The 115,343-nt window shown below is 39.0% G+C and carries 91 protein-coding genes and 1 tRNA gene (2 of these 92 only partly in view); 55 read left to right on the forward strand and 37 right to left on the reverse strand.

The window, feature by feature from the left end; translation table 11 throughout:
* A protein-coding gene (locus tag WAE64_RS01285) for a TonB-dependent receptor (protein WP_340233604.1) crosses the window boundary here: on the reverse strand, nucleotides 1-897 show its beginning. The gene continues 1,464 nt to the left of window position 1, outside the view; the window shows 897 of its 2,361 coding nt (coding positions 1-897); its start codon is at nucleotides 895-897; its stop codon lies beyond the left edge, outside the window.
* A gap of 452 nt (nucleotides 898-1,349) precedes the next feature.
* Here WAE64_RS01285 and WAE64_RS01290 point away from each other — a divergent pair, with 452 nt between their 5' ends.
* Nucleotides 1,350-1,724, forward strand: coding sequence for a BlaI/MecI/CopY family transcriptional regulator (locus WAE64_RS01290; protein WP_340233606.1), 375 nt, complete (start codon nucleotides 1,350-1,352; stop codon nucleotides 1,722-1,724).
* The gene (locus WAE64_RS01295; protein ID WP_340233608.1) at nucleotides 1,721-3,076 is read left to right on the forward strand and encodes a M56 family metallopeptidase; all 1,356 of its coding nucleotides are present in this window, start codon (nucleotides 1,721-1,723) and stop codon (nucleotides 3,074-3,076) included. The genes WAE64_RS01290 and WAE64_RS01295 overlap by 4 nt, the downstream gene beginning before the upstream one ends.
* Here WAE64_RS01295 and WAE64_RS01300 read toward each other — a convergent pair.
* From WAE64_RS01300 to WAE64_RS01310, 3 genes are all read right to left on the reverse strand, one after another.
* Nucleotides 3,073-3,654, reverse strand: coding sequence for an LOG family protein (locus WAE64_RS01300; RefSeq protein WP_340233610.1), 582 nt, complete (start codon nucleotides 3,652-3,654; stop codon nucleotides 3,073-3,075). The genes WAE64_RS01295 and WAE64_RS01300 overlap by 4 nt on opposite strands.
* 221 nt (nucleotides 3,655-3,875) lie before the next feature.
* Nucleotides 3,876-4,784 carry a DUF72 domain-containing protein gene (locus WAE64_RS01305; RefSeq protein WP_340233612.1) on the reverse strand — a complete coding sequence of 303 codons (909 nt, stop codon included), beginning with the start codon at nucleotides 4,782-4,784 and terminating at the stop codon, nucleotides 3,876-3,878.
* Between the two features lie 65 nt (nucleotides 4,785-4,849).
* Nucleotides 4,850-6,856 carry a hypothetical protein gene (locus WAE64_RS01310; protein WP_340233614.1) on the reverse strand — a complete coding sequence of 669 codons (2,007 nt, stop codon included), beginning with the start codon at nucleotides 6,854-6,856 and terminating at the stop codon, nucleotides 4,850-4,852.
* A gap of 371 nt (nucleotides 6,857-7,227) precedes the next feature.
* Between WAE64_RS01310 and WAE64_RS01315 the strand changes: the two genes are divergently transcribed.
* Both WAE64_RS01315 and WAE64_RS01320 read left to right on the forward strand, forming a co-directional pair.
* A complete protein-coding gene (locus tag WAE64_RS01315) occupies nucleotides 7,228-7,794 on the forward strand; it encodes an RNA polymerase sigma factor (protein WP_340233616.1) in 567 nt (188 codons plus the stop codon).
* 54 nt (nucleotides 7,795-7,848) lie between these two features.
* A complete protein-coding gene (locus tag WAE64_RS01320; RefSeq protein ID WP_340233618.1) occupies nucleotides 7,849-9,378 on the forward strand; it encodes a hypothetical protein in 1,530 nt (509 codons plus the stop codon).
* A gap of 38 nt (nucleotides 9,379-9,416) precedes the next feature.
* Here the strand turns inward: WAE64_RS01320 and WAE64_RS01325 are convergent, their stop codons facing one another.
* Nucleotides 9,417-10,271 carry a c-type cytochrome gene (locus WAE64_RS01325; protein WP_340233620.1) on the reverse strand — a complete coding sequence of 285 codons (855 nt, stop codon included), beginning with the start codon at nucleotides 10,269-10,271 and terminating at the stop codon, nucleotides 9,417-9,419.
* Between the two features lie 153 nt (nucleotides 10,272-10,424).
* Between WAE64_RS01325 and WAE64_RS01330 the strand changes: the two genes are divergently transcribed.
* Entirely contained in the window at nucleotides 10,425-10,838 is a 414-nt protein-coding gene (locus WAE64_RS01330; RefSeq protein WP_340233622.1) for a hypothetical protein, read from the forward strand.
* Nucleotides 10,839-11,599: 761 nt separating this feature from the next.
* Here WAE64_RS01330 and guaB read toward each other — a convergent pair.
* From guaB to WAE64_RS01360, 6 genes are all read right to left on the reverse strand, one after another.
* The gene (gene guaB, locus WAE64_RS01335; protein ID WP_340233624.1) at nucleotides 11,600-13,066 is read right to left on the reverse strand and encodes an IMP dehydrogenase; all 1,467 of its coding nucleotides are present in this window, start codon (nucleotides 13,064-13,066) and stop codon (nucleotides 11,600-11,602) included.
* Nucleotides 13,067-13,214: 148 nt separating this feature from the next.
* Complete coding sequence (xylA, locus tag WAE64_RS01340; RefSeq protein ID WP_340233626.1) at nucleotides 13,215-14,555, reverse strand: xylose isomerase; 1,341 nt, start codon at nucleotides 14,553-14,555, stop codon at nucleotides 13,215-13,217.
* 210 nt (nucleotides 14,556-14,765) lie between these two features.
* A complete protein-coding gene (locus tag WAE64_RS01345; RefSeq protein ID WP_340233628.1) occupies nucleotides 14,766-15,026 on the reverse strand; it encodes a SemiSWEET transporter in 261 nt (86 codons plus the stop codon).
* Between the two features lie 180 nt (nucleotides 15,027-15,206).
* Nucleotides 15,207-16,817, reverse strand: a complete 1,611-nt coding sequence (locus tag WAE64_RS01350; protein WP_340233630.1) for a PepSY-associated TM helix domain-containing protein — start codon at nucleotides 16,815-16,817, stop codon at nucleotides 15,207-15,209.
* A gap of 5 nt (nucleotides 16,818-16,822) precedes the next feature.
* On the reverse strand, nucleotides 16,823-17,110 hold the full coding sequence (locus WAE64_RS01355; RefSeq protein WP_340233632.1) for a hypothetical protein: 288 nt from the start codon (nucleotides 17,108-17,110) through the stop codon (nucleotides 16,823-16,825).
* A gap of 27 nt (nucleotides 17,111-17,137) precedes the next feature.
* Nucleotides 17,138-17,392: a hypothetical protein gene (locus WAE64_RS01360; RefSeq protein WP_340233634.1), complete on the reverse strand. Its 255-nt coding sequence runs from the start codon at nucleotides 17,390-17,392 to the stop codon at nucleotides 17,138-17,140.
* A gap of 92 nt (nucleotides 17,393-17,484) precedes the next feature.
* Between WAE64_RS01360 and WAE64_RS01365 the strand changes: the two genes are divergently transcribed.
* Together WAE64_RS01365 and WAE64_RS01370 are read left to right on the forward strand one after the other, a co-directional pair.
* Nucleotides 17,485-19,803, forward strand: a complete 2,319-nt coding sequence (locus tag WAE64_RS01365; RefSeq protein ID WP_340233637.1) for a TonB-dependent receptor — start codon at nucleotides 17,485-17,487, stop codon at nucleotides 19,801-19,803.
* A gap of 7 nt (nucleotides 19,804-19,810) precedes the next feature.
* Nucleotides 19,811-21,115 carry a hypothetical protein gene (locus WAE64_RS01370; protein WP_340233639.1) on the forward strand — a complete coding sequence of 435 codons (1,305 nt, stop codon included), beginning with the start codon at nucleotides 19,811-19,813 and terminating at the stop codon, nucleotides 21,113-21,115.
* Nucleotides 21,116-21,187: 72 nt separating this feature from the next.
* On the opposite strand, the gene WAE64_RS01375 is transcribed toward WAE64_RS01370, so the two are convergent.
* Entirely contained in the window at nucleotides 21,188-22,462 is a 1,275-nt protein-coding gene (locus WAE64_RS01375) for an Hsp70 family protein (protein WP_340233641.1), read from the reverse strand.
* A 262-nt stretch (nucleotides 22,463-22,724) separates the two neighbouring features.
* Here WAE64_RS01375 and WAE64_RS01380 point away from each other — a divergent pair, with 262 nt between their 5' ends.
* The 3 genes from WAE64_RS01380 (at nucleotide 22,725) to WAE64_RS01390 (ending at nucleotide 25,859) form a co-directional block, all read left to right on the forward strand.
* Nucleotides 22,725-23,774 (forward strand): sensor histidine kinase, encoded by a 1,050-nt coding sequence (locus WAE64_RS01380; RefSeq protein ID WP_340233643.1) that lies wholly within the window; start codon nucleotides 22,725-22,727, stop codon nucleotides 23,772-23,774.
* The gene (locus WAE64_RS01385) at nucleotides 23,774-24,481 is read left to right on the forward strand and encodes a LytR/AlgR family response regulator transcription factor (protein ID WP_340233647.1); all 708 of its coding nucleotides are present in this window, start codon (nucleotides 23,774-23,776) and stop codon (nucleotides 24,479-24,481) included. The genes WAE64_RS01380 and WAE64_RS01385 overlap by 1 nt, the downstream gene beginning before the upstream one ends.
* A gap of 181 nt (nucleotides 24,482-24,662) precedes the next feature.
* The gene (locus WAE64_RS01390) at nucleotides 24,663-25,859 is read left to right on the forward strand and encodes a PQQ-dependent sugar dehydrogenase (protein ID WP_340233649.1); all 1,197 of its coding nucleotides are present in this window, start codon (nucleotides 24,663-24,665) and stop codon (nucleotides 25,857-25,859) included.
* 63 nt (nucleotides 25,860-25,922) lie between these two features.
* On the opposite strand, the gene WAE64_RS01395 is transcribed toward WAE64_RS01390, so the two are convergent.
* Nucleotides 25,923-26,789, reverse strand: coding sequence for an SDR family oxidoreductase (locus WAE64_RS01395; protein WP_340233651.1), 867 nt, complete (start codon nucleotides 26,787-26,789; stop codon nucleotides 25,923-25,925).
* A gap of 132 nt (nucleotides 26,790-26,921) precedes the next feature.
* Between WAE64_RS01395 and WAE64_RS01400 the strand changes: the two genes are divergently transcribed.
* Genes WAE64_RS01400 through hemC form a run of 3 tightly spaced genes read left to right on the forward strand, consistent with a single transcriptional unit; the run spans nucleotide 26,922 to nucleotide 30,190 of the window.
* Nucleotides 26,922-28,103: a putative sugar nucleotidyl transferase gene (locus tag WAE64_RS01400; protein WP_340233653.1), complete on the forward strand. Its 1,182-nt coding sequence runs from the start codon at nucleotides 26,922-26,924 to the stop codon at nucleotides 28,101-28,103.
* 24 nt (nucleotides 28,104-28,127) lie between these two features.
* On the forward strand, nucleotides 28,128-29,234 hold the full coding sequence (holB, locus tag WAE64_RS01405; RefSeq protein ID WP_340233655.1) for a DNA polymerase III subunit delta': 1,107 nt from the start codon (nucleotides 28,128-28,130) through the stop codon (nucleotides 29,232-29,234).
* An 11-nt stretch (nucleotides 29,235-29,245) separates the two neighbouring features.
* Entirely contained in the window at nucleotides 29,246-30,190 is a 945-nt protein-coding gene (gene hemC, locus WAE64_RS01410) for a hydroxymethylbilane synthase (protein ID WP_340233657.1), read from the forward strand.
* Nucleotides 30,191-30,224: 34 nt separating this feature from the next.
* Here the strand turns inward: hemC and WAE64_RS01415 are convergent, their stop codons facing one another.
* From WAE64_RS01415 to recG, 11 genes are all read right to left on the reverse strand, one after another.
* Entirely contained in the window at nucleotides 30,225-31,679 is a 1,455-nt protein-coding gene (locus tag WAE64_RS01415) for a S41 family peptidase (RefSeq protein ID WP_340233659.1), read from the reverse strand.
* 71 nt (nucleotides 31,680-31,750) lie between these two features.
* A complete protein-coding gene (locus WAE64_RS01420; RefSeq protein ID WP_340233661.1) occupies nucleotides 31,751-34,396 on the reverse strand; it encodes an SbcC/MukB-like Walker B domain-containing protein in 2,646 nt (881 codons plus the stop codon).
* Between the two features lie 24 nt (nucleotides 34,397-34,420).
* Nucleotides 34,421-35,641 (reverse strand): metallophosphoesterase family protein, encoded by a 1,221-nt coding sequence (locus WAE64_RS01425; RefSeq protein WP_340233663.1) that lies wholly within the window; start codon nucleotides 35,639-35,641, stop codon nucleotides 34,421-34,423.
* 109 nt (nucleotides 35,642-35,750) lie between these two features.
* Complete coding sequence (locus WAE64_RS01430) at nucleotides 35,751-37,271, reverse strand: GH3 auxin-responsive promoter family protein (RefSeq protein WP_340233665.1); 1,521 nt, start codon at nucleotides 37,269-37,271, stop codon at nucleotides 35,751-35,753.
* Nucleotides 37,272-37,396: 125 nt separating this feature from the next.
* On the reverse strand, nucleotides 37,397-38,227 hold the full coding sequence (locus WAE64_RS01435) for a glycerophosphodiester phosphodiesterase family protein (RefSeq protein WP_340233667.1): 831 nt from the start codon (nucleotides 38,225-38,227) through the stop codon (nucleotides 37,397-37,399).
* A 90-nt stretch (nucleotides 38,228-38,317) separates the two neighbouring features.
* Nucleotides 38,318-40,543, reverse strand: coding sequence for a DUF5916 domain-containing protein (locus WAE64_RS01440; protein ID WP_379977855.1), 2,226 nt, complete (start codon nucleotides 40,541-40,543; stop codon nucleotides 38,318-38,320).
* Between the two features lie 121 nt (nucleotides 40,544-40,664).
* Nucleotides 40,665-41,846, reverse strand: a complete 1,182-nt coding sequence (porV, locus tag WAE64_RS01445) for a type IX secretion system outer membrane channel protein PorV (protein ID WP_340233671.1) — start codon at nucleotides 41,844-41,846, stop codon at nucleotides 40,665-40,667.
* Between the two features lie 99 nt (nucleotides 41,847-41,945).
* Nucleotides 41,946-45,383, reverse strand: a complete 3,438-nt coding sequence (porU, locus tag WAE64_RS01450; protein ID WP_340233673.1) for a type IX secretion system sortase PorU — start codon at nucleotides 45,381-45,383, stop codon at nucleotides 41,946-41,948.
* Nucleotides 45,384-45,390: 7 nt separating this feature from the next.
* Nucleotides 45,391-46,101: a SprT-like domain-containing protein gene (locus WAE64_RS01455; RefSeq protein ID WP_340233675.1), complete on the reverse strand. Its 711-nt coding sequence runs from the start codon at nucleotides 46,099-46,101 to the stop codon at nucleotides 45,391-45,393.
* A 70-nt stretch (nucleotides 46,102-46,171) separates the two neighbouring features.
* Entirely contained in the window at nucleotides 46,172-47,035 is an 864-nt protein-coding gene (locus WAE64_RS01460; RefSeq protein ID WP_340233677.1) for an alpha/beta fold hydrolase, read from the reverse strand.
* Nucleotides 47,036-47,144: 109 nt separating this feature from the next.
* Complete coding sequence (recG, locus tag WAE64_RS01465) at nucleotides 47,145-49,250, reverse strand: ATP-dependent DNA helicase RecG (RefSeq protein ID WP_340233679.1); 2,106 nt, start codon at nucleotides 49,248-49,250, stop codon at nucleotides 47,145-47,147.
* A gap of 91 nt (nucleotides 49,251-49,341) precedes the next feature.
* On the opposite strand from recG, the gene WAE64_RS01470 reads away from it, so the two are divergent.
* From WAE64_RS01470 to WAE64_RS01485, 4 genes are all read left to right on the forward strand, one after another.
* A tRNA-His gene (locus WAE64_RS01470) sits at nucleotides 49,342-49,417 on the forward strand.
* Nucleotides 49,418-49,554: 137 nt separating this feature from the next.
* Nucleotides 49,555-50,319 carry a GNAT family N-acetyltransferase gene (locus tag WAE64_RS01475; protein WP_340233683.1) on the forward strand — a complete coding sequence of 255 codons (765 nt, stop codon included), beginning with the start codon at nucleotides 49,555-49,557 and terminating at the stop codon, nucleotides 50,317-50,319.
* Nucleotides 50,320-50,331: 12 nt separating this feature from the next.
* Nucleotides 50,332-51,075: a hypothetical protein gene (locus WAE64_RS01480; protein WP_340233685.1), complete on the forward strand. Its 744-nt coding sequence runs from the start codon at nucleotides 50,332-50,334 to the stop codon at nucleotides 51,073-51,075.
* Nucleotides 51,076-51,163: 88 nt separating this feature from the next.
* Nucleotides 51,164-52,168 carry a hypothetical protein gene (locus WAE64_RS01485; protein WP_340233687.1) on the forward strand — a complete coding sequence of 335 codons (1,005 nt, stop codon included), beginning with the start codon at nucleotides 51,164-51,166 and terminating at the stop codon, nucleotides 52,166-52,168.
* Nucleotides 52,169-52,263: 95 nt separating this feature from the next.
* Here WAE64_RS01485 and WAE64_RS01490 read toward each other — a convergent pair whose 3' ends face one another.
* Complete coding sequence (locus WAE64_RS01490; RefSeq protein ID WP_340233689.1) at nucleotides 52,264-53,244, reverse strand: acyl-ACP desaturase; 981 nt, start codon at nucleotides 53,242-53,244, stop codon at nucleotides 52,264-52,266.
* 134 nt (nucleotides 53,245-53,378) lie between these two features.
* Here WAE64_RS01490 and WAE64_RS01495 point away from each other — a divergent pair, with 134 nt between their 5' ends.
* Nucleotides 53,379-54,125: a lysophospholipid acyltransferase family protein gene (locus tag WAE64_RS01495; RefSeq protein WP_340233697.1), complete on the forward strand. Its 747-nt coding sequence runs from the start codon at nucleotides 53,379-53,381 to the stop codon at nucleotides 54,123-54,125.
* 76 nt (nucleotides 54,126-54,201) lie between these two features.
* Here WAE64_RS01495 and fabD read toward each other — a convergent pair whose 3' ends face one another.
* Complete coding sequence (gene fabD, locus WAE64_RS01500) at nucleotides 54,202-55,095, reverse strand: ACP S-malonyltransferase (protein ID WP_340233701.1); 894 nt, start codon at nucleotides 55,093-55,095, stop codon at nucleotides 54,202-54,204.
* A 26-nt stretch (nucleotides 55,096-55,121) separates the two neighbouring features.
* Nucleotides 55,122-55,667 carry an SPOR domain-containing protein gene (locus WAE64_RS01505; protein ID WP_340233703.1) on the reverse strand — a complete coding sequence of 182 codons (546 nt, stop codon included), beginning with the start codon at nucleotides 55,665-55,667 and terminating at the stop codon, nucleotides 55,122-55,124.
* A 258-nt stretch (nucleotides 55,668-55,925) separates the two neighbouring features.
* Here WAE64_RS01505 and WAE64_RS01510 point away from each other — a divergent pair, with 258 nt between their 5' ends.
* Complete coding sequence (locus tag WAE64_RS01510) at nucleotides 55,926-56,315, forward strand: hypothetical protein (protein WP_340233705.1); 390 nt, start codon at nucleotides 55,926-55,928, stop codon at nucleotides 56,313-56,315.
* 85 nt (nucleotides 56,316-56,400) lie between these two features.
* Here WAE64_RS01510 and WAE64_RS01515 read toward each other — a convergent pair whose 3' ends face one another.
* Nucleotides 56,401-58,029, reverse strand: coding sequence for an NADP-dependent glyceraldehyde-3-phosphate dehydrogenase (locus WAE64_RS01515; protein WP_340233707.1), 1,629 nt, complete (start codon nucleotides 58,027-58,029; stop codon nucleotides 56,401-56,403).
* Nucleotides 58,030-58,318: 289 nt separating this feature from the next.
* On the opposite strand from WAE64_RS01515, the gene WAE64_RS01520 reads away from it, so the two are divergent.
* Genes WAE64_RS01520 through WAE64_RS01530 form a run of 3 tightly spaced genes read left to right on the forward strand, consistent with a single transcriptional unit; the run spans nucleotide 58,319 to nucleotide 60,406 of the window.
* Complete coding sequence (locus tag WAE64_RS01520) at nucleotides 58,319-59,161, forward strand: 1-acyl-sn-glycerol-3-phosphate acyltransferase (RefSeq protein ID WP_340233709.1); 843 nt, start codon at nucleotides 58,319-58,321, stop codon at nucleotides 59,159-59,161.
* Between the two features lie 28 nt (nucleotides 59,162-59,189).
* The gene (locus WAE64_RS01525) at nucleotides 59,190-59,924 is read left to right on the forward strand and encodes a ribonuclease H-like domain-containing protein (protein WP_340233711.1); all 735 of its coding nucleotides are present in this window, start codon (nucleotides 59,190-59,192) and stop codon (nucleotides 59,922-59,924) included.
* 20 nt (nucleotides 59,925-59,944) lie between these two features.
* Complete coding sequence (locus WAE64_RS01530; protein ID WP_340233713.1) at nucleotides 59,945-60,406, forward strand: protein-disulfide reductase DsbD domain-containing protein; 462 nt, start codon at nucleotides 59,945-59,947, stop codon at nucleotides 60,404-60,406.
* 78 nt (nucleotides 60,407-60,484) lie between these two features.
* Here the strand turns inward: WAE64_RS01530 and nagB are convergent, their stop codons facing one another.
* Both nagB and WAE64_RS01540 read right to left on the reverse strand, forming a co-directional pair.
* Nucleotides 60,485-62,407, reverse strand: coding sequence for a glucosamine-6-phosphate deaminase (gene nagB, locus WAE64_RS01535; RefSeq protein ID WP_340233715.1), 1,923 nt, complete (start codon nucleotides 62,405-62,407; stop codon nucleotides 60,485-60,487).
* A 175-nt stretch (nucleotides 62,408-62,582) separates the two neighbouring features.
* Entirely contained in the window at nucleotides 62,583-63,476 is an 894-nt protein-coding gene (locus WAE64_RS01540) for a PIG-L family deacetylase (protein ID WP_340233717.1), read from the reverse strand.
* A 414-nt stretch (nucleotides 63,477-63,890) separates the two neighbouring features.
* Here WAE64_RS01540 and WAE64_RS01545 point away from each other — a divergent pair, with 414 nt between their 5' ends.
* Nucleotides 63,891-64,184, forward strand: a complete 294-nt coding sequence (locus WAE64_RS01545) for a putative quinol monooxygenase (protein ID WP_340233719.1) — start codon at nucleotides 63,891-63,893, stop codon at nucleotides 64,182-64,184.
* Nucleotides 64,185-64,229: 45 nt separating this feature from the next.
* Nucleotides 64,230-64,442, forward strand: coding sequence for a hypothetical protein (locus WAE64_RS01550; protein ID WP_340233721.1), 213 nt, complete (start codon nucleotides 64,230-64,232; stop codon nucleotides 64,440-64,442).
* Between the two features lie 4 nt (nucleotides 64,443-64,446).
* Here the strand turns inward: WAE64_RS01550 and WAE64_RS01555 are convergent, their stop codons facing one another.
* Entirely contained in the window at nucleotides 64,447-65,310 is an 864-nt protein-coding gene (locus WAE64_RS01555; protein WP_340233723.1) for an AraC family transcriptional regulator, read from the reverse strand.
* A 290-nt stretch (nucleotides 65,311-65,600) separates the two neighbouring features.
* Between WAE64_RS01555 and WAE64_RS01560 the strand changes: the two genes are divergently transcribed.
* From WAE64_RS01560 to WAE64_RS01580, 5 genes are all read left to right on the forward strand, one after another.
* Nucleotides 65,601-68,639 (forward strand): SusC/RagA family TonB-linked outer membrane protein, encoded by a 3,039-nt coding sequence (locus WAE64_RS01560; protein WP_340234319.1) that lies wholly within the window; start codon nucleotides 65,601-65,603, stop codon nucleotides 68,637-68,639.
* 85 nt (nucleotides 68,640-68,724) lie between these two features.
* The gene (locus WAE64_RS01565) at nucleotides 68,725-70,362 is read left to right on the forward strand and encodes a RagB/SusD family nutrient uptake outer membrane protein (protein ID WP_379977772.1); all 1,638 of its coding nucleotides are present in this window, start codon (nucleotides 68,725-68,727) and stop codon (nucleotides 70,360-70,362) included.
* A gap of 108 nt (nucleotides 70,363-70,470) precedes the next feature.
* Nucleotides 70,471-71,361 carry a sugar phosphate isomerase/epimerase family protein gene (locus tag WAE64_RS01570; protein WP_340233727.1) on the forward strand — a complete coding sequence of 297 codons (891 nt, stop codon included), beginning with the start codon at nucleotides 70,471-70,473 and terminating at the stop codon, nucleotides 71,359-71,361.
* A gap of 115 nt (nucleotides 71,362-71,476) precedes the next feature.
* The gene (locus WAE64_RS01575; RefSeq protein WP_340233729.1) at nucleotides 71,477-72,826 is read left to right on the forward strand and encodes a 3-keto-disaccharide hydrolase; all 1,350 of its coding nucleotides are present in this window, start codon (nucleotides 71,477-71,479) and stop codon (nucleotides 72,824-72,826) included.
* A gap of 48 nt (nucleotides 72,827-72,874) precedes the next feature.
* Nucleotides 72,875-74,209 carry a Gfo/Idh/MocA family protein gene (locus WAE64_RS01580; protein WP_340233731.1) on the forward strand — a complete coding sequence of 445 codons (1,335 nt, stop codon included), beginning with the start codon at nucleotides 72,875-72,877 and terminating at the stop codon, nucleotides 74,207-74,209.
* Between the two features lie 62 nt (nucleotides 74,210-74,271).
* On the opposite strand, the gene WAE64_RS01585 is transcribed toward WAE64_RS01580, so the two are convergent.
* Nucleotides 74,272-75,822: a long-chain-fatty-acid--CoA ligase gene (locus WAE64_RS01585; protein ID WP_340233733.1), complete on the reverse strand. Its 1,551-nt coding sequence runs from the start codon at nucleotides 75,820-75,822 to the stop codon at nucleotides 74,272-74,274.
* A gap of 223 nt (nucleotides 75,823-76,045) precedes the next feature.
* Between WAE64_RS01585 and WAE64_RS01590 the strand changes: the two genes are divergently transcribed.
* The 6 genes from WAE64_RS01590 to WAE64_RS01615 all read left to right on the forward strand — a co-directional run bounded on the left by WAE64_RS01590 (nucleotide 76,046) and on the right by WAE64_RS01615 (nucleotide 83,295).
* Complete coding sequence (locus tag WAE64_RS01590) at nucleotides 76,046-76,891, forward strand: DUF2911 domain-containing protein (RefSeq protein ID WP_340233735.1); 846 nt, start codon at nucleotides 76,046-76,048, stop codon at nucleotides 76,889-76,891.
* A gap of 75 nt (nucleotides 76,892-76,966) precedes the next feature.
* Complete coding sequence (prfA, locus tag WAE64_RS01595) at nucleotides 76,967-78,040, forward strand: peptide chain release factor 1 (RefSeq protein ID WP_340233737.1); 1,074 nt, start codon at nucleotides 76,967-76,969, stop codon at nucleotides 78,038-78,040.
* 116 nt (nucleotides 78,041-78,156) lie between these two features.
* Nucleotides 78,157-78,741, forward strand: a complete 585-nt coding sequence (gene rdgB, locus WAE64_RS01600) for an RdgB/HAM1 family non-canonical purine NTP pyrophosphatase (RefSeq protein WP_340233739.1) — start codon at nucleotides 78,157-78,159, stop codon at nucleotides 78,739-78,741.
* Nucleotides 78,742-79,018: 277 nt separating this feature from the next.
* Nucleotides 79,019-79,864: an AraC family transcriptional regulator gene (locus WAE64_RS01605; RefSeq protein ID WP_340233741.1), complete on the forward strand. Its 846-nt coding sequence runs from the start codon at nucleotides 79,019-79,021 to the stop codon at nucleotides 79,862-79,864.
* The gene (locus tag WAE64_RS01610) at nucleotides 79,861-81,351 is read left to right on the forward strand and encodes an ATP-binding cassette domain-containing protein (RefSeq protein WP_340233743.1); all 1,491 of its coding nucleotides are present in this window, start codon (nucleotides 79,861-79,863) and stop codon (nucleotides 81,349-81,351) included. Before WAE64_RS01605 ends, WAE64_RS01610 begins: the two co-directional genes overlap by 4 nt.
* A gap of 153 nt (nucleotides 81,352-81,504) precedes the next feature.
* Nucleotides 81,505-83,295 carry a family 43 glycosylhydrolase gene (locus WAE64_RS01615; protein WP_340233745.1) on the forward strand — a complete coding sequence of 597 codons (1,791 nt, stop codon included), beginning with the start codon at nucleotides 81,505-81,507 and terminating at the stop codon, nucleotides 83,293-83,295.
* Here the strand turns inward: WAE64_RS01615 and WAE64_RS01620 are convergent, their stop codons facing one another.
* Complete coding sequence (locus WAE64_RS01620; protein WP_340233747.1) at nucleotides 83,296-84,384, reverse strand: Gfo/Idh/MocA family protein; 1,089 nt, start codon at nucleotides 84,382-84,384, stop codon at nucleotides 83,296-83,298. It abuts the gene before it with no gap.
* 187 nt (nucleotides 84,385-84,571) lie between these two features.
* Between WAE64_RS01620 and gldA the strand changes: the two genes are divergently transcribed.
* From gldA to WAE64_RS01635, 3 genes are all read left to right on the forward strand, one after another.
* Complete coding sequence (gldA, locus tag WAE64_RS01625; protein WP_340233749.1) at nucleotides 84,572-85,279, forward strand: gliding motility-associated ABC transporter ATP-binding subunit GldA; 708 nt, start codon at nucleotides 84,572-84,574, stop codon at nucleotides 85,277-85,279.
* A gap of 184 nt (nucleotides 85,280-85,463) precedes the next feature.
* Complete coding sequence (locus WAE64_RS01630; RefSeq protein WP_340233751.1) at nucleotides 85,464-88,154, forward strand: T9SS type A sorting domain-containing protein; 2,691 nt, start codon at nucleotides 85,464-85,466, stop codon at nucleotides 88,152-88,154.
* 99 nt (nucleotides 88,155-88,253) lie between these two features.
* A complete protein-coding gene (locus tag WAE64_RS01635) occupies nucleotides 88,254-89,003 on the forward strand; it encodes a copper homeostasis protein CutC (protein ID WP_340233756.1) in 750 nt (249 codons plus the stop codon).
* 77 nt (nucleotides 89,004-89,080) lie between these two features.
* Here the strand turns inward: WAE64_RS01635 and WAE64_RS01640 are convergent, their stop codons facing one another.
* Entirely contained in the window at nucleotides 89,081-90,277 is a 1,197-nt protein-coding gene (locus tag WAE64_RS01640) for an argininosuccinate synthase (protein ID WP_340233761.1), read from the reverse strand.
* Between the two features lie 140 nt (nucleotides 90,278-90,417).
* Here WAE64_RS01640 and WAE64_RS01645 point away from each other — a divergent pair, with 140 nt between their 5' ends.
* Entirely contained in the window at nucleotides 90,418-91,119 is a 702-nt protein-coding gene (locus WAE64_RS01645) for an SGNH/GDSL hydrolase family protein (RefSeq protein ID WP_340233763.1), read from the forward strand.
* 2 nt (nucleotides 91,120-91,121) lie between these two features.
* Here WAE64_RS01645 and WAE64_RS01650 read toward each other — a convergent pair whose 3' ends face one another.
* Nucleotides 91,122-92,201, reverse strand: coding sequence for an LptF/LptG family permease (locus WAE64_RS01650; RefSeq protein ID WP_340233768.1), 1,080 nt, complete (start codon nucleotides 92,199-92,201; stop codon nucleotides 91,122-91,124).
* Between the two features lie 159 nt (nucleotides 92,202-92,360).
* Nucleotides 92,361-93,017: a metal-dependent transcriptional regulator gene (locus WAE64_RS01655; RefSeq protein ID WP_340233770.1), complete on the reverse strand. Its 657-nt coding sequence runs from the start codon at nucleotides 93,015-93,017 to the stop codon at nucleotides 92,361-92,363.
* 166 nt (nucleotides 93,018-93,183) lie between these two features.
* Here WAE64_RS01655 and WAE64_RS01660 point away from each other — a divergent pair, with 166 nt between their 5' ends.
* The 13 genes from WAE64_RS01660 (at nucleotide 93,184) to WAE64_RS01720 (ending at nucleotide 110,377) form a co-directional block, all read left to right on the forward strand.
* Nucleotides 93,184-94,506, forward strand: a complete 1,323-nt coding sequence (locus WAE64_RS01660; protein ID WP_340233772.1) for an Nramp family divalent metal transporter — start codon at nucleotides 93,184-93,186, stop codon at nucleotides 94,504-94,506.
* A 237-nt stretch (nucleotides 94,507-94,743) separates the two neighbouring features.
* Nucleotides 94,744-97,236 (forward strand): replication restart helicase PriA, encoded by a 2,493-nt coding sequence (gene priA / locus WAE64_RS01665; protein WP_340233774.1) that lies wholly within the window; start codon nucleotides 94,744-94,746, stop codon nucleotides 97,234-97,236.
* Nucleotides 97,237-97,297: 61 nt separating this feature from the next.
* Entirely contained in the window at nucleotides 97,298-99,064 is a 1,767-nt protein-coding gene (locus WAE64_RS01670) for an AMP-dependent synthetase/ligase (RefSeq protein WP_340233776.1), read from the forward strand.
* 265 nt (nucleotides 99,065-99,329) lie between these two features.
* On the forward strand, nucleotides 99,330-100,874 hold the full coding sequence (gene bshC, locus WAE64_RS01675; protein WP_340233778.1) for a bacillithiol biosynthesis cysteine-adding enzyme BshC: 1,545 nt from the start codon (nucleotides 99,330-99,332) through the stop codon (nucleotides 100,872-100,874).
* Between the two features lie 186 nt (nucleotides 100,875-101,060).
* Nucleotides 101,061-101,678, forward strand: coding sequence for a TetR/AcrR family transcriptional regulator (locus tag WAE64_RS01680; protein ID WP_340233780.1), 618 nt, complete (start codon nucleotides 101,061-101,063; stop codon nucleotides 101,676-101,678).
* Between the two features lie 19 nt (nucleotides 101,679-101,697).
* Nucleotides 101,698-102,132 (forward strand): PaaI family thioesterase, encoded by a 435-nt coding sequence (locus WAE64_RS01685; RefSeq protein ID WP_340233782.1) that lies wholly within the window; start codon nucleotides 101,698-101,700, stop codon nucleotides 102,130-102,132.
* An 88-nt stretch (nucleotides 102,133-102,220) separates the two neighbouring features.
* On the forward strand, nucleotides 102,221-103,567 hold the full coding sequence (locus WAE64_RS01690; protein WP_340233785.1) for a TolC family protein: 1,347 nt from the start codon (nucleotides 102,221-102,223) through the stop codon (nucleotides 103,565-103,567).
* Between the two features lie 23 nt (nucleotides 103,568-103,590).
* On the forward strand, nucleotides 103,591-104,010 hold the full coding sequence (locus WAE64_RS01695; RefSeq protein ID WP_340233787.1) for a DUF3995 domain-containing protein: 420 nt from the start codon (nucleotides 103,591-103,593) through the stop codon (nucleotides 104,008-104,010).
* Nucleotides 104,007-104,585, forward strand: coding sequence for an NAD(P)H-dependent oxidoreductase (locus WAE64_RS01700; protein WP_340233789.1), 579 nt, complete (start codon nucleotides 104,007-104,009; stop codon nucleotides 104,583-104,585). Before WAE64_RS01695 ends, WAE64_RS01700 begins: the two co-directional genes overlap by 4 nt.
* Nucleotides 104,586-104,597: 12 nt before the next feature.
* Nucleotides 104,598-105,644: an efflux RND transporter periplasmic adaptor subunit gene (locus WAE64_RS01705; protein WP_340233794.1), complete on the forward strand. Its 1,047-nt coding sequence runs from the start codon at nucleotides 104,598-104,600 to the stop codon at nucleotides 105,642-105,644.
* Between the two features lie 143 nt (nucleotides 105,645-105,787).
* On the forward strand, nucleotides 105,788-108,826 hold the full coding sequence (locus tag WAE64_RS01710) for an efflux RND transporter permease subunit (protein ID WP_340233796.1): 3,039 nt from the start codon (nucleotides 105,788-105,790) through the stop codon (nucleotides 108,824-108,826).
* Between the two features lie 169 nt (nucleotides 108,827-108,995).
* The gene (locus tag WAE64_RS01715) at nucleotides 108,996-109,358 is read left to right on the forward strand and encodes a phage holin family protein (protein WP_340233798.1); all 363 of its coding nucleotides are present in this window, start codon (nucleotides 108,996-108,998) and stop codon (nucleotides 109,356-109,358) included.
* 254 nt (nucleotides 109,359-109,612) lie between these two features.
* The gene (locus WAE64_RS01720) at nucleotides 109,613-110,377 is read left to right on the forward strand and encodes an SDR family NAD(P)-dependent oxidoreductase (RefSeq protein ID WP_340233800.1); all 765 of its coding nucleotides are present in this window, start codon (nucleotides 109,613-109,615) and stop codon (nucleotides 110,375-110,377) included.
* A gap of 214 nt (nucleotides 110,378-110,591) precedes the next feature.
* Here WAE64_RS01720 and WAE64_RS01725 read toward each other — a convergent pair whose 3' ends face one another.
* Complete coding sequence (locus WAE64_RS01725) at nucleotides 110,592-111,098, reverse strand: RNA polymerase sigma factor (protein ID WP_340233802.1); 507 nt, start codon at nucleotides 111,096-111,098, stop codon at nucleotides 110,592-110,594.
* Between the two features lie 358 nt (nucleotides 111,099-111,456).
* Here WAE64_RS01725 and WAE64_RS01730 point away from each other — a divergent pair, with 358 nt between their 5' ends.
* The 3 genes from WAE64_RS01730 to glpK all read left to right on the forward strand — a co-directional run.
* Nucleotides 111,457-112,377 (forward strand): sugar phosphate isomerase/epimerase family protein, encoded by a 921-nt coding sequence (locus WAE64_RS01730; protein ID WP_340233804.1) that lies wholly within the window; start codon nucleotides 111,457-111,459, stop codon nucleotides 112,375-112,377.
* A gap of 197 nt (nucleotides 112,378-112,574) precedes the next feature.
* A complete protein-coding gene (fucP, locus tag WAE64_RS01735; protein WP_340233806.1) occupies nucleotides 112,575-113,831 on the forward strand; it encodes an L-fucose:H+ symporter permease in 1,257 nt (418 codons plus the stop codon).
* 73 nt (nucleotides 113,832-113,904) lie between these two features.
* On the forward strand, nucleotides 113,905-115,343 hold the 5' portion of the coding sequence (gene glpK / locus WAE64_RS01740; protein ID WP_340233808.1) for a glycerol kinase GlpK. 58 nt of this gene lie beyond the right edge of the window; the window shows 1,439 of its 1,497 coding nt (coding positions 1-1,439); the start codon lies at nucleotides 113,905-113,907; its stop codon lies off the right edge, out of view.

The raw sequence follows: 115,343 nt of genomic DNA on the forward strand, positions 1-115,343 counted from the left end.
GTTTCCTTTAGCTGTAAAATCATAAAAATAAAACCTTGAGCCTTTTAAATCGTCTTTCAGAAAAGGCTTCGCCAGAATATCGATATAAGAGCGGCGAAGGGCCACTATAAAAGAACCTTTGTCTTTAAAAATAGGTCGCTCATACGTAAAACGGGAGAAAATACTACCAATACCACCCGAAAACTGTGGCTTCTTGGCATTCCCTTCTTTCATCCTTACATCCAGGATTGATGAAACTCTACCACCGTATTGCGCCGGAATACCGCCTTTGATTAGTTTAACATCTTTTACAGCATCAGGATTAAAAACCGAGAAAAAACCAAACAAGTGCGAAGAGTTGTAAACAGGAGCTTCGTCGAGCAATACCAGATTCTGGTCAATACCACCACCCCGAACATTAAAGCCTGAGGTACCTTCGCCGACTGATGTTACGCCAGGCAAATACTGAATACTTTTAATGATATCTACTTCGCCCAACAGCGCAGGCATTTTCTGAATGGTTTTAATATCTACCTTGTTGACCGACATCTCAAGGCTTTTTACATTTTCATCGGCTTTTTTTGTAGTTATTACTACTTCCTGCAATTGCTTCGAATCGTCTTTCAGTTCAATATCCAGTTTTTGGTCTTGTGTACTTAAATCGACTGTTTTTTCTATTCGCTCATAACCTACATACGTAAATACCAGATTGTATTGTCCTTTAGGAAGTGTAAGTGAATAAAAGCCGTAGGGGTTGGTTTGCGTACCTGTTTTTATCTCTTGTACATACACCGACACACTTATTAGGCCCTCGCCATTGGCGGCGTCTTTTATATAACCGCTAACAGTGTATTTCTCTTGGGCGTGTAGATTTGTGAAGTAAAACAGGCTCAATAATAATAGGAGTATTCTTTTCATAAATTGTATTTTTTCTAGCAATTACCGTTGATAGTAAATGTTTTATGGTGGAAATAATAAAACAAAAAATAGTTGGCTGTAAAACTAGTAACGTTTACCCAAGACCGAAAGTATTAAATGATAAAGCAGAAATTTTCGATGATGAACGTCTGTATCAAAACCATAAAATAAAAAACAGATGCTATGCATCTAACGCCAGAAAATATTAAGAGTATGTTTAAATTTTGTTATTCTGACCGAGAAGTAAAGATTTTTTAGCTAGACAAGGCGCCATTGTGCAGATGTAGCCGGCAGCTACATCGAAAAAATGCAACGAAGTATAGCTAAAAAATATTACTTCGCAGGTCGAATCATAATTTTTAAACATACTCTAAACTAAGAACCTAGTTAAAAGTATTTGGAATTAAGATTTTTAATTCTACATTTGTAGAATTAATTCTAATATCGTAGAAATGAAACTATCGCCAACCGAAGAAAACCTGATGCAGTATTTGTGGGATGCCGAAAAGGCTTTTATGAAAGATTTGCTAGAGGCATATCCTGACCCAAAGCCTGCTGCTACAACTATTGCCACCTTATTAAAGCGAATGACCGAAAAAGGCTTTGTAGGGTATAAAGAGTATGGCAATTCGAGAGAATATTATCCTTTAATTAGCAAGACCGACTACTTTGCGAACCATGTAAATGGTTTGATAAAAAACTTCTTCAACAATTCGGCCTCACAGTTTGCTTCGTTTTTTACTACCGAAACCAATCTGTCAGGGCAAGAACTAGATGAGTTAAAAGGTATAATTGAAAGAGAAATTCAAAAAAAGAAAAAACCATGATACTCTATCTTTTTAAATCGACACTGTGCTTATTGTTACTCTGGGGTATCTATAAGCTTCTGCTAGAGACTGAGAAATTTCATGTTTTTAACAGGTTTTATTTGCTGCTAAGCCTTGTTCTGGCTTTTGCTGCCCCACTAATAAACATCGAAATTCCGTCTTCAGAAAATAAGCTCGTTTTATTGCAAAATAACATCAATGCGCAGCCAATCATTTTGCAAGAGACAATTGAAGCCATTAAACCAATGCCTGCAACAAGCAATTGGGAGGCTTATTTAGTTACAATCAGTGGTTTGGTTTCTTTTGTGTTGTTGATACGTTTTATTACAAACATTGCCACTATAATAAAGCAGATAAGGCAAAACAGCACAATTGAATGGCATGGAGCAAAACTGGTTTTACTAGATAAGCCAATACTTCCTTACACTTTTCTGAATTATGTTTTTATAAGCAAAGCCTTTTATTATAGTGCTAACATTGAACCCGAACTATTTAGCCACGAATTGGCACACGTGCGGCAAAAGCATTCGCTGGATGTACTGTTTTTAGAATTACTACGCACAGTTTTCTGGTTTAACCCCCTACTTAGCTTGTGGAAACAAGCCATTCAGCTAAATCATGAGTTTCTGGCCGACGAAGCCGTAAACAATACCTACAACGATATAACAGCTTATCAGTATTTATTAATTAGTAAAGCATCACAAGCCGGAGGCTTGTCTTTAACGAGCAACTTAAATTTTCAAATAACTAAAAAGCGATTACTTATGATGACTAAGATCACCCCGCAATCAACAGCGCTTGTCAAAAAAGCAGCCTGCATCTCTCTATTTGTAGCTTTAACCTTTTGTCTGGCTGATTTTCGACTTATGGCGCAAGAGGTTAAAACTGTAAAGTTGAGCGCCCCTACTATTACATTGGCTTTAAAGCCTCATAAACTAACAAAGGAAGATGTTAATTATCAGAAAGGCAGGTTTTTGCTTACAGAAAAAGATGGCAAACGCTATGATAAAAATTATGACCAACTAACAGCCGAAGAGAAAAACATGGATATGAAACTCATGTATTTTGAAAAGTCTGTTCCGACCCAAGAAGAAATGGACAAATGGCTGGATTCTAAAATATATGGTGTCTGGATAGATGATAAAAGAGTAGCTAATAGCAAACTATCTCAATACAAATCTTCCGACATATCAAACGTATTTATCAGCAAGCTTGCCAAAAACACCGTTAACTACGGAAAGCATTACTATCAGGTAGACTTAATGACGAATGATTATTATAACAACGTCTATATCAAACAAGTAATAGAAAAACCAATCTTTTTTATAGATAAAAGAAGAGAAAAGAATTAAGTATCCCCTCTCTTCAACCATTTTTGATGCGGAATAGGCACAAAGTTTTCCATTTTATGCAACAAGTCGGCTACGTTGTCTGATACCAGCAATAAATCGCGGCTTTCTTGTTTTAGAAAACCCTCCTCTACCATCACATCAAGTTGTTTTAATAAGAAATCATAAAACCCGTTGACATTCAGAATGCCAATGGGTTTCTTATGTAAGCCTAGTTGTGCCCAGGTTAATATCTCAAATAATTCATCAATGCTTCCATAGCCGCCAGGTAGGGTAATAATACCATCACAGAGTTTTTCCATCAAGGCTTTGCGTTCATGCATTGATTCTACATTGTGCATTTCGCTCAGGCTTTTATGACCTACTTCCATTTTCACCAAAAAATCAGGAATAACGCCCACTACGTGTCCACCACTTGCCAATACAGCATCGGCAACCACACCCATTAAACCCACGCTGCCGCCACCATATATTAGTTTAATTCCGTCGGTGGCTAATCTTGTTCCTAATGTTTTTGCGGTTTCTCTATAAGCCGGATTTTTACCGTAGTTTGCGCCACAATATACCAGAATGCTTTTCATCTGTTTCTTAAAATGTTAATTTTAAAAACTACATCTCATACAAAAAAATAAAACCCAACAAGTTGCTGGGCTTATTTGTTCGCTAAATTTGTCAGGAAAAAAAATCTTTTGTTTTCGATGGCTTTTTTCCAATTTTTTTTTAAAATGATATTAAATTAAGACTTTTAGCAAAATAAATTGTTGCAATTTATAGACTTACATGTAATAATGCAAGAATTATTTCAGAAGAGACTTCCTTGCACTACTTGTGGGCTAATCCTTGGCTCTTGTATATGTAAGTTATTAGCCGAATTCAATTTCTTTATCCAATATTGTGTTAGCTCAGGAGCATATTTATTTTCGCCACAGTGTATAAAAATGTAAATATTCCGCAAGCCACGTTTTATCCAATCTGTTATTTTTATACACCATTCGTCTGCACGGCTATAATCTGTCGGGTGTAATTCATTGCCTACAAATCTTAGCATCAGGCTATTATCGGTCAAGGTCATGTGTAGTACATCTCTCCTACCCGATACGTCCGACATCACCGTGCCTACTCCCAGCTCTTCAAGCATTGCGCAGGTTTCCTGCCAGGTTGCAGAGTTCGAAAACCATTTCTCATGCCTGAACTCTACCGAAACCGGAAAGCCCTTTGGCAAGGATTTCAGGTAACTCTCTAATACTTTAAGTTGCTTTGGCTCAAAAGCAGGCGAGAGTTGCAAAAACGTTCTACCCAGATTCTCACCTAATTCTAATACTGCATTACAAAACTCAGTTGTTAGTGCTTCTGCGCCTAGTAATTGGCGGTCGTGGCTGATAGCTTGCGGAAACTTGGGGCAAAACTTAAAACCTTTTACGGCTTCTTCTTTCCATCGGCTTATCATGGCCGGGGTTGGAATCTGATAATGCGTTACATTTAGCTCGATAGTATTAAACTGACGGATGTAATAATGTAAAAAGTCTTTCTCTTTAGCATTATGTGGGTACACCTTGCCTACCCAGTCTTTATTTGCCCATATTGGCGGGCCAATGTAAAGGTCAACAGGCTTATCAATAGGTTGGGCAGCTAATATCTTGTCTGTAATAGGATTTTCGGGTGGAAGCGTAAAATCTACCTCCGAAATATCCTGCAATTTTCCGAAATCCATTGGTGTTAATTTTAATTGGCTTTCGCCAGAGTTATGTGAATTTTAAATAATAATCAGCTACAATGCTAGTTCAACACGTATATACGACACTCATGCTGCTGCGAATAGTGTATGGTATCAAACAGCAAGGTAAGCGGATGGTTAAATGTGCATTCTCTTAAATCCTGCTCATCTATTGTATTATTTGCATCAAGATTAGCCACAAATACATATTTTGGGTGGTCTTTCAATGTCCATACCATTAGCTTCTGGTTTTCGTTGGGTTCTGCCAGCCAACGCACTTCTCGCTCTTCAATTTCTTCCCAGATACTCTCGGCTACTGCTCTTAATTGTTCAAATATGGCAAACTGTCCAAAGTTTTTACCCCAATTAAAAGCACCATGCGTTACTTTATCGGTCTGTGTATCGTCTTTTATATCAAAAACATACAGCTTGGTATATTCTTCATTCGCCCCTTTTTCAAAATGAAGATTTCGGGTTTCAAAACCAAGGCTCATATAACTTGGCATATCGGTAAGAAACAAAGCCACAAAAAAGCGCAGATGATTACCCGTCTGATAAAAAACATCAAATCTTGGTGCATCTCTGTCAGCAGTAATAATGGTATAATTCGGAGCAAACTTTCTGGTTTTCAGCCAACGATGATAATTGACAATCTTATGCATATACTCTGCCGAACCAACTACTGTCGACTGTAAGTCGCCCAAAGAAGAATCGGCTTCTATTGCTTCAAGGTGTTGTAATTCATCACCATAGCTCATAGAATCGGGTTCAGCCAGAAAAGTTTCAGCAAAAAATCCAAAATACGCCACACCTTGTTGCTGAATATATTTCTTGACGGCTCTCAGTGGGTCATAATACTCATCAATTTTCTGCGGTACGCCCTCAACCCTAGGCTGCACATGGGCCATATCTCCACGCATAAAATCAAAATTATAGGCTTTCTGGCACTCATGCACTTTCTGGCAAAAGAAACTCCAGACAGGCTTATTCGGATTGCTGAAATCTAGCTTCCATTGTGCGTTATCATCTTTTGAATGATAAAACTTATATCGAGCCAATGGCCCGAATACCCTCGACATAGCCTGTGGCTCGTTGAACTCATAAGTGTACCAGCGATTCCCGTTGCTATCAAGCGTATATTGTTCATTATTAATATGCAAACCTCTGTAAGGTGGAGCCATTGCCATAGGCAGAGTTTCGTAGCCCTGATACACAATATCCTGCATCAGTTCTACCCTGCGGCGCAAGCGCCCCTCATAATCGCTTTTATGCCCAAACAGAATCTCCAGGCGTTGGTCGTCTGTAAGAATCGGAATTTCGGGCGAGAAAAAAACATTTCTTGAATAAGATAGGGGGCTACCATTGGCGGTACCGTGCCGATGCAGATACAGCCAAACAATTTCTTCTATTTCACGGTAGAGCGTTTCTGAATGGCTCATGATACGCCCACCAACCCGCCGTACCCACTCAAAAAAACGTGGATTAGCAATTACCATTTCCGAAAATCTATCGGTGTGTGGTATTACATCCATACCCACACGCTTGCCCATAGCGTGCAGCACATTTATAACAAAAGTCAGTTGTTTTTCTACACTATTCAATTGCGGAATAGCCATAGCCAACTCCTGACTATAAAACTGTGGATTGATGTTGAAGCTCGTCATGCCATAGAGGCTTCCTACTACACCCGGCTCCCAGATGGGCAATAAATGAATAGCATCTTGTGATCTAGGCAGTGTAAGCGCATATTTTATAACATTGAAAAAATTACCAATGGTACGCACATTAACCCCCACCATGTTCGATTTTTTAAGCCAACTTCCGTCAGTATAATGGCTAACAGGGCTTTGAATATGTTGATTAGTATCTAAAGCACGTTGTAGCAGCTCGGCACCCAAACGCCTTTGTAGAATATCCAGAATCTCGTAGATATTAAGTTGAATGGCTATTTCAGGCAGCAGGTTTTCGATATACGAAGTCTGATGCGAGGTATATTTATCTTTATATATGTAATGATTCTGACGCCACAAATCGAACATCATAGGTGTGTCTATTGTATCAGTTGTCATCAGTCTATCCAAAATAGGTTAACACAAATTTATGAAATAGGAACAAAATACAAGAAATTATAGTTTTTTTTTATCAAACGGAAAGGCATACATAACTGATTTACAGGCCAAAAGGTTCGGCCTTTTTTGATTTATTATTAGAAAAAAGGCTGTAATAATGCTAGATTACGATTTTTGGCGTTACAATAATACGCCAAAGATGTGTAATATAATTGTTGTGCCGTTAAATAGCAATTTGCCCGATTTCTATCAAAACAGCATATTATCAATAAAATATTTCTCAGAAGTTCCAACCATTTCGGAAAAATCAGGGTCTTTTTAATAAAAACCCCTTTTAATCCATACGGTTGGATAAAAAAATTACCCTTTTCATGCACCGTGAATATGATTTAGTGCAGGCTTGTATCAAGCAAGAACGTATTGCGCAGCGGCAACTCTATGAGTTGTTCGCGGGCAAGTTGCTTGTCACGTCTATGCGGTACATGAAAAACAAGGCCGATGCAGAAGATGTTTTGCAAGATGCATTTATTAAGATTTATCAGAAGCTACCCACTTTCCGGTTCGACTGCCCACTAGAAGCCTGGCTTAGAAAAATAGTAGTAAATACAGCCTTAAAAGAACTGCAAAACCAACCCAACTGGATGCAACACACTGATAGCGAGACGGTAAGTGATAGTTTAGAAGACGCTGATTTTACACTTTCGAATTTTCAGTTTGAACAATTAATGGAAATGGTAAACAGCTTGCCTGATGGTTGCCGAACAATTTTTAACTTATATGCAGTAGAGGGTTATCAACATAACGAAATAGCCGAGTTATTGGGTATATCGGAGGGAACCTCAAAGTCGCAATATTCAAGGGCAAGAACACTTTTGCAGCAAAAACTGGGAAGTAGCGCAAGAAAAATAACGAGTAAGACCCCAGTAAACAAAATTTAATAGTAAACACTCATGAAGTAGTACACGAACGCCATAGTTTCGTGATATAAAAAAATGGAAGTTCAAAAACAAAACAATTTTGAAGATGAATGGAGGAAAGCATTTGAGAATGCTTCGCTACCTCCCTCAGATGAATTGTGGGGACGCATTGAGACAGAGTTAGACAAGAAAAAGAAAAAGCGTCCTTTCTTATTTTTCCTTAAACCATCAATCATGGCCACAGGCTTAGCAGCGGCTCTGGCTTTGGTGTTGGCTGGTATTTTATTCTATAACAAAGGAACTGAAACCAATGTAGCACAGAATAGCACAAAACTAACAGAAGGCAAAAATACAGCAAACACCACACAAACAACTGAATCGGTACAAGAAACAGTCATGCCACCAATAGCCCAAGAGACTTTGGCTTCGGCAGATAATTTGGCAAAAACAGATAAAAGCACTGAAAAAACCGGAATCAAGTCAAATACCAGAGAGGCTTTGGCTAGTTCGGCAAGTATTGCCTCTGTTAATAGCTCAGAAGCTATCAGTAGAAACACGGCTCGTCAAACTGCTGTTATGTTACAGCCAAGCACAACTAAAAATGCAACTATAGCCGCTATTAATTCAGATAATACAGCGAAAGACCCAATCGCTCCGCTTACACCTGAAGTTCTGGCAAGCACAAAAGCAGCGTTGGCAAGCGTAGAAAGCCTGGAGGGCAAGCAATATCGTTATTTTGGCAGCCGATATACCATGAACAGAAATAAATTGGCATTTGATGCTGAGGCACTCGAAAACGTGGAGAGTACAGCATTGGCTTCTAACGACTCAAAATTCTGGGTAGGTGTGCAATCAGGAGTAGCGCCTTTTGATCCTAATATGAAATTTGGACAACTAAATAGCCTTGCATTTAGCTCTGCCAACGAATATGCACAAATGGCAAATAGTAGCGCTAGCCCTACCGACAAACTGTCTGTTTCAGCGCCACAGAATGATATTAAAGCAGGTTTAGCTATTAACACGGGCGTATCGGTAGGTTATAAAATTGCTAAAAAATGGCATTTTGAAAGTGGTGTGAGATATTTAAGAGGAAACTCAACTTTAGAAACCAATACTTATGCATTTCAGAATAATGGCTATGTAAATACTTTTTTAGGCAATTATCTACTACAAAATTCTGACAGAGGCTATTCATTAGTAGCCAATAGCAACACAGTTGTAGCAGATGCCTCTAAGTTTAACAACAGATACGAATACCTGATGGTGCCTATGCAAGTAGGTTACGAAATAGGTATCACTCAAAAACTTGGCTTGAATATATTGGCTGGGGTATCGACCGACATTTTCTTACAAAACAGCATTTTCACAGATAATGGCTTGGTAAGAAGTAAAAACACCATCAATAACGAAAATAAAATTTATAAACCTGTAAATTTCAGTGGTTTGGGTGGCTTGAGAGCTAGTTATCTGATAAGCAAGCACTGGCAGGCAAATATCGGCACTTCGTATCAGAGAGCTTTGTTCTCGGGTATGGGTTCGTCGGTTGACCTGAATATGCAATTACAGATGTTTGGAATAAATTACGGCTTTAATTATCGGTTTTAATTAGACGGAAACGCCTTTCTCTTTGAGGAAGGCGTTTTTTATTTTTCCTCTTCAAGCTTATTCTTACTCATATATTCGAGATACTTCACTATTTCCTCCACATCTTTTGCCTTTAAATTCAGATTAGGCATCTTTACCTCGTTTCGATAACTTTCGGGGCTTTGAATAAACGCTTTTAAATCTTCTATTTTCCAATATTCTGTTACACTCTTCGGAAAATTAAGCTCAGGCCCCATTTTGCCGCCTATATTATTAATGCTGTGGCAAGTCTGGCAATAGCTTTTAAATAGTTGGTAGCCAGCCTTTGCGCTCTCGGCTTTTGGCACTAAAGCCGCATCGTTTTCATGTAGAGGTGCCAAATGAATTTTTACTAAATTATATGGCCATTTATAACTTATATCGTCAGGCGCAACGCCCTCATAAACAATATAGAAAGGGGCAATTTTTACTTCCTGCCCGTTTTTCATGAGTATTTCCCACTCTTTATCCTTAGGGGCATCTGCATCACTTACAGCCAGATATGCCTTCGAAGCAAGCAATTTATCTAAGGACATTTCTGGTTTATAGCCATCTTCGCACTCAAATACTACCTTAGTTTCGGCTGCATTCTGATTTTTAGCCGACGAATAACTCTCCAGTATTTCTTTCAAAGAAATAACATTGAACCGCTTTTTTTTCAAATAAACCGGGTCTTCGTTTATCGTAACCAGCTGTGTTTTTTCGAGTAAACCTTTTTCTTTCAATTCCTGCAAATCGATAGAGACCGAATCGGTGGAACTAAGCAAGATTGGCTCAGGTATAGCCACATGCAAAGAGTCTGTATTAGAAGATTCTGATTGATTGCAAGAAAGGAAAATAACAGGTAGTAGTAAGCCTAACAAAACCTTTTTCATCGGTCAAAATATAGATAATTTGGTATCAGATTTAAAATTAGCTTAAAATATCTGACCGAAAAATCAAATTTGATTTTTTTTGTAAAAGCGTTACTTTTAGCTTCTTATAATTATAGGGATGTAGTAACGCCTTCATTTAATCTTGAATAATCAATGAGATTTTTATATCTATTGCCTATTTTACTATTTCTTTCTGGATGTAAAAGAGAGCTTGACATTTCAGCTTCGGCAAGCGAAGAAGAGATTGTTTGCATTTTTCCTATACAGCAAATAGAATATCCAGAATTCATAGGAAGCAAAACTGAAATGGTTAAATACATTCTTACTAAGATAGAGCCTTATAAAGTAGAAGATAGTAGATGCCATAAAATGTTTATCAGTTTTTCAATACTAGAAGATGGCAAAGTTGAACAAATTGAAGTGATGAAAGGTGGTGAACATTGCCCTATATTAAAAGAAAAGATAATAGCACTTTCGGCAAATATGCCAAAGTGGAAACCCGGAAAAATAGAAGATAAAGTAGCTAAAATAAAAATGATATTTCCAATAAGTTTAGATTTTGACTAGGGACCGTAAGATATAGTGATTCAAGAAAATCGTTGTATATGCTTGAGTATAATATTCGGTCTGATGCGTTAGAAGAGGTAAATTTGATAATAGTTTAGTTTTAATTTGAGCTTTAACAGTAAAGGAATTTATCAAGGTTCTCAAATTTTATTTGAAGAAACCAGAATGATAATTAATTAAAACTAAGAAATAATAATTCCTGTCACAATTACTTTATATGATAAGTAATCTGGATTTCTTTCTATTAAATAGCCTCTTCTAAAAAGTCTTACTTTATGAAATATACATTTCTATTCTTTTTATCAGTCTTATGTATAAGTTGTCAGAAAGAACTTAATGACGTTGAATTATCTAAAATTCGAAAAGAAGAAATAGCCTTAGAGAATGTGGAAACTAAAAAACCAGAATTTAAAGGTGGAGAAAAAGAGCTATTAAAATACATAAGCTCAAAAATTGAAAATTATGGCTTAAAAGATGACACATGTTGTAAAGTAGTGGTAAAATTTAACATCTCAATTGATGGTAGAATTGAGAATGTAAGTATACTAAACGGCGGAATCTGTTCATTTAAACAGAAAATCATTGATATTTTCCAGGGTATGCCAAAATGGAAACCGGGTACGCTTAATAAAGAGCCTACTAGATGTTTAATCTATTATTTACATCAGCGAAAAAAGCTACTATATCATTTTCCTTCTAAATTGTTTTATACGAAAAACGGCTCTCCTCGAGCCGTTTTTCGTACCTTTTTACCCAAAATATTATCTGGAATAATTCGGAGCTTCACGCATAATCTGAATATCGTGCGGGTGGCTTTCTTTGATACCTGCGGCTGTAATCTTGATAAATTTAGCCTGTTGCAATGTAGCAATATCACCTGCGCCACAGTAGCCCATACCAGCTTTTAATCCACCTACCATTTGGTAAAGAATCTCAGCGGCACGGCCTTTGTATGGTACACGACCTACAATACCCTCAGGAACCAGTTTCTTAATATCATCTTCAGCATCCTGGAAATAACGGTCTTTCGAGCCATCTTCCATTGCTTCTACTGAACCCATGCCACGGTAAGTTTTAAACTTACGTCCTTCGTAAATAACCATTTCACCCGGCGCTTCTTCTGTTCCAGCTAATAATGAACCCATCATAACCGTGCTGGCCCCTGCGGCAATGGCTTTAGTAATATCACCCGAGAAACGGATACCGCCATCGGCAATTACAGGAACACCATATTTTGCAGCAGCACTAGCTGAATCGGCAACGGCCGATAATTGAGGCATACCGATACCTGCAATAATACGGGTTGTACAGATACTACCCGGGCCTACACCAACTTTAATGGCATCGGCACCAGCTTTTGCCAGAGCTTCGGCAGCTTCAGCAGTGGCAATGTTTCCTACAATTACATCTAATTTCGGGAAAGCTGCTTTTATGCGTTTTAAGGTATCAATTACGCCTTTAGAGTGGCCGTGCGCAGTATCAATACTTACTACGTCTACACCTGCTTTTATAAGGCTTTCTACACGCTTTTCAATGTCTGGAGTTACACCTACAGCTGCCCCGGCAATTAGTCGTCCCAGGCGGTCTTTTGCAGCATTAGGGCGGTCTTTCTTTTTAAGAATATCACGGTAGGTAATTAACCCGATAAGTTTGTTTTCTCGGTCAACAATCGGCAGTTTTTCAATTTTGTAATTTTTCAAAATTTCTTCTGCTTCTGCCAAACCAGCACCGGCATGGCCCACAATCAGGTTTTCTTTGGTCATTACTTCTACAATAGGCTTTGCCATTTCTGTCTGGAAACGTAAGTCTCTGTTAGTAACAATCCCTTTTAATTTGTTGTTTTCGTCAATAACCGGAATACCACCCACTCTGAATTCTTTCATTAAGCGTAGTGCATCGCCAAGCGTAGCATTTTCGCTTAGAGTGATAGGGTCTATTATCATGCCACTTTCCGAACGTTTCACCTTGCGTACCTGCTCGGCTTGTTGCTCGATAGTCATGTTTTTATGAATAATACCAATGCCTCCCTCTTGCGCCATAGCAATAGCCATTTCGTATTCGGTAACAGTATCCATTGCTGCCGATAGAAGAGGAATATTCAATTGTATATTTTTTGTCAGATAAGTTTTCGTTTGCGTATCGCGGGGAAGAACCTCTGAGTAGGCCGGAACGAGGAGAACGTCGTCGTAGGTAAGTGCTTCGTAAAGCAACTTTGAAGAATCTAACATAGCAAATAAATTTCGTTTTCTTATTTGCCAAGCAAAATTACGGAAAATATTTGAAATGGCAATTTTATAAAATGAATTAATTGAAAATTAATATAAAAAGCCCTGTAATTTCTATTTTACAGGGCTTTGTGTATTGCAAATCAGCAAATTAGATATACTGATTGATTATCATCTCGAACAATTCTTGCTTGCCGCTTATTTGCGCAGGCTCGCCGTCTCTCAATGCTATGTTTTTCAAATCGCTAAGTGTTAGCTTACCGGCTTCAAAAGCAGCACCATCGCCACCATCGAATGAAGAATAGCGTTTTGTACGTAGCTTTCTATACTCCGACTTCTCAAGAATGCTGTCAGCAATCAACAGTGCTCTTGCAAAGGCATCCATACCTGCAATGTGTGCAATAAAGATATCTTCAAGGTCAGTAGAATTTCTACGGGTTTTGGCATCAAAGTTAATACCACCTGTTGTAAATCCACCAGCTTCAAGAATTACCAACATAGCCTCGGTTAATTCAAACAAATCAATCGGGAACTGGTCAGTATCCCAACCATTCTGGTAGTCGCCACGGTTTGCATCAATACTACCCAACATACCTGCGTCAGCAGCCATTTGTAGTTCGTGTGCAAATGTATGACCAGCCAATGTAGCGTGATTTACCTCAGCATTAATCTGGAAATCTTTATCTAAGCCGTAGTTACGCAAGAAACCGATAACCGTTTGCGAATCGTAATCGTATTGGTGTTTCGATGGCTCACATGGTTTTGGCTCAATATAGAATTTACCTTTGAAGCCCTGGCTACGTGCATAGTCACGCGAGATAGTCAGGAATTGCGCCAAGTGGTCAATTTCACGTTTCGTGTTGGTGTTCAATAAAGACATATAGCCTTCACGACCTCCCCAGAATACGTAGCCTTCGCCTCCTAGTTCGATAGTTGCATCAATGGCATTTTTTACTTGTAAACCTGCATGAGCAACTACTGCAAAATCAGGGTTGGTAGAAGCACCGTTCATGTAACGAGGGTGTGAGAACAAGTTTGCTGTACCCCATAATAATTTCACGCCACTCTCGGCTTGTTTCTGCTTGGCAATTGCTACAATGGTTTGTAGGTTTTTCTCAAACTCGCTTTGAGAGTTTCCTTCTGGAGCAATATCAATATCATGGAAACAATAGAAAGGCGTACCTAGCTTTGTCATGAATTCAAAAGCTGCATCTACTTTATCTTTTGCTGCCTGAAGCGGATTGCTGTTTAAGTCCCAAGGGAATACTTTTGTACCTGGGCCAAATGGATCGCCACCTGTACCACAGAATGTATGCCAGTAAGCAGTTGCAAAACGTAGGTGCTCGGCCATAGTTTTACCTGCTACTACTCTGTTGGCATCGTAGTATTTGAATGCCAAATAATTATTAGACTCTTTTCCCTCATAAGCAATAGGTTCTTTAATGAATGGAAAATATTCTTTTTCACCTATCGTAACTTTCAATTTTGTCATGATTTCTGCTCGGTTGAATATGAATAATTTGAATTATGATGCGAAGTAAATTATTAAGTGTCAAATTTACAATTATTTTCTTGTTTTTTATCTGTCACATAAAAATATATTTATTGAAGAGGTATAAAGCAAAAAAACCAGACATGAAAATGCCTGTCCAAAATTAAAAGAAATTTTAGATTAAAAACACGTTACAATCTCTTCCTGATATTATTTCAGAGAGTGGTTTTTATATTTGAATTTGAGGAATAAAATTACAAGTGCGAGTATTAGTGTTACACCATTTGCTGCAATAACAGGAAAGGCATTCACTTTAATACCATAAATTAACCACATAACAACACCTGTGGTGAAAATAAGGAACATGGCCAAAGACACATCTTTGGCAGATTTAGTTTTGTAGATTTGTAGCACTTGTGGCACAAACGCAATGGTTGTAAGTATGCCGGCTATGTATCCTAAGGTTTCCATATTATTTTAACAATAAACATCTATGATTCAGCCTTTTATGCGGTCTTATAAAATGAATCACAGATACCAAAATAACGGAAAAATTATATTTTCTGTTTCATTTTACCTAATAATCACAGGTAATACTTTATAAAGTACAATTTTCAGAATTTCTTCCTTATCTACTAACCTTGACAGGCACTATTTTTTAGCTAGTATCGTCTGTTCATCAACTACATTAGTCACAGTTTTTTCTTTAGGTTTTTGCCAGAACTTTGTGGTTAAAGCAACACATAATACGCCCGTGGCGAGCCAGAAAAGGTCGGTACCTGCTACAGAATATTGTTTGTTTGCCAGCGTCTTCCAGAACCAGTCGCCGGTAATAATGCCATTGGCTAAAGGCACTCCTAAAGAGAGTACACCACCGGCATATAGATAATTTCGGGTAAGGTTTGCTTCTGTTTTCCAGAATAAACCAACGATGCTCAACAACAACCACGAAACAAAAAACGTAGTATTAACCAACGATACATGATTACTCAGGGTACTTGGCACTGCCAGCTCGGCAATAAACAAAATGGCTACAGCAGGAAACAAACCAAAACAGATAGCCAGATAAGTCATGGTTACTCTATGATGGAAACGTTTCTGCTTCTCAGTATAGTTTTTCTTGTTCCGGGCTTCTTTCCATAGCAATACGCCACTGATAATTACAAAGCAAGTAACAATGGCTAAAAAGAAATAGACAAACTTCAGGAATAGCCCACCAAAAGTAGCAAAGTGGACTCCGGCAATACCAAATAGCACCGATTGCACATAGGTTTTATTGCCGGGCATCATTTCAACCAGTCTTTTGCCGTCTTTCAATTGTATTGCTATCATGCCGTCTCCTGAAAAGTGTGATGGGTCTTTACCATACACACTTAACAGGGCATCTTCACGGCTATAATGTTTTAGTTTAAGCGTTTTCAGTTCAAAATCAGGGTATTGTGCCCGAATTTCGTCTAAACTTTTACTTATTCTAAGATTATTTTTGGTAAGTGGCGATTCTTCGTTTAGTACAATGCCTTCAATGGGTCTTAACATGGCAAGTACTTTTTGCTGGTCGCCACCAAAAAATAATAATACCACTGGTGCTAGTATAAGAATAGACAACATATAATAAGCCCCTGTAACGGCATACATCAACTGAAAGGGCAAGCCTAATAAGCCAAAAACCGTGTGCGAGCTTGTCCAGATTTGTTTTAATGAGCCTTTCAAAGAAAATCCGTAGAATTTACTTACAATATTCCGCCAGTGGATTAGTACTCCGGTAATTACTGCAAACAAAAAGAACAAAGCCACAAAACCCGCAATGTATCGACCTATATAAAAAGGAACCTGGTCGAAGAAATGCAGACGATAGAGTGTCTCACCAACAGTAGTTTGTGCTTCTCCAATCGTAAGCTCATTAGTTTGGGGATAATACTGCCCATGAAAATGGTCTTCTACGTTTTTGTTTGTGGTTGTTATATGCCCAAAGAAACTGATATAAGGTTTATGCTCTGTAGCCGGATAAATATAGGTTTCATCATCAACATTAAAATTCGTTTGCTTTTTTCTGATGTTTTCAAGCAAGGCATCATAATCTATAGTTTTTGTAATGGCTTGCCTGGCTTTTACATCTTCCCACTGATAAAACTCATCACGAAATAGCGTAAATGCTCCCGCAAAGAAAATCACATACAAGGCAAAACTGATAACAATACCCGAAACCGTATGGGTATGAAATACAATATTGTAGGCTCTGTTTGGTAGTCCACCGAGTTTCATGACAATTAACGTATAAAATAAATGATGATTGAAAAAACAACAGTTAGCAATATATAGAGGCCGAGTATTTTCCAGGCACTTTTAGCTAAAAAGGGCAGAACCATCAGGATTCCCCACAGAAAAAACAGGGTAAAGGTAGAGGTAAGCAAAACGATGTTCCGCCCTTCGGTTGGCAACAAAGCACCAAGTAATAGATGAAATGTAATTGATAAGAAATAGCCGCCTAAAATAGCGGTAGCGATTTTAATAGCTCTTTGGCCGGAACTAGATAGATATTCCTTCTTAGCAGGCATAGGTTATTACTAAAATATGGTAAACAATTAAGATTTATTGCTGAGGCGCTCTCTTACAACTAATGCAAATTGCAAGGCCACAATTGCCAACATATATACACATAGCGCTAGCAAGATACCGCTTGCCCAACCCCAATCGGCAATGAATAAGCCTGTTCCTAAAAGTATAAATACAAGGTTTAACCAAGTATTAGTCTTAATAGCCTTAATACTTTTCGGGAAATACTTAGACTTCGAATAGTACAAAAATGTGCCAATTGTAATTAATAATGTAGCAATCATGAAATAAGCTGGATTTTAATTCTGCAAATATTATATTTATTTAGACTAATTCCAAATAATATAATACATTTGTGCTTTCAAACTAAATACGAATGAAAACACGCTTAATACTTCTATTATTTGCCCCCTACTTTTTACATGCGCAAAATACCTCTATCAAAGGCCAGATTAAAAGTAGTACTGGCGAACCACTTTCGTTTATCAGCATTTCTTTAAAAAGTACAAACAAGGCCACTTTTAGTGATAGTACTGGTCGCTTTGAGATAAAAGGTGTAACCAAAGGCGATTACATTTTAATTGCTTCTTCTATCGGTTACCAGACCATCGAAAAACCTATCAAAGTAAGTGGCACTTCTTTGTTCGAAGAGCTTACCATGAAGAGCACAGATACCGAATTGCAGGAAGTTGTAGTTACCCAAGAACGGCAAAGCCGAATGCAGGAAACTAAACCAATTGCTATTAAGAGTATCGAGATTAAAAATGTAATTACTCAGAATGTTTTATTGACCGATGTGATAGATCGGGTATCTGGCGTAAGAATACGGCGCTCAAGTTCTTTAGGCGACCGCTCTGATATTTCGATTAATGGCCTACGAGGCGAAGCAATCAGGGTTTATATAGATGGGATTCCGATGGAACTACTATATCCCAACTTTGATATTTCAACCCTACCGATTGGCAACGTAAAACGGCTGGATATTTACAAAGGTGTATTACCTGTAGATGTAGGCACAGATGCGCTGGGTGGTGGTATCAATATCATTACTGAGCAAAAGTCTCATAATAATCTACGTGCCTCTTACAACGTAGGCTCATTTAATACCCATCTGGCTGATATTAACCTTGGCTTGACCAATAAGCAGAATTACTTTCTGAATCTTTCGGCAGCGTATAATCAATCAGATAACGATTATACCATGAAAGCACTGGTTTATGAAACCAATAAAATAGAAAAAGTAAGACGCTTCCACGATAAATTTCAGTTTTTCTATGGTGGCATCACGGCAGGCGTACATAGTAAACCCTGGGCTGATGAATTAAGATTGACCGTCAACTACTCGAAAGGCTACAAAGAATTGCAAAACGGCGCAAGAATATCTCATATCCCTTATGGAGAAGTAGAATATCATGCCGAAAACGTTGCAGCTACACTTAAATACGATAAGTCTTTTCTGAATGAAAAAGTGATTTTCAGAACTATCGGCAATTTCAGTGAACAAGTACTGAATTATGTTGATACTACTGCTAATGTATATAGCTGGAGCGGCAAAGTTGTAGGACGCAATACTCCCGGTGAATACACAGCCGAACAACTGACCGACAATTACAGCCGCAGTATCATTAACAGAAGTAGCCTGATAATTAATCTGGCTGCTAAGCATAAATTATTGGCTTCGAACCTATACGCCAAACAACGCCTGACGGGCATTGATTATCTTGAAAAAGAAATCGATAAAGATTATCTGCGTATTCCGCAGTCTTTAATAAAAAACATCTCAGGTATTCAATACGAAGGGCTGTATTTATCTCACCTTACGCTATCGGCCGCCATTAAAAGATTTGATTATGTGCTGAATGGTGCAGAAAACAACACTTTTGAGTTGGTCCGCAAGAAAGACGGTTTCTGGGGCTGGAATCTAGGCTTGAAGTATGATATTAGCGATAAGCTTTTTGCCCGAGCTTCTTATGAAAAAGGCTTCCTGATTCCGCAATTTTTCCAGTTTGTGGGTAATGGTGCTGATATTCTTCGCAATACAAACCTGATGCCTGAAAGTAGTAATAACCTGAATGCGGGGCTTTCTTACCTTGATAAATCAGACCGATTATTTACGTTCTCTGGTACGTTAAATGGTTTTTATCGCCGCCAGAACGATATTATATTCTTAGGTTCAAACCTTACCAGAATCTACGAAAACGCCGACCAGGTAAAAACCTTAGGGGCTGAGGGCGAGGCTACTATAAGATATAATAAGGCATTTAGTTTGAGCACAAATCTTACATTTATGCGTAAAACCTTTAGTAAACTAAAAGACCCTAAAAATCAATATCTGCTAGGTGCTGCATTCCCGAATAACCCTAATTTCTTTGGTAATGTTGAATTAGCTTGGCAAAAGAACAATTTTGGCATTAAAAATGGCCTTTTCAGAGCTTATGCTTTCTACAACTACGTAGCGCCTTTCAACCATATTCTGATAGGTAAAGACAACAATATCAAAACTACGCCCGATTCTTTTGTACCTGTACAACACAGGGTAGATGTGGGCTGCTCTTATAAATTTCCTAAGCAAAATCTTACGGCCTCAATCAATGTACTGAACGTGCTCAATGCCGACCTGTACGATAACTTTCTGGTACCAAGAGCAGGCACCAACTTCAATGTAAAAATTATTTATGAATTAACTAAATTTTAAATATAAAATGAATATCAAACTCCTATTTATTGCCTTATTAGCAAGTTTTGTGCTTGCCTGTAAATCTGATGAGCCTACAACTCCAACTGAGGAATCACCTTATTATGAAGATGGCTACCTTGTTGCGTCTACCTCTCAGACTACTGCCGGAACTAGTTATTATGCAGGGTATTACCCTACTATTCCATCAGGAAATATCGACCTTACTACCAAATCAAGCTATAATTATCTATATCCGAGAGCTATCTGGAAGAACTTCATTTTCAGCAATAACCTAAAAGGCGAAAATGTGTTAACTAAACTAGCGGTTTCGAAACAAACAGGTACTATAGTTGAGGTAGCAACCATGCCATTGTTAACACTCCTAAACCAAGTTTTAATTATTTCTGATAATCTGGGTGTATATACTACATGGGATAATAAAGGTGTAACACTTTTCAACCCAACTACTATGCAGAAAATAACTGATGTTGATATGTCGAAATCAAAATCGACAGGTCTTTCGAGAGAGAATTATTCGCATATTGTTTACAGAAAACAAGATAATAAATTATTCTTGTTCTTAGTAGCCGACAATTTCGATACAGGTCAGTTCTACGACCTTACGGATGTGCATGCCGAGGTTATTAACCTTAATAACAACCAATGGGAAAAAACCTTAACTTTCCCTGGGGCTACGTATCCGATTTCGAGAGGGCTGGAGAATCCATTGGTTGACGAACAAGGCAACATATTCGTTATCACACAAGGGCAATATGGCCTTGATGGTCAATTAGGGCCAAACTCAAGAAAAAGCTCAAGACCAAAAATCCTTAAAATCCCGGCTGGTACTACTGAGTTCGACCTCAACTATGCCTTTAATCCGGTTGATAAAATTGGTCAGTCAAATCTTATGTTTCAGCTTATTCTAGGAGGTGTTTATTATGCAAATGGTGTTGCTTATGCATGTATCTCTGGTCAGCAAGACCCTCCGGCATTATTAGCGTTGATTGCTAAATTAGCTAACAGAACAATTACCGAAGCAGAATACAACCAGTTAAGAAGCCTAGCTTTTTATGGCGCAAACCAACGTTGGGTTAAGTTAGATTTGAATGCACAAACGGCTACTATTATTCAGGACATTCCGTTGACGGCAGGTTTTGCTTACCCAAGCACTTATGTTAGTAATGGCAAAGTTTATCTACAGACTTACAACGAAGAAATAAAAATGAATGGTTATTATGAGCACGACCCGGCTACGGGCACAAGTAAAAAACTATTTGACGTAACAGCAGGTGGTTTAGCTACTAACCTCATTAAGTTAAGTAAGTAATATACAAAAAAGTGTCCTGCATTAGGTTTTACTATTACAGGACACTTTTTTATTTTAGGCTACTAAACTCAATTACACACCCGCTGCCACCACTTTGTAGCTATAAGCTAGCCCCATAGCCACACTATTAAAGTTATCACCCGATTTTATCTTGTCTTCTCCAAAACGTTTCACGAATATGTTTTTCAATGGGCGAACCATAGACGTACCCCCCGTCATGAAAATCACATCAATATCATCCTGGCTGATTTGGTATTTTTCCAGAAAACTCATCAGATACTCTTCAATTTTATCAAGGTTTTTGTTGATAATTTCTTTTTCGAAATCCTCAATCGTGATTTGTTCTTTAAAATCAATTTCGTTTTGATTGAACTCAAAAGCGGTCTCATCGTTATGGGTCAAGTCTACTTTGCTTTTCTCAATTTGTTTGAAAAGAATATAGCCAAGATTATCTTCAATTAAAGTAAGTAGGTTTTTTACCTTATAGTTTTTGCCCGAAAAATTATAAGATTTGCTGATGCTGGTTCGCATACGAAGACTGTCCAGAAAGTTCATTTTTTCCCATGAACAGATATTCTGGAAGTACGACATCGGTAAGTCTATGAGTTTACCCGGCGTTATTTCTTCTTTTACACCTCTCCCAAAGTGTGTAGTGCCTTTATGCCACATAATGTCGGAGTCAAAGCTATCGCCGCCAATATATACACCGCCCTGGGCTATCATATCGGCTTTTCTATCAGCCTGATTAACAGCTTCGGGATTGAGGCGCATCAACGAAAAGTCAGAAGTACCGCCGCCGAAATCGGCTACTAATACCAGTTCTTCTTTTTTAATCTGTCGCTCATAGGTAAAAGCAGCACCAATTGGCTCCATCTGAAAATAGAATTCTGTAAAACCAGCAATACGTGCAGCTTTTGATAGGCGCTCTTGCGCCAGTGCGTCTTTCTCAGGGTTTTCGTCAAATACCACAGGGCGACCAATTACAGCTTTAGTGACATTTTCGCCCAAAAACTCATCGGCTTGCTTTTTAAGGTGTATCAATATCAGCGAAACCAAATCTTCGGCCTTGTAGCTTTTAGAGCCAATGCGGGTATCAATAAAGCTCTTATTAGGCAATACTTTCTTGATTGACTTCATAAAACGCCCTCTTCTCCGATTCTCCACGTAGCGTTCTATGGCTTCATTCCCTATCGAAAACAAAATTTCTTCATGGGCAGATTTAGGCTCCGGAAAAAATAGTAACGATGGCGTAGTGAATAACTTAACAACGTTGTTGGTTTTAGTATCAAGAATAACTAAGGCAGAGTTTGAGGTGCCAAAATCAATTCCGTAAATAAACTGACTCATGAGTGAAATTTCAGTAAAAATATTAGTGGGGAAAGACACAACAGCTAATCTGGCACAAAAAGTTTCATTGGTATAATTAATTTCTTGAAATAGCTAAGAGTATACACTTCAACGGCTATAAAATCAATTGTTTATATGCCATTATGGTTTAAACATTATGTATTTCCACCAACGGCGTTTGTGGATTGAAGCTTTGTTTTGTCTAAATTAAAGTGATATATCAAGCTGAAAAGAAAAATAGCCAATATATTTATATTCAGAAATGTTTCGAAAATCTTTAATGATTGATAAAAAGACCTCTATCCGTTTTAACCTGATATTCTGGCTCATCTACTTTTTGTACGAATGGTTAGGCGTTGGCGCCATGACCGAAAATTATCATGCGTCTCTCATTAAAGCCTCTATATACATACCAACGGCATTTCTGGCTTCTTACATATCAATACATATTTTGTTCAGAAAGTATTTTCTAAGCGATAACAAAACTATTTTATGGCTAAGCCTGATTGTAGTAGCTATTGCTTTTAGCTTTCTGAAACGAGCCATTAATTATTTCTATATCTATCCTCATGTAGAGGCACATAATTATCCCGGCCCGTTTGTTTATTTTCCTAAGTTATCATACGAATTCATAAATCTGTATTTCATCGTATTTCTGTATGGTATGTTTTATTTTCTGAGAGGCTGGTATAGCCAGCAGCAAGCCATGAATAGTCTTAAACAGGAAAAAACGGCTGCTGAGTTAGAGCTACTCAAATCGCAGGTGCAACCTCATTTTATATTTAATACGCTCAATAGTATTTATGCCGAGGCATTCAAGAAGAGCCCCGAAACGGCCCAACAGATAATAAAACTATCGAATCTGATAGAATATACCCTCTACGATTCAAAAAAAGAAAAAGTAGCCTTAGAAGATGAACTTAAATACATAAGAAACTACGTTGATTTACAGAAAATAAGAATTGGCGACAAAGTAGATATATCTTTTAATGTTTATAATAATATCAATCATATTCTCATTCCGCCTTTATTGCTCTTGCCTATTATCGAGAATTGTTTCAAACATGGTGTAAATAATTCAATTAACCCCTCATGGTTGAGGATTGATATTTCGGCAAATAAACACGAATTAATTGTGAAGGTAGAAAACAGTTTTGAACCAGATGCAGAAAGCCAGAAACTACACAACGGTGGTTTGGGGCTCAGTAATGTAGAGCGGCGCCTTGCATTGTTATATCCCGGCAAGCATGATTTTAAGACCTATTGCGAGGTAAATAGTTTTTTGGTAGTACTAAAATTAGTGTTTGAATAATGGCCTATCGCTGCTTAATAATTGACGACGAACTGCCTGCAAGAGAATTAATTAAGGCATATCTCGAAATTTTACCTGATTTTGAGATAGCCGGCATGTTCGATAATGCTATAGATGGCTTTATTTACTTGCAGAACAACGACATAGATTTATTATTTTTAGATATTCAGATGCCCAAGATGTCGGGCCTTGAATTGTTGAAAGCATTGCACAGAAAACCAAAGGTAATTCTGACAACGGCTTTCAGGGAATATGCCGTTGAAGCCTTTGATTTAGAAATTTTCGATTACCTGGTGAAACCTATCGGACAAGATAGGTTTCTGAAAGCAATTTCTAAATTCCTGCACTTTCAGGAAATAACAAAAATTACTACACCCGAGCCAAATGCCTTTGATAACGCATACATGTTCTTAAAAGTAGATAAAGACCAGGTAAAGGTATTTCTGAACGATATTTTATATATCGAGGGGCTAAAAGACTATATCAAAGTTTATACGAACGAGGGCTTATATATTGTGTACGAGCGGCTGGGTTACATGGAAGCCAAATTGCCCGAATCTAAGTTTATCAGGGTGCATAAGTCGTTTATTGCGGCTATTGATAAAATCAATACTTATAATAACGAGTCTCTGAAAATACAACAACACGAAATACCTATTGGCCGTATGTATAAGCAGGTGTTTTTAAATAGAATGGGTACTTTGTAGTTGTTTTTTATTGGAAATGTTAAAATAACCAGACCATTAAATATTAGCATAGCAAAACAATCAAAACTATATATTTTCTACCTTTGGCGCAAAATCAGGTAGTTGTTTATGAACTAAAATAGCATTTTCAGGCTTATTCAAGCACAAACCTTAAATCAGCATCATTAACTTTAAAATTTCTATGAAAAAAGCAGCACTATTTTCACTGGTACTCGGTACAGTAACGTATGTTTCATACGCACAACAAACCGCTACTTCTGTTGAAACCAAAGCTCCTAACTCTACCTATAAACCAGCATTTGAAGGCCAGACCAGAATAGGTGCAGTAAAAACCAAAACGCCTTATGCTTCTAAGGTACTTACCGAAGGTTTAACTTCTCCGTGGGGTGTAAAAAGCCTTCCTGATGGCCGCTTAATCATCACCGAAAAAGGTGGTAATTTACGCATAGCTAAAACAACCGGCGAATTGAGCAAGCCGATTACAGGCTTACCTGCTGTAAATTCTGACGGACAAGGTGGCTTGCTAGGTATTACAATCGACCCTGCATTTGAGAAAAACCGTATGGTTTACTGGACTTTCTCTGAAAATGTAGATGGAGGAACGGTTACCTCGGTAGGTAAAGGAAAACTTGCAGCTAACGAATCAAAAATCGAAGGTGCAACAGTAATTTATCGTGCTACACCTGCCCACAAAGGCACACTACACTATGGTGGCCGTATTGTTTTTGACAAAAGCGGAAACCTTTTTGTGAGCACAGGCGAGCGCTCTGATATTGTTACTCGTCCGCAAGCACAAGCGCTTAACTCTAGCCTAGGCAAAATCATTCATATCACTACCGATGGCAAGCCAGTAGCCGGAAATCCGTTTGAAGGTAAAGCTGATGCAAAACCAGAGCTTTATTCTTACGGACACCGCAACGTGCAGGGCTTAGCGTTCCACCCGGTAACAGGCGATTTGTTTTCGAATGAATTTGGCCCAAGAGGTGGTGATGAAGTAAACCGTGTACAGGCAGGTAAAAACTACGGTTGGCCAACAATTACTTATGGTATTGAATATAGCGGTAAAAAAATAGGTGAAGCTATCCAACAACAAGAAGGCTTAGAGCAACCGGTATATTATTGGGATCCATCGGTATCGCCAAGTGGTATGACTTTCTATAGCGGCAATATGATTCCGGAATGGAAAAACAACCTTTTCATTGGTTGCTTAAGCGGCATGCACATTGCCCGTCTGGTAATTGAAAACAACAAAGTTGTTGGAGAAGAACGTTTGTTAACCGAAGAGTTCCAACGTTTCCGTGATGTAACACAAGGTAAAGATGGCGCATTATATGCAGTTACCGACCAAGGCAGACTTTATAGAATCGCTAAGAAATAATAAAAACAATCGAAAATCCTCTGTTAACAGGGGATTTTCTTTTTATTACCTTTCCAATCAAGATTATCCAATATTCTCTGCAAATTCTTTCAAAGTTATTGTAGGCTTACCCAATTCTTGCCACGTGTTGGCAGCTTCAAATTTTTCGGGGTATTTATTTAAAGCCGTTACAATATGATAGCCATAATCAAACTTCCGGCTGAAAGCACCCATCATTTTCATCATAAACATTGGTGCCCACATAGTAAAGAGTTTTTCTTTCTTGTAATGTTTTATAAATAACTTGGCGGCTTCGTCTTGTGTAAATGCTTCCGGCCCTTGTGCTACATATTCTTTACTCTCACCGTGCAGCACTTTAAAAGAATTAGCTACTTGTTGTGCATAATCATCAGCTGCTACATAATAAAGCGGATACTCTGATTTACCTCCTAGTGCAATCATTTTCCACTGTTTCGATTGGTAGAAAATACTCTCCATAAAAGTAGAAGGGTAAAAGATGGTATAGGGTATCCCTGATTCTTTAATTGTTTTTACGGCCTGCTGTTTGAGCCTGAACACCCACCAGTCGAAATCATTTATGCCTTGGTAAAGATGCACCAACGATGATAAATACCCGATTCGTTTAATGCCTTGTTGCTTGGCAATACGCACAATTGTTTCTAAGCCTTGTTGTTCGGCATGCCACTCGCTTTCTTTTTCGGTTTGCAATACCGATAGGCTCATAAATACTCCCTCCTGCCCTTTCATGGCTCTCTCAACATCTGCTTCGTTCTTTAAATCACCTTTAATGATTATTGCATCAGGAAAATACTTTCTGGCAAGTGCTTCGTTTCTTACCATTACACTTACTTCAAAACCTGCGTTAATTAATGCCTTAGTGAGGGGTTTACCAAGAAGACCCGTTGAGCCGAAAACTATTATTTTTTTCATAGAAATAGCCGATAAAAGAGGAAGTTTTATACCTATTCAAAGATATTACGTTTAGCTGCTTAAGGCAAACAAAATTTAGACAGAGGCAAAACTTTATTTATCTTTACCACCGGAAAAACTAAAGAAAACAAGATGAACTACATTGCTTTTGATGACGATCAGATAAGAAATCAATTGAAGCCTTTTACGTTTACTAAACCTGTAGCCGGAATCAGATGTGGCATTCTGACGATTGGCGAAAAATGGAAGAAAGTATTGGGTACTGAGGTTTCGTATCTGACAGAAAACTACCTACAAGAGAAATTTAAGCAAATTAACACTAACGATAATCTCTATATTAACGGAGGTGTATGCCCTAATGCTACGCTTGTGGCAGAAATAAAACAGTTGGGGAATGAAGAAAGACTAGTAATTGGCGATACGGTTTTAGCCATTAAAACCTCACAAACTTTAAGTTTCCCGATTGACTATAGCCAATTCAGTGCTAAAGAATTAGGAGGTAATAGACCAACAGTCATACAAAATCTACCAGATATTTACCTCAAAAACGGCGAACAAATAAAAGCCGATTTTGCGCTAATTACAAAGGGTCGACAGTCTCAAGCTATTACAGACCAATTTACCCGTGTTTATAATCCTGAAAATGTATTTGTAGAAGAAGGGGCAAGCATCAAAGCAGCAATTATTAATGCAGAAAACGGGCCTGTGTATATTGGCAAAAATGCTACTATCCAAGAAGGTGCCATTATTATAGGGCCTTTCTCAGCCGATGAAGGCAGCATTGTAGCATGGGGTAGCAAAATGCGTGCAAATACCACACTTGGGCCTTTTTGCAGAGCAGGTGGCGAAGTTGGAAACTCTATTTTATCAGCATATAGCAACAAAGCCCATGATGGTTTTCTAGGCAATTCGGTAATAGGCGAATGGTGCAATCTTGGAGCCAATACCAATAATTCTAACCTGAAAAACGATTATTCGGAAGTAAAGTTATATAGTTATGCTACCCGCCAACTCGAAAAAAGCGGTGAGCTTTTCTGTGGTCTCTTCATGGGCGACTACACCAAAGCAGGTATCAGCACCATGTTTAATACAGGTACTGTTGCGGGCGTATGTGCCAATATTTTTGGCGCAGGTTTTCAGGCTAAACACGTACCATCGTTTAGTTGGGGTGGTACAGATACAGGCTATGAGCCCTATCGTTTCGATAAAGCCACTCAGGTGATTAATGAAACCATGAAAAGACGTGAGAAGCAACTCTCGGAGGCTGACCTGCAAATTCTTCGATACATTCATGAGACTGAATCGTCTATTTGACGAGAAAGTCCGTAACTTTGCGCCATGCTTTTTCGTGAAATCACAGGTCTTCAGGATATTAAACAGTCGCTTATTGGTACAGTAGCCAATAACCATGTGGCGCATGCACAGTTGTTTCATGGCAATGAAGGAACGGCAAATCTGGCATTGGCGCTGGCTTATGCTACCTATGTAAATTGTGAAGACAAACAGCCCGACGACGCCTGTGGCCGATGCCCGAGTTGCATAAAAATGAGCAAGCTGGCACACCCAGACGTAAATTATCTTTTTCCGACTGCAGGTGGTAAAAGTGTATTATCAGAGAATTTTATGGCTCAATGGCGAGAGTTTATAAAAGAAACCCCATTTGGTAATATATCTGACTGGCTCGAGAAAATCGGAGTAAAACAAGGCAATATTCCTGCTGAAGAAGCCCGACAACTTATTCAGAAACTCTCGCTGAAATCGTATGAAGGTGGCTATAAAATCGTGATTATCTGGCAAGCAGAATATTTACACAATACCACAGCCAATGCCTTATTAAAAATTCTGGAAGAACCACCTGAACAAACCCTGTTTTTGCTGGTAGTAAACAGCATGGAGCGTTTACTGACAACCATTATTTCACGCACGCAACGAGTGGCAGTAAGAAAATTTTCAGAGTCAGAAATTATCAGTTATTTATCAAGAAATCAGGAGTTTTCGCAGGAAAGAGCCAGACAGATTGCTTTTCTGTCGGAAGGCAATATGCATCGGGCTTTAGAGATTATAGATAAGTCGGAAGATGATGACCACGCTTGGTTTGCTATCTGGATGCGTATGTGCTATAGCTTAAACCTACTGAAACTGGTACCAATGGCCGACGAATTTGATACCAAAAGCAAAGAACAGCAAAAAGGCATATTAGAATATGGCTTGAGTATATTCAGAGAGATATTTTTGTATCGGAATGGCGGCGAGGCACTCATCAGGCTAGAGAACGATGAACTGGTTTTTGTACAGAAATTCTCGGCAGCTATTAACCTGAACAACCTGGAGCAAATTACAGAAACATTGAGCGAAGCGCACTACCATATTGAGCGCAACGCAAGAGCTAAAATAGTGTTTTTAGACATCTCGTTAATCATTGCCCGATTAATGATGAAAGGATAAACAGATTTAAAATGAAAATAAAAATCGGAACCCGTGGTAGTAAGCTGGCCTTGTGGCAAGCCTACTATGTAGAAGATAAACTGAAAGCCAAAGGGGTAGAAACAGAGATAGTAATTATTGAAACCAAAGGCGATAAAATACTTGACCGCTCTTTGTCTAAAATAGGTAGCAAAGGCGTTTTTACAGAAGAACTGGAAGACCAGCTTCGCAGTGGCGAAATTGACATAGCAGTGCATTCGGCTAAAGATTTACAGTCTGAGCTCGCATCAGACCTTGAAGTAATCGCTTTTACGGAGCGTGAGCAGGTAAACGATGTATTGGTGAGTTTCAACAAAAACTTATCGTTACAAAGTGGCAAAAGCTTTGTGGTGGGAACCTCTTCTACACGTAGGGTGGCAATGCTAAAGCATTATTATCCGCATATTGAGATAGTAGATATGCGTGGTAACTTGCAAACACGCCTGCGCAAACTGGAAGAAAAACAATGCGATGCCTTATTACTAGCCTATGCAGGTGTGCACCGCATGCATTACGATGATTTGATTGTTGAGCTTTTGCCATTAACAGAGTTTGTGCCTCCGGTAGGACAAGGTTGTGTAGCAATAGAAGCGGCTAAAACACTTACCGAAGAGAAAAAACTGATAATAAAGCTCCTGATTAACGATGCACAGACAGAAAAATGTCTGTTAGCCGAAAGAGCTTATCTGAAAACATTACAGGGTGGTTGCTCGATTCCATCATTCGGAAAAGCAACTTTAGAAGAAAACGAAAACGGAGGGCTACATCTGAAAATGACAGCCGGGCTTATCAGCCTTGATGGACAAAAACTCATTAAAGTAATAGAAGAAAGCACAGTTGACGACCCGGAAGGCTTAGGCGTAAAAGTAGCGGAGAATGTATTGGCCAACGGTGGCATAGAGATTCTACAAAGCATAAGAGCCGGACTAGTAAACTAAATTCTAATGCCCACCTTTACGAGTGGGCATTTTTTTACTTTTTCAAATAATTCCTGACAAATTCAACCCAATCAGCTTCTTTCTCACTGATTTTAATATCTGGTGCAATACCTATGTTATCAATAGGATTCTGCGGTAAACGTGCACTTTTAGCCATTGCAAAAGCAACCCGCCAGCCATAGCAGGGCATGCCCCACTCTCTTACTTCAATATAATCGGCTAAACCTTTGGTATTTTCTCCAAAAACAAGCGTTTTCTTACTTTGTTTTGCTTCCAAAATAAACTGTTCGGCTGTGCTGGCCGTATTTTTGTTTACAATAAAAGCCACTTTTTTAGGATTAGGTGCTATGTTCACCAATGGGAATTCCTTATCCGGTCCTTTTACAAAGCTGCCGCTATTAGCTTCCATCAACCGTAACACCTGTTGCAGTTTGGGCGTAAGGCGCGCTCTATAGCCTGCATGCACCTTAATAGCTTCAAGCTCATGCCTGATAGAAACGCTATTCTCGAAAGTAGCTTTAAACAAGCCTCCTTTTCGCACTATTGCCTGGGTATTAATATACGGAAACAAGGATTCGTAAGCGGCATCATCACCACCGGGGTTATTTCTTAAATCAATAATCAGATTCGGCGAATTATCCAGAATTGGCTTATTCCTATTTATCATTTCGCTGATATAATCAGGGCCATTTATGAGCGTAAAAGGCGGCAATACAACCAAGGCTGTTTCATTATCTAATTGTTCTACTCTGTAATCAAGAATTTTCTGCCTGTTATCTTCATCGTTTATGGTCTCGCCAGGTGTCGGGAATACTTTGCTGAATTTGTAAATGTTCTCTATCACCAAAAAATTCTTTACTTCTCTTGTCAGGCTCGTTTCTGCTCCAAAATCGGCATAATAATATTTTGTTGTATATCGTAATGGCGCTACCTGAGTCATTTCAAACTTCACTTTACCTGCTTTCCACTGTGCGTTTCTATCGGCCAATAAAAAGCCTTGAAACTTTTTGGTATCTTTTTTATCTCGAACTATGCCTACTCTGTAATCTTTATCTTCACTTTCCCAAATACCCTCTATAGAGGCCAAACGACTTTCGTTTTCTTTCAAGTACTGCATAAAACTGGTTTCGGTGAAAGAGACAACCGGAACTTTAGCAGCACGAGCGGCTACAACTTCGGGGCTTTCATCAATCGGGTATGGAGAAAGGGGCGTAATGAAAACGTGACCGTCCTGAAAAAAATCAATCCACTTTTTCAGTAAGAAATAACACTCACGGTCGTTGCTGATGCTGTTAGCCTTTTCTTTTATTTCGGCAGAAAGTTTTTCGAAAGCAGCCTGGTTATCGGGCCTTACTTTATCTTCCCAACCTGCATAGTTATTTTTTAATTTCTGATAGGCAAAATCGAAGTTTTGTGAGCACAGGCAAGCCTGTTGAGCAAAAGCCGAAGTGCTCAGGCAAAGTATAAAAAGTAGTAGTAATTTGTTCATTGAGTTTGGCATATTAAAGGCAAGCAAGCCCTTACATAATATGCACCATTGCTAAAATCGTGCCTAAAAAATCACCAACTTGGCAATACCTTGCTACCTTCTTCGGTATTTTCTATCTTTAAGAATGTCTGAATTTCCTGTTGCAACTCATCAACGTGAGAGATAATACCCACAATGCGGTTTTCTTTGCGTAATGATTTCAAGGTTTCAAAAACAATCTGTAAAGACTCACGGTCTAAAGACCCGAAGCCTTCGTCGAGAAAGAAGAAATTATGCTTAGATTGTACACGATTATGAATATTATCGGCCAACGCCAAAGCTAAAGATAAAGCCGCCTGGAATTTCTGCCCGCCAGATAGCGTCTTAAGCAAGCGTGTTTTACCGCCATTCAGTAAATCTCGTACTTCAAAATCATTATCGGCGTTTACTTCCAGATGAAGCTGGTGGCGTGTCATGCGGTGGAAGCGTTCATTAGCCGCATGCGAAAGGTTTTTCAGATAAATGCTAGAAACAAAATCTACAAAACCATTGGCTTTAAAGAGCTTCTGTAAAGTATCAAGGTTATCTTTTCTGATTTCAAGCCGTTTTTTTTCAGCCAATAGCCTTTGTTTATTTTTCAGCGTCTCCCTACCACTTTGAATTTCTTTCTCGAGACTTCCTTCTTCTTTTTTTATTTCATTGAAACGTGCTTCGTTAGCTTTGATAGCGTCTTTTGTTAGCTGATGTTTCTCCGGCTCATATTGCTTGCCCTCAGCATCTTTTGTTAATTGCGCCAAAGCCTGTTGAGTAGCCTGCAAGTCGGTCTGGAACGCAAGTATCTCTGTGCGCTCTCTTTCAATAAGCAGGTTTTGTTTCAGAATAGCTATTACCTCGTCTTCTGATTCGAAACCATCAGTTTTTAATTGTGTTAAAATATTCTTCTGAATTAAAGCTAAAGCACTTGAATGATTTTCAAGATTAAGTAATAATGTTTTCTGGCTTCCTTCTATGCTCTTAATATTACCGTCAATCGCCCGGTGCTCAGCATCTAAGCGATTAAAAGTGTCAATAATTTTCCTAATGCTACTTTCAGTCTGTTGGCGCTGGGTTTCTATTTCCTCAAGGTTTTTACTTTCAAAATCAGCCCATTTGAATAGATTTAGCTGGCTAGATAGCGTTTTTTTCTGGCCTTCAAAACCAGCAAATTGCTCAGTAAGCAAGCTTAATGTTTTTTCATACCTATAGGCTTTGTCGGCATTGTGGTGGTCAATATCTACGCTCAGTTTTTTAATCTTTGCTTCTGCAGTTTCTATTTCTGATTTAAGATTTGCCTTTGTTATAGTTAGATTCTTGATTTTAGTATCAAAATCTTCTGCAGAACTCAAAACTTCAGGATGATGCACCGAGCCGCATAAAGGGCAAGGTTCGCTATCTTTCAGGGCATCGGCAAATTGTTGTAGCGACTTCTGTACTTTTAGATGAAGCAGTTCTTCATCTAATTTCTGTTCTGTTTTTTGTACTCTTAGTTCCTCTTTACGTTTTTCGAGGTTTTGTTCCAACGTGCTTTTATCAGCTATTAAACTTTTGATAAACTGCTCTTTTTCTTCAAGTTTTAGCTTACCGTTGGCAATTCTGTTTTGTATGTTTGTTCTCTCTTCTTCCAGGCTTTTTAAGCTTTTCAACACACCTAACTCCTTCGCTTTAGCAATGTATTCTTCACGCTTATCGTATTCGGTTTTTACGGTGCTTAGTTCGTTCAGAAGCGTTTGTAAGCGTAATTGGCTTTGCGCTAAGGCAGTCTGATTCTTGTCAGTTTCCACTTTATCTCTGCGGTAATCTATTTCCTTAGCAGTTTTTTGCTCAAACAAAGACTTAAAGTTTATGACACACTTTTCATAAAGTTTAAGTTTCTCTTCTCGTAGCTTAAACCAGTTTTCCTGTTCTTTCAGCTTTTCAAATTTATTGCTTGTATTGTTTAAATTAGCAAGTAGTTTAAATAATTCGTCTTGTTGTTTTTCTTCGTTGCGCTGCTGGCTTAATTCTATTTCAATGCTTTTATTCAGTTCTTTTTTAAGGCGTAAATCGTGCTCTTTTTGCTCAATGGCTTCGGGGGTTTCATCGCCTAGGCTTAATAATTGCCCGTTTACAATGTTGAGTTCTGCGTTATTGCGTTCAATCAAACGTTTATTCTTTTCAAACAAATCAAATTTTTCAAGGCCAAACAAAACCTTCATCATTTCAGAGCGTTCCTTCCCCTTAAGTTCAATAAATTCCTGAAAATTCCCTTGTGGAATAATAACCGTACGACGGAAATTCTCATAGCTTAAACCTATCACCTTTTCGGCTACGGCATCGGTTGTTATAGGGCTCCAGTTATCCGTCATCCATTGGTAGGCCTTGCGTTCTACTTTTACATCTTTAAAATTCTTGCTATTGCGCTTACCATGTACTACAAACCGATACTTATTATCTTCTTTTCCGGCCAGACACGTAAAATCAATCAATAGCTCGTCAGAGCTCAGATTGGTCATGTTGTAATATCGCTCATCGCCCGATTTGTTGAGTCGCTCGGTGTCGCCATAGAGTGCAAACATAATAGCCTCTAACACCGAAGATTTACCACTACCCACAGAGCCGAAAATCCCGAAGAGAGATGCACTAGTAAGGTTGTTGAAATCAATTTCCTGCTGGTTTTTATAAGAATAAAGCCCTTTTATTTTTAGATACTGAGGAATCATGTCTGGATAATTTTTAAATACGCACTATTCATTCTCTTCGGCCAATACTTCTTTTAGTAATAGCATCAGTTCGGTTGATACCTCCTGCCCCTTGCGGTTTCTGAAATACTCTTCAAAGAGTTTTTCAACACCCATCGAAAGATCAATAGCTAAGCCATCACCCTCAAAGCCACCTAAATTTTTGATTTCAGGAATAATCTGTATCAGCCCATCGTGGGCGTCAAGCAAACGTTTTTTTTCGCTCGCCTCTAAATACTTATCTGAAACGATAGTCAACTGAACCAGGCTATCGGGGTTTTCGGTAAGCCACAGAAGTGCATCATCTATATTATCAAATTTCTTTTTCAAGAGCACCTTTCCTTTTGTGAGGGCAATTGGCTTGTAATCTACCAGTCGGCCTGCTTCGGCTTCTATCAGTACTACATATTTGGTCTGGCTGGCTTCTGAAAAACTATAGGCTAAAGGGCTGCTAGAATATACAATAGGGCAAGGCGATGAATCTATTACCTGATAACGGTGCAAATGCCCTAGGGCGCTATAATGCACTTGTGTGGGCACATTTTCGGAGTAAATAACCGATGCGCCACCAATATGCAGAATCGGCCTTTCATCTTCCGGTTCTTCGGGCATTTCACCACCTTTTTTCATAAAAAACAGGTGGGTGGCCAACATATTAAAACCGGCGTTATCAAGGTATTTATCGGCTAAACTCTGCCAGTGGTTTTGTAGGTGTACCCGCAGGGCATCGTCGGTTTCTACAATACCCAAGAAAGTTTTTAAACGCTGCTCGTTAGCATAGGGTGTTAGTAAAACCCGAAGAGGGAAATCGCAATCGGGTATTTTTATTTCTATAAAGCCATTATCGACTCTTATTATTTCCAGACCTGCCCGCGTTTTGATAGGCTTTACGCTGAAATTCGGAAAACCCACAAAAACAATCCCACAGGCACGGGCTAGTGCATCGGGCACTTCAATACGTTCAGGCGAATCATGGTTGCCTGCAATGGCCACTACGGCTCTGCTACCATTGGCTGATAGCCGATGAAGCGTAGAATATAATAATTCCATCGCTTCTGATGATGGATTGAAATTATCGAATAGGTCTCCGGCTACTATTACAGCGTTTACAGCTTCACGCTCGGCAATCTCACAAATCTCGTCCAGTACTTCTCTTTGTTCGTCCAGCCGTAGATAATTATCTAGTCTTTTACCCAAATGCCAATCAGCAGTATGTAAGATTTTCATTGTGCTTGTTTAGGTTACAAGACTCGTATCTGAATCTTTGATTAATAGAAAAGCCACTGATTTCTGAAAATGAGTGGCTTTAAAAAATGATTATACAGAATCCGGCAAATCAACCTTTAACCATCTCTAAAATATCGTCTAAATACTCACGTGAGTTGCTCAGGCGAGGCACTTTGTTTTGCCCGCCAAGTTTACCACGTTTCGACATCCAGTTGTAAAAAGTGCCGTTTTCTACAAAGTGTACTTTAGGCTCTAGCAAAGCCATATTTTTATAACGCTTGGCGTCATAGTCTGAGTTTACTTTTCGTAGGGTTTCGTCCAGCGTTTTTACGAATACATCTTTGTCGTCAGGTTTATTCGAAAACTCTATTACCCATTCATGGCAGCCTTTGTTGCCTTCGCCCATATACACAGGGCCGGCGGTATAGTCAACCATAGTAGCACCCGAAGCTTTGCAGGCTTCTGTAATAGCAATATCGGCGTTTTCGATTACAACTTCTTCGCCAAAGGCATTAATAAAATGCTTGGTACGGCCACTTACTTTGATTCGGAACGGATACAATGAGGTAAACTTCACGGTATCTCCGATTTTATATCTCCACAAACCTGCATTGGTCGAAATCACCAAGGCATAATTTTTATCTAACTCAACTTCATCAAGTAGCAGGGTTTTTGGGTAGTCTTTATCCCATTCTTCCATCGGAATAAACTCATAGAATACGCCGTAGTCGAGCATCAATAACATTTCACCTATCCTGTCGAGTTCGTCCTGTATTGCAAAGAATCCCTCAGAAGCATTGTAGGTTTCAAGGTAAGACACCTGATTTGACGGAAAGAATTTACTTCGGAAAAGCTCTCGATATGGCTGAAATGCCACTGCGCCATGCACAAATACCTCGAAATCTTCCCAAACCTCCAGCATATTTTTCTTGCCTGTGCGCTCAAGAATATTTTCAAGTAACACGACCGTCCAGGTAGGAACACCCAGAATACTGGTAACATTTTCTTTTGAGCAAATTTCAATCATTTGCTCCATTTTTTCTTCCCAGTTTTCCATCAGGGCTACTTCGCTCGGTGGTGTACGTATGAAATCGGCCCATGCGGGTAGATTCTTTACAATTACTGCCGAAATATCGCCTGCTTGTGTATTGGCATTGAATGGGTTTTTATGAAGCGTTCCGCCTATCGATAAACCCTTGCCATCATAAAGATTTGCATTCGGTCGATTATTAAGATACAGCGTCATTACGTCTTTACCGCCTCTGTAATGGCAGTCTTCGAGTGATTCTTCTGATACCGGAAGAAATTTGCTACGGGAATTAGTTGTACCTGATGACTTTGAGAACCATTTAATATCAGAATACCAAAGCACGTTCTGCTCGCCTTTCAGTACTCTTTCGATATAAGGGTACAGTTCCTCATAGGTAGAAACAGGCACACGTTCCTGAAAATCTTTGATAGATTCAATACTAGAATAGCCATGTTTCAATCCCCATTCTGTATACCGGGCACTTTCAATGAGTCCATGAAATATACGTTCTTGCGTCTCTACAGGATACCGCACAAATTCCTCAATACGCTCGATACGTCTCTTAAGAAAAAAACCAAGTATGTCGTTTAAAATGCCCACGCTGAGTAAAGTCTGCTAAAAAACTACCTAAATTATATAAATTTCTTTGTTCCCACACAATTTCAAAACACTTGTTTTCTTTACTTCTAGTTAAAGCATTGATATTTAAGTATTTGAAATCTATCTTATAATCCCTTGGCTCTATCAGGATAATCTGTAATTACACCATCACAGCCAACGGCTTTTACTTTCTCCATTTCTTCACGTTTGTTCACTGTCCACGGAATCACTCTTATCCCTAAATCGTGCAATTGTTTTACACGTTCTGCATTTACTTGAGTAAAATAAGGGCTCCAGATATCCGGCTTAAACCCTAGTTTGTCAATATTCACCTGTACATCGTTATTAGCTCTTGGCTCAATCAATACGGCCATTGCTACTTTTTTGTACTTACCTGCCTGCATTTGCGCATGCCAGTATTTCAGCATATTATAATCGAAGCTCTGCATGTTTACACGCTCCAATGGCAATTCTTTTACAAGAATTTTATAAACCAAGTCTGAAAACTCAGCATAATCTGGTTGAGATTTGCCAATTTCTTTTTCGTTGCTTTTTATCTCTACATTGTATTTAACCGCAGGCAAACCTTTTTGTTTGGTGTACTTCTCAATCTCCCTTATCATATCTTTCAACAAGGGCTTATACACTTTCATTTTTTCTTGCTCCGGAAATCCCTTATTGCCACGCAAGCCTACATCATATTTTTTTATTTCTTTGTAATCGAGTGTATATAGGTTGCCTTGTGTTTCTTTCGTAACAAATTCACCTTTGGGGTCGGTTGTAATTTCAGGATTAAAATAAGTATCGTGCGAAACCACCACTTGCTTATCTTTTGAGATAACCACATCAAGTTCAAGCACATGCGCGCCTAAATCAATCGCCTTTTTGAACGATGGAATGGTGTTTTCGGGCACTAAGCCTCGTGCGCCACGGTGGCCTTCAATTTCGAAAGTCATAGTTTGAGCAAATGTTAAAACAGGAAATAAAAGCAATACTAAGAGTTTCATGTGTATTTAAGATTGAATAATGGCAAAAATTAATTGTTACTATACATTCCACCAGTAGGTAAACTTCACAACCAGACTTCGGTTTCTGACATGGAAAGTATCAGAAAAATAATTGTCGGTATAAACCAGAAATAAATCTGATGCCGGGCTATAGCGCCACTGTAAACGGGTGTTGATGTTAAAATTGTTGTTCTGGTTGTTAAATTGTACGAAATTAGTGAGAAACAATTTATTTGTAAAGGTAACATCGATTTTTGGACCTAATAGCCAAAGGTCGTATTGTTTATTTATTAATTCTTTTGGCAGAATCGGGTCTTCTCTGAAAGCCAGGCGGTTGAAGTTGGCACTCATAGTAATAGCTACATAGGGTTGGAAACGATAACCAATGTCTCCATTCAGGCGTAAACGTGTACCGTTGGCATAATAACCGCCATAACGGGTAGAAACAAAATACGTCAGCAATGCCTGTGGCTTAGAGGTATAATCGAAACCAAACGAGTTCCATTTGTGCTCGCTACCTGTTGGTAAAGGTATTTTAGCAAAATTACCTGTAGGGTCAAAAGGATTCAAGAGTTTCACGTAGTTGTGTGCTGCCCATACAAACAAGTTATTAGTTTTACGGAAGTTGATTTTATACCCAATCAGTTTTTCATTTTCTGTTTCTTCCGAAAAATCTTTTGTTAAATAGTGTGTCAGTATCACCGTAGGGCCATGACTCAACACAGTTCCTCCGGCTTTCGGGAACATCAGATAAGCTACTTGTGGGCTTAGTTTACTGTAATTGATACGTGGCACATAGCCTACTTCGGCCGAGTAGGTGTTACCTACTCGCTCAACTTGTACGCCTGTAACCCATTTTTTAGAAGTATAAAGAATGTTTCCGGCTAACACATCATCATTATTCTTTTTATCAGGACTAAAAGAGCTTAAATACAAGAATTTACCCGTCCAGTCATTGTTTTTAGAAGCCAAGTTATACTCAATACCAAAATTACGATTGAAGCGAGATAAATTATTAAGCCTGATTAAAGAATCAGATACCGACCCATAGCCAAGCGTTTCTTTATTAACAAGCATTACGGCTATGTTAGAGCGGGCAAACATACGGCGTTGCAAAGCTATTACGCCAAAGTTTTGTGCAGGCACGCCAACTTCGTTTTTTCCTGTCTGCATATTCATGAAACCAATGCGCCAGTCTTTGTTAAGCTTGCCACTTAGCCTTGCACCAAAATTGATAGGTGCATTTAAACCGATACGACGTGAAAAAAACGGGCGGATATTCTGATACCCAAAATTGGTAAACAAGTCGCCGTTTTCTAAGAAAAACTGTCTTCTTTCGGGGAATAATAATTCAAAACGGTCGAGATTGGTTTGTTGTTGGTCTACTTCTACCTGTGAGAAATCAGGGTTTACTGTCAAATCAAGATTAAGTGAAGAAGTAAGTCCGATTTTGGCATCAAAACCTATATCGCCTCTTAATTTAGTAGGCGACTTTACCTCCTGGTTTGCGCTTACGCCCCCAAGTGCATAAGGAATAATAGAGATATTTGAGCCTGCTTGTGGCGGTGGCTGGTCCCATACCAATGATGCTGCATAAGCCAACGAAGCCGTAGCAAACTGACGAGGCACAGGTGCCCAAGCCGATTTTTCGGTAGTTTTTAAATCAAGGCGGCTGAAATTTACACCCCAACGAGTGATGCCTTTTTTATAACGGAGGGTCTTAAACGGAATGGCTGCTTCCCACACCCATTTATCGTCATCGTGTTTTACTTCTGATGTCCATTTGTTTTCCCAACTCAAATTTGCCGAACTGCCATTATAAAGTAAACCATCCCATTGAGCACCGTAGGCATTTGCACCAAAGGTAAAACCGTTGGTTTGGTCATCGAAAGTATCAATAAACAATAAATCGTTGTCGTTTTTGCCAAAATTGAAATCCCGTTTCAGCGATTCAACCATGTAGGGGCCGGGTACTTTCTCATAATTGATAAAGAGCACATAAAGGTTTTTGTCATCATAGGTCATTTTTACTTCTGTTCTTACCATAGCTTTGCTGGTATCCATTGGTAAAACCTGATGAAAATCGGTAGCTAGTTGTGCCTCTGCCCAAGCTCGTTCGTCTGCAATCCCATCGATTTTTATGGGCGATGTAGCCGGATGAATGCGGTATTCAATTTTGTCGTTTTTCTTTTGGGCATAATTAGTAAGAGAGAGAAAAACAAAAAGGCATAGGTTAAGGCTAAAGTAAGAAAGTTTTCTAAAAATAGGTTTCAAGTTTTTATACGTTATAAGGTTGAAACGTAAATTTACTTAACCTAAAAACAAAAACCTCACAAGTTTGAAAAAACTGTGAGGTTTCATATAATTTATCTTATAAATCTTTGTTCTATTCTGTTGCTTCTTCTGTTGGAGAACTCGCTTTTTTCGATTGCATATTGAAAATCAAAGAGATACGCCATGTATTGGCAAGCGCATTACCTTGTGTAACCGGAATCAGGTACGCAAAGTCAATACCGTAGCTATCTTTAAGTCTTAAACCCAAACCTGCTGTTACATAGCTTTTACCACCTTTAAAACTACTTTGACCGAAGTATCCGGCACGTACGGCAAACATTTTGCTATACCAGTACTCAACACCTGTAGAAAGTGTAAACTCTCTTATTTCTTCTTTGAAACCATCTGGTGCATCAGAGAAAGAAGAGAAAATAGCTTGAATAACACCCAAATCATCAGGGTTTTTACCTTTAATAATATTACCGTTGTTGTCTTTCAATGGCGGTGTTGGTACTAATAATTTGTTTACATCTACCAAAAAGTTAAACTCGTTGAAGTTGTCTATTCTATAGTTTAAGTTACCGCCCAGTTTCAGGTTTGTTGGTAAGAAATAACGACCTCTACCGTAGTCTACTTTACCACCAAGGTTCTGAATCACAGCACCTGCTGAAAACGCAGCGCCTTTTTCTCTATTTCTTTTGGCCGGAGAATCTTGCGTATAGTAAAAAGATATATCACCCGCTACCGTATTGGCAGGTTTACTTGCCGTGTTATTTATTATTTGTGAGCCAATGAGGTTTGAGTGAATATATTTAAGGTTCAACCCCATAGCAATATCTCTGCTTAGTTTACGGGTATATCCGGCGGCAATGTTCAAATCTCTTGACTGGAAAGTACCTGTTTCTTCACCAAACGCGTTTCTGAACTCAAAAGTACCCTGGTTAAAATAAGTCATTGAAAAAGCTAGCACCTGGTCTTTAGCTACTTTTTTGTAAAAAGACGCATTTAATAAATCCATGTCATCAACCAAGTCTCTTAACCAAGGGGTATATGATACTGTTGCTCCCACAGATTGGTCTATAAATGGTAGTTTTGCAGTATTCCAATACATAGAATAGGCATCAGGGGTAGACGCCGCACCTGCATCGCCTAAAGCGCCAGCTCTTGAATCTGGTGAAAAAGTCAGGAATGGAACAGCAGTAGCAGGGGCTCTTGTAACCCCATTTTGTGCTTGCGCAGAAAGTGAATTTATTAAAACTAAACTCGCCAAAGTGGCTAATAATTTGCTTTTCATGAGAGCTTTTTTTTCAATCTGCCCAAAATAGGGGCGCTTTAATATGATAATGTATCGGATCTATTGATTTAAGGCACCAAATATAACAGTTTTTCTTAGTTACTTCCAAAACACTAATTTTCCGGACGAATAAGTTTTTATTCTATGGTTAAGAAAATTGGCCGAAATACGATACAAATAAGTACCAACTACCCACTCTTGGGGGTCAATATTCATGCCAATGCTCAGTGTTTTCAGGCATGAATAACATAACTCTGCCTGCTCAAAAATTGTTCGACCTGTTTTATCAAAAACCTTAATTTCGAACTCAATATCTTCGCCCTCGGCGTTGTGTTCAATAAAAAAACTAGTTGCTCCCTGAAAAGGATTAGGGTAATTGTATGCTTGTATTAAGCTAAATTTTGGGTTCTCTACTATGAACTCTAACGATGCCTCCGAGGAATTATTATAGATGTCCCAGATTTTTAATTTTATGATATATTTACCTGCCGGAAGCTTTCCGAAAGGGTATTTCAATACTCCTTTCGTATAGTCTTCATAACTCATAAAATACTGATTGGCAACAACTTGCAAAGTATCATTGAGCGTAATAAGCATTTCGTGGCCAATACCTGCCTGCGATAAATTAATACCACTTTCGTCAGAAATACGGGCTTCAAGCATATTATTTGTATCTACAAAAAGTTCAATTTCAGGGCCTTGCGTATCTACGCTGGTGGCGGTCTCGCTGCCGCCAATCAATACCCTGTCAAAGCTCCCGATGGCGTCACTGCTGCTGTCGGCTACAAATGCATAGCAATTGATTTTACCTGCTCCTAATTGGTAATTAATGTCTTTCGGAACAATGAAATTTACAGAAAAAACACCATTTTTAACTGCCACCCTTCCCTCAAAAATCTTATTCTGATAAACCTGATAAGTAAATTTTTCAGTTTTTTGTCCTAAAGTGCTAACTGTTGATGGTTTATCTAAAACTGAAACAATTACGTAACCATTAAAATTGGATTTTAGTTTATCAGAACCCGCTTCTTGTATCACACCTTCAATGTTTACTTTGGCTAAGGCTTTCAAGGTTTGGTTATCGGGTGCTTGCCCGTTGATTTTTGTAATCGTTACTTTATCGGCCGGATACGCCAGCTTCATAGATGGGTCGCCGAGTAATGAAAAATTACGGTTATTTACATTGCTGAGCGAGTTGTTTTTGGTAAGCCTGAAAATATCGCCCAGTCGCCAGTTGATGTTCTGTTTTTCTATTGCAAAGGCAGCATAGAATGCGTTATTGAGCAAGAAATTGGTGTAAGAATATACCGGACGAGTAGTAGTTAGTAAGCCTATTGCGCCTCCTCTCGGGCTCAGCATAGCTATTTCAGCACCAGATACAACCGAGGGGTCATCAAAGCGGCCAAATGAACAGGTAGCAGTAAGAAACACCGGCATATTACTAAGGTTTCGCCACGCCTCTATCTGGCCTATTGTCAGTATTTTTTCTTCTGTCCAACCATCGGGGCCGCCGTGTCCGCTGTAATTCACAATTAAACTGCCTTCGTTTACTGCTTTGTTTAAAGCCTTGTTAGCATCAGGTGCTAGCGTGCCCGACGAAGTAGATATTTGCTTGTAATTATCAACATAAATTTTGCTGGTACTTATGTTTTTGTCTTGTGCTTCTATCAAGCTGGCAATTCTATCAGCATCTTGCTGGTGAATGTTTCCGTCGCCATCATCTGCAACAAAACTTATTTTGCCTCGCCAGCGGCCAATTGTTTTGGCATTTTTTGCATAGTAAATAAGTTTATCTACCACATTTTTAGCTTCTTCTACCGATTTAGCCGGAAGCCTCCCTACGCTTACATCTAATGTGTGGTTGCCCTGATTATTCTCTGCCCATTCGCCTTCATGTGTCTCAAGAAAACCCAGATAATCGTCAGACGAAAAGCTCAGAATCGGACTCAGCGATTCACGGCTTTCATAAGTAGGGATGTATAAATCAGGATTCACATACGAAAACTTATGATTGTTTTTGTAATCGTAGGTGGCATCACCAAACAAAAGCAGGTATTTAAACTTGGCAGGATTTTTTTGCCATAAAAAACGAGCAAAATCACGGATAGCACTTACATCAGGCCGACCTGATGCAAACTCATTATAAACCTCGTTAGTAGTAGCTACAATTACCGATAGGCCATCGTTACTTCTTCTAAAATCAGCTAGCCTTTCTGCCTGGTTTTTCCATTCGGGTAAAGTAACAATCAGCAACTCGGGCACTTCTACTTCATGCAGGTTTTGATTGGCTATTTTGCTTACTGTATTGGGCTCTAAGAGATTCTTATCATTAAACAGTACAAATGTTTTTAACAAGCCTGCCGTTGATGCGCCAAAACTAGCTTCTGCTCCACTGATAGTATAAGCTATATTGTCAGGTACTTGGGCATTACTAATGTCCCAGATTTTTGATTGTGCGTTGGCTTGGGCTACTTTAAACTGTACATTGGGGCTATTAAGGCTTTCTAATGCCCTTACGATTGTCTGAGACTCGTAAAATTGCAAAGCCCTCTTGGCTTGTATCTGGTAGTAGTTCAGATAAGCTGTAGCCGACGACTGACCACCTTTGTTATGCGTATAAGTAAGTTTTATTGAATTTCCACTCTGAACGGTTGCTGTAAAAGTTGAGGTATTTTCTGTCCCTTTTATGTCATAAATACCCTTGGCATCGTATTGTCCGGCTCTTATAGGCTGAAATATATTGCTACCTATATCGGTGTTATTGAGTTTCAAAGCCAATTGAGTTGAAACATACGCAGTACCAACAGCCGAAGAGGTAATTTTTATGTTTGAATTGGGTATTAAACCCTCAATTGTCTCATTAAAAGAAAGTTCGCTATTGATACCAAATGACTCGCCATACCACTCTCGGCCCGAGCCGCTTAACTCTCTTGCGCCTGAGCTTATCAGATTCCGTTGGTCTAGTTCATGAAACCGGAAATCATCAAAAGTAGTAATTGTTTGAGAAGACTGAACCGAATTCGCATTTTTGATACGTAGCCCTGGTGAATCTGAAACAGTAAGAAAAACAAAACTTGAGTCGGAATAGTAGTTATTCTGGTGCTTAAGTCGTTGTTGGTTACTATCATAAAATATAACATGCGGGCTTTCGGCATAAAACAAAATATAATCGGCCTCATCAAATTTACCATCGGCTTCGCCAATTACTTCAATGGCGTTTTCGATTAAATCATTGGGGCGTGGCTGTGCATTAGCTTGTGGCAACATTGCGCCGCCATTACCATAAAGCCTGATATACTGCGGATTAATTTGGGTAATATCAATACCCGCTTGCTTTAAAAAATTGGCATTGATTCGGTGAACACCTGTTTGTGTAGTTGCTATTTTGTACCAAGTCCCTTTGCTTAAAACCGACGATTGGCCTGAAACTGTTTGGCTATACAAAAGCACAAAACAACCCATAAAAAGCCATCGGGCAGGTTGCAGCCCGATAAACAAGGTTCTGGAAAAAATTTTATTTAGGTAGTAAAGATTCATTCATTTGTTATGCTTCTAGCAAATTAACCCTTGCCGTAGCTAAAATAGTATATCTTCTTTTACTGGTTCGTTCCATACACAATATGCGGGTGCGGCGTTTTTCTAATCGCTGAAATACGGTATTACGGAATGTGAACCATTGATTATCGGCAACATCGGCCAACAAAACGCCATTTTGCTCAAATATTTCGAAACCTTGCAATGCTTTGGCCAATGGCGCATAACTCACCGACGAAGCCGCAGGATTTGCCATGTATTGCGTAAGCGGAACAAGTACCGTTTCAGGAAAAACGTTCAAATTAAGGATTGGTGACATAAGTACCTGGAAATTTTTTTTCCATTCTTTGCCATGCGGTTCTATTTTCCGGCGAGATTTGTTTAACCAGGCTCTTTGGTGTGCAATTTCATGAACATAGGTTATCACGAAAGCATAAGTACTTAAATCGTTATTAACCGTAATTTTATGTTGCCCATCACGAAAAGTATAATTGCCAAAACACGAACTACGTGAGCGTGAAATTTTAAACGAAAAGGGTTGTTCTTTCCACAACTCAAAGCAATACTCAACCGCATGGGCGGGCACATGTTTGCCAAGCAATTCTTGCATTTTTTTGGCTACCTCTGGTGTATAAGTCTGAACAGGTGCAGTCGAAGGTGCAACAGGTGTTGGTTCTTGAAAATTCTTTTTTACTATTTTAAACAATTGGGAAAGCGACATGGAAAACACTTTTTATCAAAATTAGGAGATAAAACCTTTATTTTATAATTTTTCGAAAGGCTTTAATAAATTATCTTTCAATACTTTTCAGAATAGCCTTATTGATCAACTCAGGGTTTGACCACGGCACAAAATGATTCATGTCGTCTTTTATCCAGATTTCAACACTTTCGGCATTTGTTAACATTCTTTTGGCAAAAGCCGCATTTTTTGGGTCAACCAATATATCTTTAGCACCCTGAATCACAATACAAGGCTGCTTAATAGATTGCCATAAAGGCAACATTGCCTCGAGCTCTTGTTTCAGATAAATTATTTCGTCGTTCGAAGCTCTGAAACTTTTAGGTATTATATACCTGATTCCTACAAAATCCAGTACATATCTATACCATGTAGATGGCTCTAAGGCTGGATCAATAGAACCTGCTACAAATACCAGATTATCAACCAACTCGGGGTAGTCAATCGCCATTCGGGCAATCACAGGCCCACCAAGCGAATGCCCTATTAGTATAACTTTCTTACCCTGTGCCTTATATTGAGCCACAATAGGTTTTAGGTATGCCGCTTGCTTAGCCAGAGATTTTTCGCCTTTACCAAAGTCAGAATAACCAAACCCGATTCTATCAACCGAAACTATTTTTGCTTTTTTTAATAGAGCTGAATCTTTCATAAAACCCGCAAAAGCACTCCACGAACCTGGCGAACCATGTACAAAAAATGCTACAGGAAGAGAATCATTTCCGATTTCGGCATAATTAATAGATTTACCCAATACCTGTATTTTATGTTGCTTCGGAATGCCATGACCAGCAAAGTACTCTTTAAGGTCATTGTCGCTCATTCTGAAAGACATACAACCCGAAAAGAGTTGCGACAATAACAAAATGCATAAGTAGCCAATAAAAATTCTAGCAGTAAATTTCTTTAGCATTCGGGTTCCTTTTTGATTAGCTAACAAAAAAACAACCTTAAATATTACAGCAGACAGATTAAATTATGGTTTCCATTGAGTAAACAGTATTAAACCAGATTCTCTGTTTCTAGCTAATGCGGCTCCAGTTGGTTTCGTTGTTGCGCAGGTTTTGAATATGGTGCCTGATTGGTGCATTCTCTGCGCTTTGCAGATCAGGGTCATTATCGAGTATTTCCATAGCCGCTTCACGGGCATATTTCAAAATTTCACCATCTTTAGCCAAATCGGCTACTTTTAAATCGAGCATACCACTTTGTTGCGTTCCGGCCATATCGCCCGGCCCTCTCAATGACAAATCAACCTCCGAAATCTCAAAACCATTATTAGTTCGCACCATTGTTTCAATGCGGGTGCGGGTTTCTTTGGCTATCTTATAATCTGTCATCAGAATACAATACGATTGCTCTGCCCCTCGCCCAACCCGACCTCTCAACTGGTGTAACTGCGATAACCCAAAACGATTGGCACTTTCAATCACCATTACAGAGGCATTTGGTACGTCTACCCCTACTTCTATTACTGTTGTGGCAACCAATATCTGGGTTTCTTTATTCTTGAAACGCTGCATTTCGTAATCTTTCTCTTTCCAACCCATTTTACCATGAACTATGCTAAGCATATATTCAGGAAACGCCCTTGCAATACTTTCGTAACCATCCATCAGATTTTTGAACGAAAGCGTTTCAGACTCTTCAATGAGCGGGTACACAATATACACCTGTCGGCCTTTAATAAGTTCGCTTCTCAGAAATTCAAACACCCGTAGGCGGTCAGAATCGTATCGGTGAATAGTCTTGATAGGTTTACGCCCTGCCGGTAATTCATCAATCATCGATACATCTAAATCTCCGTAAAGCGTCATAGCCAGCGTTCGGGGAATAGGTGTGGCCGTCATGACCAGAATATGTGGTCGGAAGTTCTGGTTTTTATCCCATAGCTTAGCTCTTTGCGCTACCCCAAAACGGTGTTGCTCATCAATAATACATAGGCCCAGGTTCTTAAACTGCACGTGGTCTTCGAGCACGGCGTGTGTTCCGACCAAAATATGAATACTGCCATCAAGTAAGCCTTCATTAATAGCCCTACGTGCTTTTTTGCCTACTGAGCCGGTTAGTTCGGCAATTTTTATACCTATTAAATCAGCAAAACGTTTAAGATTAGTATAGTGTTGGTCTGATAAAATTTCGGTTGGGGCCATCAAACAAGCCTGTGCGTTGTTATCAATAGCCAGTAGCATCGTGATAAACGCTACGATGGTTTTACCGCTTCCTACATCGCCTTGCAAAAGGCGATTCATTTGCTTACCCGAACGCAAATCCTCAAAAATCTCACGAATTACCCGTTTCTGCGCACCTGTTAAATCAAATGGCAGATGATGCTGATAAAATTCAGTAAGTAACTGTGTTTTGGTAAAAATCTGCCCGGCGTAATTATCCCGGCGGATAAGTTTTTGTTTAATAAGGCGAAACTGATTGTAGAATAGCTCTTCAAATTTTAGCCTTCTGGTTGCATGCCGGAGCGCATCAAAATTAAACGGGATATGGATATGGTAAATAGCCTCCTGTTTTGAAATCAGCCTGAAACGCTGAATTAGCGGCGCAGGTAAAGTTTCGTGGATATGATGCACCGCTGTTTCTAGCAATGTTTTCATCCATTTGCTTATCTGCTTGCTATCAACATATCGCTTGCGGATTTTATCGGTCAATGAATATACTGGCTGAAAATGCCCCCCCCGTTCGTTTTCGGCTGTCAGCATATCCATTTCAGGGTGGCTCATTTGCCATCGGCCGTTAAAAACCGTTGGTTTGCCATATACAATATAGTCGCCCTGCAAGCGCAAAGTTTTCTCCAGAAAAGTAATACCCTGAAACCAGCTTAACTCCAACATTCCGGTGCCATCGGTAAACTGCGCAATCAATCGTTCTTTTGAGCCCTCGCCAATACGCTCCCAAGAGCGCAAACGCCCTTTTATTTGTGCGGCAGGCATGGCCTCATTCAATTCACTTATCCGATGAAACTGGGTGCGGTCTTCGTGCCTAAAAGGATAATATTCTATTAAATCACCAAAAGTGAAGATATTCAATTCCTTATTAAGAAGCTCGGCTTTTACACTACCTACACCCTTCAGGAATTCAATTTTTGTATCAAAAAAAGATGTTCTTCGCTCGCTCATAATCCCTAATTTAGTAGTAAAAGCAAAAATGAGCAATTTTTTTTTGATTTTTTAGAAAAACTTTCTACATTTGCAGTCCGTAAGCACGCATGGAGGTCTTAGCTCAGTTGGTTAGAGCGTCGGATTGTGGTTCCGAAGGTCGTGGGTTCGAGCCCCATATTCCTCCCAGATTCCCCTTAAAACATAGTTTTGAGGGGATTTTTTGTTTTAGGGGCTTATAAATACTACAAAATTCCCCCACGCCCACAAAAAAAGAACTACCAAAGGCACAATAAAAAAGGGCACAATTCAATTATTGAATTTTATGCCTGATACCATGCACTTCAACATCATTAAAGTTACTTTACAGGAAATACTGCCCTATCGGGATTTGTTTTTGCACGAAATAAACCGCCAAATCAGGTATAATGCTTGCCACGAGCGTGGCTGGTCTGATTCTTATCTCTTATATGCCAACGATGCAGTGATTGGCTACGGCTCAGTAAAGGGGCAGGAAACAGCCGATAGAGACACTATCTTTGAATTTTATCTGTTACAGGGTTATCAGCATTTGGCTAGCCGTATTTTCCCCTATTTATTGGCGGCATCAGGCGCAAAGTTTATCGAAACCCAAAGCAATGCCATGTTGCTTACCACAATGCTTTATGAATATGCTACGGGAATCAGAGCCGATGCTATTTTGTTTGAAGAAGACCAAACAACCTGCTTAGCAGTACCTGAGGTAAATTTCCGCTCAAAAGAAGATTACGAAAGCACTTTTGGCAAAAAGGTTGAAGACGGGAGCAATTATGTGCTCGAACTGGGCGGAGAGGTAGTAGCTTCGGGAGATTTTTTATTGCATTATAACAAACCTTTTGCAGATTTGTATATGGAAGTAAGCGAAGCCCACAGACAAAAAGGCTTGGGCTCATTTTTGATACAAGAATTAAAGAAAGTTTGCTATCAGGCAGGCAGAGTTCCGGCAGCTCGTTGTAGCATTCAGAACAAAGCCTCAAAAGCTACCCTGCTGAAAGGTGGTTTGCGGGTAGCAGGTTGTATGCTGATAGGAGAAATAAAAAAGAGCAGTTAACTCTATTAAACCATGACTTACCACATTTTAAATGGCAACTCCTTAGCTGATATTTTCGGTGAAGCCAACATTACAGGAGAAATTGTTGTTATAAGAGAAGCGTTGATTGAAGGTAATCTGGCCGGAAATACACTGGCTGAATTCTGGCAAAACAGAGCAGACAGTTTAGGTGTCAGCCTTGAACAATATGAGTCGGGTTCGGTCAGCGAATTTAATAAAATCATTCATGCACCTGATAGCTCTATTTTTAACCTGTGGTTTGGGTATGATTTATTCTGTCAGGCCAACGTATGGTTTATACTTTCGTTGATTAATGACCTAAAGACTAAAAAGGAAGTTTACATGGTTTATCCTACCTTTTTAGCCGAAGCCGACATCTGGTTGGAGTTTGGGCGTGCCAATGCTGATGATTTAAGGCTAAGTTTATCAAACAAAGTTCGCTTTGAAGAGCAAGACTTTCAGTTGGCACATAAACTATGGCAAGCCTATAAAAACCAAGACCTTGATACACTGGCAAAACTGGCCGAAAGTAAATCGGCGTGTTTCCCTTATCTGAAAGAAGTTTGCAAAGCACATATCGAACGCTTTGCTACTGATGCACAAGCGAGCCGACCTGAGCGTGTGCTAGCTGGTATTTTAGAGGATGGCGAAACCGATTTTTATGCCGTTTTCCGTAAATTTAATGCGCAAGAGGGTATATATGGTTTTGGCGACTCGCAGCTAAAGCCTATTTATGATAAACTTCTTGCTGTGTGAGAGCCCGATTTTTTCAAAAAAAATAAATAGCCAATAAAGGTTTATCGAGTTTTTATTAACTTCGTCTACAAAAATTTATCTACATAATATGCTTAGAATTTTGTTTTTGATTTGTATTTCGTCAGTAGCTGTTGCACAAGGCATCAAGCAAAATGTGGTTGGAGATTGGATAAAAGACGAAATCCGCCTAAGAGACGGAAGCCCGATTTTAGATAATAGTATGAAGAGCATCCAACTGCGCTATATCTTTGATAGAAATGGAAACTCACGAGTTGTATATGATGGTAAAACTGCTGATAGACCTTATCGTATAAAAAACGATACACTATCTATCGGGAACGATACTTTTTATAAGATTGAAGAAGTGAGTGATATTAAGATGGTTTTGCAGCAAATTACAGCAGAGTCAGCAAATACTGACCTGAAAATAGTATTGACTCCTGCGCATTTGTATTATGTTGGTTTTATGCCAGAAAAATATCGTACTAAAGGCGGTGATACTATTTACGTATTTAAACCAAACTATCTGGAGCCTTTCTTTATGGATCCGGCGGCAAATGCAAGCCAGTATATCTCTGAAAACTTTGATTTTCCGGAGTACAGAACTGGTGATTTTTATACTCGCTTTATTATCACAAAAACAGGCGAGGTAAAAGGTATTGAGATTCTGAGAAGTACCAATGAGCGCTATAACAATAAACTGATAGCAGCTATCAAAAGCAGTGAAGGCAAATGGAAACCTGGTATGTGGGATGGCCAACCTGTAAACGTAGAGGTAATGATGGGCTTTGATTTGGGCTGGACAGAAAAGAATGCCAGTTCAGAAGTTTCAGACGAAGATAAAGCACAGGAATCAAACGAGTTTCTAGAAGAAGGGAAGTATTTTCTTACTTTAAAAAACTACAACGAGGCTATAAGAAACTACACCTGGAGCCTTGAGAAAAACCCACTGAATATTGATGCATATTATGGTAGAGCAAGTGCCTATGCCATGAAAAAAGATACCAAAAAAATGTGTGAAGATTTACTACAACTCAAAAATCTGAATCAGGCTAAGGGAATAGAACTTTGGAATAAGTTCTGCAATAAATAATTTAGTGATTGAGTGAATGAGCGATTTAGTGATAAAAAACACTTATGAAAACTTTAATCACTCATTCACTAAATCACCCAATCACGCAATGATGTTTACGAAGCAATCCAACTGAATTCGTATTCTAAAGTAGGAACTTTCGTACGCTCGGCAACTCTTCTCAAGCGGGCTGGTAGAGCCATTAAATAATCTCGGGCACGCTCACCTGCATCATTAAGGTTTGATATACCTGCTATTTTCCACTCGTCTAAAAGCGACTCCATGATTTCAATGTAGTCTATAGTGGTATATACACCCAAACGCTGTGCTGCATCAGAGAAATGAGAAAATGTCTGCCCGATTTTCACACCCGATTCACGCAAGAAGTGCGCAGGCATTACAATTTTCTTTTTCATCATATCTTCAAAAGCCAGCATCATTTCTGATGGGTCAACTTCAAAAATATTACTTATAAAAGTCTTGTAGGCTTTAGCATGGCGCATTTCGTCAGAAGCAATTACACCACACATTTTAGACAAAGTATTGTTGTTGTATTTCTTTGCCAATGTGGCCGTACGGCGGTGCGAAATATTAGTGGCTAATTCCTGAAACGATGTATACACAAAGTTACGGTATGGGTCTCGGCCTGTGCCAATATCAAAGCCATCGGCAATAAGATACTGGGTTGAAGTTTCCATTGCCCTCATGTTTACACGACCCGACAGATACAAAAACTTGTTCAGCAGGTCGCCGTGGCGATTTTCTTCTGCTGTCCAGCCACGCACCCATTTTGCCCAACCATTTGGCTCATCTACCTGGTCTATCCCTACCACATCAACCAACCACGACTCATACGTAGGTAAGGCTTCTTCGGTTATTGTATCGCCAATTAAAACCGCTATATAATCATAAGGCAATTCTCGGGCATTCTCTTGCAGAAGTTTTACTTCTTGAAAAAAATTTTCGTTTGTTGCATCAGGAAGAAAGTCTGAGGGTTGCCAATTAGTCTCGATAGGTTTCAGAAATTCATCGAAAAAATAATCAATTTTTTGCCCGACAAACTTCATTACCTCTAATCTTAAATTGGATAATTCCATGATAATATCTTTTAAAGCTCTTTTATTTATAAAAACGTTACAAGGTACATCTTATTTAGCTAAAAACAGTAAAATATTGGCTTAATTTGTGAATTAGCGCATTTTCTGCCTATTTTTGTAGAAAAAAAAACTTCATGAAAAAAATTCTGGATTATATACTTAGTGTTATTTATTTACTATATTTTGGACTATTATTAGTTGTTTTTCATGTAGTTCAGGTGATTGCTTTCAATGTTTTTGGCAAAAAGGCTCATAAAAAATCGGTTGATGTCTTTAACCTTATGCTCTCGACAAGTTATTATCTGACTGGTTCAACAGTTAAATATACACAATTAGAAGAATATCCAACAGATAGACCCATTGTTTTTATTGCTAATCATCAGAGTACTTTCGATATTCCGGCTATCATCTGGTACCTAAGAAAACACCAGCCCATTTTTGTATCTAAGATAGAATTGGCCAAAGGAATTCCGAGTATTTCGTATAATCTACGAAAAAGCGGCGCAGCACTGATTGACCGAAAAGACGGCAAACAGGCAGTATCAGAAATTCTGAAACTAAGTAAATACATTCAGGAAAATAATTTTTCGGCTGTTATCTTCCCAGAGGGAACACGCTCACGCACTGAAGAAATGAAACCTTTTGCCGAAGGAGGTATTTCAGCCTTATTAAAAAGAGCACCCAACGCATTAGTAGTGCCAATTGCTATACAAGGTACTCGCAAGTTTAACCCCACAAATGGTATGTTTCCGCTGACGTCTTTCTCAAAATTATCCTGGACAGCCCTAAAAAGCATTGAGCCTAAAGGCAAAACTACCAAAGAAATTGCCGACCAGGCAAGAGACGCAATAGCAGAAGTATTGAATGCCAAAATGAAGTGATTTAACCTTATCAAATCGATATAAACAAAAACAGACGTAAGCAACTTACGTCTGTTTTTGTTTGCATACTATATTATTACAAAGCCGCACCAGCAGTTTCGGCTTGTGGAGCAATTTTCTTCACTAAACCTTGTAGTACTTTACCCGGGCCGCACTCTACAAATTTGGTTGCGCCATCGGCTACCATGTTTTGAACCGATTGTGTCCAACGTACAGGGGCCGTTAATTGGGCTATCAGATTAGCTTTAATGGTTTCAACATCTGTTGATGGTGAAGCATTTACGTTCTGATAGATTGGGCACGAAGGTGTTGAAAACGTAGTGTTTTCAATAGCCTTTGCTAGTTCTTCACGAGCAGGCTCCATAAATGGCGAGTGGAAAGCTCCACCAACCTGTAATACCAATGCTCTTTTGGCTCCGGCAGCTTTCAGCTCTTCGCAGGCAATATTTATGCCCGGCACGCTTCCTGAAATAACCAACTGGCCAGGGCAGTTATAATTAGCAGCAACTACAATATTTTCAGTCGATTTCTCTGAAATAGCTGCACAAATATCTTCTACTACTTTATCATCAAGGTTAAGAATAGCAGCCATTGTTGATGGCGTAAGCTCACAAGCTCGTTGCATGGCATCGGCTCTTTGGGCAACCAGTTTAAGGCCATCTTCAAAAGACAAAGCCCCTGCTGCTACTAATGCCGAAAACTCACCTAATGAGTGTCCTGCAACCATATCAGGCTTAAAATCAGGGAGATTCAGTGCTAAAGCAACTGAATGCAAAAACACTGCGGGTTGAGTAACATTGGTTTGTTTAAGGTCTTCGTCAGAGCCTTCAAACATAATTTTGGTGATGTCAAAACCGAGTATTTCGTTTGCTTTATCAAAAAGCGCCTTGGCTTGTGGAAAGTTTTCGTACAAGTCTTTGCCCATTCCGCTGAATTGAGCGCCTTGTCCCGGAAAAACGTAAGCTGTCATAAATGATTATTTATCTGTTGGGTTTATTATCGCATTTGCATGCTTTTACGAATATCTATCCGCTCCGGCACAATCATGGCCATCGAATATCGCTGGCGTATGGCACTATAGAATCTTTCTGCATCCATTCGGCTTGTAAAGTCACCTGCTTTTAGGCGATAGGTAGGCTGGCTGAACGAAAGATAGGTGTTCAGGTCAGGAAAATTCTGGTAAATGTACGATTTAGCATCATCTACTTCTTTGCGTTCGTTGCCTACGTACACCTGTATTCTATAACCGGCAGCGTAACGGATGTTTTTGTTATGTACCGACATTGAATCTAAGGCTTTATCAACCTTTTTATTGTCGTTTAAAGGTATTTCATCTTTAACAACATTATAGGTGTTGTCTCTGATAACTTTCCCCTCACGACTATCAATATCAGGCTTTTTTTCGTAAGTTAAGCGGACGGCCGACAAGTCCTCTTCGTAATCTCCCACAAGAGACCCCTTTGTAGGTGTTGATGATCTTTTACAAGAATAAAAAACTCCCGTCAGAAAAAGACAAAATACTATTTTCGGGAAAATATTCATAGGTTTTTGTTTTTAATTGAGGTTTATCTCAAGGAAATTTTTGCCAAAATTATAAAATTATTCTCTTTTCAAGATAAAACCTCTTTAAACTTATTTATGTTTTAACTCAAACGTAAAGGCGGTAGTTATATTTCAGCTATAAAAATGGAGCAGCCTATTCTAAGAACATTAAAGTGTAATATTCATGCCAAAATTTAAGAAAAAGAGTACATTTGAATTTAGAAAAGATAAGATTTGAGCGCAAAAATTATTCAAAATATGAATAGAAATAGCAAATTTTTAAGCCTGATTATTTTTTGCAGTTTGTTTTTTATGTTCTTAATAAGCTGCTCTGAACCTACATTTACTGAGTTTTCTGTTGATGATGTCTCAAAAGAGATGTATTTTATTGATTCTACCTCAGCCATACCAAATATCAATCATCATAATGTTTCAGTAATAATTACAGGCGAAATAGATTCGTCGGCAATAGTGACTTATGCTTCTACTAATCCTGAAAACCACGGATCAGCGAGCTATGAGTTGAAAAGAGGCGTAATAAACATAAAAACACAGTACGATTATTATGCCGGCGATACAATCTGGATAAAGTTTATACCTAAAGGCTCTAAAAGAGGTCATTTAAAGATACGAACACGTATAAACTAGCGCATTACCTGTCGTATAGTTTGAAAACAAGTTTGATTTAAAAGCATAATTATAAAAAATGCCCCGTTGTGGCGGGGCATTTCTCTTAGAAAATATATTTTGTAGAAAGGAAATGTGAGCTGTGCTCTTCTACAATTTCGTTGAAAATCTTCTTATTCTCGGCTGTATCCTTGGTAGCCACTACTGTTCGGATAGAGAATGCTCTCAGCGCATCTTCTACCGAAAGAGTACCTTCTGCCGAGTCTTTTCTTCCGGTAAACGGGAAATTATCCGGCCCACGTTGGCATTGAGCGTTGATATTCACACGGCTTACCTGATTCACCAATGGGTCTATCAGATTAGCAATCTGGTCTGGGTTAGTACCAAAGATACTCACTTGCTGCCCATGTGAAGAATCAATGAGGTATTGAATTGGTTCTTCAACATCATCGAAAGGTACAATCGGAATCAATGGCCCGAATTGCTCTTCTGAATACACCTTCATCTTGCTATTAACAGGGTAAAGCACTGCAGGATAGAAAAATGAATTAACAACTGTACCGCCGCCTTCGTTTACTACCTCAGCACCGTGTGCTTTCGCATCTGCAATACATTCGGTCAGGTAAGCAGGTTTATTTGGTTCAGGCAATGGTGTAAGGTTTACACCTGCTTCCCAAGGCATACCAAATTTTAGTTTTTCTACTTCTTCAGTAAATCTGTTCAAGAATTTCTTGGCAATAGAGCGGTGTACCCATATAATTTTGATGGCTGTACAACGCTGCCCGTTAAATGATAATGAACCTAGAATACACTCTTTAACCGCCAACTCAACATCTGCATTTTTAAGCACAATACCTGCGTTTTTAGCATCTAAACCTAGTACGGCTCTCAAACGGTTTAGTTTAGGGTGCATTTTTTTCAGGTCGTTGGCTACTTTGCTAGAACCAATCAGTGTAAGAATATTTATTTTGCCACTTTGCATAATTGGCGGCACAACGTTTGCCCCACGGCCATAGATAGTATTTACTACGCCTTTCGGGAAACACTCTTTAAACGCCTGCAACATTGGGTAATGCAAAAGCGTACCATGTTTTGGTGGTTTAAAAAGAATGGTATTCCCCATCAGAATTGCCGGAATAAGCGTAGTATATGTTTCGTTGAGCGGATAATTAAACGGCCCCATACAAAGCACTACACCAAACGGTGAGCGGCGTATCTGGCCAATAATGCCCTGCTCAATTTTAAATCTTGAAGAGGCACGGTCAATGTCTTTCAGACAGTCAATGGTATCGTATATATATTCAACAGTACGGTCAAATTCTTTGATAGAGTCAGCCAGCGATTTCCCGATTTCAAACATCAACAGGCTCACAATCTCGCCTTTCTTTTCAAGCATCTTCTTAATGAAGTTTTCCATACAGGCAATACGCTCAGTTACGCTCATAGTTGGCCATTCGCCACGGCCACTATCAAATGCCTTAACGGCTTCATCAAGGGCTTCCATAGCCTCTTTTGTATCTGTAATCGGGAAACTACCGATATACTTACTTTCAAATTTGCCATCTTCGCCCTTTATGTACACAGGCGAATATACATCTTGCGTTGGGCCTGCCCACTGGCGCATTTCACCACCAACTAAATACTCTCTCTGGTGGAGTGGTTGAATCTGATAAGCTTCCGGAATTTGGTCGGCAGACGGGAAGATAGCCGTGATTTTTTCTTGTAGGTTATTCATGATTGTCTCTTTGGCTTGCGAGTAATTTTAAATAATAGTAATCTGTCTACAAATTGCCAGAAAACATCATTTAAACATCCTCTGATGATGTTTTGTTGTAAAACGAAGACGAAATTACAGACACCAATAACAAAACCAAACAGAATTTAATTTTTGTAAAATATTGGACAAAAATCTACTATTAAATGTTAAACAAATACTAAAGTGCCTTAATGTTTGCAGAAAACCATATTTCTTCTGAATTTTGAGGTTCGAACGTATTTTTTAATACCTAAATAGACCTAAAACATTGTTTTACGATATAATTCAACTGCCCGCCCGGTTTCTTTTAAAGTTCTTTATCAAGCGTCTGGAGTTTACAGGTTTAGAAAACCTACCAAAGTCGGGGGCTGTTATTCTGGCTTCCAACCACTCCAATTCTTTCTTTGATGCCGTAATTCTTTGCGCTTATTTTGTGCGTAGAGTATGGTCTTTGGCACGTGGCGATGTATTCAAGAAACCTTTGGCAAAAAAGGTGCTTTCGAGCCTTTATATGATGCCTATGTATAGGTTATCGGAAGGGAAAGAATATCTGGGCGATAACGACGATACTTTTAATAAGTGTATTTCCCTTTTCAAACAGGGCGAAATGGTTTTGATATTCTCAGAGGGACTTTGTACACATCAGACCAAACTTCTTCCACTAAAAAAAGGCACAGGCCGATTGGCACAGAAAGCGTGGGATGACAAGATAGATGTAGTAATAGTACCGATAGGCATTACTTATAATAACTTTAATAAATTTGGTAAAATTGTTAAGGTTAACATAGGCAAGCCTATGCAAAAAGAAGAGTTTCCGCAAGAAGCTACAGAGGGAATGTTTCTGAAAGAGTTTAACCGCATATTAACCGAGAAGCTTAACGCCTTACTTGATACTACACTACCAAAACCAAGTTTCTGGAAAAACCCTTGGTATTATATTGGTTTGGTTATCAATTTTCCGGTTAATGCTTTAGCTACCGGCTTATCCAGAAAACTTACCCGTGGTTCTGTTTTCTTTGATTCTATCACTGCCGGTTTCATGATTTTCGTTTTGCCGATATACTGGATTTTACTGGCTTTATTGATTTACTTTCTTACAAAATTTGTGTAAATTTGTTAGTTAAATACACACAATTCTAATGACAGAAAATACAACAAAGCACCTGAAGAATATTCTTTTTATAGATATTGAAACTGTCTCGCAAGAACCTCACATAGACTTGCTAGATGAACGGATGAAAAAATTGTGGCTCAAAAAAGCAAGCTATCTTCAGAATAACGATAAACTACCTGACGAAGACTTTTACTTGAAGCGTTCGTCGATTCATGCTGAGTTTGGCAAAATTATCTGCATTGGTATTGGTGGTATTTTTTTTGACGATAATCAGGAGCCGACTCTTCGGGTTAAGATGATTCGGGGAGAATCAGAAAAAGAAATTTTAGAGCAGTTCAGGGCTATTCTTGAAAAACACAAGGCCGCCGCAAATCTGATGCTTTGTGCACATAACGGAAAAGAGTTTGATTTTCCGTATATCTGCCGCCGAATGTTGGTCAATGGCATTACACTTCCAAGAATCTTGCAGGTTTCGGGCAAAAAGCCTTGGGAAATCAATCATATTGACACATTAGACTTATGGAAATTTGGCGATTACAAGCACTTTGTACCTTTAGATTTACTGGCTGCCTTGTTTGATATTCCGGGTTCTGAAACAGAAGTGAGCGGCGAGTTAGTTAATAATCTTTATTACGTAGAACACAACCAAGCGAAAATTGAACGCTATTGCGCCGACCAAATTATAGTTTTAACCCAGTTATATATGAAAATGAATAATTGGTCGTTAATCAATGAAAATAACATAGAAGTTCTGTTATAGATTTAATTATTTTAAAGCACATGAAAAAAATCCTTTTTATATTTTTATTTGCCTCGTCGCTGGCAGCATCGGCACAGATTCTTAAACCTGCTAAATGGACATTTACGCCTTCAAAAACTTCGGCTAAAGTAGGCGAAACTATTGATTTGGTGTTTACTGCCAAAATCGATGATAATTGGTATATGTATTCTTCTGAACTGAAAGTTGAAGGGCCATTGCCAACAGCAGCCAATTTTACCAAAAACGATACCTATACATTGGTAGGTAAACTAGTACCTGTAAAACCGAAAGAGAAATTTGATGATATATGGGGCGGGAAAGTACAATACTTTGAGCACGAAGCCAAGTTTATTCAGAAAGTGAAAATCACAAAGGCTAACCCTGTAATTGAGGGCAAAATAGAATGCCAGACTTGTACAACCAAAGATGGCAAATGTGTACCTAACAAAGATAAATTCAAGTTTGATGTAAAGACTATCTAAGCAATAGCTTAGTATATTGATACTAAAAAAGTCGTTTGAGGCTCTCAAACGACTTTTTTATTTATCATATTCAGCTTATCAGAATTTCCATCTAACAAAAGCTTCCATTGCTTCGTATTCGGCCAGGCCAAGTTTATTATAAAGGTTGGCTGTACCTCTGTTGCGCTCTTCGGCACGTTGCCAGAATTCGCGTGCATCGGTACCCTGAAACACCACACCATCTTTTTGCGATTGGTGTTTAAAGATACCCATACGTTTTTGAAGCACCTGGTCAGGCGACATTGGTACTGCCATTTCAATTTCATGAATATCCCACTCAGCCCATGCACCACGGTATAACCATACCCAACAATCTTTCATGAAGTTTTTGTGTTTCAAGCCTTCAATAGCTGCAAAAATAGCATCTAAACAAACCTTGTGTGTACCATGTGGGTCGGCAAGGTCTCCGGCTGCATATACTTGATGAGGTTTTACTTCTTCTATCAGGTCGGCAACAACTTTTACGTCTTCTGCCCCTAGTGCTTTTTTCTCGATACGACCGGTTTCATAGAAAGGCATATCAAGGAAATGTACGTTTTCTTCCGGAATACCTACAAAACGACAAGTAGCTTTGGCTTCACCTCTACGAATCAAGCCTTTTACGTATCTTACTGCCGGGGTATCAATATCACTATCTTTTTTGTTTTTCAAAAACTCTTTCGCTTCGTCAAATAATGCACGGGTTTCTTTGTTTTCGATACCAAATTTATGGTTAAAGTCTACTACGAAATCAATAAAGCGAATCGCCTCATCGTCAGCAACGGCAATATTACCCGAAGTCTGGTAGCCAATGTGTACATCGTGCCCTTGGTCAACCAACCGTTGGAACGTACCACCCATCGAAATAATATCATCATCAGGGTGAGGACTAAAGATAATTACACGTTTTTTAGCAGGTAAAGCTCTTTCAGGGCGATTGGTATCATCGGCATTAGGTTTGCCACCCGGCCAGCCCGAAATAGTATGTTGTAATTGATTAAATACATCAATGTTAATTTCATAAGCCTGCCCGTGTTGTGCTAGCAAATCACTTAAACCATTGTCGTTATAATCTTTATTGGTAAGTTTCAAAATCGGAATACCCAAAGAAAGCGAAAGTGTTGTAACAGCTTTTTTCACCATTTTGCTTGTCCACTCCACATCTTCTACCAACCAAGGCGTTTTCATACGGGTTAGCTCTGATGCCGCTCTTTCGTCAATTACAAATAATGCGTTTGCATGGGTTTGTAAGTAAGAAGCAGGTACAGATTCGGTTACTCGGCCCTCAACTGCTTCGGCAATTACAGGCGCTTTTCTTTCACCCCATGCCAATAGTACTACTCTTTTGGCATTCAGAATTTTAGAAACACCAAGGGTGATTGCTTTTTTAGGTACTTTTACAAGGCTACCGCCAAAGTCTGAAGCTGCTGCTACACGTGTTGAGTGGTCGAGCATCATCAGACGTGTTCTTGAGTTAATCAATGAGCCAGGTTCGTTGAAACCAATATGACCATTGGCACCGATACCGAGCAACTGAAAATCAAGCCCACCCATTGCATCTATCTTTCTCTCATATTCATCACTAAAATCTTTTACTTTACTGGCAGGAACAGTACCATCAGGTATGAAATAGTTTTCTTTCGGAATATCAACCTTATCAAAAAGCTGCTCTTTCATGAAACGAACATAACTTTGCAAAGAGTCTGGTTCCATTGGGAAGTACTCATCAAGGTTGAAAGAAACTACATTTTTGAAGCTCAGCCCTTCTTCTTTATGCATTCTTACTAATTCGGCATAAACCGACTTAGGAGACGAGCCAGTAGCCAGGCCCAGAATACATTGTTTACCTTGTTTTTGTTTTTCCCGAATCAAATCGGCAATTTCTTGGGCAACGGCTTTAGATGCCTCTTTTGAGTCTTTAAAAAGTTTGGTTGGAATCTTCTCGTAAGCAATAGGTTCATTTGTGATAATATGCTGTTCCATTATGATTGTAGTTTTGTTTATAGGCAATAAACGCAGGAAATTTTGGCAAATTTAAGGCTTTTCTTCTTACCAAAACACTTTTTTGAATAACAAAAAAGGGGGTTTTTAAAAAATTTTAAAAATGTAAAACCGACACTTATTATTAGTAAAATGCTTTAGCTAATCTAATATCTACTCATTTAGTAGGAAAACCACTGTTTTTGAGTTGTTCGAAAAACGTTTTGGTTTTTTCGAGATTCTGCTCACCATTAATATTAAAGTACCAGAAAGTCTCTAAATCGCCACGATGCATGGCGGCATTCATATCGCCACTTTGCGATTTATGGCAGGCTTTTACCCAGTCGGCTACTATCATATAGCTATGCTTGTTGTTTTCGCCAAAGCCATACGAGCGGTCGAAATAAAATACAGGAGCTTTCTCCAGAATCTTTGTTTCGGCATAGCCCTCAAGTTCAGAAAAACGGAAAGAATAGTCTTTACTTGCCGAGCGCCCACCTAATACAATTGGCTTATTTGAGTCTTTGGCTCGTTGAGCAGCCCGTAGTGCCATAATAGATGCCGTTTTGTGGTGTGCATGCTGGCCGGCATCTGGCACAAGGCAAAAAATAAAGTCGTATTTACCTTGTTCAAGAATCTTATCAAGTTTTCGTTCACAATAAGCCATATCCCAGCGCTCGCCTGATAAAAACGGCTCAGGGTTCATCTGATAAAAATCATCAATCTGGTCGAAGAAATAAAAATTACGGATACCCATTACTTCGCCTGAGCAAAGCATTTCTTTTTTTCTGATTAAAGGCAGGTATGTTCTTCCGGTGGCAGAGTCAGTCATGTTTTTACCATAATAGCTCGAAGCTACCAAGCCATTGTACCCGCCCGAACCATCGGTTATCAGAGCTAGATCGACAGTACCTTTCATTTCACGGGTAATTTTAAATAGCGTTACCGGAAACATGGTTTCATCGTCAGGGTGAGCCGTTATGACTAAAACTTTAGGGCCTTGTGCACAGACTTGCTGACCAAAAAACACAAGTAACAAAACAAAGCACAGGGCATGCGTAGCTTTTTTCATAGCTTATATATAATAGGTTAAAGAGTTTGCCTGTTTAGTACCATCATTCAAAGCCAAAAACTGTCAGAGATATACTCTTACAGCCCGTCAATCAATTCTTAACTTTCGGTGGCTTTGGCTATCTATCAATTTCGAACTATAGGTATTCAAACAATTAATAATCAAGTATAAGCAAATTTTACAAAGGGAGCAAAATTAAGGCAAGTAATAAATACTTACTTTATTGCTCTCGAGATTTATTTTAAAAGCTATACCTACCTATTGCTATATTTCTAATACGGCAACCAACTCACATTCAGGCTATCGACACATACATATTCTCAAATAATTGTTTAGATGACGGGTTTGGAAACCTCTTGTAGCTTTGCCGCAGGAGGCTTTAGTTTTTTTGTATATTTGTAAAAAACATTACTAATGCTTATACGCTACGTAAAAATGACCTTTCATAAAGAGAAAGTGTCTGATTTTTTAGAGATTTTCGAGCAATCAAAAGAACATATAAGAGCTATGGAGGGCTGCCGGCATCTTGAACTGATGCGTGATATAAACCAACCTGAGATTTTTATGACCCACAGCCATTGGCTTTCTGAAAATGATTTGAATAATTACAGAGAATCGGAGCTTTTTAGAGATACATGGTCTAAAACCAAAGTCTTGTTTGCAGACAAACCACTGGCTTTTTCGGTAGAAAGTGTGCTTGTGGTGTAATTTTTGCCGTGATTTTTTCGTTCAGATTAAAAATATACTAACCAAATGAAAAAACTAGCAGTACTCTTTCTTATAAGCATTTTAGCAATTACACCCGAGTTTTCGCAAGCAGCAACGTTTGGTAGCGAAACTACCGTTAGCGTAAAAAAAGAAACAGGGAAAGGCCGCAGAAAGAAAAGTGGTTCTTACCGTAAGAAAAAAGGCTTTATGTGGGGTTTGTTTAAAGGCAAAAACCAATGTGATTGCCCTAAACATTAATATTCTATTCCAGAAACTTGGTACGGTAAGTAAGTGGAGTTATTTTTTTGATAGCCTTAAACTGCCTGTTAAAGTTTGAAAGATTATTAAAACCACTCTCGAAAGATATTTCGGCAACACTCATTTTATCGGCCATTAGTAGTTTACAGGCGTGCTCAATACGTATTTCGGCAAGAAATTGCGAGAAAGTACGGCGTGTGCGTTTCTTGAAGTATCTACTAAAGGCCGACTCGCTCATGTTGGCCAGCTCTGCTACATCGCTCAACTGAATTTCTTCCTGATACTTCTGCATCACATACGCAAATACCTTATTCATACGGGCAGAGTCTACCTCGTTGCGTAATGAGATTGGGTTTGTAGTTAAATCTTGTTTGTCTTCACTTTCGCACAAAATAGTCAGAATCGAAATCATCTCCAGTAACCTGCTCATACCTGTAAGGTTTGGTAGATTCTTAAACTTAGGCTCTACCTTCTGAACCGTTTTCGCGCCAAAAGACAAGCCTCTTTTAGAGCGTTCAAGCAAAGCTTTGATTGCCTGGCTCTCTGGAATCTCCAGAAATTTATCTCCTAAAAAGTCTTCTAAAAAATGTATTACTAAAGAGCGAGCCTTTAAACCAGAGTCTTTAACGTAAAACTCTTCATCATTTCGGTAATAATGTGGCAAATAAGAGCCAATCATACATAAGTCGCCTGGGCCGTAGTCAGTAATACTACTGCCGACAAATTTCTTTCCGGTGCTTTCTAAAATAAGTACAATTTCGTACTCGGGGTGGTAATGCCAGGGTGTTGCAAAGTAAGGACACTCCTGCACAAAAAGATTAAATGAGTAATCGGCAGGGTTTGATATTTTCAGTAATTGAGGTTTCATTTCTTTGGTCGCTATTATTTCCTGTTCAGTCTATACTCTATCTCATTTGATAGCTAGCTTTAAAAACGTGTAAATATAATGTCAAATTTGATTAACACTACGATTTATTAACCAAATGTTTACATAAGTTGTCAAAAAAATATTAGAAAATGACTAAATTTTAGTGGTAAAAGCCTATATCAATCCCTAATTTTGTAACTATTCCAATAATAAATTTTCATTTTTTTAGCGGATAAACCTAGTTTTATATTAACCTCATTCTATCTTGTATGAAACAATTACTACAAAAAATGATGTTTGTGTTTGCTATGCTCTTAAGCTGGCAGTTTACACAAGCCCAGACCCGAAGTGTTTCGGGAACAGTTTCTGACGCAAGCGGCTCTGCTCTCCCAGGCGTTAGTGTTACAGTAAAAGGTACTACCCAGGGCGCAATTACAGACGCCTCAGGCAAATTTTCGCTTCAAGCCAAAAACAATGCTGTTTTAGTATTCAGTTACATCGGCTACAAGGCGCAAGAAATTAACATTGGTTCTAAAACAACAGTTAATGCCTCTTTAGAAGAAGATGCAGCTGCTCTAAGCGAAGTAATTGTGGTAGGTTATGGTTCGCAGAAAAAGAGCCAGACAACCGGTGCAATTTCACAGGTATCAGCCAAACAAATTCAGGAAATGCCAATTACCAGCTTAGGCCAAGCAATGCAAGGCCGTGTTGCCGGGGTTGATGTTTCTCAGTCTGGTTCAAGACCGGGTTCAGTACCAAAGATTTTGATTCGTGGCCGTCGTTCGTTCAACGCCGGAAACGACCCTTTGTATGTTGTTGACGGGATTCCATTATCTGCGGGTTACGAAGACCTTAACCCGAGCGATGTACAATCGATGGAAGTATTGAAAGATGCAACTGCAACAGCCATCTATGGTGCCAGAGGTGCCAATGGTGTTGTACTTGTAACAACCAAAAGAGGTGCCGTAAAAGGCAAAACAACTGTAAGTTTTGATACTTATGGCGGGGTTTCAACACCATTAGACAAGATACAATTGTTTAGCGGTCCTGAATTTTTAGAGTATGTAAGAGAAGCTTACCGTGCTACTAACCTTTATAAAGATGCTAACGGTAACCCGGTACCAACAGGTGTAGGTGATGCCGCTGCCGATGCTAAAGTAGCCGTATTAGGTGGCGACCCAGCAGTTGCCAGAGGTATTGCCAATGGAACAAACACCGATTGGCAGGACTTACTCCTACGCAATGGTGTAATGCAAAACCACTCATTGGGTATCCAAGGCGGAAACGATAAAACACAGTTTTATATCTCAGGGGGTTATTTCCAGGATAAAGGTATTACTGCAGGTTTAGATTATACGCGTATGTCGTTGAGAGTTAACATTGACCATAATATTAACAATCGCCTGAAAGTTGGTATTTCGTCTTATACGATGTATAGCATCAGAAACGGCGAAAATCTGAATCCTTATGGGATGACCATTCAACAAAACCCGTTGGCCGAGCCTTATGATGCAAATGGTAATATTATTTTCTCGCCAACCAACGATGCCTTGTTGACAAACCCACTGGCTGAGATTGTACCGGGTGCACAAGTAGACGAAACAAAAAAATACCGTTTGTTTAATAGTTTATATGCTGAGGTTAAGATTATTGAAGGTCTAAAATACCGTGTAAACTTTGGCCCTGACTTCACTATTTCAAGATGGGGACGTTTCATTGGTGCAGCAACCAATGCTCGTAAATTGGGAGACCCTCAAGCATCGGCACAAAACAATATTGGCTTTAACTGGACGCTTGAAAATATTGTGAGTTATAACAAAACATTTAAGGCAAAACACAACCTTGGTGTTACTTTGCTACACTCACTACAAAGAGACAATTTTGAAGTTTATAGAACCGATGTGCAGGGTGTACCGGCAGAATCACAACAGTTTTATAACTTAGGAAATGCAAGCTCGGTATTAGCAGTAGGTAGTGGTCTTACTCAGTGGACAATCAACTCTTACATGGCTCGTGTTAACTACGACTTCAACGATAAATACTTGTTAACAGCTACTTTACGCCGTGATGGTTCGAGCCGATTTGGTGCTAACACTAAATATGGTAACTTCCCAGGTATAGCTGTTGGTTGGAATATCAGCAACGAACCTTTCTTGAAACCAGTTGCATGGATTGACATGTTGAAACTAAGAGCTGGTTGGGGTGTGGTAGGTAACCAAGGTGTTGCTCCTTACCAAACACAAGGTTTACTTACAAGAACTGCCTATGCATGGGGTAGCGTTGCCGCATTTGGCTACAGACCAAGTACGATTGGTAACCCTGACTTGAAATGGGAGTCTTCGGCTACTGCAAACATTGGTTTAGATTTCAGTTTCTTATCAGGAAGAATCCAGGGTTCATTAGAATTGTATGAAACCAATACTACTGACCTTCTATTGTCTGACCAATTACCAGGTTCAATCGGTTTTGGTTCTGTAACAAGAAACGTTGGCCAGACACGTAACAAAGGTATTGAGTTGGGTTTCACAACAGTAAACGTAAATACACCGGGTGGTTTCAAATGGACAACCGACTTTACATTTACTAAAAACAAAGAAGAAATCGTCTCATTGTATAATGGTAAAGTTGATGACCTAGGAAACCGTTGGTTTATCGGACAGCCTTTGAACTCTTACTTTGATTTCAAGAAAGTAGGTATCTGGCAAAGTAACGAGGCTGATCTTGCGAAATCGTTCGGTAGTGAGGTTGGGCAAATCAGAGTACAAGACACAAATGGCGATGGCAAAATCACTGCTGCTGACCGTGTATTACTAGGCTCAGACATTCCGAATTTCAGTGCAGGATTTACAACCAGATTCGAATACAAAGGCTTTGACTTATCGGCTTTCTTGTTTGGTCGTTTTGGCAACATGATTGTGAGTGGTTTCCACCAAGACAGAAATCAGCTAGCTGGTCGCTACCAACAAATCAAGGTTGATTACTGGACACCAAACAACCCAACCAACGAATTCCCTCGTCCGAAAAGCACGCAAGAGTTCCCTGTTTACAATACTACTTTGATTTACTATGACGGTACATTCGTTAAATTAAGAAACATCAATTTTGGTTATACTTTCTCACCAAAAATTGCAAGAAAACTAGGAATGGAATCATTACGCTTGTTCACAAGTATTCAACAGCCTAAAATCTGGTCGGTATACCGTGACAAATACAATGGTATTGACCCTGAGGCAACTATTACATCGTCAGGTAACGGTACAACCTCAGTTAGCTCAAACGTTGTGCCAGCTACTTCGGTTACCACCTTTGGTTTGAACGTAAGATTCTAAGTTGGAAATAATTTACAGTGATCCTAAAAATTTTAAGAATATGAAATTTCAAAATATATTAAAGCCAATTAAAGTCTTGGGCGTAATGTCAATACTCTTGACAACCCAGTCTTGTAAAGATTTGTTGGACGAAAAAGTGGTATCAGGTATCGGCAACGATTACATGAATACTGCCAAGGGTTTTGAAGATGCCACCAAATCGGCTTATTCAGCACTCAGATACTTTTATGGTACGCAACAAGGTTTAACCTTAACAGAGTATGGTACAGATATTTATGCTACCGGAGCCGATGGCGGTTACAAGGGTTTCCATTTCTATGACACTCAGATGCAACCAACTGTTGATTATCTGATTAACACATGGGATGAGCTTTATCGTGGTATTAATACTTGTAATGCCGTAATTGAGAGAGCTCCTAAAGCTGCCGTGCCAGATGCTACTAAGAAACTAAGAGTGGCAGAGGCTAAATTCTTAAGAGCGCATTATTACTATATTCTGCATCAACAATGGGGTGGCGTAGATTTAAGATTGAGCGAAACTTTGGTTCCAACTAAAGATACAAAAAGAGCCTCTGATGCCGAAATGTTTACTGCTATCATAAAGGATTTAAATGAAGCAATAGCAGATTTAGAAGCCAAAGGACACTCTTCTGATTATGGTCGTGCAACAAAAGCTTCTGCTGAGGCACTTTTAGCTAAAGTCTATTTGGTTAAAGCTTATTCAAGTGCGAAAGCTGCCGATGATTTCTCAAAAGCTGCTCAGCTTTGCAATAACGTTATCAATAATTATGGTTTTAAATTATTAGATGATTTTGCAAGTGTATTCGATGAAAATAACCAGGTAAACAGCGAGGTAGTATTTGCAGTACAGTACACGTCAGACCCATTGACTAACCTTACCAATAACACAGGTGCTGTAAATGGAGGAAATAACCTACACTTGTTTTTTGGTATGCAGTATGACGTACAACCGGGTATGAAACGTGATGTGTTCTATGGCCGTCCGTTCAAACGTTTACGTCCTACGCCATATTTATTGAATACTGTTTTTGCAGATAGAACGAATGACTCTCGTTATAAAAAGACTTTCAGAGATACATGGTTGAGCAATAACCCTGGTTCTAACCTGAATGCTTCTTTTGATAATTCAAAAACCAAACTTACTTTCGCAGCCGGAGATACAGCTATCTTTATTCCGGGCTATGAAATGTCGGTAGAAGAACGTGCCAAGAAAAAATATCAGGTGCTTGTACCAAGCAGATATGACGAGGCATTGTTTCCAACATTAATGAAGTTTTTTGACACTAAACGCCCAGACTTAACTTATGAAGCTGGTAGCCGTGATTTCTTTGTATTTCGTTTAGCAGATATATATCTGATGCTTGCCGAAGCACAATTAAAAGCCGGAAACGTAGCAGAAGCAACAAAAGCATTCAATATGGTGCGTTATAGAGCCGGTTGGCCGGGTAAAAAAGATGCTATGCTAATTACTGATGCTCAGATGACCTTCGAAATGATTATAGAAGAAAGAGCAAGAGAGTTGGCAGGTGAGCAAATGCGTTGGTTAGACCTGAAACGTTGGGGTTTGTTAGTAGAAAGAGTAAAACAACATAACCCACAAGCAGCAGGAAATATTGCAGACCGCCACTATGTGCGCCCAATTCCACAGACACAAATTGATAGGTCAACAAAAGGAGCATTTGCGCAAAATCCAGGATTTTAATTAGTTTTGTTTCATCATAGTACACAGGAGAGGCTCCTTCATTTCAAGGAGACCTCTCTTTTTAAGTTTTAGCAAATTCTTTTTTTTCATAATAAACAATTCAACCCCATGAACCGCAGAGACTTTCTAACTCAGGCGTCGCTACTGACCGCATCTTCACTAATTTCTTTTGAGAGCCTGGCCGCTGCAAAAGCAAAACACAAAATGGCTTACTCGGCTATTACCTGGAGTGGTAACGACCTTGTAGCCATCAAAGAAATTGCAGCTTTGGGTTTTAAGGGTATTCAGCTAAGAGCAAATACCTACGCACCTTTTAAAGACAAACCAAAAGACTTAAAAGACGTATTAGACCAGAATAAACTGGCATTAGTTATGTTTTCGAGCGGAAACGTTGGCATAGCTGATGATATTTCGAAAGATATTGAGACCCACCTGAACCATGCAAAATTTGTAAAGGCATTAGGCGGAAAATCTTTACAGATTACAAACGTTTCTCGCCCCAAAGACAGGCTCCCGACAACAGAAGAGTTAAAGAAATATGCAAAAAATATGTCGGAAGTAGCCAAACAAGTATTAAACGAAACGGGTGTTCAACCGGCTTGGCACAACCACATGCACCAACTAGGCGAAACCCCTGAAGAAGTAGATATTATTATCGAAAACATGGACACTAAATACATTAAGCTGGAGCTTGATGTAGCACATTATACACAAGGAGGCGGAAATCCGGCTGAAGCTATTCTTAAGTATAAAGATATTCTTCATGCTACGCACATAAAAGATACCAAAGTTGCAGATACCAAATCGGGTTATCAATTTGTTGAGTTAGGACAAGGACGTGTTGATTTTCCGGCCATTTTTAAAGCATTAGAAAAAGTAAAATTCAACGGTTGGAATATAATAGAACTTGATTCGGTACCTGTAAAAGGACGAACCGCACTAGAGAGCGGCCAAACCAGCAAAAAATACCTTGACTCGATAAATATTAAATTTGCCTAACCACAAACGGCTTGTTTATCATATTTTAGGAATTTTTAGCCAAATAGATATTAGACTGGTAAATGCCTAAGTCGTAATTTTGAATAAAATTTATTCAAACCCTATTCATACCTAAATGAAAAAAGTAATAATCGTTTTTCTGTTTGTACATTCGTTTCTCTACACCGCTACAGCACAGAAATGGACAAGTCTTTTCAACGGGAAAGACCTGAAAGGCTGGAAGCAGCTAAATGGCAAGGCTAAATACACCATCGAAAATGGTGAGATAGTGGGTACTACTGTGGCCGATACGCCTAATTCTTTTCTTGCAACAGAGAAAGATTATGGCGATTTCATCTTGGAATTAGAACTGAAAGTCGATAACTCGATGAACTCAGGCATACAATTCCGTAGTTTGTCAAAACCTGATTACAAAGATGGGCGTGTGCATGGGTATCAGATGGAGATTGACCCTTCAGACCGTGCGTGGTCTGGTGGTATCTACGACGAAGCCCGCCGTGACTGGTTGTATATTCCAAATGCCAACCCTGAAGGTAAAAAAGCTTTCAAGAAAGGCGAATGGAACAAGTACCGCATTGAGGCTATCGGCAATATTATTCGTACCTGGGTAAATGGTGTACCTGTAGCTTATCTGGTTGACGACGTAACTGCTAAAGGCTTTATTGCCCTGCAAGTACACGCAATTGGTAAAAACGACCAGCCAGGTAAACAGATTCGTTGGAGAAACATTAAAATCCAGACAGAGAACCTGAAACCTAGCCCTGCCGACGAAACACCTGTGGTAAACTTGTTATTAAACAACTTATCGCCGCAAGAGCAGGCACAAGGCTTCAAGTTACTTTTCAACGGTAAAGATTTTACAGGTTGGAGAGGTGTTCACCAAACCAAAATGCCAGATAAACACTGGAGCGTTGTAGACGGTACAATCAACGTAAGCCCTTCTGATGGTTCGGAAACAGGCAACGATATTGTAACAGACCAACAATTTGGTGCTTTTGAACTAACTTTTGAGTTTAAACTAACCGAAGGTGCCAACTCAGGCTTGAAGTATTTTGTAGACGAAAGTTTTGATTCAGGCGGGAAATCAGGAATCGGGCTTGAATACCAAGTACTAGACGATGAGCGCCACCCTGATGCCAAAATGGGTGCAGTTGGTAACCGTACACTGGCAAGTTTGTATGATTTAATACCATCTTATAAATTAGACAAGCGTTTCCAACGTAAAATCGGAGACTGGAATCAGGCTCGTTTGGTTGTGTATCCAAACAACATTGTTCAGCACTGGCTAAATGGCTTCAAAGTATTGGAATACGAAAGAAAAAGCAATATTTTCAATGCGCTAGTAGCCCGAAGTAAATATGCGAAGTATAATAACTTTGGGGCAGGTGATAAAGGCAACATCTTATTGCAAGACCACGGCAATAATGTTTCGTTTAAAAACCTGAAAATCCGGGAATTAAAATAATTGTATAAAACACTAACATCTGTTACAAATATTCAATCCAATAAAACTATGACAACCCGCAGAGATTTTATTATCAAATCAGTATTGGCTACAGCAGCTACTGGTTTTTCGGCAAAAAGTTATGGCAAAATCATCGGAGCAAACGACCGTGTGCGTGTAGGCTGTGTTGGTTTCTCTGACCGCCACCGTTCTTCTCACGTAGGCCCTTTTAAAGCCATGCAGAAAGAGAAAAACTTTGAAATGGTTGCTCTTTCAGACCTTTGGAATCGCCGTCGTGAAGAAGGAAAAGCCTTTTTAGATAAGCAATTAGGCAGCAATGTAAAAGTTTTCCGTAATAACGACGAGCTTTATGATTCTAAAATGGTAGATGCAGTATTTATCTCAACTGCCGATTTTCAACATGCACTACATACTATTGAGGCAGTAAAAGCCGGTTGCGATGTTTACGCCGAAAAACCATTGGCCGAAACAATGGAAGATAACCGTGCGGTATTAAAAGCGGTAAAAGCTTCAGGTAAAATTGTTCAGATTGGTTCACAACGTAGAAGTGGTGAAAACTATTTTGCGGCCGAAGACTTTATTAAATCAGGTAAATTTGGCCCGATTGTAATGGTTGAATTGATGTGGAACGTAAACCAACCAGGCCGTTGGAGAAGACCAGAATTAACTAAAGATTTAAAAGAATCAGATGTTGACTGGAAACGTTATTTGATGAATCGTCCGATGGTTGCTTTCGACCCTCGTAAATATTTAGAGTACCGTTTGTTCTGGCCTTATTCGTCAGGTATTCCTGGCCAATGGATGAGCCACCAGATTGATACTGTACACTGGTTCTCTGGCTTGCCACACCCTCGCTCGGTTGTTGCCAATGGTGGTATCTACCAATGGAAAGACGGCAGAACCAACGCAGATACATTAACTGTAGTATTTGATTACGGCCCGTTAAACGATAAATCGTCTGGCTTTCAGGTACAATTTACTTCTCGTTTCTCAAACTCAGCAGGAGATACAAAAGAGCTTTACTACTCAAATGCCGGTATGATTAACCTTGACACTAACGAAATCACGCCAACAGGTGGTCTTCGTGAGCGTGAAGCAGGTGCTATGGGCTTAAAAGCTAACTTGTTGCCAACTGTTAAACTAGAAGGACAAAAAGTTGAATCAGGTGCTAACACAGGTGGTGACTCTTTAACGTTTAACCACATTAAAAACTGGATGGATTGTGTACGTAGCCGTAAAACACCTAATGCCCCAATTGAAGCAGGTTACTCGCATTCAATAGCAACCATTATGTCGAACGCTGCTTACCGTACAGGTTTGAAAGTTACTTTCGACGAAAAAACACAAGAAGTATTGGCTGGTGGTAAACCATTCAAATACTGATATTTCGTCTGAAATTTCTATAAAAAAGGCTTCTCTCAAATTTTGGGAGAAGCCTTAATTTTTTATTGAGCCCTCAGCTCCCGCTTCAATATTTTACCCGAAGCGCCCATTGGCAGGCTATTCATAAACTCTATTACTCTTGGGTATTTGTAAGAAGCTATCTTTTCCTTTGTCCAGCTTATAAGTTCTTTTTCGCTGATAGTTGTATCAGGTTTTAAAACTACATAGGCTTTTATTTCTTCGCCATATTCCTGATGCGGAATACCAATCACAGCCACCATTGACACCGCCGGATGTTGCATCATTAACTCTTCTACCTCACGAGGGTACACATTGTATCCACCTCTGATAATCATATCTTTCGTGCGGTCAACAATAAAGTAGAAGCCGTCTTCGTCTCTATAACCCACATCGCCCGAATGCAACCAACCATTACTAATCGCCTCTGCAGTAGCTTCTGGTCTCTTGTAATAACCTTTCATTACATTATGCCCACGGTAACAAATTTCTCCTTTTTCGTTAGCACCTAATTGCTTGCCGTTTTCGTCCATTATACAAACTTCAACACCCCAAACCGGCGTACCTACCGAGCCTGGCTTACGAGGTCGGTCTTTCAGGTTAAATGTAACAACCGGAGAACCTTCTGACATGCCATAGCCTTCCAGAATGGGTACATCAAACTTTTGCTCAAAATCACGCAGTACCTGCACAGGCAAAGCTGCCCCACCCGACATACACAGTTTAAGGTTGTTTTTGATGGCAAGCATATCAAACTTGTGCGTATCGGGGTAACTTAACAAACCCCAATACATAGTAGGAACACCTGCAAAATGGGTAATTTTCTCGTTTTGCATCAGTGTGAGCACCATTTCGGCATCAAAACGTGGTACAAGCACGGCTGTTGTGCCTCGGTAAATACTAGCCAGCATACAAACCGTTTGCCCAAAAATATGAAAGAGTGGCAAAACCAGCATAGATTTATCATCAGGCCCTAGGTCTTGTAAATCTTTGCTTAGGCAGGCATTCAGAAAAAGGTTTGAGTGCGTTAGCTCTGCTCCTTTCGGGCGGCCTGTTGTGCCCGAAGTATAGATAATAACTGCGGTATCGTCGGGGGAAGTAAAATAGCTTTCAAACACCGGCGATTGCCCTGCCATGAGCATACCCATAGTTTTAGTGCCTCCAATCGGTGAGGCATCAGTAAAGGCTGGGGTTATCATAAAAAAGTCTTTGCAGGTATCTGTCATTTCAAAACCTGCGTAGCCTTCTTGTCCCATTGGCATTTCGGGTGTACCTACAAAACAGAAATACGCTTTGGCATCAGAATCCTGTAAATGAAAAGCTATCTCATGGCGTTTCAGTAATACACTTAGCGGCACAACCGAAGCACCTGTTTTAAGGATTCCGAAATATATCATCGGAAAATAAGGCAGATTCGGACAAGTAAGTGCTACTTTATCGCCATGCCCTATGCCCAGAGATTTCAGTCCGTTAGCAATCTGGTTGGCAGCGCCATCTAGCTGGCCGAATGTAATTCTTTTATCTGCAAAAATGAGGGCTTCTTTGGCGGGTGAAGTACGAGCATGATGCTCCAGAATGGTTGATAGGTTAAACATTGCTTAACAGGTTTTATTATTTGTGCAATTTATAGGTTAAATTGTACTATGAAAAGATTTTTTATTCAAAAATCTTCGTTTATGATTGAATAGTTTTATCAAAAAAAGTACTGACTTTTAAGCTTACTTGGTAGTAATACTAAAAAACTATGCAAAAAGCACATTGCAACGAAAGATAAATCTTAACTTCGCACCGAAAACACAATATCAGATACAAAAAGCAATGAAAAAATTAAACCTAAAGCTATTTCTTATTTGCACCGTTATTTCTATATCAGGCTTTGCACAGATTAATACGCCAGCGGCAAGCCCTTCAACAACGCTTTCGCAAGGATTAGGATTGACCAAAATCACGATTGATTATAGCCGCCCATCGGTAAAAGGTCGTAAAATTTTTGGTGATTTAGTGCCTTTTGGTAAAGTTTGGAGAACCGGAGCAAACAAAATTACTTCAATTAAGTTTGATGATGAAGTAGTAGTAAATGGCACACAAGTAAAGGCTGGTAGCTATGGCTTATATACTATACCAAATGCCGGAGAGTGGACAATCATTCTGAATGCTGACGATAAGCAGTGGGGTTCTTATGCTTATGATGAAAAGAAAGACGTTTTGCGTTTTAAAGTAAAAGCAAGCAAAAGCAAATACTTTGTAGAACAAATGGCAATAGATATTGAGGGAATTACCCCAACAACTGCCGACATCGCTATAAAATGGGAAAACACCGAAGTTAAATTCAGAGTAGAGCAGCAGGTAGATGCCAAAATTATGGCAGAAATTGAAGAAAAAACTTCAAAACCAGATGCTACGATAGACACTTATTTTTCGGCCGCTGACTACTATTACCAAAAAGGGATTCATTTAGATAAAGCTTTGGTTTGGGCCAACAAAGTAATTGAAACGAATAAAGAATACTGGGCTTATCAATTAGTAGCCCGTGTAGCGGCAAAACAGGGAAATTGTGCCGTAGCTTTACCAAACGCTGAGAAATCGATGGAATTGGCGAAAAAAGCTGGTGATGACGCTTATATTAAGCTGAATCAGGCAGTTTTTGCACAATGTAAGAAATAAACAAGCCTAAAAAGCAACTCTCCCAATTCTGTTTTTGTAATAGACTTGGGAGTTTTTTTAATTTGTTATAAACCTATGTTAGAACAGTTAGAAGCCATAAGAGAAAGATTTGAAGAGGTATCTCAGCAAATCACGATGCCCGAAGTGGTATCAGATATGGCAAAATTCAAGCGCTTAAGCAAAGAGTATAAAGACCTTGAAAAGATAGTTAATCAGCTCAATGCTTATAAAAATATCCTGTCGAATATCGAAGGGGCCAAGGATATTATATCCAATGAGAAAGATGAAGAGATGCGCGAGATGGCCAAAGAAGAATTGGATATTCTGACACCTCAACGAGACGAAGCGGAGGCTATTCTGAAAGAAATGCTGATTCCGAAAGACCCGAACGATAGCAAAAACGTGATTCTGGAGATTCGTGCAGGTACAGGCGGCGACGAAGCCTCTATATTTGCCGGAGACTTGTTCAGAATGTATCAACGCTATATAGAAAGACAAGAAGGCTGGACAATGACACTTCTGGACCACAACGAGGGAACTTCGGGTGGCTATAAAGAAATTATTCTACAGGTTGAGGGCGAAGATGTTTACGGTAAACTTAAGTTCGAATCTGGCGTACACCGTGTGCAGCGTGTGCCGGCTACCGAATCACAAGGGCGTGTGCATACTTCTGCGGCATCGGTAGCCGCTATGCCCGAGGCCGACGAAGTTGATATTCAACTGAATATGAACGACATTCGGGTTGATACTTTCAACTCATCGGGTGCAGGTGGGCAGTCTGTAAATACCACTTATTCGGCTGTGCGTATGACACACATTCCGTCAGGTATTGTGGTATCTTGTCAGGACGAGCGTTCACAGATTAAAAACCGTGAAAAAGCCCTTTCTGTATTACGTTCGAGGTTATATGAAATGGAATTGGCGAAACACAATGCTATGATTGCCGATGCCCGTAAGTCATTGGTAGGAAGTGGAGACCGTTCAGATAAGATACGTACGTATAATTATCCGCAAAGCCGTGTAACCGATCACCGCATAGGGCTAACAGTTTATAACCTGCCAAGCGTAATGGACGGCGCAATAGACGATTTTATTGAGCAATTACGTATTGCCGACAATGCAGAAAAAATGAAAGAAGGCTTGAGTTAAGAAGAAAGGAAAATGGAGAAGGGAACAAAGTAAAGAATTCTGTTTTTATTCCTTTCTCCATTCTTCTTGTTGCATTTTACATTCTCCACTATCTATTAAACATCCTCCGAAAAACTATGGTACTTTGCCTCGCAACTAACAATCAACACAAAGTAGAAGAACTTCAAGCTTTACTCGGAAGCCGCTATATACTAAAAACACTGGCAGATATTGGCTGCCACGATGAAATTCCGGAAACAGAAAACACTTTTCAAGGCAACTCACGCCAGAAAGCCCTGTATGTTCGAGAACGATTCGGGGTTAATTGTATTGCTGATGATTCGGGTCTTGAAGTAGATGCTTTAAATGGCGAACCCGGTGTATTTTCGGCTCGTTATGCGGGTGAGCATGGCAACCATGATAAAAATAATGCTTTATTACTCAAAAACCTAACTGGTATAGAAGACCGTTCGGCACAATTCCGATGTGTGATTACCTTGATTCTTGGCGATGACATTCATCAGTTTGATGGTATTATCAGAGGTACTATCATAGACGAAAAACGGGGTAACCAAGGTTTCGGCTATGACCCACTCTTTGTTCCGGATGGCTACGACCGCACTTTTGCCGAAATGGGTCTGGAAGAAAAAAATCCTATTAGCCACCGAGGCCTTGCAGTGGCTCAGTTGATTGATTTTCTTGACAACCTACCTAAAAGCTGATAATCAACAAGTTAGCATTTTTCTTGCGCATCTTTATCAGACAAAACCAACACACTTGTGTAAAATAATTGTATAAAAGCAAAAAAGCGAAGCCGTGGCTTCGCTAATTTAATTATCATAGGTAAAGTATATTTGTCAAAAGAAAGGCTAAAACACTAATGTTTTACTGTTACAAAATTCAGCTTTATTTCTGCAATAAACTATTCCATCATTATCAAATACTTGTACTTTATTAACATATTTTATAAATTTGTTTTACTGATAATGATAATAAAGCATGAAAGTAGAATACGAGAAAATCTCCCCTGATACGGGCAGTTCTTTCCGTCTCATTCATTGGAAATCAGAAAACGACCGATTCTTCTGGCACTATCACCCCGAATACGAAATTGTATTTGTTCGTAAAGGTTCGGGTAAATTACACATAGGCCAGCACCTTACCTCTTACGAAGAAGGTGAATTGGTTTTTATTGGCCCAAACCTGCCGCATACAGGTTTTGGCTATGGTGTAATTGGCGAACACGAAGAAATTGTGGTGCAACTCAGAGAAGATTTTCTTGGCGAAGGCTTTTTGAATACCCCCGAAATGCATCAGGTAAGGCACTTGTTCGAAAAAGCGAAACAAGGGCTTTCGTTTCATGGAAAAACAAAGAAATTAGTAGCTTCTAAGTTGCAAAAAATGTTGCATCTTTCACATTTTGACAGGCTTGTTGAATTACTAAATATATTTCAGACCCTTGCTACAACCAACGAGTATTCGGCACTAAATGCCCCTGATACACTTTTTGATTTCAGCCACAAAGACGAAAACCGTATTAATAAAGTATATGAGTATGTAGAACAACATTATCGGGAGCCGATTGATATTGACGTTGTGGCCGACTTAACTAATCTTACAGTGCCCTCGTTTTGTCGGTATTTCAAGAAAATCACCCACCTGACTTATACTGATTTTGTGAATGAGTATCGGGTAAATCAGGCTTGTCGACTACTGTTCGAAAATCTTTCTATTGCTGATATTTGTTTTGAGGTAGGCTTCAATAACATTTCGCATTTTAATAAAACTTTTAAGCAGCTTAAGGGCAAAAGCCCTCGGGATTATAGGCTATCTCTTACAAAATGATTGAATTAAATAAAGTATCTGTACAAAAAGGAGACCGCACGGTATTGCAGCATATCGACTGGCAAGTGAAAGAAAATGAACATTGGGCAATAATTGGTGGCAATGGCGCCGGAAAAAGTACTTTACTTGAAGTAATAGCCGGAAAAATCTTCCCATTTAAAGGCGTGGCTTCTGTGCCTCATTATTCAAAAATGGCCTTTGTTGCCAAAGATTATAGTTTTAATAGAATCGTTCAGTCGGCTACGCAATATTACCAACAGCGTTTCAACTCGATGGATGCCGAGATTGCACCAACTGTAATAGAGATTCTGCAGAATCAGATAAAACCTATTGGTACTGTTGACGAAAAATCTATAAAACTACCGCCAATAGAGTTTTCGGAAGAAGAAATAAGCAGAGTAGCGAGTCTGCTAAAGATTAATCATTTGCTAGACAGAAGCATCGTTACGCTATCGAACGGAGAAACCCGCCGAACCCTGATTACTTTATCGCTATTAAGAAAACCACAGTTTTTACTGCTCGATAATCCGTTTATAGGTTTAGATGTTGAAAGCCGCAAAACATTGCATGAGGTACTTAATCAGGTGGCACAATCAGGTATTCAGATTATTATTGTGAGTTCTTTCAAAGAAATTCCCGATTGTATCACAAATGTTATTGAATTGAAAGATGGCAAAATAGAAAATACATTTACGAGACCATTTGCATTCAAAGAAGAAAATACCGCAAGAGAAAAGCTACTATACCCTGAGATTCTGGATAAAATCAAGCAAAATCCACCGAAGCACGACTTCAAATTTGCTATTGATATGCGCAACATTGTTGTTACGTATAAAAACAAAAATGTGGTTGACGGTGTAAGTTGGCAAGTAAAAAAAGGTGAAAAGTGGGCATTAATGGGCCCAAATGGCTCAGGGAAAAGCACATTGCTGAGCCTGATTACAGCTGATAATCCACAAGGGTATCAGAACGATTATGCTTTGTTTGATAGAAAACGTGGCACAGGCGAAAGTATATGGGATATAAAACAACGTATGGGTTATGTATCGCCGGAATTACACCTATATTTCAACCGAAATACTGAAGTCTGGAAAGCAGTTGCCTCGGGCTTATTCGATTCGGCAGGCTTATTTAAAAAGCTGACACCAGAGGAGCAGGCAATTGTAGATGATTATCTGAAATTGTTGAATATTCACCATTTAGCCAATCGCAAGATTACCCAGCTTTCTTCGGGCGAGCAGCGGCAGGTATTTTTAGCAAGAGCCCTAGTAAAAAATCCGTCATTACTATTATTAGACGAACCTTGCCAGGGGCTTGATTATAACCACATGGTTTATTTCCGTGATTTGGTTGATGAACTAGTAACCGAACTCAACAAAACGCTAGTATATGTAACACATTATACCGATGAGATTCCGGCCTGTGTAGATAAAATCATACGTTTAGAAAACGGCAAAACTGTAGAATTAGGCAAACGAAGTTTATAATCTTATATATGACATAAATAAAAGCAGTTATTCACATTTAGCGATATATATGTGAATAACTGCCTTTTGTTTTTAACAAAAGGTATGTAAATTATTGAATTTCATGGTTTTATGCGTACTTATTTTATATTTGCATAAACAAAACCATAACCTATGAAACGCATTCAACTATTATTTATCCTTTTATTTTACACCATTCTTAGTTCGGCACAAAGCCCTCAACTAAACATTGCCAAGCCAAAGCCATTTAAGCAGAAGACTTTCTGCAACCCGATGGATATTAATTACCAGTATAACTGGGAACAAACCAACGAGAAAATATCGTATCGCTCAGGTGCTGACCCAGTGATTATCACCCATAAAAACGAATATTATCTCTTTCATACCATTCAAGGTGGCTATTGGAAATCAAAAGATTTATTGAACTGGCATTATATTGTACCAAGCCGCTGGCCGATGGAAGATATGTGTGCGCCTGCTGCTATATCGGTGCGCGATACGCTCTATTTGTTTCAATCGACATTTCAGCAAAGACCTATTTTTTATACTACTACGCCCGAAAACGGCAAGTTACACTTCTATAACCGTTGGTTACCTCAATTACCAAAAGACATTGGACCGTGGGACCCTGCGCTGTTTCATGACCCGGATACCGACCGTTGGTTTATGTACTGGGGTTCATCTAACGTATATCCACTCTTTGGGGCTGAGTTAGACAAAAGTAAAAATCTGACTTACAAAGAGAAAGACAATTATAAAGGCTTGATTTACCTGCATCCTGAAAAACACGGCTGGGAACGCTTTGGCCGTGACCACAGAGATACCATCAAGCCTTTTACAGAAGGCGCATGGATGACCAAGCACAATGGTAAATATTACCTGCAATATGGCGCTCCAGGCACAGAGTTTAATGTATATGCCAATGGTACTTATGTGGGCGACGACCCACTAGGGCCGTTTACTTATGCACCTTATAATCCGGTTTCGTATAAACCGGGTGGATTTATGACCGGAATGGGTCATGGCAATACTTTTCAGGATTTATACGGTAATTATTGGAATACAGGCACACCCTGGATTGCTGTTAACTGGAATTTTGAACGCCGGATTGAGATGGTTCCAACTGGTTTTGATAAAGATGGACAAATGTATGCCAACACGCGTTTTGCAGACTTTCCCCAATTATTACCCACCAAAAAATGGCAAGATAAAAACGAGTTATTTGCAGGTTGGATGCTGCTATCGTACAAAAAACCTTGTACCTCATCATCAGTACAAGAAGATAAATTTTCGGCTAACTTAGTAACCGACGAAAACCCTCGGACTTTCTGGGTTGCTAAAACCAACAAAAGTGGAGAAACACTTACCGTCGATTTAGAAAGAGTACAAGATGTGCATTCGCTACAAATAAACTACACCGACTATAAATCGGATATTTATGATAGTGCCTTGCCTAAAGTTTATATTCAATATAGAGTGTATGCCTCAGCAGACGGAAAAACATGGGCGAAGATTGTAGATAATACCAACGAAAAAAGAGACCGCCCGAATGCCTACGAAGAACTGGCAAAACCAGTGAAAGCAAGGTATATAAAATTTGAGAATGTACACGTACCAATGCCTAATCTGGCGATAAGTGATATACGTATCTTTGGCAAGGGTACAGGTAAAGCACCTGCTGTGCCGCAAGGTTTAAGTGCAAGCCGACAAGCCGACGAACGCAATGCCGATATAAGCTGGCAAAAAGTACCCGATGCAGTAGGATATAATATTTTATGGGGCATCGCTCCTGATAAATTGTATCAAACTTACCAGATTTGGGGAGATGCCCCATCGAACCTTGAACTAAGGGCTTTAACCGTTGGGCAGAAATACTATTTTGCTATTGAGGCTTTCAACGAAAATGGTGTTTCGGCTGTCAGCGAAGTAGTTGGTCCTAAATAACTATTTTAACTCTATGGTTTTCTTGGCTTTGGCCGATTTCACGGCAGCATCAAGAATTTCCATTGCTACCATATTTACTTTTAAAGACCCCAAATCATCTTCTGATTTTACTTTGCCTCTTACAACAGCGGCAAAGTAACTGAAGGGGTCGTCCATTGGCGAAGCAAGTGGCTTAATATCTACTTTTTCTTCCGCTGGTGCGTTGCGCTCGCCTTTTCTTACACGCATTTGTAAAGTTTTATCAGCAATAATATAGCCCGATTTGCCGTAGAATTCCACATCTTTTCTATCGAAAGGCCAGTTCCATGATGCCTGAAAAACACCTTGTGCTTTAGGGTAAGTTACAATAATCGTAGCTTCATCATCAACATTAGGGTAAGTTTCGGGCTTAATCGTCTGTGTAATAGCCGTTACAGACGTTGGTCTTTCGCCTTTCATAATCCATGTCATAATATCGGCACCATAGCAGCCAAAATCTATAATAGCTCCTCCCCCATTTTTCACTGGGTCGGCCAGCCAATCCAGAAAAGTTTTTGACACGCCTATTTCTTTAGGTCCTTTGTGCCCATCATGAATCACAACTTTTCGTATATCGCCAATGGCGTTTTGCTCATGAATCATCTTGTATGCCTCGTGGTTGCTAGCATACCATGTAGTTTCATAATTAGTCAACAACTGAATGTTGTGCTTTTTAGCCAATGCTTCCATCTTTTTGGCAGCATCCAGGTTAATCGCCAATGGTTTTTCAACCATTACGTGCACGCCTTTAGGGGCACACTTCTGCACAGTTTCCAGGTGCTCAATGATACTTCTGAAATCACAAACGGCTTCGGGTTTGGCCTTCTCAATCATTTCGTCGAGACTGGCATACCACAGGCTTTCGGGTAATTTGTATTGTGCTAGGTACTTCATAGCTAGTGCTTTGTCGGGCTCGGCAAAGCCAACAATCTCAACACCATCGTGCTTGATATTATGCAAAATCTGCCTTACGTGGTCGTGGGTCATACCCACAATACCCATACGTACAATTTTATCTTGGGCAAAGGTTACCTGAATGGTAACAAAGAGCAATAGGAGCGTTTTTTTCATGTGTATTTGCTTGGTTGAATGTGAACAAATTTAATTAAAAAGTGCAGGAAAGATATTTTTTAGAGAATCTTTTCACGATAAAACCTAATTTTGCGTTTAGAATAGGTAATTCATTCTTTTTACTGCAACGGCTAGCCACTTTTAAGGCTTTCTCTGGTCAGTATATACATCATAGAACCGCTCGGCAATGTCTATTAAAGTTCAGAATCTAAGCAAAGTTTACGGCACACAAAGAGCCGTTGACAACATATCTTTCGAAGTAAGCAAAGGAGAAATCATTGGGTTTCTTGGGCCTAATGGCGCAGGGAAATCAACCACTATGAAAATCCTGACGGGTTATATTCCGGCTACCGAAGGCACAGCAGAAGTAAACGGCTTTAATGTACAAACATCGCCGATGCAGGTAAAAAGCAATATTGGGTATTTGCCCGAGCATAATCCATTGTATCTGGATATGTATGTAAAGGAATTTCTCGATTTTGCAGGCTCACTTTATGGCTTGAAAGGCCGTGCATTACAGCTAAAGATTGATGAAACCATTGAAAGAGTAGGCTTAGGACTTGAAAAACACAAAAAAATAGGGCAATTATCGAAAGGTTACCGCCAACGTGTGGGGCTTGCACAAGCCTTGATTCATAACCCTGACGTATTGATTCTTGACGAACCTACTACGGGTCTTGACCCTAATCAATTGGTAGAAATCCGTGATTTAATCAAGAATGTAGGCAAAGACAAAACGGTTATCTTCAGCACACACATCATGCAAGAGGTTGAGGCCATCTGCGACCGTGTGGTTATCATTAACCAAGGTAAAATAGTAGCCGACAGTACCCTTTCTGACCTCAAAAAAGGCGGCAAGGCTATTGAAGAGGTGTTTAGGGAGTTGACGACGTAGCACGAGCCCAAAGCGCTCCACTTTTAAATCATTGTAATAAATGCTCTGACAGGTACTATCCTGAAAAAAATATCTATATTTTTGCTCCATCAATCTTGATGGAGTTATTGAATTGTTTTGGCTGTTGATTAAGAACTTCTTCTGATTGCTTAACTAATCACTATTTTAAATTTTATCATCTGCTATGGCTAGACGTTTACTGTTTACTTGGACTCTATTTATTATTTGTTCTTCTTTTGTTTTAGGAAATTCAAATCAAAATGACGACATATTGGAATTTCTTAATGTAAAAGAGACATATTGTTACGAAACTAAAACAACACTTACAATTAGTATTCCTAAATCTGTACCTGCCAATACAAAATTTAAAGTATCATTACAAAGTTTATACGGTAGCCTTTTTTTAGGATCCACTACTCAAAGTACAATAGACGTACAATTACCCGCCCATTTCGGTGGTGAATATTTTGTAGTAGAAAGCGAAGATGGTCAATATAGAGCGACCAGCCGTAGAATTAACATTATAGGCGGTGCAAAACCCCTTATTATAGCAATGACTGGCTCTAGTAAAACTTCTTCTGCGGAAGTCACTCATTGTGATGGTTACAGTACCAAACTATTTTCTGACACATTTGGTCATTACTATCAGTGGAGAAAAGATGGATTAAATATTAATGGTGCCAATAATCGTGAATTTGATGCAATAGAAAGTGGGGATTATTCTGTTTCTGTTAGTCGTAATGGTTGTTCAGCAGAATCAAATATCATTAGAGTAAAATTGGGTTCAATACCAAATGCCGCCATTAAATCAATCACGGGTTTTCAAAGTATCTGTAAGGGATTCACAGTTCCTATGTTGGAAACAACTGGTTTTGGCTATGATAAATATGTATGGAAACATAATGGGCGAATAGTAGCAGAAAAGACAACGAATGAAATCTTTGAAGCTCGTGAAACGGGCTATTATCTACTGGAAGCAAGCCAAGGAACTTGTAAAAAAGTTACTGATTCTATTTATATAAGTATATCTGACCTGTCTAAAAGTCTTATTTCAGTATATAATCCAAATCTTGATAAAGGTAAGATATATGTTTGTGATAGTTCTAGCACTAATTTTTATAATGGAAGTCTTGGTGTGTATAACTACAATAGTGAGGATATTACTCAATTCCTTAAAAAATACGGTCTGAATTTTCAGTGGAAACGAAATGGTATGGACATTTCAGATGCGAAAAATCCGTATACACTAACTAGTAATAAACCGGGTAAATATGTTTTACAGGTAAAACAAGGTGAATGCATTGTAAACTCAAATCAAATAGAAGTAGTACTGCAAGAAAAAGTAGCTGTTAAACTATTATCTAGTTCTTATGGTTCTCTTAATGAAAAGAAAAACAGTGTTTCAGTATGTATAGGTGATTCGCTGTCTATATATCCTGATAGCAAAGTATTGCTCAATAGTTGGAATAAGTACCTCTATAGAGATGGGAAGTTAATTGAAAGTAGAACTATGGTAGATGGAAATAATTTTGGCCTCTATTTTTCTATTTATGAATCAGGCGCTTATTACCTGAAACTATCTTCTTCTCTACAAGAAAACTGTTCTTCCATATCTGATACTATAAATATTGAAGTGGCCAACAAAATAATAACATTGCCTGTTGATACCTTTGCTGTGTGTAAAAATGTACTTTATACATTCTCCTTTATAGATGCAGATAGCCTAAAGTTAATGTACAATAATAAAGTCATCAGCTATAATCCTCCTACTATAATATTAGATCTACCTGGCTTATATGCTTTAGAAGGGAAAAAGAACAATGGCTGCACAATTATAAAACCTTATTTAAAAGAAGAAAAGATTAAACCTTATGTAACCTCAAAAAGGTTCTATTCGCTTCCATTTCCTGACCCTGTTACCAGTTGCAAAGGCAATGAGGTTAATCTCGCAATAGCTGGACTCTACGGTCCCTATACTTTAGAATGGTATAACAATGATAAAAAACTTGCGTTCAACAATTATTCTATTAACGTAACCGAATCAGGTAATTACTTTGCCAAAGTAAAATACATGGATTGCGAAGCTACTACCAATGCTATTAAAGTAGATATGGTAGACATAAAAAAAACAATTTCTCCTACCGATAGCCTAGCCCTCTGCATAAACGGAGGTTTTGAAACGCTCGAAGCCAGCAAAGAAAACGGTTATACTTATGAATGGTTCAAAGATAATACCTCTTTAGAAGAAACGGCATCAAGCCTAAAAGTTACTCAAGCAGGTATTTATAAAGCCCTTATTCAGGCTGGTGATTGTTCTGCACTTACTTCTAGTGTTAAAGTTTACCCTAGCACGCAATTACCTACGGCTACAATCTCTGGTGATACGCTTCTTAATGTTGGCGATACAGCCAATCTGAAACTATCGTTTACTTCTAACCCGCCTTTTACTTATAAATTAAGTAATAATCAAGAAGGAACATCGCAGACAAATACTATCATCCACCCTATCAAGGTTGAAGAGGCAAATATATTCAAATTGGCTTCCGTGAAAAATGCTTGTGGGGAAGGTACGGTATCAGGAGAAGCTAAAATACAAGTAATTATTCTTGCAAACGAACCACTGATTGGCCATAAAGTTGTAGTAGCGCCCGTTCCGGCAGAAAGTTACTGTGAGATAATATTTGATTTGCCAACTTCACAAGAAGTATCTTATCAACTACTAGATGTGAAAGGCCAGAAATTATCTGAAAAGAACTTAGGGCAAGTAACATACAAGAAACAGTATTTGAATCTAAACCACCTCACAGCGGGTGAGTATCTGATTAGAATTCAGATTGGAAAAGACTTTGTTACTCGTAAACTGATAAAGTTTTAGAGCAATAATATTAATTTAAAACCTAAAGAAAACAGATTAGATGCTTATTAAAAACAGCATTTAATCTGTTTCTTTGCATAAAAGAACCATCGAAATAGAATGTTAGAAATTTGTTGTTTTTCTTTAGAATCGTGCCTGACAGCCCAAAAGGCGGGGGCATATCGTATTGAGTTGTGCGGCGGTATGTTTGAGGGTGGCACAAGCCCATCGGCAGGCTTAATAAAACTGGCTCGCCAGAATGTTACAATCAAGTTATATGTCATGATTCGTCCACGTGGAGGAGATTTTTGTTATTCAGAGACCGAATTTGAGGTTATGAAAGCAGATATTGAAACAGCCAAAGAACTTGGGGCTGATGGTGTAGTATTGGGCATTTTAAATCCTGACGGAACGGTTGATACTACCCGCACAAAAGAATTAGTTGAATTAGCTAAGCCGCTGAAAGTTACTTTCCATAGGGCATTTGATGTAAGCGCAGAGCCATTTGAAGCCCTTGAAGCTGTGATAGAAACAGGTTGTGAAAGAATATTAACCTCAGGCCAAAAGAATGCCGCAATCGACGGATTAGAGCTACTGGGACAATTGACAGCAAAAGCCGATAATCGGATAGAAATTATGGCTGGTAGTGGTGTTGGTGCGCAAAATGCCAAACAATTCTTAGCAGTTGGCGTGCATGCATTACACATGACAGGTAAGGGTATTGTAAACAGCCAGATGGAATACCGCAAAACCGATGTAAGCATGGTAAGCGCAACATTAACCGATGAGTTTGAGATTTACGAAGCTAACTTTGATAAAGTAAAAGCCATAAGCGATATTATAGCAACTGAAAAATATCAAAACAAATAACATTAGCTTCCTGACAAAACAAAACCCCATAAACAGTGCATGTTTATGGGGTTTTAATATTTACTAGCATTTACTACTTATTTCTTCGCAGCCAATTCAGCTATTTTTTCATGAATCATTACCTGGTTCGACATGATTTTTGAGAAGCCTCTTACATCATCGCCTGACCACGCGTTGTTCATTTCTCCGTAGCTACCAAATACCGGCGACATCATGTCGTAGTCTGATTTGATACCTAACAATTGGAAATGATAAGGTGCTAATTGCACACGCACTTCACCGGTTACGTTTTCTTGGGTACTTTCTAAGAAAGTTTCAATATTACGCATCAATGGCTCAAGGAATTGGCCTTCGTGTAGCAACATTCCGTACCATTCAGAAAGGTTTTGTTTCCAGTATTGTTGCCATTTGGTTAGCACGTGCTTCTCTAACAAATGGTGTGCTTTAATGATAATCAAAGGAGCGGCAGCTTCAAAACCTACACGGCCTTTGATACCGATAATAGTATCGCCTACGTGAATATCACGGCCAATGCCATAAGGAGAAGCCAATTCAGACAAGCGACGAATAGCATCTACAGGATTTTTGAAACGACGACCGTTTACACCTTTCAATTCTCCTTTTACAAATTGCAATGTTACTTCGCTTCCTTTTTTCTTTGTTACTTGTGTCGGGAATGCACTTTCAGGTAAGAAACCATCTGAAGTTAAGGTCTCTCTACCACCTACCGATGTACCCCACAAGCCTTTATTGATAGAGTAAGCAGCTTTGTGCCACTCACGCACTACTCCTTTCGATTTCAAGAACTCAATCTCTGCCTCACGAGACAAACGTAAGTCACGGATAGGTGTAATGATTTGGGCATTGGGTAATATAATTCTGAATACCATATCAAAACGCACCTGGTCGTTACCTGCGCCTGTGCTTCCATGTGCTACAGCCTCTGCACCAATTTCTTTGGCGTAATCGGCTACTGCTACCGCCTGAAACATACGCTCTGCACTTACTGAAAGCGGATATGTGTTGTTTTTCAGGATATTGCCATATACCAGATAGCGAACACACTTCTTGTAATATTCGCCAACCATGCGTGCTGTATGATGGTGTTTTACACCTAATTCATACGCCTTTGTTTCTATATCCTTAATTTCTTCTTCCGTAAAACCACCAGTGTCAACCAATACGGAGTGTATTTCATGACCTAATTCTTCGGTCAGGTATTTTACACAAAACGAGGTATCTAATCCTCCACTATATGCTAAAACAACTTTCATATTAATATCAGCCGTTAAAACGGAAATATAGGTTTTAATAAAATTTTGCAAAAATAGGACTTCTCTACCTAAATTCTCGTATATATCTTAAATAATAATTGCGGTTAAATATTGTCTTTTTCAAAACACAACAAACTTGTATGCCCCGAATCATCGCTTTCTTTTTTTCCATAGGTCTGTTTTTATCTTGTAGCATGACCGACTCTCCCGAAATAATCTCTATTCCGAAACCCATCGGCGTAGGCCCGTCTCGCACATTTCTGGCATTGGGCGACTCCTACACTATTGGTGAAAGTGTAGTAGAAAAAGACCGTTGGAGTATGTATCTGATTAACCTATTGAAAGATGCATATACCATCAACAAACATGATATTATTGCCCGCACAGGCTGGACGACCGAAGAGTTGATTCAGGCGATTGCTGACAGTAAAAATACGAATCAATATGATATGGTTTCGTTGTTAATAGGTGTCAATAACCAATACCGAGGGCAAAGCCTGGAAAAATACCGCAAGGAATTCAGAGAATTATTACAGATAAGTGCCCGATTCGCCAAGAACGATTATAAGAAAGTATTTGTGCTATCAATTCCAGATTATGGCATTACACCTTATGGCGAAAATCGTAATCCAGCACAAATAGGTAAAGAAATTGACGCATTTAATGAAGTGGCCAAAAGCGAATGCCAGAAAGTAGGTGTTCCCTTTATTGATATTACCACAATCAGCCGTGAACATACAGATGCAGCATACATTGCCAGCGATGGCTTACATTTTTCGGGTAAAATGCATGAACTCTGGGCTATAAAAGCCCGAAGTGCTGCCGAAATCATTTTGCGATAAATCTATCGTGGTACTGTGAAATACATTACCGTTCCGATAGCCCCAAAAACTATATTTGGCAGCCAAACCGCCATTATAGGCGGCATATTGCCCGATTCGGCAATACCTTTCGACATAATGAAGAACAATATATAAACAAAGGCTAGTACGAAACCAACCGCAATCTGAAAACCTACCCCACCACGTGCTTTACGAGCAGATACAATAAGACCCATGAGTGCAAGTATAATTACGGCAAATGGTGTAGCAAAACGTTGGTATAATTCTATCTCATAAGTCTCTATTCCTTCTGAACCTCGGCTCTTAATCAGGTCTATTTTCTCTCGAAGTTCCGGAATTGTGTAAGACTCTTGTATCTGGTGTTCGTTCTCAAAATCGTTTGGCGACAAATTAATAGTTGTATCCTTTGGCGCTGTACCATACACCATCTTATCTTTCATGTTGCCAAGCGTACGAATTTTATACTCTTGTATCTTCCATTTTTTAGTACTATCGTTCCATTGTATGCGTTTGGCCGATAGCTTTTCTATCAATTTATTGTCTACTATTTTCTCCATCGTAAAATCATAGCCTGTTTTTGCTTCATTATTGTAGCTCGACATATACGCATACGTATTCGGCGCCACGGCAATATGGAAATCACGGGTTGAAAAGTAGAACTTATCGTTTACATACAAGTTTTCGAAAGCCAGCCGCTCGGTATTAGCTTTTGGGAGAATCCAGCCTACCATTGCAAAAGAAAAAATAGCAATAATAGATGCCCCTATGAAATAAGGAAACATTAATCTTCTAAAACTCACGCCACCACTCAGAATAGCTACAATTTCGGTATGGGCGGCCATTTGAGCAGTAAAGAATACGGTAGAAATAAAAATCATTAAAGGGCTTATGTAATTGGCCCAGTATGGCGCAAGATTAGCGTAGTATTGCAGCAGAATTGCCCGCATGGGTGCTTGCTTCTGAATAAAATCATCGTTTTTTTCTACGAAGTCAATCACCATAATAATCAAAACAATAACCAAAACAGCAAAAACATAGGTTGTAAGAAATCGTTTGATTAAGTATTTATCTAATATATTCATGAAAGATTCATTAATGCTATTCAGTACGCCGCCTTGTCGCTTATATTAAAAAAATGAAGAGAATAGAATCTATTCTCTTGCCTGACAAATATTCTTTTAACGCCCAAAATTATAAAATGATGCCCACAATTGGCTCAATTTATAAAACTTTAACAGGTTTTATTGCACCAATACATTTTTGGCTACTTCGTTGCTCATAAAAACGGTGTTGGTATCGTTCAATAAAATTGTAAATGATTTATCAAACTCACTTATTTCCTGTATTTTGATTGTACAACCTAATGTAATCTGGTTTTTATCAAGGTGTTGTAAGAAAGCCGGTGAATGCACCGAAACCCCTACCATTACCACCGTTTGGTCGATAGCTATTTCTGAAAGTTTGGTTGTACTTACTAATGGCATTTTCCCTTTTGCATCCGGTATCGGGTCGCCATGCGGGTCAAATTTTGGATTACCTAAAAACTTGTCCAGTTTTTCTGTCAATTCTTTCGAATCAATGTGTTCTAGCTGTTCGGCAATATCATGAATTTCGTCCCAACCAAAGCCAAGTTTCTCCACCAGAAACACCTCCCATAAACGATGCTTACGAATCACACTCAAAGCAATGCCCTGCCCTTCTTTTGTGAGCGTAACACCCTGATATTTTTTATAATTAATAAAGTTCTTCTCCGCCAATTTGCGTAGCATATCTGATACCGAAGCGGCCTTGGTTTGGGTATGCTCGGCCAGTTCGTTCGTGCTTACTTCGTTCCCTCCGTTCTGTTCGGTAAGCATGTATATTATTTTCAGATAATTTTCTTCTGTAAATGAAGTCATAGACCTTTAGCGTGATGATAATACCATACAAAAGTACATCTTCTCTATAATTAATCAAATTTTTAGACAAACCTAAAAATTAATTTTGATAAACATATTTTTATTTTTAATATTGCATAAGATTAATATTTAGTGCAATAGAACCACTATGGAAAAGACAGTAGACATGAAAAAAAATAAAGGTTGGAAAACATCAACCGGCAATTTATCGCTACCAGAGGTACACGGTAGTATTAATGTTCCTAAAGAAGGGAGCACCTGGAAAAAGTTTGCAGCATTTATGGGTCCTGGCCTAATGGTAGCCGTAGGCTATATGGACCCAGGTAACTGGGCAACAGATATTGCCGGAGGTGCCAAATTTGGTTATACGCTGCTCTCAGTTATTTTAATATCGAATCTTTTTGCAATGCTTTTGCAGCATCTATCATTAAAATTAGGTATTGCTACAGGCAGAGACCTAGCACAGGCTTGCCGTGATGCCTATTCAAGACCTGTTTCGTTTGTGTTATGGATTCTGGCTGAAATAGCTATTGCCGCCTGCGACTTAGCCGAGGTAATTGGTGCCGCAATAGCCTTAAATCTGTTGTTTGGTATTCCGCTTACTTACGGTATCATCATCACGGCCATTGATGTTATCTTCATTTTGTTTTTACAGAACCGTGGATTTCGTATCATTGAAGTAATAGTAGGCGGCTTGATTCTGATTATATTACTATGTTTCGGGTATGAAATCATCGTATCAAACCCCGATTGGTTTGGGGTAGCCAAAGGTTTAGTACCAAGCCACCAGATTGTTGTAAATCCCGAGATGCTCTACATTGCTATTGGTATATTGGGTGCAACTGTAATGCCGCATAATTTGTACTTGCACTCAAGCATTGTGCAAACCCGTAAGATTGAGAACACTGTACCAGCGAAAAAGAGTGCCATTAAGTTTGCCACTATCGATTCTACCGCTTCTTTGTTTATAGCATTCTTCATCAATGCGGCGATTCTGATAATGGCAGCGGCTACTTTTCATTTTTCAGATAACCAACACGTGGCCGATATTACAGATGCTTACCACCTGCTCGACCCTATTCTTGGTGTAAAACTGGCAGGCTTATTTTTTGCGGTAGCCCTATTAGCTGCCGGTCAAAACTCAACATTGACAGGCACACTAGCCGGACAAATAATAATGGAAGGTTTTCTGAACATCAAGCTTAAACCTTGGCTTCGCCGATTAATTACCCGTCTGATTGCCATTGTTCCGGCATTAATCGTAGCCATTATTTATGGCGAAAGGGGTACTGCTGATTTATTAGTATTGAGTCAGGTTATTTTATCGCTCCAATTAAGCTTTGCTGTAGTGCCATTGGTAGCTTTTACTTCTGATAAATTTAAGATGGGTGAGTTTGTGAATCCTACTTGGGTAAAATATACTTCATGGGTAGTTGCGGTTATTATTATTGCCTTAAATTCTTATCTGCTTATTGATACTATTTTTTAATTTTTTTCTTTATATTTGTAGGAGTAGGAGCACTACTCCTACTTTTTTTATCCTTCTTCTATCCTATTCAATTCTTCATTGTTTTGAATTAAGTATCTACAATAATTGTTAAGGTACCAGAGCTTTTTTAGTACCTTGATACCTATAATAACAAGACCACACATAATTCTTTTAGATTATGAAATGTTGTATTGTTGCCCAGATACTCGTTTTATTCTTTAATCCCATTTTCTGAAGATGACTGAAGATATTTTTTCTGTTGAAACCACCTACTTTGCTGACGTAATTTTACCTGTGCCCATTCCACGCATGTTTACTTATCGGGTACCCCGCCATTTTGTGGCTGACATTAAAATTGGGGCCAGAGTAATTGTACAATTTGGCAGAAACCGTGTGGTAACTGCCGTTGTTGGGAAAATACACACAAAACCACCTGAAAAATACCAAGCCAAGTATATTCTTGAGTTATTAGATACCGACCCACTCATTACCGAAGCACAGTTGTGGCTCTTTGAGTGGATCGCCGAATATTATATGTGCTGTATCGGCGAGGTAATGAATGTGGCCGTTCCGTCGGGATTAAAAGTGAGTAGTCAGTCAAGAATGCAGTTGAATCCTGACTTTGACCATCCTGAACTACTGGAAGAAAAAGAAATAGAGTTTATAGAGATTCTTAAAGTGCATAATTCTCTTACTTATGATGATGCGATTAAGTTTATAGGCGAAAAGAATATTAATCCGCTGATAAAATCATTGATTAGTAAGCACGCCATCATTATGTATGAAGAGGTAAAAGAGAAATATAAGCCTAAAGTTGCCAAGAAAATACGCTTAAAAAGAGGTTACGAAGGAAGCGAAGAGGTACTAAACCTCATTGACTCGCTCACTAAGTCGCCTAAGCAACAAACCATTATTCTTGAATACCTCAGATATGTGCCAATCAATGAATTAGCTGAAAAAAATAACCTAGGTATTGATAAATCTGCCTTGAAACAAGGCGAAATATCTGATTCAGCCCTAAGCACTTTGATAGAAAAGGGCATTTTAGAGCAGTTTGAAGTAATAGTGTCTCGCTTTGGTGATGATACGCCCGAAGAACCACTTAAAATTACGCTTACTGATGCCCAACAAGCAGCCAGCGACGATATTATTCAAAATTTTGCAGAGAAAGACATCGTACTATTGCATGGTATTACGGGTAGTGGTAAAACCGAAATCTATATCGACCTTATTCAGAAGGTACTAGATGGGGGCTCGCAGGTACTTTATCTGTTGCCCGAAATTGCCCTTACTACACAGATCGTTGTACGCCTTAAACGAGTATTTGGCGATAAAATGGGGGTTTATCACTCAAAATTCTCTGATAACGAAAGAGTAGAAGTGTGGCGTGGTATAGTTGATGGTCGCTATCAGTTTGTGGTTGGCGTGCGCTCAGCTATTTTCTTACCGATGGATAATCTGGGTCTGGTAATTATTGATGAGGAGCATGAGACTTCTTATAAGCAGTTTGACCCTGCCCCTCGCTACCATGCCCGAGATGTAGGTATTATGCTTGGCCTGAAACAAGGAGCAAAAATACTTTTGGGTTCGGCTACGCCATCTATCGAAAGTTACTATCAGGCTAAAACAGGTCGATATGGCTTGGTAACGCTCAACCAACGTTTTGGAGAAGCCCAATTGCCGGATATTCAGCTAGTAGACTTAAAAGCTGAGCGTAAGGCGAAGAACATGAAAAATGATTTTTCGAGTATCTTGTTTAATCAAATACACCAGAATTTGCAGAATAAAGAGCAAACCATCATTTTTCAGAACCGAAGGGGTTACTCTCCTTACCTTAATTGTCAAGAATGTAGCTGGGTCTCAGAGTGTCAGCAATGTGCCGTGAGTCTTACTTTCCACTTACAATCGAAAGAATTACGCTGCCACTATTGTGGCCATAAGGAAGAAGTGCCGAAAGTATGCCCTGTATGTGGTTCAGGCAAAATCAGAACTATAGGTTTTGGTACTGAAAAACTGGAAGACGATTTAAAAATTATGTTTCCGACTGCTCGTACCCAGCGTATGGATTTAGATACTACCCGAACAAAGAACGCCTATCAGAACATCATCAGTGAGTTTGAACAGGGCGGCACCGATATTCTGGTAGGTACGCAAATGATTAGTAAAGGGCTCGATTTCGACCAGGTGAGCCTTGTGGGTATTTTTGATGCCGACCGCATGATTCACTTCCCGGATTTCAGGGCTTCGGAGCGAGCATTTCAGATGCTGACACAAGTAAGTGGTAGAGCTGGCCGGCGAGCGAAAAAGGGATTAGTGATGATTCAGACCAATAATACGCAACAATCGCTGTTACAAAAAGTTGTTACCAACGACTATATTGGGTATTATAACGACGAGATTCTCGAACGAGAAGGATACATGTATCCGCCTTTTGCCCGAATCATTTCTATAACAATCAAGCACGAAGAAGAGGAAAAAGCCGAAAAAGCAGCTCATTGGTTAGCCAATAAGTTATTAGAAAAATTAGGGAAAGCTCGTGTATTAGGCCCTGAAAAAGCTTTGATTGAGCGTATCCGCAATAAATTCTTGTTTGATATTTTGATTAAGCTCGAAAAAGACAAACTCAATATAAAAGCAGCCAAAAGCTTTTTAAGAGAAAAAATTGATGAATTACATCAAACCAAAGAACATAAAGATGTAGATGTGGTTGTTGATGTAGACGCCGTATAGGTATTTGTTTTGTCGGAAATATTTTCTTTAAATTTGTCTTTATTCAAACGCCTGTTAAAACATGTCTCAACCTATCAACCGTATATTTGATTTACTGACTGAATCTATTGCCAAGCATAACAAACCCGATACTTTTGCTTCTAAAATTAAAGGTGAGTGGGTAAAGGTTTCGGCAACTGATTTTATCAATGCTGTTAACCATTTAAGTTATGGTCTATTAAAACTCGGTGTAAAAAAAGGAGATAAGATAGCTATCATCTCCGAAAGCCGGCCCGAATGGAACATTGTAGACTTTGGTATTCAACAGGTAGGCGCCGTGAGCGTTCCGCTGTATCCGAATATTACGGTTGAAGACTACGAATACATCTTTCATGATGCCGATATTTCGTACGTTTTTGTAGGAGACGAAACGTTACTTGAGAGAGCACAGGAAGCAGCCAAAGATGCGAAAAGTATCAAAACCATTTATACTTTCGATAAAATAAAAGGCGCAAATCATTGGCAAGAGGTGGGCGATACAGCCAACAACGAAAATCAGGCCAAAGTAGAAGCCATTAAAGCTTCTATCAAATCTGACGACCTACTTACGCTGATTTATACTTCGGGTACTACAGGCAAGCCTAAAGGCGTAATGCTGAGCCACTGGAATATAATAAGCGATTTTGAAGGCTGTAAAGATTATTTCCCTATCGACCCAGACTGCCGTGCCTTGAGTTTTTTGCCGCTTAACCATGTTTACGAACGCATGGTACTTTATTTATATATGCGCTTAGGAGCGTCTATTTATTATGCCCAGAATATGGGTACAATTGCCGAAGACCTGAAAGACGTAAAACCGCATATCTTCACTACTGTGCCTCGTTTACTTGAGAAAGTTTACGATAAAATAGTAGCTAAAGGATATGAATTAGGTGGTTTGAAACGCCGCATTTTCTTATGGGCTTTAGATTTAGGTCTAAAATATGACCCCAATTTCGATTTTGGCTGGTGGTATAATCAACAACTGAAACTTGCCCAAAAACTGGTTTTCAGCAAATGGCAGGAGGCACTCGGTGGAAACATCAGAATGATATGCTCAGGAGCGGCAGCATTACAACCACGTTTGGCCCGAGTATTCTGGGCAGCAGGTATTCCGGTTTCAGAAGGGTATGGTATGACAGAGTCGTCTCCCGTAATTGCTACAAACAGAGTTAAACCCCTTGATTTGAGAATCGGTACAGTTGGCCCTGTAATAGATGGCGGCACTATAAAAATAGCCGACGATGGCGAGATTTTGTATAAGGGGCCAAATGTAATGATTGGCTATTATAACCAACCTGAGCTAACAAAAGAAGTAATTGACAAAGACGGTTGGTTACATACTGGCGACATAGGTAAACTGGAAGAAGGAAAATACCTGAAAATAACCGACCGCAAAAAAGAGATATTCAAAACATCGGGCGGGAAATACGTAGCGCCGCAGGTGCTCGAAAATAAAATCAAAGAATCGGTTTATGTTGAGCAGATTATGGTGGTAGGTGAAAGCCAGAAGTTTCCGGGTGCTTTGATTGTACCCGAATTTGCAGCACTGAAAGATTGGGCTAAAGCAAACAATATTGCTTATACTACTGATGCCGAAATGGTTGAGAACCACGATGTGCAAAAGCTGATAAATGATGAGGTGCATCGTTTCAATAAAGAATTTGCGCCTTACGAACAGGTAAAAAAAGTAAAACTACTGGCGAATCCCTGGACAATAGAAAGCGGAGAAATTACGCCTACCCTCAAACCTAAGCGCAAAGTGATTGTGAATAAATACAAAGATTTGATTGATGCGATGTATGAATGATAGAAACAAAAAACTCCTTTTGGCAAGCTAAAAGGAGTTTTTTGTTGGCTATACAATTCCCTCTGCTAATACGTCTAAAAGTTTTTTATAAAAAAAATCCTAATCAATCTCAAAATTGCCAATAAACTTCGTTACTTGTTTAAAGACGTTTTATGGAGTTTTCTAAAACTAAACCATGAAATAATATTCTATGGATTTTGTATATTTGAAACCTGTCTAATCTTTTTCGTGTTATTTGGAATAATAAAGAAATCGCGCCTTAAATATGCCCTCGCAAACCTTAGAGTTAAAAGCTGTTGGAGCTTTTCCAAAATTGTTTTTAGATTATATCACAAAAAACGAAGCGCTTGCTACTTTTTATAGCCAATTTCCTGACATTGAAGGATTCAGAAAAGCTATTCAGTCAAGAAATTTCACTCAAGAAAAACGTCAGACACTTGTTTCTGCCTTAGAAAAACAATATTCGCATCTTGATTCAAAACCTGATTTCTCGATTTTATTAGATGATAAAACTTTTACTGTTACAACCGGGCACCAACTTAATATTTTTACAGGCCCGCTATATGTGATTTATAAGATTGTAACTATTATTAACCTAGCAAAGAAACTAAAAACTGAGTTTCCAGAATACAATTTCGTGCCTGTGTATTGGATGGCGAGCGAAGACCACGACTTTGAAGAGATTTCGGTTTTTAACTTATTCGGCAAAAACTATAAATGGGAAACTACACAGAAAGGTGCCGTAGGGCGCATGAATCCGGCAGAATTGAGAGCCATCTGTGACCAGATACCCGAAAGAGTAGAATTTTTTCAGAATGCCTATCTCAACCAAGGTACATTGGCTAATGCCGTGCGATGTTACATGAGTCATCTTTTTCAGGATGAAGGCTTGATTTGCCTCGATGCCGACGACACAGCTCTTAAAGCTATTTTTAGCTCTGTCATTAAAGACGACCTCCTACACCACACAGCCAGTAAGGCAGTACACGAAACCTCAGAAAAGCTTCACGCATCGGGTTATCATACACAAATCACACCTCGGGAAATTAACTTCTTTTATCTGGAAGATGGGCTTCGTGAAAGAATTGTACAAGAAGACGGCGCATATAAAATATTACATACAGACATTAGCTTTACAGAAGCAGAAATCCTGCAATTGGTAGATAGTAATCCTGAGCGATTCAGCCCGAACGTGGTGCTAAGACCTTTGTATCAAGAAACCATTCTGCCAAACCTTGCTTATATCGGCGGCCCATCAGAAGTGCCATATTGGTTACAATTAAAAGGCGTATTTGACCACTATCAGGAACAATTCCCATTGCTGATGCCTCGTAACTTTGCTTTGGTTGTAAATGAAGCAAGCCGCAAGAAAATAGATAAACTAGGTATTACGACAGAAGAATTATTTGCCGATGAGGTAACGCTTCGCAAAAGTTTTGTTGAAAAAAACTCTCGTAAATCATTAAGCCTTGCTTTTGAGATTGATGAAATCAACGATATTTTTGAGCGCATTCTTAAAAAAGCGCTCATGATAGAAGCTACTATGAAAGGTCCGGTAGAGGGTGTAAAAGCCAAAAGCATTAATTCGTTAGAACATCTTGAAAAACGTATCAAAAGAGCCGAAGAACGGAATCAGGAGGGCTCGGTGAATCAGTTACTAGCCTTGAAAGAGAAGTTATTTCCGGGGGGAGGTTTACAGGAACGAAAAGAGAACTTCCTGAACTTCTATCTAAACGATAATCTTTTCATCAAGAAATTACTGGATACTTTAGACCCGCTCGATTATAGTTTTAATATTATTGAAATTTGATAAAGATAAAACATTAACAAAAGCCTGCGTATTCGTGATAATATGCAGGCTTTTGTTGTTTAAGCTCTTCTAACTTCCCCCTTTTAATAATAATTGTGAGTATTATTAAAAAATTCTCACAAAACATTTGCATTACTAAACAGCGTTCATTTTATTTGCAATGTTAATTAAAGACAGTTATAATAGATGGGTATTACCGAAAGAAAAGAAAGAGAAAAAGCCGAGATGAAGCAACTCATCAAAAATGCTGCACGCAGGCTTTTTATTGAACAGGGGTTTGAAAAAACAAGCATCCGCAATATAGCCGATGAAATAGAATACAGCCCCGGCACCATCTATTTGTATTATAAAGATAAAAACGAGCTACTTTTTGATTTGCATCAGGAGTCGTTTCAGAAACTGATTGAGCAATTTCAAAAAGTCTTGAATATCAAAGACCCTTTTGAAAGGCTTACATCAATGGGTAGGTATTATATGCAATATGCCTTCGAAAATCCTGAGTTATATGAGCTGATGTTTCTGATGTCGTCGCCGATTGAAACCATTGAGTGTCGGGAAGAAATATGGGAAGACGGCCGTGGCGCTTTTGATATGCTAAGGCACATAGTACGTGAGTGTATAGATGCAGGTTATTTTAAAATAGATGATGTTGAAGGCACTTCATTAATGATATGGTCGGCGGTACATGGTCTGGTAACTATTCACTTGAAAAAAAGAACAACAATGTTTCCTGAAGAAGAACGTATCCCTCGCTTAGAGCATGCCTACGAGCGTTTTGCAGAATTGCTTCAAGGGAGAATATAAATTACATAAACGAAAAAGCATGAATAAGATTATAGAGTTTTTTAAAGCAAATATTGGTAAAAATGCGGCTGATATAAGTCCGTCGCCACTAGGTCGATGGTTAAACGGCAAATTAATAGCCGCAGAAGAAGGCTCTGTTGAAGTAGCGTTTGTGGTAAGAGAAGAAATGACCAACCCTGCCAAGATTCTTCACGGTGGCACTATCGCCTCAATGCTTGATGATGTAATGGGTATGACAGTGTTTATGCTAGGCCGTGAGAGTTTTTACACTACTGTTAATCTGAGCATCGATTATCTTCTACCAGCCAGAATAGGCGATACTGTAACAGCAAAGTCGAAGATTATCAGAGCCGGTAAAACAGTTATTAATATTGAATGTGCACTCTATAATACCGACCAGAAGATAGTAGCTAAATGTACCTCTAATATGGTGGTAACAGGCGTAAAAATCTAAATATACTTTTAGCCCGCCTCCTCAAAGGCGGGTTTATTTGGCACCATAACTTAACACTGTTCATAAATTGAAAAAGCTTCAGTAAAATATGAAAAAAGTCATTTTACTCTTAGCCCTATGCCCTTTTGTAGCATTTTCGCAGGTTTCTTCGCCAACACTTGAATCATACATTCAAGAAGGTCTAAAGCACAACCTGTCTCTACAACAAGAAAGCCTTGAGATAGCAAAAGCCCAAGAAAATGTAAAGCAGGCAAAAGCCAACTTTTCGCCTAAAATTACCTTCGCTCCTACTTATACTGTGGCAGCAGGTGGTCGTCGCTTATCTTTTCCTGTCGGTGATTTACTTAATCCGGTGTACACTGCCCTTAATCAACTTACCAATACGAGTGTTTTTCCGCAGGTTGAGAACGTAAATGAGTTATTAGCTCCTAATAACTTTCATGATACTAAATTCAGTTTTCAGTATCCTATTTTCAATACTGATATTCGTTACAACCTACTTATTCAGCGAGACTTATTAACTGCACAGGAAGCAAGAAAGCGTATCATTGAAAACGAAGTTCGCTACAACATTACCATTGCGTATCTGCAATATATGCAAACCTTAGAGGCGCAAAAGATATTTAATACCTCTCGTATAGTATTGAGCGATTTCGTAAAACTCAACGAAAAACTGGTTACAAACAATGTAGCAACCAAAGATGTAATCTACTCTGCCGAATACGAAGTAAGCAAGCTTGACCAGCAAGTAGCTACTATGGACAAAAACCGCTATACTGCACAGGCATACCTGAACTTCTTGATGAATCGTGATTTTGGGACAGATATTATTGCCGATACTGTTTTTCTGGATATCAATACGCAAGTAAACGTTGCTGATATGCGTCAGCAATCTATTAACAACCGTCAGGAAATAAGCCAATTAAAAGCTAACATTCAAGCAAGCCAATCGGCTATTAAATTACAGGAAATGAATGCCATGAGGCCGCAGGTTTTTGTGGGCGGCACAACGGGTTTTCAAGGCACGGGGTACACTTTTAAAAATCAAGCTTATGTAATCGGACAAATAGGTTTAAGTTGGGATGTTTTTCATGGTCATGAGAAAAAATCTAAGATACAGCAGGCAAAAATTCAGAAAAGCCTACTGGAAACCAAACTGGAAGAGGTGCAGAAACAGATTCAACTACAAGTATCGCAGGCTTATTTCGAGCTAGAAGCAGCTCAACGAACCCTACCAACAGCTAAAGATGGTACAGTTAAAGCCGAAAAGTATTTTAAAGTAGTTGATAGCCGCTACCGCAACGGGCAGGCGATTCTGGTTGAATACCTACGTGCCCAAAATGAAGTAATTACAGCCAAACTTCAGGAATCGTTGACTAAATACGATATTCTGCTTAAAAAAGCGATGCTAGATAAAGTTGCCGCAGTAAGATAACACCCTACTAAACAAGCCTTACTATGTTTTTTGCTTTATGTAATACATTTATTTTAGGCTCTATTGCCGCTATACATTTTTATTGGCTAGTTGGTGGCAAATGGGGTATTGCTAATGCATTACCAGCCAGCCCAAAAGGCCAGCTTGTATTAAAGCCTCGGATGCTTGAAACACTGACAGTAGCACTAGGCTTAACCTTTATGGCATTTCTGCACCTAGCCCAAACTGAGATAGTTATGGTAAACCTACCTGATTGGATTAACAACTATGGTCTTAAAGCTATTGCGGCTATATTTTTAATCAGAGCCATTGGAGAATTCCGTTACGTGGGCTTCTTCAAAAAAATCAAAAATACAAAGTTTGCTCAGTTAGATACTTGGTTTTATTCACCGCTTTGTGTATTGCTAAGTTTAAACTCACTTATAACCTCACTACAAGCATGAAAAAGGTATTACTTATACAAGGCCACCCCGACAGCGAGAGCTTTAATTTTGCGCTGTTTGATGCCTACAAAAAAGGATTAGAAGCATCAGGAGCAGTTATTCAGGAGATAATTATTAATCAATTGACTTTTGACCCAAACCTACATTTTGGCTACCGAAAACGTACAGAATTAGAGCCTGATTTAGTAGAATCTATCGAAAAAATAAAATGGGCCGACCACCTCGTGTTTTTCTATCCTGTATGGTGGGGGTCAGTTCCGGCACTTTTAAAAGGTTTTATTGATAGAGTTTTTCTGCCTGGATTTGTGTTTAGCAAACGTGAAAACTCTCTTTGGTGGGATAAACTTCTGGTAGGTAAAACAGGGCACATTATTTCTACGCTCGACCAACCAGCTTGGTATTATTGGCTTCGCTATGGTAGACCGACTTACCATGCTATGAAACAAATGACATTGGAATTTTGTGGTGTACACCCCGTACGTACCACCACCATCGGCCCTTTAAGACTCTCGAAAGAGACTTATCGTGAAAACTGGCTAAAAAAAGTAGAAAAACTAGGGTTTAATCAGAAATAAACAGATTTATATATGAAAACGAAATTATTTCCGCTCATTTACTTATTTGCATTCTTGTTTTTGGTGAGTTGTGGTAAAAAGAAAGAAACTAAACAAGAAACCGAAGAAATTATAGCAGTAGAAGTGCAAGCTGTTGCCCAGAAAACGCTCGTTGAGCCTATCATTGCCAGTGGTGTATTGTCGTCAAAATCAGAAATGAAACTGGCGTTTAAAACAGGCGGCATGATAAAAAAAGTATATGTAAGCGAAGGCCAATTTGTAAAAGAAGGCCAATTACTGGCCGAGCTAGATTTATCTGAAATTGATGCGCAGGTAAAACAAGCCAAACTGGGTTTAGAAAAATCAGAAAGAGACCTTGAAAGAGCTAAGAAACTCTATGCCGACGAAGCCGCTACCCTTACCAATGTGCAAGATGCTACAACAGGTTACAACGTGGCCAAAGAAAACGTACAGGTAGCAGAGTTCAACCAAAAACTATCAAGAATATATGCTCCTACCAGTGGCCGTATTCTAAGGAAAGTATCTGAACAAGGTGAGTTAATCACGCCTTTTTCACCTGTTTTTATTCTTGGCACGGGCGAGTCGGCCTATATTGTTAATGTGGGGCTGGCTGATAGAGATGTTGTAAAAGTAAAAGCGGGCGATGCCGCACAAGTGTATGTAGATGCCTACCCGAACGAACCATTTAATGCCCGAATCACCCAAATAGCGCAGACGGTTAATCCGGCAACGGGAACATTTGAGGCCGAACTCCAGATTCAACCCAATGGTAAAAAACTTATTTCGGGTTTTGTGGCCAAAGCAGAAATTTCGCATGGCAAAGGTCCTGTTTCATTGGTTGTTCCGGTAGAAGCATTGATAGAAGCCGATAAAGACAAAGCCTATGTTTACACCCTAAGTGCCGATAATCAGTCAGTAAACAAAACGCCTGTGAATATTGGCTCAATATTCGGCAATGATGTTGCTATTACTTCAGGATTAACCGAAGGCACTCAGATTGTGAGCAAAGGAGCTAATTTCTTAAGCGATAAGAGCAAGGTAAAAGTGATTCAAAAATAGATTTTGGCATACAAAAGCTATTAGCATCACATTGTTGGGCTTTGCTTAGCAAAGGCCAATTCATACAAAAACGTGTCAATTGTAGATAATGCTGACAAGCAATGCCTTGCCTGGCAAATTGTTACACTTAATTTATCATTAAAATGCGTCTTGCAGAATTTTCCGTAAAAAACTACCAATTCACTATTATCATTTTTATCATGATATTAGCAATTGGTGTTAATTCTTTGTTGAATATGCCTAAAGCCGAAGACCCGGACCTGAAGGCTACTTTCAACAGTATTGTGGTGGTATATCCGGGTACTTCGCCGGCTGATATAGAAAAACTGGTATTAGACCCTATAGAAGATAGGCTTGCAGGTATCAGCGATATAAAAAAAGTAATTTCTACTGCCGATGAAGGCGTGGCAAACATAGTAGTTGAGTTTCAACACAAAATAGACACTGAAGAAAAATACAACGAGGTTGTAAGAGAAATTAATGCTATTCGTGGCTCTTTACCTGCCGACCTTTATAGCATTGATATTTTCAGACATACGCCAGAGGGTGTAAACATTGTTCAATGTGCTTTATTGTCAGAAACCACTCCTTATAAAGATTTAGAAAAAGAGGCCGAAAAACTGAAAGACAAACTATTAAAAGTAAAATCTATCAAAGCAGCCGAAACGTGGGCTTTCCCGAAGCAGCAGGTAAGAGTTTCTGTTAACCTTGATAAAATGGCTCAGCTTCGTATCCCACTTAATCGGGTTTTAGGGGCTATTCAGTCCGATAACGCTAATATTCCAGCAGGCAATATCGAAATCGGAAGCCGTAAATTTAGTGTAAAAACATCGGGAAGTTACCAGAACCTTGATGAGATAAAAAATACGGTTGTAAGTACTTCGGGTACTACAATCACTTATCTGAAAGATGTTGCTGATGTAAGCATGGACTACGAAGAAGAAACGTACATTGCCCGATTGAACGGAAAACGTGCGGTATTTATTACAGCATCGATGAAAGCCGGAAGCAATATCTTTACAACAGGAGACGAAATCCGCCCGATTATTGATGATTTTAAAAATAACTTGTCGCCTAATATCAAATTCGAGCAAAGCTTCGACCAGGTTAAGAGCGTTTCAACTCGTTTACTTGGCTTGGCTCGTGACTTTGGCATCGCTATCTTGCTAGTATTAATTACGCTTATACCTTTGGGTTTCAGAGCGGCAATTATTGTCATGATTTCAATCCCTCTATCGCTGGCAATGGGTTTAACCATGCTCGATTTAGCAGGTTTTGGTATTAATCAGTTGAGTGTAGTAGGTTTGGTAATTGCGCTCGGGCTTCTGGTCGACGACTCCATTGTGGTTGTTGAGAATATTGCCCGGTTCTTGCGCTCGGGTATGTCGCGCCGAGATGCAGCTATTGAAGCCACCAAACAAATCGGCTTAGCTGTTTTAGGTTGTACAGCCACACTTATATTTGCGTTTTTACCGCTTTGCTTTTTGCCTGAGGCAGCCGGAGACTTTATCCGAAGCCTACCTATGGCGGTTATCACTACCATCATCGCCTCATTATTCGTTTCGTTGACAATTGTTCCTTTTCTGGCTAGCCAATTAATGCCTAGAGAAGAACACAGCGAAAACGTGGTTTTGAGATTAATGAAAAAAGGAATCGAAGGCTCATATCGTAAGATTCTCCATTGGGCACTTAACAGACCTGTCATTAGCTTGCTTATTGCTTTTGCTATATTCTTAGGCAGTTTAGCCCTCATTCCTGTTGTGGGTACAAGTGTATTTCCTCGTTCTGAAAAACCACAATTTCTTATTAACATAGCCACCCCGCTAGGCACAACACTAAGCGAGACCGACAAAGCTACCGTTTTTGTTGAGAAAGAATTGGGCAAACACACGATTGTTAAAAACTATGCCTCTAATATTGGTAAATCAAACCCTCGTATCTATTATAACGTAATGCCGATGGGTGGATCTCAATCTAATTTTGCACAGATTTTTGTGCAACTGCAAGACGATGTTGAAGTACCAGAAAGAGAAGAGTTTATTGATGAACTACGCAAGAAATTTGATGTGTACGCTGGTGCTAAAATCAGAGTTATTCAGTTTGAGCAAGGCCCTCCGGTAGAAGCACCACTGGCGGTAAGGATATTCGGCGAAAACCTTGATTCACTACGAGCTATTTCTTTCCGTATTGAAAAAGCATTTAAAGAAACACCGGGCACTATGTATGTAAACAACCCCTTATCAGCACAAAATGTTGATTTACGGGTAAATATCAACAAAGATAAAGCCGGAATGCTCGGTATCCCGACGGTAGATATTGACCGTACCGTCAGAATGGGGATTGCAGGAGTTAATATGGGCACTTTTAAACAAAACGACGACGACGAAATAGATATTAATATCAGCCTACCTCGTGGCGAACACGCTGGTATGGATGCATTCTCGAAGATGTTTATCGGTAATCAGATGGGAAACCTGATTCCGCTTAAGCAAGTGGCCACAATTAATTTTGAAACCTCACCAAACAGAATTAACCACTATGACAGAGACCGTTATACTATGGTTACGGCATTTATACAAAGTGGGTATCTTACACCCAATGTAACCAAAGATGCCAGCGCAAAATTGGCGGCTGTTAAGCTACCTAAAGGCTACGAAATAAAAATGGCGGGTGAGGTTGAGCGCTCGCAAGAAACTTTCGGAGGTTTAGGCACTATTATTATCATCACAATCTTTGGTATTATGGCTATTCTGATTCTTGAGTTTAAAACATTTAAGAGTACCATTATTGTGTTATCGGTTATTCCGTTAGGAATGATTGGAGCTATTCTGATCCTGTTATTTACAGGTAATTCGCTTTCTTTTACTGCAATTGTAGGTATTATAGCACTAGCAGGTATAGAGGTCAAAAACTCAATTCTTTTAGTTGATTACACCAATTTTTTACGCAAAGAAAATGGCTTAAGTATAAACGAAGCTATTGAAGAAGCCGGAGAAACCAGATTTATCCCGATTGTTCTTACCACATTTACGGCTATTGGGGGGCTGATTCCACTAGTGCTAGAGCATTCGCCACTGTATTCTCCGCTGGCTTTGGTAATGATTGGGGGCTTGATTTCTTCTTTGATTCTTACTCGTATTGTTACGCCCGTCATGTATAAATTATTGCCGCCTAAAATCTAATTTTCGGCTTTCGGTCTTTGCTTGAGTAGTATTAAAATTCTTAGGCAGAGACCGAAAATTTTATTAAGTATTTTTGTCAGATGCCATGTTTTATCTACCTTGCAGCACGCAAAGGGCGCTTTCTTTCATAAACGCCACTACCTAAACAATCATCTAAAAAGAGTAAAATATGTCTGACTTGCTGAAAATAAACGAGTTCAGGGAAAATGTTATCAAGCTTATCGAAGCTAAATTTGAACTGACCAAACTCGGTTTTCAAGAAAAAATAGAAGGCATTGCTGTTAAGGCCATTTATGCCCTTATCTTGTTTATTCTCTCAATTACTGTTATTATTTTTCTGAGTATTCTCGCTGCGGTTGGTCTTAATATCTGGCTTAAAAGTGCTTGGTTGGGTTACTTGATTATATTTCTGGTTTATGGGGCTATTCTGGCTACTTTCATTTTTGCAAAAGATAAAGTTCAGACCAAAATAAAACAAGCCGTGCAGCAGATAGTCGATGAAAGCCTTAATCAGGAAAATGCACATAATTAATCATTCCACATTTGCCTCTTACCAAATAACCTACGATTGAATTTCGCAATTATATATTGTTTTGTCTAAGTGGCTTTCCTACTTAGTATTCTGCTTATTATGTGTTTCTTGAGGTATGGTTTTCATCAATCCTTCTATGTTACCAAAAGCAATTAAACCGATATTTGAATTTTACAAATAAGAGTTTGAAACTCGCAAATCTTGTGTGCATGGCCTTCTATATCTTTGTATCATCAAATTAATCATAAAATAAGATGGCAACAACAAATAAAATAGCTTTAGTTACTGGTGGTAGCAGAGGTTTAGGAAAAAACATGGCGCTAAAAATAGCCCAAAAAGGAATAGATGTAATAATTACTTATAATACCCAAATAGATGATGCGCTAGAAGTAGTAGCAGCTATTGAGAAAGCAGGACAAAAAGCAGCAGCTTTACAACTCAATGCCGGAGACACTAAGAGTTTCGATAATTTCTTCGGACAACTAAAATCGGTATTACAAGATCAATTTAATGCTACCCATTTCGATTTTCTGGTAAACAACGCTGGTATTGGCACCCATAAGACTTTTGCAGAAACAACAGAAGAAGATTTTGACTTACTATCGAACATTCATTTTAAAGGAGTATTTTTTCTGACACAAAAAGCATTAGCCTTATTAAACGATGGTGGACGTATCATTAATATTTCTACTGGTTTAGCCCGTTTTTCTACCCCTGGTTATTCGGCTTATGCTTCTATGAAAGGCGCCATTGAAACTCTTACCAAATATTTGGCTAAAGAGCTTGGCGCACGTGGTATTGCAGTAAATGCAGTAGCTCCTGGTGCTATTGAAACAGATTTTGGCGGTGGTGTTGTAAGAGATAACGAGCAGGTTAATAATTTTATAGCAGGTGTTACAGCACTTGGCCGTGTAGGTTTACCTGACGATATTGGTGGCGTAGTAGCCTTTTTATGTACCGAAGAAGCCAGATGGATAAATGCACAAAGAATTGAAGTTTCGGGTGGCATGAATCTATAAACCGAACTCAAGATTTTTAAGGTTGGTGCTACTAAGTGCCAACCTATTTTTGCGCCATAGAAGTACCGTATAAACAAAAAAGTTACCCGCATAACAGATAACTTTTAAAAACCTTCCTCTTTTTATCAGAGTCCCACTAGACTCGAAAAAACCATTATGAATGACTCACCACTGGGTCATTTCTGTAACCAAATATCTTTAATATAAAAATTTCTTAATAGGCATAAACTTGTAATTTTTCTTTCAGTTCTTTTCTGGCTATATGTATTCGGTTCTTCACAGTTCCGATTGGTACTTTCAACTTTTGCGCAATTTCGTGGTATTTAAACCCGCTGAAATGCATCATAAAAGGTTGTTTGTAACTTTCATCTAAAGTTTCAACAGCATTGTTGATATCTTCGAGAGCAAAAGTAGAGTATGCATTGTTTTCGATACTGCTTTCTGTACTGTTTATAAAGTGCAGGTTATCTGTTGTATCAATAAACGTGTTTTTTCTCAGTAATCTCTGATAATTTGTGATAAATGTGTTTTTCATGATGGTATAAAGCCAGGCTTTCAGGTTAGTACCATCAGTATATTTATCACGATTCATAAATGCTTTTACAAGTGTATCTTGCAAAAGGTCATTTGCATCCTCCACATCTTTCGTCAATCTAAATGCAAAAGGCTTTAGAGACTTCGAGGTCTTTGAAATTGCGTAGTTAAATTCAAGAGTTGTCATGGCTTGTTTATTGTTAGTATTGAAATCGTTAAACAAAACTAAATAATATTTTATTACATTACCAAGTTTTTGTTAATTTTTTATCAAAAAATCGTTAAAATTTATAAAAAAATATATTCTAACGATTTTTTGTGTTTATACTTTTTGGCCAAACCTTAAACAAACCAGCGCACTTGTGGAAACTTTTACTCACTAGTGTTTCCACTTTTCCACATATACGAGAATTAAATAAAGTTGGTTGTCTAGAAAATGAAAAAAATTCTTCGTCTCTAATATTAATAAACGTCTGATTTTTTTTTCGACGATTAAACAAAAAAGACTTATTTTACACTCTGATAAATCAACTCTTGATACAATTATGTTAAAACTCGGATTTGTAAGTGCTATTTTGGCCGATTTCGGCTTTGAACACGTAATAGATTTTGCCGCGAAAAATGATTTTTCTTGTATTGAAATGATGTGCTGGCCAAAAGACAACGGCGATGCTCGCCGTTATGCAGGTGTTACACACATCAATGTCGATAACTTAGACGATAAACACATTAAATATATAAAAGACTATGCCCACGAAAGACACATCACAATTTCGGGTTTAGGTTATTATCCAAATCCGTTAGACCCAGATACCGCAAAGGCAGAATTTTATATAGAGCATATCAAGAAAGTTATCAGGGCTTGCAATAAACTGGGTGTGCCAGTAATGAATACTTTTATTGGCCGAGACCCAAAGAAAAACATTAAGGATAATCTTGAGACCTTTAAAAAAGTATGGAAACCTATTATTGAAACAGCCGAACAAGAAGGCATAAAGATTGGTATAGAAAATTGCCCGATGTTCTTTACGAATGACGAATGGCCGGGCGGAAAAAATCTTGCTATTTCTCCTGCCGTATGGGATGTTATGTTTGAGACCTTCCCTACTCCGCTTTTCGGGCTAAACTACGACCCCTCGCATATGATATTCCAGATGATGGACGAAATTAAACCTATTTACCAATACAAAGACCGCCTGCACCATATCCATATAAAAGATGTAAAGGTGTATAAAGACAAATTGGATAGAGTTGGTATATTGGGCAACCCGCTTGAATATCACTCACCAAAACTTCCGGGTTTAGGAGATGTAAACTGGCGAGGATTCTTTACTGCTTTAACAGATGTAAGATACAGAGGCCCTGTTGTAATTGAGGTAGAAGATAAAGCATACGAAGGCAGTATCGACGATGTTACCTCGGCTATTCTTACAGCTCGAAACTACGTAAAACAATTCTTACCATAGGGTAATTATCGGCAGTTACCGTCTTTAGCGAGGTTAAACACCTCGCTATTTTATTGTTCTGTGCTTAAATGCACTTATTAATGACCTTAGATTATATTTATTCAAAAATTATCTTATTATTTCTTAAAAAATTATCATTTTTGAACAAAATCTGTTCAAAGCGTAAACACTTATAAATTTTAACCCTAAAAACTATTATGGCTTCTATTTCCGGAAACAAACAAAGCTTCCAGAGCAACTCTTCTCAAAACAATTATCTTGTTCCGTTTATACTGGTTACCAGTCTTTTCTTTTTGTGGGGCTTTGCCATCAGTATGCTCGACGTACTTAACAAACACTTTCAGGATACACTTAATCTTACAATTTCGCAATCTACATGGGTACAGATTGTTACTTATGGCGCCTATTTCCTGATGGCCCTCCCTGCCGGAATTTTTATGAAGAAATGGGGATATAAAAAAGGTATTCTTGCAGGTTTATTATTGTATTCGAGTGGAGCATTTCTGGTATATCCGGCCAGTGAAGCACAATCATGGACATTCTTTTTAGTTTCTTTATTTATATTGGCTTGTGGGCTGGCTTTTCTTGAAACAGCGGCAAACCCTTATGCCACTGTATTAGGGCCGGCCGAATCATCGGAAAGACGCCTTAATCTTGCTCAGTCTTTCAATGGTTTAGGTGTTATAATAGGGCCATTAGTAGGTAGCAAATTAGTATTCAGTGAGCATCAGTTATCGGTTGAAGAAGGCTTTAAGTCAGTTCAGTTACCATACATGATTGTTGGTGGCGTTATATTAGTAATAGCTCTTTTCTTTTTAAGAACACCAATGCCTGAAATTCAGGAAACAAGCTCTGCAGAAGACAAAGCCGCTGAAAATGCTTCGTTTTCTGAATCTTTAAGCGGGCTTTTCAAAAATAAACACTTTGTATTAGGTGCATTTGCTCAGTTTTTAAACGTGGGTGTACAAGGTTGCGTTTGGGGCTTGTTCATCAATTTCGTGATGGATGCCATTCATATTACCAAACATAGTGCTGCCGATTTGCTTTCGTTGGGTATGTTGATATTCATGATTGGTCGTTTTGTAGGTACATTCCTGATGAAATACGTTAAACCTAATGTATTATTAGGCTTTTATTCGCTTGGTATTGTAGCAGCACTTTTGGTTGCTTCACAAGTACAAGGCCAACCTGCGGTATATGCGCTTATGGTATTTTTCTTCTTCCAGAGTATTACTTTCCCAACTATTTTCTCTCTAGGGGTAAAAGATTTAGGAAAATACACAAAACTTGGTTCGTCGTTTATCATTATGGGTATTGTAGGTGGTGCGGCATTCCCTCCGCTTATGGGAGCCATCGCCGATAACACTTCTATTTCTACCTCAATGCTATTACCTGTTGCCATGTTTGCCTACATTGCCTGGTATGGCTTCTCGGGTTCAAAAGTCAGCAAATAAAACTTATTTATATTTTACGTAAAGGCAAGATTAATTCTTGCCTTTATTGTATAAAACAATATTATTCAATCCTATGAAATACATTGCATCTATTGACCAAGGCACTACAAGTACCCGTTGTATTATCTTCGACCGCAAAGGAAATATTGTTTCAGTCGGACAGAAAGAGCATGAGCAGATATACCCGAAACCGGGTTGGGTTGAGCATAACTCAGAAGAAATCTGGAAAAACACACTTGAAGTAATAGCTAAAGCCCGTATTGAAAAAAGTATTAAAACAGAAGATGTAGCTGCTTGTGGTATCACAAACCAGCGTGAAACAACAGTTGTATGGAACAAACGCACAGGTAAAGCTTACTACAATGCCATTGTATGGCAAGATACCCGTGTTGACGATACTGTAAAAGCATTAAGCAAAAGCCACGGCTCGCAGTTTTTTCAAGACCGCACAGGTTTGCCACTGGCAACGTATTTCAGCGGCTTGAAAATCAAATGGATTTTAGATAATGTACCCGGTGTAAGAGAAGATGCCGAAAAAGGCAATGCTATTTTCGGAAACATGGATACTTTTCTGATTTGGCACCTGACGGGTGGGGTTAACGGAGGTTTGCATATAACCGATGTTACCAACGCCAGCCGCACACAGTTGATGAATCTCAAAACAATGGCGTGGGATACTGAACTGGCGGAAATCATGAATATTCCGTTGCAAATGCTGCCTACAATAGAGCCAAGTAGCAAAATATATGGTAATATCACCTCAGAGGTCTTACAGGGTATTCCGCTAGCCGGAGATTTAGGCGACCAACAAGCTGCTTTGGTTGGACAAACTTGTTACCAGCCCGGAGAAGCCAAAAATACCTACGGCACCGGATGTTTTATGTTAATGAACACCGGCACCGAGCTAGTACCATCTAAACACGGTTTGCTCACAACAGTAGCTTATCAGTTCGACGGTCAGCCTGTGCATTATGCGCTCGAGGGTTCGGTTGCTATTGCAGGTGCATTGGTTCAATGGTTGCGAGATAACCTAGGGATTATTCAGAAAAGTACTGATATTGAGAAATTAGCCAAAAGCGTAGAAGATAACGGAGGGGCTTATGTGGTTCCGGCATTCTCTGGTCTCTATGCACCTTATTGGAAATCATCGGCTCGTGGTGTAATTGCAGGCTTGACCCGCTATGTAAACAAAGGGCACATTGCCCGTGCTGTGTTAGAAGCTACCGCTTACCAAACCAAAGACGTACTTGATGCCATGGAGAGCGACTCAGGTATCGAGATTAGCTCATTGCGTGTAGATGGTGGTATGGTTGTAAACGAATTACTGATGCAGTTTCAGTCTGATATGCTGAAAGTGCCTGTTATAAGACCAACCATGATAGAAACTACTGCCTTGGGTGCTGCTTACGCCGCAGGCTTAGCTGTAGGTTTCTGGCAAAACTTTGATGATTTGATACAAAACTGGGGGGTAGATAAACGCTGGAAACCAAACATGAAAGCCCAACAACGCAA

The sequence above is a fragment of the Emticicia soli genome, assembly GCF_037860775.1.
In the GTDB taxonomy this organism is placed as follows: domain Bacteria; phylum Bacteroidota; class Bacteroidia; order Cytophagales; family Spirosomataceae; genus Emticicia; species Emticicia soli.

What these genes read in the sequence shown, in the direction of transcription:
- WAE64_RS01290 (WP_340233606.1), top strand. Translation starts at nt 1,350, where the DNA reads ATGAAACTATCGCCAACCGAAGAAAACCTGATGCAGTATTTGTGGGAT.
- WAE64_RS01295 (WP_340233608.1), top strand. Translation starts at nt 1,721, where the DNA reads ATGATACTCTATCTTTTTAAATCGACACTGTGCTTATTGTTACTCTGG.
- WAE64_RS01300 (WP_340233610.1), bottom strand. Translation starts at nt 3,654, where the DNA reads ATGAAAAGCATTCTGGTATATTGTGGCGCAAACTACGGTAAAAATCCG.
- WAE64_RS01305 (WP_340233612.1), bottom strand. Translation starts at nt 4,784, where the DNA reads ATGGATTTCGGAAAATTGCAGGATATTTCGGAGGTAGATTTTACGCTT.
- WAE64_RS01310 (WP_340233614.1), bottom strand. Translation starts at nt 6,856, where the DNA reads ATGACAACTGATACAATAGACACACCTATGATGTTCGATTTGTGGCGT.
- WAE64_RS01315 (WP_340233616.1), top strand. Translation starts at nt 7,228, where the DNA reads ATGCACCGTGAATATGATTTAGTGCAGGCTTGTATCAAGCAAGAACGT.
- WAE64_RS01320 (WP_340233618.1), top strand. Translation starts at nt 7,849, where the DNA reads ATGGAAGTTCAAAAACAAAACAATTTTGAAGATGAATGGAGGAAAGCA.
- WAE64_RS01325 (WP_340233620.1), bottom strand. Translation starts at nt 10,271, where the DNA reads ATGAAAAAGGTTTTGTTAGGCTTACTACTACCTGTTATTTTCCTTTCT.
- WAE64_RS01330 (WP_340233622.1), top strand. Translation starts at nt 10,425, where the DNA reads ATGAGATTTTTATATCTATTGCCTATTTTACTATTTCTTTCTGGATGT.
- guaB (WP_340233624.1), bottom strand. Translation starts at nt 13,066, where the DNA reads ATGTTAGATTCTTCAAAGTTGCTTTACGAAGCACTTACCTACGACGAC.
- xylA (WP_340233626.1), bottom strand. Translation starts at nt 14,555, where the DNA reads ATGACAAAATTGAAAGTTACGATAGGTGAAAAAGAATATTTTCCATTC.
- WAE64_RS01345 (WP_340233628.1), bottom strand. Translation starts at nt 15,026, where the DNA reads ATGGAAACCTTAGGATACATAGCCGGCATACTTACAACCATTGCGTTT.
- WAE64_RS01350 (WP_340233630.1), bottom strand. Translation starts at nt 16,817, where the DNA reads ATGAAACTCGGTGGACTACCAAACAGAGCCTACAATATTGTATTTCAT.
- WAE64_RS01355 (WP_340233632.1), bottom strand. Translation starts at nt 17,110, where the DNA reads ATGCCTGCTAAGAAGGAATATCTATCTAGTTCCGGCCAAAGAGCTATT.
- WAE64_RS01360 (WP_340233634.1), bottom strand. Translation starts at nt 17,392, where the DNA reads ATGATTGCTACATTATTAATTACAATTGGCACATTTTTGTACTATTCG.
- WAE64_RS01365 (WP_340233637.1), top strand. Translation starts at nt 17,485, where the DNA reads ATGAAAACACGCTTAATACTTCTATTATTTGCCCCCTACTTTTTACAT.
- WAE64_RS01370 (WP_340233639.1), top strand. Translation starts at nt 19,811, where the DNA reads ATGAATATCAAACTCCTATTTATTGCCTTATTAGCAAGTTTTGTGCTT.
- WAE64_RS01375 (WP_340233641.1), bottom strand. Translation starts at nt 22,462, where the DNA reads ATGAGTCAGTTTATTTACGGAATTGATTTTGGCACCTCAAACTCTGCC.
- WAE64_RS01380 (WP_340233643.1), top strand. Translation starts at nt 22,725, where the DNA reads ATGTTTCGAAAATCTTTAATGATTGATAAAAAGACCTCTATCCGTTTT.
- WAE64_RS01385 (WP_340233647.1), top strand. Translation starts at nt 23,774, where the DNA reads ATGGCCTATCGCTGCTTAATAATTGACGACGAACTGCCTGCAAGAGAA.
- WAE64_RS01390 (WP_340233649.1), top strand. Translation starts at nt 24,663, where the DNA reads ATGAAAAAAGCAGCACTATTTTCACTGGTACTCGGTACAGTAACGTAT.
- WAE64_RS01395 (WP_340233651.1), bottom strand. Translation starts at nt 26,789, where the DNA reads ATGAAAAAAATAATAGTTTTCGGCTCAACGGGTCTTCTTGGTAAACCC.
- WAE64_RS01400 (WP_340233653.1), top strand. Translation starts at nt 26,922, where the DNA reads ATGAACTACATTGCTTTTGATGACGATCAGATAAGAAATCAATTGAAG.
- holB (WP_340233655.1), top strand. Translation starts at nt 28,128, where the DNA reads ATGCTTTTTCGTGAAATCACAGGTCTTCAGGATATTAAACAGTCGCTT.
- hemC (WP_340233657.1), top strand. Translation starts at nt 29,246, where the DNA reads ATGAAAATAAAAATCGGAACCCGTGGTAGTAAGCTGGCCTTGTGGCAA.
- WAE64_RS01415 (WP_340233659.1), bottom strand. Translation starts at nt 31,679, where the DNA reads ATGAACAAATTACTACTACTTTTTATACTTTGCCTGAGCACTTCGGCT.
- WAE64_RS01420 (WP_340233661.1), bottom strand. Translation starts at nt 34,396, where the DNA reads ATGATTCCTCAGTATCTAAAAATAAAAGGGCTTTATTCTTATAAAAAC.
- WAE64_RS01425 (WP_340233663.1), bottom strand. Translation starts at nt 35,641, where the DNA reads ATGAAAATCTTACATACTGCTGATTGGCATTTGGGTAAAAGACTAGAT.
- WAE64_RS01435 (WP_340233667.1), bottom strand. Translation starts at nt 38,227, where the DNA reads ATGACTTTCGAAATTGAAGGCCACCGTGGCGCACGAGGCTTAGTGCCC.
- porV (WP_340233671.1), bottom strand. Translation starts at nt 41,846, where the DNA reads ATGAAAAGCAAATTATTAGCCACTTTGGCGAGTTTAGTTTTAATAAAT.
- porU (WP_340233673.1), bottom strand. Translation starts at nt 45,383, where the DNA reads ATGAATCTTTACTACCTAAATAAAATTTTTTCCAGAACCTTGTTTATC.
- WAE64_RS01455 (WP_340233675.1), bottom strand. Translation starts at nt 46,101, where the DNA reads ATGTCGCTTTCCCAATTGTTTAAAATAGTAAAAAAGAATTTTCAAGAA.
- WAE64_RS01460 (WP_340233677.1), bottom strand. Translation starts at nt 47,035, where the DNA reads ATGCTAAAGAAATTTACTGCTAGAATTTTTATTGGCTACTTATGCATT.
- recG (WP_340233679.1), bottom strand. Translation starts at nt 49,250, where the DNA reads ATGAGCGAGCGAAGAACATCTTTTTTTGATACAAAAATTGAATTCCTG.
- WAE64_RS01475 (WP_340233683.1), top strand. Translation starts at nt 49,555, where the DNA reads ATGCCTGATACCATGCACTTCAACATCATTAAAGTTACTTTACAGGAA.
- WAE64_RS01480 (WP_340233685.1), top strand. Translation starts at nt 50,332, where the DNA reads ATGACTTACCACATTTTAAATGGCAACTCCTTAGCTGATATTTTCGGT.
- WAE64_RS01485 (WP_340233687.1), top strand. Translation starts at nt 51,164, where the DNA reads ATGCTTAGAATTTTGTTTTTGATTTGTATTTCGTCAGTAGCTGTTGCA.
- WAE64_RS01490 (WP_340233689.1), bottom strand. Translation starts at nt 53,244, where the DNA reads ATGGAATTATCCAATTTAAGATTAGAGGTAATGAAGTTTGTCGGGCAA.
- WAE64_RS01495 (WP_340233697.1), top strand. Translation starts at nt 53,379, where the DNA reads ATGAAAAAAATTCTGGATTATATACTTAGTGTTATTTATTTACTATAT.
- fabD (WP_340233701.1), bottom strand. Translation starts at nt 55,095, where the DNA reads ATGACAGCTTACGTTTTTCCGGGACAAGGCGCTCAATTCAGCGGAATG.
- WAE64_RS01505 (WP_340233703.1), bottom strand. Translation starts at nt 55,667, where the DNA reads ATGAATATTTTCCCGAAAATAGTATTTTGTCTTTTTCTGACGGGAGTT.
- WAE64_RS01510 (WP_340233705.1), top strand. Translation starts at nt 55,926, where the DNA reads ATGAATAGAAATAGCAAATTTTTAAGCCTGATTATTTTTTGCAGTTTG.
- WAE64_RS01515 (WP_340233707.1), bottom strand. Translation starts at nt 58,029, where the DNA reads ATGAATAACCTACAAGAAAAAATCACGGCTATCTTCCCGTCTGCCGAC.
- WAE64_RS01525 (WP_340233711.1), top strand. Translation starts at nt 59,190, where the DNA reads ATGACAGAAAATACAACAAAGCACCTGAAGAATATTCTTTTTATAGAT.
- WAE64_RS01530 (WP_340233713.1), top strand. Translation starts at nt 59,945, where the DNA reads ATGAAAAAAATCCTTTTTATATTTTTATTTGCCTCGTCGCTGGCAGCA.
- nagB (WP_340233715.1), bottom strand. Translation starts at nt 62,407, where the DNA reads ATGGAACAGCATATTATCACAAATGAACCTATTGCTTACGAGAAGATT.
- WAE64_RS01540 (WP_340233717.1), bottom strand. Translation starts at nt 63,476, where the DNA reads ATGAAAAAAGCTACGCATGCCCTGTGCTTTGTTTTGTTACTTGTGTTT.
- WAE64_RS01545 (WP_340233719.1), top strand. Translation starts at nt 63,891, where the DNA reads ATGCTTATACGCTACGTAAAAATGACCTTTCATAAAGAGAAAGTGTCT.
- WAE64_RS01550 (WP_340233721.1), top strand. Translation starts at nt 64,230, where the DNA reads ATGAAAAAACTAGCAGTACTCTTTCTTATAAGCATTTTAGCAATTACA.
- WAE64_RS01555 (WP_340233723.1), bottom strand. Translation starts at nt 65,310, where the DNA reads ATGAAACCTCAATTACTGAAAATATCAAACCCTGCCGATTACTCATTT.
- WAE64_RS01560 (WP_340234319.1), top strand. Translation starts at nt 65,601, where the DNA reads ATGATGTTTGTGTTTGCTATGCTCTTAAGCTGGCAGTTTACACAAGCC.
- WAE64_RS01565 (WP_379977772.1), top strand. Translation starts at nt 68,725, where the DNA reads ATGTCAATACTCTTGACAACCCAGTCTTGTAAAGATTTGTTGGACGAA.
- WAE64_RS01570 (WP_340233727.1), top strand. Translation starts at nt 70,471, where the DNA reads ATGAACCGCAGAGACTTTCTAACTCAGGCGTCGCTACTGACCGCATCT.
- WAE64_RS01575 (WP_340233729.1), top strand. Translation starts at nt 71,477, where the DNA reads ATGAAAAAAGTAATAATCGTTTTTCTGTTTGTACATTCGTTTCTCTAC.
- WAE64_RS01580 (WP_340233731.1), top strand. Translation starts at nt 72,875, where the DNA reads ATGACAACCCGCAGAGATTTTATTATCAAATCAGTATTGGCTACAGCA.
- WAE64_RS01585 (WP_340233733.1), bottom strand. Translation starts at nt 75,822, where the DNA reads ATGTTTAACCTATCAACCATTCTGGAGCATCATGCTCGTACTTCACCC.
- WAE64_RS01590 (WP_340233735.1), top strand. Translation starts at nt 76,046, where the DNA reads ATGAAAAAATTAAACCTAAAGCTATTTCTTATTTGCACCGTTATTTCT.
- prfA (WP_340233737.1), top strand. Translation starts at nt 76,967, where the DNA reads ATGTTAGAACAGTTAGAAGCCATAAGAGAAAGATTTGAAGAGGTATCT.
- rdgB (WP_340233739.1), top strand. Translation starts at nt 78,157, where the DNA reads ATGGTACTTTGCCTCGCAACTAACAATCAACACAAAGTAGAAGAACTT.
- WAE64_RS01605 (WP_340233741.1), top strand. Translation starts at nt 79,019, where the DNA reads ATGAAAGTAGAATACGAGAAAATCTCCCCTGATACGGGCAGTTCTTTC.
- WAE64_RS01610 (WP_340233743.1), top strand. Translation starts at nt 79,861, where the DNA reads ATGATTGAATTAAATAAAGTATCTGTACAAAAAGGAGACCGCACGGTA.
- WAE64_RS01615 (WP_340233745.1), top strand. Translation starts at nt 81,505, where the DNA reads ATGAAACGCATTCAACTATTATTTATCCTTTTATTTTACACCATTCTT.
- WAE64_RS01620 (WP_340233747.1), bottom strand. Translation starts at nt 84,384, where the DNA reads ATGAAAAAAACGCTCCTATTGCTCTTTGTTACCATTCAGGTAACCTTT.
- gldA (WP_340233749.1), top strand. Translation starts at nt 84,572, where the DNA reads ATGTCTATTAAAGTTCAGAATCTAAGCAAAGTTTACGGCACACAAAGA.
- WAE64_RS01630 (WP_340233751.1), top strand. Translation starts at nt 85,464, where the DNA reads ATGGCTAGACGTTTACTGTTTACTTGGACTCTATTTATTATTTGTTCT.
- WAE64_RS01635 (WP_340233756.1), top strand. Translation starts at nt 88,254, where the DNA reads ATGTTAGAAATTTGTTGTTTTTCTTTAGAATCGTGCCTGACAGCCCAA.
- WAE64_RS01640 (WP_340233761.1), bottom strand. Translation starts at nt 90,277, where the DNA reads ATGAAAGTTGTTTTAGCATATAGTGGAGGATTAGATACCTCGTTTTGT.
- WAE64_RS01645 (WP_340233763.1), top strand. Translation starts at nt 90,418, where the DNA reads ATGCCCCGAATCATCGCTTTCTTTTTTTCCATAGGTCTGTTTTTATCT.
- WAE64_RS01650 (WP_340233768.1), bottom strand. Translation starts at nt 92,201, where the DNA reads ATGAATATATTAGATAAATACTTAATCAAACGATTTCTTACAACCTAT.
- WAE64_RS01655 (WP_340233770.1), bottom strand. Translation starts at nt 93,017, where the DNA reads ATGACTTCATTTACAGAAGAAAATTATCTGAAAATAATATACATGCTT.
- WAE64_RS01660 (WP_340233772.1), top strand. Translation starts at nt 93,184, where the DNA reads ATGAAAAAAAATAAAGGTTGGAAAACATCAACCGGCAATTTATCGCTA.
- priA (WP_340233774.1), top strand. Translation starts at nt 94,744, where the DNA reads ATGACTGAAGATATTTTTTCTGTTGAAACCACCTACTTTGCTGACGTA.
- WAE64_RS01670 (WP_340233776.1), top strand. Translation starts at nt 97,298, where the DNA reads ATGTCTCAACCTATCAACCGTATATTTGATTTACTGACTGAATCTATT.
- bshC (WP_340233778.1), top strand. Translation starts at nt 99,330, where the DNA reads ATGCCCTCGCAAACCTTAGAGTTAAAAGCTGTTGGAGCTTTTCCAAAA.
- WAE64_RS01680 (WP_340233780.1), top strand. Translation starts at nt 101,061, where the DNA reads ATGGGTATTACCGAAAGAAAAGAAAGAGAAAAAGCCGAGATGAAGCAA.
- WAE64_RS01685 (WP_340233782.1), top strand. Translation starts at nt 101,698, where the DNA reads ATGAATAAGATTATAGAGTTTTTTAAAGCAAATATTGGTAAAAATGCG.
- WAE64_RS01690 (WP_340233785.1), top strand. Translation starts at nt 102,221, where the DNA reads ATGAAAAAAGTCATTTTACTCTTAGCCCTATGCCCTTTTGTAGCATTT.
- WAE64_RS01695 (WP_340233787.1), top strand. Translation starts at nt 103,591, where the DNA reads ATGTTTTTTGCTTTATGTAATACATTTATTTTAGGCTCTATTGCCGCT.
- WAE64_RS01700 (WP_340233789.1), top strand. Translation starts at nt 104,007, where the DNA reads ATGAAAAAGGTATTACTTATACAAGGCCACCCCGACAGCGAGAGCTTT.
- WAE64_RS01705 (WP_340233794.1), top strand. Translation starts at nt 104,598, where the DNA reads ATGAAAACGAAATTATTTCCGCTCATTTACTTATTTGCATTCTTGTTT.
- WAE64_RS01710 (WP_340233796.1), top strand. Translation starts at nt 105,788, where the DNA reads ATGCGTCTTGCAGAATTTTCCGTAAAAAACTACCAATTCACTATTATC.
- WAE64_RS01715 (WP_340233798.1), top strand. Translation starts at nt 108,996, where the DNA reads ATGTCTGACTTGCTGAAAATAAACGAGTTCAGGGAAAATGTTATCAAG.
- WAE64_RS01720 (WP_340233800.1), top strand. Translation starts at nt 109,613, where the DNA reads ATGGCAACAACAAATAAAATAGCTTTAGTTACTGGTGGTAGCAGAGGT.
- WAE64_RS01725 (WP_340233802.1), bottom strand. Translation starts at nt 111,098, where the DNA reads ATGACAACTCTTGAATTTAACTACGCAATTTCAAAGACCTCGAAGTCT.
- WAE64_RS01730 (WP_340233804.1), top strand. Translation starts at nt 111,457, where the DNA reads ATGTTAAAACTCGGATTTGTAAGTGCTATTTTGGCCGATTTCGGCTTT.
- fucP (WP_340233806.1), top strand. Translation starts at nt 112,575, where the DNA reads ATGGCTTCTATTTCCGGAAACAAACAAAGCTTCCAGAGCAACTCTTCT.